The sequence below is a fragment of the Pseudomonas sp. FW300-N1A1 genome (genome assembly GCF_058789115.1).
Genome location: NZ_JBYTBK010000022.1, coordinates 1 through 89,637 on the forward strand (window position 1 = coordinate 1; position 89,637 = coordinate 89,637).

Genomic DNA, 89,637 nt, shown 5'->3' on the forward strand with positions numbered 1-89,637 from the left:
CCCTGATGAAAAACCAGAGCGAATACCACCCAAACTCAGTTATTGGAGCTTCCCCTCAAACATAGAATCTCCCACAGAGGTTCACGATCGTTCCCGCAGAGGTTGCGTACACTCAGGCCAGCAGTGCCTTCAGGTCGTGGTACAAGGCCTCGGGGATCTGCACCCCTTCCACCAGGCTGCGCGCTCGCGCTTCGTAGCGTCGTTGCGACGGCAAGCGCGCGCCCTGCCCCTGGATACTCTCGAACAGGACTTCGGCCCGGGCCAGGTGGTGTTCGGTGGCCTCGCCGAGAAAGCGCCGCGGGTCGAGGGCGATGATCAGCTCGCCATGGTACGGCGACGACTTGCTGTCGGCGTCATAGGCCAGCGATTCGGCGCTGGTCAGGTCACCGATCAATGGCCCGGCGATCAATTCCACCATCGCCGCCAGCGCCGAACCCTTGTGCCCACCGAACGTGAGCATCGCGCCCGTATCCAGCACCACGTTGGCATCGGTGCTCGACCGTCCCTGGGCATCCACGCCCCAGCCCTCGGGAATCGCCTTGCCGGCACGCCGGTGCAACTCGATGTCGCCCCGGGCAATGGCACTGGTGGCGAAGTCGAAGACAAAGGGGTCCTGGCCCGTACGGGGCCAGCCAAAGGCAATCGGGTTGGTGCCGAACACCGGCTGGTTGCCACCGGCCGGCGCGACCCAGGCATGGCTGGGATTGCAGGCCAGGGCCACCAGGCCGGCGGCGGTCAACTGCTCGATCTCCACCCACAAGGCGGAAAAATGCACGCACCGATTGATCGCCAGGGCGGCAATCCCGTTGGCCCGGGTTTTCTCCTGCAGCAAGGGCAAGCCGGCCTGGTACGCCAACTGGGAAAACCCGCCGGCGGCATCCACCCGCACGATCGACGGCGCCTGGTCGATGACCTGGGGCTGGGCATCGGCCACCACCTTGCCGGCTCGCAGGGAATTCACGCAGCCCAGGACCCGGTACAAGCCATGGGAGGCGCAGCCATCGCGCTCACCGGCGATCACCGTGGCGGCCACCGCCTGGGCATGGGCCGCGTTGAAACCATTGTGCAGCAGGATCGACTCGGCCAGCGCGCGGGCCTCGATCAGGGTCAGTCGGATCATAATCAACTCCTTGGACAGACCGTCCAGACTGGCCCATTGCAGGGTGCGAGGCTTGATCGCTTTAGACAGGGTCGATGACGAATTCAGCACAGCTGCCGTTGTTTGGCAGCCGTGCTCAGACCAGTAGGTCGACCGTCTGCAGCATCCGCCGATACGGCGACTGTGCCTGGCCCATCTCAAAGTGAATGACGTCGATCAGGCACTCCAGGAACCGCTCGGCCGCCGGGCGCAGGGGTTGGCCGCTGCGGCTGATGGCCCCCACCGAGGCACTGCCGACCGGCTCGCGCAACGGCAAGGCGCACAAGCCCTCGCGCTGCGCGCAAATCTCCACCAACGGCCAGGGGAAGATGCTCAACATGTCGGTCTCGCGCAGCAGGCTCAACAGCATCGACAGCGAGTGGGCAAAATGCACATGCCCCTGGCGGGTGATCGTTTCGTCCTGCTGTGAGGCCAGGATCCAGTCGGCCGCGTCCAGCTCCGCCATGGCGTGACAGTCCGACAGCGGATGTTGCTGACGGGCCACCACCGCACAATCGGCGGTGAACAAGGGTTGGCAGGTGAGGTCCGCGCTACGGCTATGGGTATCCAGCCGCCCGACGAACAGATCGATGCTGCCTTCGCGCAGCCGCGGGCAGGCCACGGACGAAAGCCCTTCATGCAGTTCCAGTTGCACCTGGGGAAAGCGCTGGCGAAAACACACCACGGCCTTGGGCATCAACGTCATCGCCAACCACGGCGTCACCGCGACCGCCAGGCGCCCGGTGAGCTCGCCGTTACCGTCAGCCAGCACCTGGCGGGCGCTGACCATCTGCGCCACCAGCAAGCGGGCCTCGACCAACAATTTCTTGCCGACTTCGGTAAACACGATCCCGGAGGTGTGGCGGATCAGCAATTGCGTGGCGGTGTCGGCCTCGAGTTTCTGCAGGGCCTTGGTGACCGCGGCCGGTGAGGTGTCGAGCCGCCTGGCCGCGCCGCGAATACTGCCCGCATCGGCCACGGCCACCAGGGCGTTGAGTTGATAGAACTTCATAGTGTCCGCCACTGTTAACCCTGGGTTGCCTTGTTGACTTTCGGATGTCTATGGGCCGCTCACGTGGCCCTCTAAGCTCGGACCACAGAGCCCGGGCCTTGCACCGCTGCCAGGGACCGTAGCAGAAAACGCCCGCAAGGTTCGCCCAAACGCAGGCTGTCGTGAACCCTGGCACAGGTTGCGGAGCTGGCGACAGTCGGGTTTGACTTCCCGATCATCAAGGAAAACGCTGCCCATGTCCGAGTCCATCACGCTGCTGCAAGAGATCGAGCACGAAATGCGCGAACTGCGCCACCGGATCCATGCCAACCCCGAACTGGGCTATCAGGAGGTCGAGACCAGCCAACTGGTCGCCGACCGCCTGCTCAAGTGGGGTTATCAGGTGACCCGTGGCCTGGCTGAAACTGCCGTCATCGGCACCCTGAAAAAAGGCACCGGTACCCGGGTGATCGGTATCCGGGCGGACATGGACGCGCTGCCCATCCTGGAGAAAACCGGCCTGCCCTACGCCAGCCGGATACCGGGAAAAATGCACGCCTGTGGCCACGACGGGCACACGGTCATGCTGCTCGCCGCCGCCTACGCCCTGGCCCACGACCACCCGTTCGATGGCACCGTGCACCTGATTTTCCAGCCGGCCGAGGAAGGCCTGGCCGGCGCCCGCAGAATGATCCAGGAAGGCGTGCTGCAACAGTTCCCCTGCGATGCGGTGTTCGCCGCGCACAACATGCCGGGCTACCCCACCGGCAAACTTGGGTTCCGCGCCGGGCCGTTCATGGCCTCCGCCGACCAGGTCAATGTCACGATCCACGGCAAGGGCGGCCATGGCGCCATGCCCCACCTGACCGTCGACCCGGTGGTGGTCTGCGCCAGCATCATCATGGCCTTGCAGACCATCGTCTCGCGCAACGTGTCGCCGCAGGAAATGAGCGTGATCACGGTCGGGGCGGTCAACGCCGGCAAGGCTTCCAACGTGATTGCGGACAGCGCCCACATGCTGATCTCGGTGCGGGCACTGGACAATACGGTCAGGGACCGCCTGGAGCGCCAGATCAAGCAACTGATTCACGCCCAGGCCCAGGCATTCGGCGCAACCGCCGAAATTGACTACAGTGCCGACTACCCGTTGCTGATCAACGATGCGCACATGACCCGGTTCGCCAGCCAGGTGGCCACCGACTGGCTGGGCCCGGACGAGGTCATGAACGACATCGCGCCCTTCAACGGCAGTGAGGATTTCGCCTATTTCCTGCAGCAATGCCCGGGCTGCTACCTGATTATCGGCAACGGCGACGGTGAGAAGAGCTGTATGGCCCACGACCCTCGCTATGACTTCAACGACGAGATCCTGCTGCGCGGCGCTGGCTTCTGGGTCAAGTTGACCGAGGCCTTTTTACCGCTCAAGCCTTGAACCAAGACCTGCCAAACCGAGAAAACCCATAATAAATGAGGTCATCATGCAGCCACGTAAACTCCGCTCTACCTTGATGTTGCTCGGGTTGATCTTCGCCCCGCTGTCCCAGGCGCAACCGGTGATCAAGTTCGGCGTCGACCCCAGCTACCCGCCTTTCGAACAGAAGCAGCCCGACGGCTCGCTGAGCGGTTTTGATATCGATCTGGGCAATGCCCTGTGCGCCGAGTTGCAGGTCAAGTGCGTCTGGGTCGAACAGACCTTCGACGGTATGATCCCGGGGTTGAAGGCGAAGAAATTCGACGCCATCCTGTCGGCCTTCAGCGCCACCGCGGCGCGGCGCCAGCAGGTCGATTTCAGCGACCGGATCTACACCGCCCCGTCCTCGCTCGTCGCCCGCAAGGACAGCGGCCTGCTGCCCACGGCCGAGTCCCTCAAGGGCAAGTCGGTGGGGGTGGTCCAGGGCACGCTGCATGAAAGCTTCGCCCGCTCGCACTGGGGCAACCAGGGGGTCAGCATCCTGACCTACCAGACCCAAGACCAAGTGTTTTCCGACCTGATCAATGGGCGCCTGGATGCCACGTTCCAGGCCTCGGTGCAAGCCGATGTCGGGCTGCTGCAAAAGCCCCAGGGCCAGGCCTTCGCCTTTGCAGGCGAGCCCATCACCGATAAGAGCATCATCGGCGACGGGGTGGCCATCGGTGTGCGTAAAAACGAGCCCGAACTCAAGGCGCAGTTGAACACGGCCCTGGCCAGCATTCGCCAGTCCGGCGAGTACGACCAGATCGCGAAGAAGTACTTCAACTTCGACATTTACGGTGAGTGAGGCCACGCCATGAACGACATGATCCCATTCGGTGAGTCCGGTTTTGCCTGCCCCATGAGCGATGAGGCCGTGCGTGCCTTTCAGGCCCATGGCGCGGTGTGCATCCGTAACGCGTTCACCCCACAGCAAATCAGCGAGTTGACCCAGGGTATCGAACGCAACCTTGCCCGCCCCAGCCCCCGCGCCAAAGTGGCCAGCAGTGCCTCGGACCCGGGCTGGTTTTTCGAGGATTTCTGCAACTGGCAGGAGAATGCGCACTACCGCGACTTCATCTTCAACTCTGCCATCGCCCCCATCGCCGCCGCGTTGTTGAACAGCCAACAGGTGCGCCTGCACCACGACCACTTGCTGGTCAAGGAACCCAATACCCGCCAGCGCACGCCCTGGCACCAGGACCAGCCCTACTACAACATCAGCGGCTCGGACACCGTCAGCTTCTGGATCCCCGTCGACCCGGTGTCCAGGGAGTCGACCCTGGAGTTCATCGCCGGCTCGCACAAGGGCCCCTGGCTGATGCCCCGCACCTTCATGGACAGCCAGGCCAAATGGTTTGCCGAGGGCACCCTGGACGAACTGCCGGACATCGAGAACCACCGCCAGGACTATCCCATCCTCGGCTGGGCACTGGAACCGGGGGACATGGTGTGCTTCAACATGCTGACCTTGCACGCCTCCGCAGGCGTCGGCGGGCAACACCGCCGTCGCGCGTTTTCGGTGCGAGTCATCGGCGACGACGTCAGGCATGCGCCCAGGGCCTGGGCCACTTCCCCCGACTTTCCCGGGCTGCAGGAAAGCCTGGCGCCGGGCGAACCCATGGAGCATGCATTGTTTCCGACGCTGTCGCAGCGTGGAGTCTGAGCGCCGGTGCACGCTAACCGAAGGCTATGCCCGGTTCAGTACAAGAAGTGCCCTGCGACAGAAACGGCAGCACATGCCCGACGAACGCCTCATGCGCTTCCTCCATGATGAAGTGGCCGCACCCAGGCACGATGGCGCCCCTGAGATCCAGGGCGTTGCCCTTCATCGTCATCAACGGTGCATCGTTGGTCGCGTGTTCAGCACCAATGGCCAGGACGGGCATTTCCAGGGGCTTGCCCGCCCGCCGCTGGTTCTGGGCGATGGTTTCGGGAATCGCCCGGTAATAGGCAAAACCGCCTCGTAGCCCACCCGGTGCCGAGTACGCATTGACGTAGCTCTGCACCGCCACCCGGTCCTGGCGCACCGACCATTTTTCAAACATGTACGCCAGGTACCGGGCTTCCCGCCCGGTAATCAGCACCTCGGGCAGATCCTGCAGTTGGTTGAACATGAAGTGCCAGACAAAGATGTTCTGCTCGGCGGGCACAAAGATCGAGGGGGCCGGCGCCAGTCCCGGGATAACGGCCTCCGTCAGCACCAGCTTCTCCACGGCCTGGGGGAAATCACTCGCCAGTGCATACGCCACCCACATGCCGACGTCGTGGCCCACCACGGCGTAATGGTCGTGGCCCAGGCTGTGCATCAGGCCGTGCAAGCGACTGGCTGTCGTCCCGGTGTCATAACCCTGCGCCGGCTTGTCGGACAGGCCCATCCCCGGCAAGTCGACCGCGATGGCCTGATAGCCCTGTTCGGCCAGCGCTTTCATCACATGCCGCCAGGTCAACCAGGTTTGTGGCCAGCCCGGGATCAACAGCACAGGCGCCCCTCGTCCCTCGGTGACATAGTGAATGCGAATGCCGTCCACGTGCCCATAGCCATGGGTGTATTCACGGCCGGCGAAGGCCTGTTGTTCGAAGTAGTCCATGTCATGCCTGTCCTTGAGGTGATGGGGATGTAAAGCCGAGCATGCTGTTGATCTGCGCCTGATCGACCGGTGCACCCGCGAAGTCGTCGAACACCTTGTCCGTCACCCGGATGATGTGTTCATTGATAAAGGCCACGCCCTCCCTGGCACCGTCCTGCTGGTCCTTGAGGCAGCACTCCCACTCCAGCGTCGCCCAGCCGGCATAGTCATGCAGTGCGAGCCTGGAAAAGATGCCCTTGAAGTCGACCTGGCCATCCCCCAGCGAACGGAACCGCCCGGCGCGGTCGGCCCAAGACTGATAACCGCCGTAGATGCCTTGCCGGCCCGTTGGGTTGAACTCCGCATCCTTGACGTGAAACATGCGAATGAAATCGCGGTAGATATCCAGGTAGTCCAGGTAATCGAGTTGCTGCAGCACAAAGTGACTGGGGTCGAAGAGGATCTTGCAGCGCTCATGATTGCCAACCCGCTGAAGAAACCTCTCGAAGGTCACGCCGTCATGCAGGTCTTCGCCGGGATGGATCTCGTAGCACAGGTTCACGCCCTGCTCGTCACACGCGTTGAGGATGGGCAGCCAGCGCCTGGCAAGCTCGTCGAAGGCCGAGTCGATCAGGCCCTCGGGGCGTTGCGGGAATGGAAACAGGTAAGGCCAGGCGAAGGAGCCGGAAAACGTCCCCATGTCCGTGAGCCCAAGCCGGCGCGAGGCCTTGGCGGACAGTTGCAAACGTTCAAGGGCCCATTGGGTTTTGCCTGGCGCATTGCCTTTGAGCGAGGGCGGTGCGAAGCCGTCGCACAGGCTGTCATAGGCCGGGTGCACCGCCACCAGTTGACCGAACAAGTGCGTGGTCAGCTCGCTGATCACCAGGCCGTGCTCCGCCAGGGTGCCGCGAATCTCATCGCAGTAGTCCTGGCTGTGTGCCGCCAGGCCGACATCGAACAATCGCTCATCCCAGGCCGGTATCTGCAGGGCCTTGAACCCGGTCTCCGCCGCCCACGCCGCAATGGACGACAAGCTGTCAAACGGGGCGCTCACGTCACTGAATTGAGCCAGATGCAGACTCGGTCCTTTGAGGGTTTTCATCATTCACTCCATTTTTTGTCGATCGACAAAGAATAGAGAGCACTTCCGCCCCCCGTCAACATCGCGGCTTGATTTTTTTGTCGATCAACCAATAATAGCCGGCAACCCCCTCCTCCATTTGCCCGAGAGATGCACCCCATGGCTGGCAGACCCCGCGAGTTCGACCGCGACCAGGCCTTGCGCAAGGCACGTGATGTGTTTTGGCAACGCGGATTCGAAAGCACCTCCATGTCCGACCTGGTCGAGGCACTGGGTATCGCGTCGGCCCGTATCTACGCCGCGTTCGGTTCCAAGGAGGCGCTCTTCCGGGAGGCCATCGAACTGTACGAGTCCGGCGACGGGGCCTTTGCCGATGCGGCCCTGAACGAGGAACCCAGTGCCCGGACGGCCATCGCACGCATGCTCGGGGAGGCGGTCGAGTTGTATACCCAGCCCGACCGGCCACAAGGTTGCATGGTGGTGTCGTCCGCCACCAACTGCTCGCTCGACAATGACGGCATCAGGGAATGGCTGGCCGAACACCGCCGCAGCCGAACCCGATCGATCATCGAGCGCCTGGAGCAAGCCGTGGACTCCGGCGAACTGCCCGGGCACACGGATGTGAGGTCCCTGGGCGATTGCTACGCGACGATCCTTCACGGACTCTCGGTCCAGGCCCGGGACGGCATAGGTCGCTCACGCCTGTTGGCGACGATCCCCCTGGCCATGTCGGCCTTTGATGCAGCCGCCCGCGACCGCGCGTAGCTGTGCAGCCATGAAGTCGCACGGGTTGACGCTATAAGTCCCGCGACATCAGCCACTGCTCTTTGCCCCATGCCTCGAATCGCTCCATGACTTTCCAGCCGCGCCTGGCGTAATAGTCACGTTGGTCGTGGGTATGCAAATACAGGGTCGGGATGCCGGTTTCCCTGGCGTGGTCGCAGATACCTTCGATCAACTGCGCTGCGAGCCCTTTCCCTCGGGCTTGAGGGGTGATGAATACACAGGCCAGCCACGGGCCCAACTCCGGCCGGTCAGGCAGATCGTCGCTGGCAAGGGCAGCGCCACCCAGCAGTTGCCCTCGGTCCAGGACGATCAACGACTTCCAGCTGCCGTCACGCTGCCCATCAGCGAACTCACGTTGCCAATCGGAAAGAGACTGCTGTGCATACTCGTAGCTGAATTGCCGATACAGCCATTCGGCCATCGTGGCGCACTGATCCATGTGTTGGTCGAGCCAGTCCATGTGCAACATGTGAAGCGCTCCTTTTGTCTGTGTCTGTATTACACGATGCAGGGCCATCGGGTACATCCAGGAAGGCCCCCCGCTGGCGCTGCAGACTAGGTGAAAATGCTGGGGGTTGCCTGAGCTTCTTGAGCCGGCGTCGACCGGAGCCGGCCAGGCCTGGCGGAACACAACACGGCGTCAACGACAGCTGCCTGCCAGGCAAAACGACTGCTAGGCTTTCCGTTAGCCCTGAGCGCATGCCGCTTTCCCTGCCGACCCAGGGCTGTCGGCAGGTGCCAGTCGTTTTCTGGTGTGCGTCGGCAACCTCAGGCAGTTGGCGGTTCGTTGATAAATATCAGAGGGGCGCTACCGGTGCTCCAGTACCCTTTCGCGGGCCATCGCCACCGGCGGCTGGCATCAACGATGCGTGCGAAACGGATTCGAACCATCAGAACAACCAGCCACTGCCAGCCATTTCCCATGACCGGCGCCGCTTGCGAGGTAAGTCAATGCTCTACTGGATGCTGCTCTTCATCCCCGGTGCCATTCTTCTGGAGTTCCTGGCGCCGCAGCAGCACCTGCTGATCTTCCTGACCGCCGCGCTGGCCATCGTGCCGCTGGCCGGCTGGCTGGGCCGGGCCACCGAGCAACTGGCGGAGCGCTCCGGCGAGGGCGTGGGCGGACTGCTCAATGCCACGTTCGGCAACGCCACCGAACTGATCATCGCTCTCAGCGCACTGCGCGCCGGTTTGCACGACGTGGTGCAAGCCTCCATCGTCGGCTCCATCATCGGCAATATCCTGCTGGTGCTGGGCGCTGCCATGCTCGCCGGGGGGCTGGGGCACAAGGAGCAGCACTTCAATGCCTCCGCCGCCCGCTCCCAGGCCACCTTGCTGACCCTGGCAACCATTGCCCTGATCCTCAGTTCAGTAGTGGCCTCCCGTGTCCCTAGCGCGCCGCAGGTGTTAAGCCTGTACATCTCCCTGGTCCTGTTGCTGGTGTACGGGCTGTTCCTGGTGTACTCGCTGGTGACCCACAAAAGCCTGTTTGCCGGGGAACCGGTGGTGCGCGATGCGAGCATGCCGCCCCTCTGGTCGATGAAAAAAGCGTTGCTGGTACTGGCGGCAGCTACCCTGATGATCGCCTGGATCAGTGAAATCCTGGTGGCCGCCATCGAGCCGAGCGCCCATCAACTGGGGCTGAGCAACCTGTTCGTCGGGGTGTTCATTGTCGCGATACTCGGCAATGCGGCCGAGCATTTCTCCGCGATTTCCGCCGCCCGAAAAAATCGCATGGACCTCGCACTTTCGATCTCCATCGGCTCCAGCATTCAGGTCGCCCTGTTCGTCGCCCCCGTCCTGGTCCTGGCCAGCTATGCTATCGGTGCAACGCCCATGGACCTGGCCTTCCCCGGAGGCCTGGTGCTCAGCGTGCTGCTGGCCGTGCTGATTACCGGCCAGGTGGCGGCCGACGGGCGATCGGACTGGCTCAAAGGCGTACAGTTACTGGCGGTGTACCTGATCCTCGGCCTGGCCTATTTCTTCATACCAGAGGCTGTGAGCGCCTGAACCCTATCGACCCAAGGAAAACGTCGCCATGAGCGAAGTCCAGCCCTCCGAACCCGGGCCAGCAACGCCCCCTCAGAACCGTGGCCTGTCCGGCTGGCAACGCTGGCTGCCAGGGCTGCAATTGTTGCGCAGCTACCAGCCCGCCTGGCTGCCGAAGGACCTGATTGCCGGCCTGGTGCTGACCACCATGCTGATCCCGGTGGGCATCGCCTATGCCGAGGCCTCGGGAGTGCCGGGCATCTACGGCCTGTACGCCACGATCATTCCGCTGCTGACCTATGCCCTGTTCGGCCCCAGCCGCATCCTGGTACTGGGCCCCGACTCGGCGCTGGCGGCCATCATCATCGCCGTGGTCCTGCCGCTGTCCGCTGGCGATCCCATGCGCGCCATCGCGCTGGCCAGCGCCATGGCCCTGGTGTCGGGCCTGGTCTGCGTCGGTGCCGGGCTGCTGCGCCTGGGGTTCATCACCGAATTGCTGTCCAAGCCAATCCGCTATGGCTACATGAACGGCATCGCCTTCACCGTGCTGATCAGCCAGACGCCCAAGCTGTTCGGCATCTCCATCGACAGCAGCGGCCCGCTGCGCGACATCCTGGCCCTGAGCAAGGCCCTGCTTGAAGGTCAGGCCAACTGGACAGCCTTCGCCATTGGCATCGGCACGCTGGCGGTCATCCTCGGGCTCGCGCGCTTTGACCGCGTGCCCGGCATCCTCATCGCGGTGGTCGCCGCCACCCTGGTGGTCGGCGGCCTTAACCTGGACGCGGCCTATGGCCTCAAGGTGCTGGGTCCCCTGCCCGAGGGCCTGCCGGGTTTCAGCCTGCCCTGGCTGACACTGACCGACCTGAGCACCGTACTCATAGGCGGTTTCGCCGTGGCGCTGGTGTCCTTCGCCGACACCAGCGTGCTGTCGCGCACCTACGCCGCCCGGACCCGCACCCACGTCGACCCGAATCAGGAAATGATCGGCCTGGGCGCTGCCAACCTGGCTGCGGGACTGTTCCAGGGCTTTCCCATCAGCAGCAGCTCCTCGCGCACCCCGGTGGCCGAGGCGGCCGGTTCCAAGACCCAGCTCACCGGCGTGTTCGGCGCCGTGGGTGTGTCGCTGTTGTTGCTGTTCGGCCCCAACCTGCTGCAGCACCTGCCCAACAGCGCCCTGGCCGCGGTAGTGATCGCCGCCGCCATCGGCCTCTTCGAGTTCAAGGACCTGCGGCGCATCTACCGCATTCAGCGCTGGGAATTCTGGCTGTCGGTCACCTGCTTCGTCGGCGTCGCCGTGCTCGGCGCGGTACCCGGCATCGGCCTGGCGGTGGTGGTGGCGGTGATCGAATTCCTCTGGGATGGCTGGCGCCCGCATTTCGCCGTGCTTGGCCGCGTCGACGGGATTCGCGGTTATCACGACATCTCGCGCTACCCCCACGCCCGCCGTGCCCCGGGCCTGGTGTTGTTCCGCTGGGACGCACCGCTGTTCTTCGCCAATGCCGAACTGTTCCAGAACTGCGTGATGGAAGCCGTCGCCCAGTCCCCGACACCGGCGCGCCGGGTGGTGGTGGCTGCCGAACCGGTCACCAGCGTGGACGTGACCTCGGCGGACATGCTCGTGGAGCTTGAACAAGCCCTGCGCGCCATGGGCGTCGAACTGCGATTTGCCGAAATGAAAGATCCGGTCAAGGACAAGCTGCTACGCCTTGAAGTACTGGAGCGGATCGGCAGCGAGGTGTTCCACCCGACGGTGGGCGCGGCGGTGGACGCGTACCTGGATGAGCATGAGGTGGATTGGACGCCTTGAGCATGGTTGGAGGGGCAGGCCAAGGACTGCCTTACGAACGCCTGCGTGAATCAACTTCGCAAAAGGCCGGCCTTGCGCAACAGACGCATTCATCCGGATTCAGTTACACCCTGTCCTGGCACAGGATTCTCGATTGCCGACGACGGCAACTACTGTTGTAGTTTCTTGATAGCGTTGGATATCGATTCACTACGCTGTTGCTGCCAGGCTTCAACGGGATCGGGCTCTCCATTACCGCAAAGGCGCGCATACGTCCGTTGGCTCTCCTCCTGCACGATGATTTTCAAAACCACAGCTGCGGGTGAAAGCGCTTCTCCTCTACGACTGACGATGCCATAGGCCGTTCTTTCATCAAGCAGATCCCTGGGTATCGGCAAGATGGCAACTCGACCCGCACTGACATGATCGGCAAGAACATCCCAAGGGGCCAATCCGAGCACGTCGCTTTCACGAACCAATTGATACAGAGCTTCGAAATTGTCGCACTCGAAGCTGACCGGAGGGACGCGTGCGTTCAATCGCTCTACGTCCAGCGTTTTACAGGCGGGAAGTCTGGTACAGGCCAAGGGATAGTGACCGATTTGTTCCGGGGATAAGGTAACGCATTCCAGGAGGGGGTGGTGAGGCTGGCAAAAAACCATGACCGGAAAATTGTACAACTCCTCAACCTGCAGCAAAGGATCATCAAGTACCTTTCGGACATCAGCGACATATATTTCAATATTGTGGCCCAATAACTGCTCGCGAAGATTCATCCAGTTATCAATGATCAATAAGGTCCGAACTCTAGGGTGACGGGTGATCAGCAGTGCCAGCGCCCGAGGCACCAAAACTGCTGAAGGGATGGGACCACCGCCAACAAGTAACTCGCCGGACTCAAGATTATCCAGTTGATCAACTGCGTTTTTCAGTCCTTTGCTTGCAATCAATAGCGTACGCGCATGCTCCAGGACCAAGTGACCATGAGCAGTGAGACTGGCGCCCCGGGATGAGCGATCCAGCAGTTGACAGTTAAGCGTTCTCTCCAATGCCTGCAAACTACGTGACAAGGCCGGCTGAGTAAGATTCACTGCCTCGGCGGCACGGGCAAAATTACCATTCTCCGCGATAGCAACAAAGTGTCGTAGTTGTCGAAGATCGTGCATTTCTATGCTTCCGTCATGTCATGGCTCGGGAATGATAGAAGGAAGCATCTTGTGCATGGTGTAAGCCTGCACATCAAGTGCTTACCCTATTTTTAGTATTATTTAATTATGCTTTCCGACCAAACACACAGTTTTAACTCACAACCCGCCTGGACTATAAACCAGCATCATGACTCACACTTGAGTTCAAGCACCTCCGCACCTTGCAGGAACAGGTAGTTTTTAACACAAGCGCCCAATGCAAATCCACACTCGACAGCCTCAAAAATATATCGCGCCCGTTACATTGGAGACCCAGAAACCACCTAACAGATCTTGAGTATTTCCTGAGAATTATTGATTATTGTAAAAAGCATCTGAATAGAACTGCCCTGCCGGTAGGTTACATTGGGTTGTGAACAGGTTAAAAGCATCCTGTATCATATCCGGCGATCCGCAGGCATACACATCAAAATCCCTCAGACAGTCAATTCCATCCATTACACAATTCTGAACGTAGCCCACCATACCCTCCCAGTCATCCCACCGAGAGGGACTGGACAATACGGGTTTGAAATGGAGACTCTTATAATCGTTTATGAGACTCGCAATTGACTCCAGGAAATACAAGTCCTCATAAGATCGTCCACCCCAGTAAAAATGGATTACCCGGCCGCTATCGATAGTGCCAGATGCGAGCATTGACAGGATGGGCGAAAACCCGGTTCCCGTTGCGATAAAAAGGAGATTTCGTTCTGATGCATCATCCAGTTTGAAATCCCCGTATGGGCCTCTGATCCAGAGCACATCATTCAGCTGAATTGAATGTTTTAGACGCTCGGAGAAAACCCCACCCCGCCGATAGCGAACATGCAACTCAACAACGCCATCCTTATGGGGTATGTTGGCAATGGAATAGGCACGGAACAGGCCATCGCCCACTTCAACCTCTATATATTGCCCTGGGTTGGCAACGATCATAGTGTGCACTGACAACTTCAATCGCAGAATGAACACCGAGCCTTTTTCTTCCTTATGGACGACAAGCACCCCCTCCTTCCTACGCGACACCCTGGCCACCCCAGTTCCTTGACTGTTGGTTGCGCAGACAATATCACTCGTGGCTATGGCGCAGCAGGGTAAAAAATAGTTCCCTGCAACTTCATCTTCCGTCAGACAGACTGTTGACCCTGAGCGATACTCTACACCCCCTGATATTAATTTTAGCTTACAGACTCTACAGACCCCCTTCACACAGCCCTGTTGCAGGTTTATGTTTTGACGCTTGGCCGACTCCAGTATGGTCTCGTGTTCGTTTGCGGAGAAAGTAACCTCATCAGACTGCAAAAATACATTATAAACCATAACTTCACCTTGCTTGAGTGCGCAGCCTTCCGGAGATTATGAAAACCCCTTACCTACCTCAACAAAAGCTGACAAACAATCTCCCTCCAGGTCGACACTGCGAGTGTCGACCTGGAAGTGAGCGCCTCCTACATCTCGATAAAAACTTCAGAAGCTTTATTCAAGTCGCGCACTGGACATGACCTGCCTTCAACTGACCTATATAGCTTTTGGCTGACATTACAAAATCATCTGGTGAGTAACCGCCGCCCGACTCCTCAACAATAAAGTTCCCTTGATACCCCTCACCCCTCATGAAGTCGAGAACCTGATGGTAATCGAAGTTTCCTTTTTGCAGAGGAAGGTGAACATGCTCACCATTACAAACATCATTAAAGTGAGCATTTTTTACATCTGGAATAATCTTCTTCAATTTCTCCAGGTACTCATCCTTATTGAGCTTATGGTAGAAGGCATGAAAATGAACCAGGTCCAGGGTCAGTGAAATATTACCGTGCCGGCACAACCTTTCATGCTGCTGATCCGACAACACAATATATTTCTCACGATCCGGCCCGGTGTTTTCCAGCAATATTTCTATCTTATGCTTTAGCGAGACCGCAGTGAGCGCGTCAAGTGACTTTGCAAGCTGATCAAAATCGAATGACACCATGCCGAGCTGGTCTAGCTCTACGTAACCTGGATGAATAGTGATGATGTCTGCCCCAATCTCCGCAGCCCTGATGATGTACCTGCTTAAATAGTCGACCGCACAGAGCCTCGTAACTTCATCCCTATTGGATATATCGGTTTCCATGCCAATGTAGGGAGCATGTGTCGAATAGTAAACGCCCGTCACCTCACGAATGAGATTAAGTTTATCCCGCTGCTTATGCCACTCAGCTTCGTTGGAGTCGATCATAAATCGCAGGTCTTTTTCGAACTCTATTTCTATCGCTTTGAAATCATTGGCCAGGCGCTCAACCAACCTGGCGATGTCGGCAGGATTATCAAAGATATTAGTAGAGAACCCAATTTTATTGCACAGACTCATCACCTTACTCCTCACTTATAGTTTATATGCTCGCACTGCGTCATTGCCTTGCTGCTTGACAATCTATTGAGGTGAAAATTTCTTTGCAGACCTATACTGTTAGGATTTATAAACTCGTAGGTCTCAGGATCTTTGATAATGGCGCTCTGGTGGATACCGGCGCATGTCGAGAATGCATGGGAGCCAATGATCGGCTTGTTGGCATTGGGTTCCTTCCCGATTATCGTGTAAAAGAACTGGCACATTTCGACAGCGTCTTTAAGTGTTATACCGGTGCTTATTTTTCCTTTGTACCCGTCGCAGTGTGAAAGCACCGCCATCACTTCTTCAAATGATGCATTTCCACACCGCTCACCTATCCCGCCCAAAGTGACCTGGACCTCATACACGCCAGCATCAATTGCGGAAATTGTATTAGCCACCGCCAGACCCAAATCATTGTGAAAGTGGGCCGCAAACCTGACGTCCGGATAAGCGTATATAAATGTTGAGAAAAAGTGATACGCCCTGGCCGGTGTCATAGCCCCAACCGTGTCGGCTAAACAAATATCCCGTACACCATTGGCTATCAGGAACCGTATCTGCTGATGCAAAAGCGCTTCACTACCTCTGGTTGAATCTTCCAGAATGGCATAGATTCTTCCACGAAATTCAGCCTCTCTTATCCTCGCCAGTGACCTCTCCAGTAGCGCGTGGACGCCGTCCGAATCCATCTGCATCTTTTTGTTCAGGTGTATCTCCGAGCCCACGCAAAGAAGGTTGATCGTTGAGTGCTTGAAGCCTTTCAGCGCTTTGACGGTGTTATGAATTTCCACATCATTCAGTCGACACAATGCGGCGATATTCTTATCGCCAACCACCTGAGTTGCTTCCTCGAAAAGATCCTGGCTTTCCTGATCGGTGACCATACCCAGTTCGATTACGGCCACATCAAGCTTGATCAGTCTCTCAAGGACGCTCAGTTTCTGCTTGTTATTAAGCAGATAACCAATACCCTGCTCGCCATCTCTCATAGTGGTATCAAAAAAGCGGATAGTCTTCATGAAACATCACCATTGTCGTTATGTATAAAATCATCGATAGAAGCAGACTTCTCAGGATCGACCCGGTGTACCTGGACGTAAAAAATGCTGCTGCAATCGCTAGAGCCGCAAGTACATTTTTTGTTTCGAACGTTTGTGCCAACTGAGCAAATGTGGCATTGCCGAATGCAACGTTGACAATAATCCCCCCCATAATAAAACAGACAGCATATTCAACAGTCTTTGCTGTCAACCCAGTGGGGGCGAGTGTCAATTTATGGGATAAAAATGGAAGTATCTTCAGGCAATAACTTGCCAATGAGACCAGCAGAATGGTAATCATGAAGCCCCCAGACCATTCGAATTGACATCCCGCACAGCCAGAAAGTAGCCGGCTACAACAGGAAGTCCAACCATAAGCCAGACGGAATCAAGCTCAACCAATAATGGCGCGCAAAGACCTCCGATAATGGTCGCAAGTACGGTAAAACCTTGTCCGGAATTTTTGGCGGTCAATGCCGTAAAGTGTAAAGGCAGAATCATGACCATAAACATTTCCAAGGAGGCATAATCAACACGACTTGACAGTAGAAACCCAAATACCGTCGCGACAATTGCCACCAGGTAACTGGGTACCGAGACACCAAGGTAGTAGCGAAACTGCGACTTGCCACTCGTTATCCCTGACGACTTCAGATGATAATGCGTAACCGCATAAGTACTCGCGCTAAACATCAACATGGACAACAGAACCTTGACCCTGGAAACCCCAACGAAATATTGCGAAGCCACCATTGACATAAATAAAAACCTGAAATTAACCAGCAGGGTTAACGCCAGAGCGGCAGCAATTTGACCATTTGAAACAACATCGACTCCGGTCACCTGCAGCGGCGCAGCAAAGATCAACGCCGTCCCAAACGCGGCATCCACCAGTTGAATCCCTTTTTCCTGATACAGCGCCCCCAAAGATGCGAAAACAAAAAAGAAAGATACGGCCACCGGTATCGAATCGACCATCCCTTGCTTGGCATGAATATTTATTCTCAACTTGACCTCCTATTCCAGTGTTTTGCTTACGGACACAGGCAGCCCTCTTTCAAGACTTGAAAGTCGGACTTGTACAACTAAATATAATCAGGCACTTCTGCACACCCGGGCAGACTTTATCAAGCGACGAGAGTGGCGAGACGCTTGACCATTTCGATAACTCTGCGCACGAACAGAGCGTTGGATTCAAGTTCATCACCCAGATGATCTATATCATCAGATAATCCGTCAGATCATTTAAAGCGATGACACAACAACACTAATCCCCAGGCTTCCGTGACCAAAGACTAGCGCTGTAAAACCATGAGTAGCAATGCGACAAGAAAACAGCAAATGTAACAAGTTATTGCAATGTTACTATTTCGCTATCTCGCCTCGTATTTGCTAATTCAAACCGTGTTTCAGATGCACGCATTCTCTCCGGCGATGCAATATCTGCATCAGAAAACCCGTCCGGCCTGCACCTATTGAAGAATGCATGCCAAATGATCCATAGGCACCATCTTCAAGTCGCCATTTCTGTTGTAAGCACTACCCGGGTTGCATCATTTCTCGCTCCGAGAACAGCAGCCTGCGGATAGCTTTTACTCCGGACACACCACAGGGCTGGAGGCGTCACCAGAAATGCACGGAAACCCTCACTTTCCTGCGGACAATAAAAAACCCCGTAGCTCATTGAACCAAGGGGTTTTCATGTGAGGAGTAGCTTGTTTAATCCTTGACCCGACGCTGGAAATAGCAGGTTTGTTGCTGCCCCCTGATTGGGGGCAACACTGTTCGATCAGTGCGACAAGCCTCAGGCACAGGTGGGTGTCACAGGCACCTGGCCGATGTCGCAGACATAGCGGTCGCGGCCCTGTTGCTTGGCCTGGTACAGCAACTGGTCGGCGCGGATCAGTAACGCCTCGAGGCTGTCGCCGGTGCCGCGCCACGCGCTGACACCCAGGCTGCACGTCACGCCAATGCACTGTCCTTCATGGCTCAAGGGGGCCTTGCGCAGCGTTTTCAGCAGACGCTCCGCCAGCAGCCGGGCCCCCTCCAGATCGGTGTCCGGCAGCAGGATGACAAACTCCTCGCCCCCCATGCGGGCGAGCACGTCATGTTGGCGGATGATCCGCTCCAACTGGCGCACGAAAAATTTCAATACCTGATCACCACCATCATGGCCATACGTATCGTTGATCCGCTTAAAATGGTCGATGTCCAGTTGCAACACGCTCAGCGGACGACCGTTGCGGATGGCGCGGCTCAGTTCTCTCTCGCCCAGCACCATCAGCGCACGCCGGTTGTAGGCACCGGTGAGAAAGTCACGGGTGGCCGCCTGGTGATGCGCCACGCTGATATCGACCAGATGCACCAGCAGTAGACCGATCAACGGCAAACAGACGAGCAGCCCGGCCAGCAACATCAATGGAAAGCTATTGATCCGCACGAACAGCGCCAGGTAGCTCGAGATCAGCGGCTCACTGTAGTAAATCAGTTGCAACTTGCCACCGGGATCCGCCAGGTGCCGGGTAAATCGTTCACCGCCCGTCGTCTCGGCCACCCCCTCGGCCCCCACGAGGGTGGCCGCAGAAGCTAGCCCGGGTGGTACCAGTGCCTGCCAGAGTTCGACTGAGCAGGGCAGGTACTCAACCCTGCCTGAGTCCAGGTGCATATGGATGTCGAAGTACAACACAGGCTCATGTTCCTGGGTCATGGCGACGTGAATCACGATGCCATCGCCAAACGCACGCGCGAGGTCCGGGCGCGCGGGCAACGGCACGGGTGTCATTTCGGTCTGTGTCTGCTGGATCAAGGCAAAACCACCGTCGCAGGCATAGCCGATGACTTGGCGGCTGACCATGCGGATCTTGCCTTCGTTCAAACTCATGTGCGGCGTGTCCGGGGCTGACAGGCTGTCTGCCAGCGCGCGAGGCACACTCAGCAGTTGCTGATCAAGCTCCGGCATGTTCCGGGCCAGGATCGCACTGACCAGCTCCCGCCGGGTTATTGACTCACTCGACAGGCAAGTGCCTGTCGGTGGGTCGGCCCATTGCAGGGCCTGATGCAACTCGTGGATGGAAATTTGCTTCATCAAGCTGGAAAAGGCCTGATTGGTACGTTCCACCAGCGCCGCATGCTGCCCGGCGAGCAACAACTCACGCTGCAGTTGGTACTGATGCACAAGCCCCTGCAAGGCGACCAGGGACAGTACCGCCACCACCAGCCAACAACCGATCCTGACGCTGCGCGCGTGTTCGACAACCCAATTCATGACACCTGCTCCACTGCGGCACCTGGCACGCGTTGTCTTGCTTCACTGCTAATCTTGCGCAAGGCTGGAACGGCCGTGTCCAACTCGCTCGCGTCAACATCGGCATAGCGTCGGACGATCGGCTTGAACGCGTCTTCCCGGGCATTGAAGACAACCTGCAACGCCTGAGCACCACGGGTAGCAACACACAGGGGGTAATACTTGCGCAGCCATTCACTGATCAACTGCCGATCGGCTGGCCGGTCATCGACAATCAGCACGGTGGATTTATAGGTAGGGCAGCTCATCTGGTCCTTCTCGCGACGGGCTCGCGGGGGGTAGTCAGGACGCGGCGGAAAACGGGGCAGCCGCCAGTGACGGGCCGACCACGGCGCTGACAATGGCCTGCAGTAACGCACACCCCCGGGCATGGTCGCTGTGAATTGAGGCGCAGTTGCGCTGAAAATCGAGGTGCAATGCTGAATACCTGTGAACGTGGCTGATAAGGCGACGTATCAATAGGCATTTGTTCACAAACGTGATGTTCGACCGTCAATGCGACAGCATGAAGGTGTCGTACTCCAGATCCTCCAGCACCCTCGAAAGCCGGTGCAGCCCCAGGAGCACACAGACCAGCAACGAGAGCGTAAAGCCATAGCCGAAGAAGCTGGGGCCAAGGTACTGGCTGAGCAGGGTCAACACGGTATTCAACACCACGAACCAGACACACAGCTCAAGAACGATCATGCGCTTGTCCAGGTAGAAGAAGACATTGAGCAAGGCCATGAACACCACCTGGAGACTCACGCCAATCAAGGCGATGTGAAACAGTGGCAGGTAGTAACTGGACAGCCCCAACCACTCGAGCAAACGCGGGGCGAACAGGAACAACAGCAACACCGTCACGCCCTGCACCTTGCAGATTTCCAGCAGGCCCTGGCGGATCGACAGGACCATCTCGGTTTTCAGCTGACCGATGTACTGCAGCGTTTCGCCGTCTCGTATGGCTTGAAACAACCGTTCGCACCACTCGGCGAAATCGGTTTCGATGCGCACCAGAAACACCGCCATGCCGGGGATGATCGCCAGGTAGGCGAGGAAGATTGGCAGGTCATAGATAATCGAGGCGCGCAGCGGGCCGACCATTTCACTCGATGTCCCGGGGTTGAGCCAGAACAGGAATTTGTCGACCCAGATCCCCAGGTTGTAACAGAAGCCGGTGACGAGCAGGCTGACAAACACCTGGCGGCGGTCGAGGAAATCGAAGGCAATCAGTTTCTCTGCCTGGTACTCGCGCAAGATGTCGTAGAGATAAAGAAACAGCAACGCGCTGTGACCGATCAACAGGGCCAGCAGCAAGCCCGGCAGTTGCAGGAAGCTCAACGCATAGGCACTGGCCACCATCAGCGAATAGCCCACCAGCATCACCAGCAGGATCCGGTTGTAAGCCTTCATGCCGGACAGAAAGATGATCACCAGCCACAGGTTGCAGAGGACGACGAAGTTCGCCAGCACCAGCACGCGGAAGATCAGCGATTCGTCGAACAGCAGGCTCAGCACGATGGTCCCCAGCACCCCGGCAGCGAGGGTGACCAACAGTAAAATCCCCAACAGATTCGGCAGTATCCGCTCGTGCTGGTGTTCGTACAGAAGGTCGGAAACGAAACGGGTAAAAAACAGCTGCAGGCCACCGGTCAGGATCAACGAGCTGGCCATCAGGTAGGTCACGGTCACCAGGAACTGGCCAACCAGCACGTCGGGCAGCAACAAGCCCAGACTGATGCTGCCGACCAGCATCACGCTGACAATCGACAGCACCCAAGGGCCGGAACTGATCAATCCGGCATACAGGTAGGCATGCAGGGTCGCCGTGTAGGAGTCGCGCGAGAGAATTCTGCGCAGTTCAAAGCCTATTCCAGCCATTCAACAGGCCCCCATGGCGGCGTGATAAAGATCGCGATAGCGGCGCAGCATCAAGGCCTGGCTGTAGTAACGGTTGACCCGCAACTGGCCGCTGGTCTGCGCGTCTTGCCAGCGCTGCGGGTTTCTCAGCAACCCAAGGATTGCGGTAGACGTGGCCTGAGGGTCGGCGATCGCCACCACCGTCCCGCCACATCCGAGGTCGCGGTCCTCGGCACTGCCGCCTTCGATCAACTCGCGGCAGGACCCCACGTCGCTGCTGACCACCGGTGTTCCGGCGGCCCAGGCTTCCAGAATCACCAGCGGCTGGGCCTCGCTGATCGAGGTCAGGACCATCAGGCCCAACTGCGGCAGGATGTCCTGGATGCGTTGAAAACCGAGGAAACGCACCTTGCCGTCCAGCCCCAGGCTCGCCGTCAGGCTGCGGCACTCACTGGCGTATTCCGGATCCTCTTCTTCGGGCCCGACAATCCAGCCTTCGACCTGGGGCATGACACTGATCACACCCCGCATGGCGCGCAGGAAGGTCTTGACGTCCTTGATCGGCACCACACGACCGATCAAGCCAACCACGGGGGCAATACCGGGCGCTCGTGCGTTGAAGGCAGCCGTCCATTGCGCCAGGTCAATGCCGTTGGGAATCACCTGGGTGCGGGCCGGGTCGGCACCGTCCTGGATCTGGCGCTGGCGATTACCGTCGTACAGCGCAACGATAGTGTCGGCACTGTGGTAGGTCAGTTGGCCGATGCGCTCGAAGAAGCGGATCCAGAGCTCACGGAGGTAACCCGTGCCGGCCTCCAGGCTCCCGTTCAGGGCATGTTCGGGACTCTCGGCGAGCCAACTGGCCTGGGCCAGATCGATTTTGCGCTCCTTGGTATAGATACCGTGCTCGCTGAGCAGATAGGCACAACCCCAGCGCTTCTTGAGCATGCTGCCCAGTATCCCGGCATAACCGGTGGAGATGGCGTGCAGCACCCGTGCCGGTGGCATTCGCCGCGAGGCTTCGGCGAGCATCAGCAATGGCGACTGCATGGAGCGCAAGGTCCAGAAATAATTGACGAACGACGGGGCACTGCAGTACTGCCGATAGCCGCTGCTGAGCACTGCCCAACTGGCACGGCTGCGCAACACATCGTCCAGCGTCAAGTGCCCCTGGACCATGAGGTCGAGCAAGCGCTCGCCCAGCTCCGGGGCCGGCGTGTCCGGGTGGTGCAGGAAGCGATACAGGTCGGACAGTTGCTGCTCGCAGGCCTTGCGCGGCAATGCCCTGGAGCTGGTCGGCCGGGTGGCATCCTCCAGAAAGACTTCCTCGATGTGCAGAACATTCGACGGAATCTCATAGCGCCGGCTCGCATAAGCCGAACGCTGTCCGCCAATGAACATCACCGAGAACGTCAGGTCGGGCAGACCGAGAATCATCTGGTGGATCCAGCTGGACACGCCTCCGCGGACATAGGGCCAGGTACCTTCAAGCAACAGGCAGATGTCAGCGAGCGGCCTATCGTCTTTGCGGTTCATGTCCAGCTCCTCACCAGGGCGGCGAATGGCGGTCGCTGCTGCATGTCCACTGGCAGGCGGGTCAACAGCCCGGGCACCTCATGGTAACGACCGGCCACGAAGGCCAGTTCCGCGCGATACGGCAACACGTGGGCCTCGTCTATGCCGCTCTCCTGGGCCAGGCTCAACAGTGTGTCGGCGCGTTCGACATCGCCACGCTCCAGGGCAATACGCCCGGCCAGCAGGAACAGCTCACCGCCCTCCCCAGCCTGCAGTCCTTGTGCGGCATGCTCACTGGCCTGATTGAGGACGTGCTCCAGCACACTGCCCTGGGCCAGCCCAAGATAGGCCAGCTCCCAGTACCAGCGCGCCAATGTGGCGTGCAGTGCGCCTGCCGCTTGTGCAGTGGCCGCGGGCACTTGCGCGAGGGCGGTTTGGATCCGCAGGTTGATGTCGCTCTCCAGCGCGTCGAGCATCGAGTACGCCAGCAACCGCACGTCATCGCTTGGATCACCCAATGCCAGCTTGAGGATAGGCACCGCTTCCCGGCCGGCCATACGCCGGGTCGCCAGCAGGCCGGCCGAACGCTGCTCTGGCTGCGGTGCATGACGCAACACATCCTGCAATCCTCCCCCGGCAAAGGTCGACAAACCCGTGTTGACCTGGGCCAGGAACGGCAGTTTGGGGATGGTGACGGATCGCCAGGTCTGTTTGTCGCGTTGGCGCGACACGTGCAGCGTCGGAAAAATCGCCATGACCCCCAAGGTACCAAACACAGGCACAAAGAACGCCAGGCTGAAGATCAACAACGGACTCCAGGGCAGCGGCGAACGATAGCGCACCGGCAACGACCGCCACACCGCCGCACACAGCAGCGCACAGGCAAGTCCATGGACAGGAATGAAGACCAGCCACTGTTGCCACTCGGGCGAAGCCGACCACAAACAGCTCCAGCTTCCCGCTTCCAGCACCAGGGCCGCGCTAAACATCCACTTGCTGATCATTCAAACCACACTCGTCGAATAGAAAATGACGCAACCCGGCGCAATCGTCGGCAGGCTCCAGGTTGCAGGCCAGGACCTGTACACCCAGGCTGGCCAGGTCGCTTTCGACACCAAACTCCTCATGCAACAACACGCCAATGCGTGTGAGATACCCGGTGGCGCCTGTCCTGTCGGTCAAGGGCAACAGCATCAGCAGTACCGGGTTGCCCCGACCATTAGGCACCAGCAGTTGCACGTCGAGACCTCGCTGGTGGCGCTCCAGCAGACGCACCAGCCGGTCATTGGCGCGGGTCATTTCCAGGCCGAACAGACACGCATTGAGCCCATGTTGCTGGTTATCCGAAAGGCAACGCTTGAGTTGCCGGCTGAAATGGTGGGCATCGGCATCCACCGATTGCAGCACGTGCCGGTCACCGCGCAACAGGTCGGCGATGTGTCCGGCCAGTAGCGCCAGCAGGCTCAGGGTCCGCTCCTGAAAGGCAAAGAACGGCATCTGCCGGATCGCCAGGACCGCCAGCAGATGGCCTTCGGCATCGATCAGCGGCACACAGGCCTGCAGCGAGTAGATCTGCGCCAGCCCGCCGGAATCGATCAACTCCTGGCGTACGCTGATCAGTTCGCCGCGTTCCAGGCAGAGCCTGATCAAGCCGTCATCGGTGTCCAGCGCCTCCATGGCCCCAATGGTAGCCAGTGCGTCTGGCTGAACCGTTGTCCGCTGCTCATCCACTCGATACAGCCCGGCCACTCGTAGTGAGCCGTATTGGCCCAGCAACGCCAGGATCGGCCCGGCCAGGAGCGTCAGTGCATCGCCTTCGCCGGGCATGACCCGCAGCTTTTCACGCAAGCCAAGCAACGCACTGCGCAGGCTCTGATCACTGCCCGCCACGCGCTGCTCCAGCAGGTCATGGGACACCCGAAGAATCTGGTGAGCGCAGGTGAACTCGTCCAGACGCGACCGGCTGTAGTCGTTGGCCCTCTGCAGGCGCTGCAACCGCTGCTGCCACAGATCGTGCACCTCCCCCACCAACATGCCGCACAGCAACAGGCCAACAATGAATGACGGTTCAATCTGTTCGTAGGCGGCGAGCCCGGCAGCCCGCAGGATGAACAAGGTCATCACCAACAGACTGGCGCTCAGCAGGCCCCGGGCAAAGCCATAGCGCACACCGGCCAACAGCGGAGCCAATACCGGCCAGGCAAAGGCGGCATGCATCTGCAGCGGGTCTTCCGGTATCAGCCACAGCCCCAGGCCAATGAACAGTCCCGTGACGACCAGGGTTTCCAGCCAGGACACCGGGCCTTTGGCACGGGGCGCCAGGCTGTAATCCATGTAGGGAGATTTCATCGCAATCACTCGAACCGAAGGCTATCAACCAGCGGTTCGATCACCTGCTGTGCTGTGCCGGCAAGGCTTTCACGGGACCAGCCGGCCCGCGCCCCACTTTTGCTCCACAGCACGCGGCCGCTGCGCACGTCCATCACACGCAGGCTGACACCCACCGCCGGCTCGCCATCCAGACCGCTTTTGTACTGCCACTCCTCGACACTGCCCATGATCACGTAGTCGAGCTGCTCGGCGCGCGCCCAGTCCATGGCGCCGGCCAGGCGTTCGTTGTCATCCATCAGGGCCTGCTCACCTTGAGTGCTGACCGGGTAGACGCGTGGCTGCAGTCCATGGCGGCTGATCGCACTGAGCAGGATCTGCTCGCTGCGCTCACCGGCTTGTGGTGTCTGCGAATAGTTGACCATGGGCAGAATGCCCCACTGCGCCTGACGCGGCAGGTTCGGGCCGGCGTCGCCGGTAAAGCGGGTGCAACTGGCGATCAGCAAGACCGCCAGGCCCAGACTCAGATTACGGATCACTTGCATCGCTTGATGTTCCTCTAGAAATTCCATGATCAGCGCCCAAGGCGCACGCTGTAGCTCACACCCAGGGTTCCGCCCGCCTGCCCGTTGCCGCCTTGTGGCTCGGATTGGTAGCCCGCGGTGAGGGCCAGTTCGTCATTACCCAGCACTTCCATGCCCATCCCGGTGTTGATGCCGTAGTTGACGGTTCGATCCAGCCACTGCCAGCCAACCGTCACGTCCACCAGCCAGGTGTACTGTGGGTGCGCCCGGCTCAGCGCGCCCGGCATGCCTCGACGCCAGGTACTGCCCAGATACAGCAGGCCGTAACGACTCTGCAGCAGGTCGCTGGCGACCACGGTGGGTTGATCAAGCGGACTATCCGGGTCTGGCGGCTCGACCCTGACCGGGCCACCGTTGTTGCTGGACAACGAGTCCAGAGGACGATCGTCCACCTGGTTGTGCTGGTAGGCGACGCCACTGCGCAAGGTCCAGGCCGGCCCTTCGAACTGCAGCGTGTGGCCATACTCCGCCTTCAGATCCTGACCATTGCCCAGCGCGTCGCCACCCCGGGTGGAGAATGACTTCTGGGCCACCTCCCAACTGAGCTGGTCACGGGCGGTCAATCCATGGCGGCCACCCAGCCGGACGCCGTCGTACTGCCCGAATGTGCGCATCAGGCCACTGTCCTCGCTCTCGCGGTGCCAGTCGAAACCGGCTTCGAGCTCGTCACCCGCACCCAGTTGCCAATGCCGGCTGAGGCCGAAACCGTTGCGGTCATCGTCCTGGCGCTGGCTGGTATCGAGGACCAGCGTGTAATGACCGCGCTCCACTTGACGCTGCAGGGTCAGCTCGGCGTTACGCTCCTGCCCCAGGCGTGATGAGATCAACTGATCGCTATCGTAGGTGCCCTGCTCCAGTTCAAGGTTGGCGTGCCACTGATCACCCAGGCTTTGAGCGACCCGCAGACGCGGCCCGTTGAATTCGAGCCCGCCGAAATCCTGTCCATGCCAGGCCAGCTGTGCCCCCTGCGGCGTGCGCTCGTGACCTTCCACCGCCTGCCGCCGCAGTTGCTCACGGATGGCCTGGGGTTGCTCATCACCCAGCTCGGTCAGGCTTACGCCCAAGGCCTCGACGTGACGCCCCAGGCGGCTGAGGGCCTGGGCGCGCTGCGCCGGGTTCAGATCGGCATTGCCCAACAGCGCTTCGACCTGGGCCGTGTTACGGCTGCGCAGGGCTTCCTGAATCTGCTCGTAACGCTCAACCCGCAAACCCTGGCCGCGTGCCCACGCCAGCCATTGATCCTTTTGCGCGGGCTGATTGGAAGCATCGAGGCTCGCCAGCAGACGTTCGAACCACAGCTGCAACATGGCCGGAGAACCGTCCTGCCACTGCAGCACCTGTTGCTGAGCCTTGCGCGGCGAGTAGCTGGCGGCCATCAGGCGCAACCAGGTGGCGTACCGCTCGGAGGATGGCTGCAGCGTTTCACTATCAAGGTCACGTATCAGCTTCAAGCGCAGGCGCTGCGCGGCATCCTGATAACCGGCGCTGTCCAGCGCATCGGCGTAAGCGGCCTGTACCAGCCAGTCCTGAGGATGGGCCTTGAGGTGCAGGCGATACCAGGCCAGGGCCTCGCGGTTACGGCCGAGCAGTTGGCTGGCACTGGCAAACGCCAGCCACAGCGTCGGCTCCTGGCGTGCCAGGACACGCCATTTGCTCACCAGTGGCCCGAGCGCGGCAACGTTGCCCTGATCCACGTACAACCACATCAGGTGTTCGCGAAACCGCTTGTCGTCGGGATACCGCGCCAGCCCCGCAAGGTACACCTGTGCCGCCTCATCGAAGCGCCCCTGCTCCACGGCCAAGGCACCACGCATCGCCAGGACCTGCGGCAGGTCATAGAGGGCCGGATAGCGCTCGGCGTCGTTGAGCAACGCGCTGATCTGCGTCCAGTCCTGAAGCGCCCGGGCCTGTTGCAGCGCCTGGATCAAGGACGGTGGTTCGTGGCTGCGCTGCCAGCCGGCAACCAGCAGGCTCAAGGCCCGCTGCGGATCGCGGGCATGGTAGAGGGCCGCAAGCCGATCCTCATCAGCACGGCTGAGCGAGCCTTCGAGACTCAACAGCTGTTCAAGGGCCTCCTGCAGTGCGTCGTCAAGCTCGAGATCCCAGGCCAACGCCGCCCGCGCATGCCAGAAACCTTTATCCACGAGGGTGCGGCTATCCACTTGCAGCACCTGCCAGGCCGCCTGGTTATCGAACAGTTTCAGGTACGTACGAGACCTGTCGAGCCGTTCGGGCAAGGTCAGCTCGAAATGTGTCGACAGGTTTTCGTAGGCCATCGCCTTGGCCGTCAGCTGTCCGGTACTGTCCAGGTTCAGCAGCAATTTGCTCCAGGCCAGGCGATGCCCGGGGTACTGATGCAAGTAAGCCCGCAACCAGGCTTCAGACTGCTCCGGGGTGCCCCGCGAGTCTTGGCTGTAAACCAACGCCTCAAGCTCGTCATCGGTCAGTGCTCGCTGGTCCATGATGACGGCCAGCAACGGGATCGCGCGGTCAAAGTCGAACAGGTGCATTGCCAGACGCCAGGCACGCTCGCGGATCTCGGGGTGTTCACCCAGGTCCAACAGCCGGGTCCAGTAATCCAGGGACTCGTCCAGCTCGCCGCGCCATTGCGCGAGAAGGCCCAACTGCTCAAGCACGTACACGTCGTGCGGATGCTCGATCAACAATTGCCGGCCACTCTCCCTGGCACCAGGCAAGTCGCCCAGCGCCAGGCGCAGACGGAAGTCTTTGCCCAGTCGGTCGGGGTTGTCCGGCTGCACGCTGCGCCACCGCTCAAGAAACTGCATGGCCAATTCGGTACGCGTGTTCGCCAGCGCAATATCGGCGCCCTGCTCCAACCAGGCGACATCGATGGGTGGCCCCTCCAGCGCGTCGAGTTCATCGGCCAGTACCTCTATCGCTTGCTCGCCGCGTCCGCTCGCCAGCAGGCTGTCGAAAGCCTGCCGCGCGTATTGACGACGGTCTCCAGGATGCTCGCTGCCCTGCCAGAGTTGCACATAGATGTCGGCGGCACGCTCCGGCTGTTCCCCGGCCAGGTACCACTGCGCCGCAGCGTCAAGGGACGCCCTGCGCTGCTGCGGATCGCGGCTCGCCAGCTCTTCATGGACCAGCGCGGCAATCGCCGGTGCCTGCAGGCGCAACGCCAGCCTGGCCAGGCGCTGCAGTTGCACCAAGGGCAATGACTGACGATCGATCGCCTCCAGCCGCGCCCGCTGCTCGAGGGTCTCGTGAGCACCGGTCACCGCCAGGCTGTCGAGCTCAAGTCGGTAGTAATCAAGCAGTGCCGGCACCGGTCGCGGCCAGCTCTCCAGGTAACGACGAGCCTTGACGGTGTCACCGAGCTGGATCAGCAGGTCCACCAGTTGCAGGCGCAATCGGTCATTGTCCGGACGGGCCATCAACAGCAGCGCGGCATAGTTGGCCGATACCGCGTCCGGTTGACGACTATCAGGGTGGAATACGGCCTCGGGCTGGAAAACCAGGAGCAACAGACCGCCCACGGCACCGGCAACCACTGCCAGCACCCACGGATTGAGCAGGCGGACGTCCTCAGTCACAGATGAGTTGCCCCTGGCTCACCTGCTTGAGGGGCAGTTGAAAATGCCAGAGGCCGGCAGCGGCCGTGCCGGCAAATCGCTGCCCATCGACTTCTACCCGGCAGGCGGTAGCGGAGCGCACGGAGAAGTTCAGCTCGACTTGACCGGCGAAGGAAAAGCGCACGCGCCGGGGAGCCAGATAACGCCAGTCCAGCAACGGCAGATTGGCCTCTTCCAGCGCCGGCCGCGGGTCCCTGTCGGGCCGCAACACCAGCAACGCCCGGTCGCTGCTCAAATGCACATAACGCCCCTGCGGCAGATCCCGCACACCGGCCACGCCTTGCGAGCGAGCCAGGTCTGGCCAGCCCAGTTGCGGATCCAGGCGCAAGGTGCGCAATGCATCCATCCCGCGAACCTGCCAGTCGCCGTCGGCGGTACGGGCCAGGCTGGCCTGATACAACCCGTGAACACGATCCAGGTAATCGCTCATCCACAGCGAAATCGGTTGCTGGTCCTTCATGTAGCGGTAGATGTCGTTCACGGCCTTGATCGAGGCCTGTTTGGTGCCCGAATAGAAGTGGTAATACAGGTGCAGGCCGCGCATGCGGCGCGGGCTGTCGGTCAACTCAAAGGTGTCGATCAGGTCGCGAAAGCCGTAGTACGGCCCGTTCCACAGATTGGTGTAAACGTTCTCGTTGATGATCGGCGCGTAGTACTGCAGGCCACCTTCGGTCGGCCTGAGCAACGGGCTCAAGCCGGTCAGGGACGGATCGGCCCGGGTCAGCATGGTCTGGGCGCCGTTGACGTTTTTCAGGCCTGAGTCGTAGGCCAGCTTGACGGTGGCAGGCGATGGCAAGGCATCGCCCGACCAGAAGATCAGCTTGACCGGCTTGTCAGGGGTGGTCAGGCGCTGGTTGATGTAATCGCGCGAACCCACGACTTCGCGTTTGAAGTCGATGGTGTCATAGCCCGGAATCGCCATTTTCAAGCCATATGCCGCCGTGAGGTGGGCATTCTTGCGGGCCAGTTCCGGTTGCATGAAAAACGGATGGCTGAAGGTATGTGTCGCCACTTCGACTTTCGGCTCGGCGAACAGCTCGCGGGCAATGGGCTCCAGCTCCAGGGCCAGGTACGGGTACATGCCCTGCGGTGACACTTCACCTTCGATCACCGATACCGAGGTGAGGAACGGGTTGGGCCGCACGAAGCCATCCAGTACCTGCCGGCCGGCATAGGGCATACCGCGCACTTCCGCCCGGGACGGGAAGCCGTCGCCATCGATATGCACGGTGGCGATCCGCCGGCCGTTTTCCGTGGTGGCGTCCGGGCGTGGCAGCGCAGGCAAATGCAGGGCGGCCTGGAGAAACGCGAAAGGATCGAGAATCCAGCGTGAGCGCTCGTTGTTCGATTCCAGAAGGTAAGGCGCCAGGGCCAGCCCGCCCCAGTCGGCGACGGCCACTGGCGAATATTCCTGGCCGCTTTCAGCCGTGAGCGACAACACCGCCTTCGGGCCTCGAGGTAACAGCGAAATCGCCAGCAACTCACGGCTTCTAGGCTGAACAGGCGCCTCGAATGCCCCGATCAGCGACTGGTCCTGATGGGTGATACGCAAGGTTTGCAGGGCTCGCGCCGGCGCACGACTGAACCCCAGGCGCTTGAGCAGCCCATCGTCCTCAACCGGCAGACCGGCGAAAAACACCAGCGGGACCCGCTCATCCAGCCGCAGGTTGAGCCAGCGGTTGAATGCCTGGCTGTCCGGAGGCGGACCGCTGGTCATCCAGGTCAGGATACCGGCATACAGGCCACTGAAACCCTGCTCCGGCAACGAAGCATCCGCGGCCAGGTAATCCACCCGGTAGCCCAGGTATTCCAGCAACCCACCCAGCAGGGTATGCCCGACGCTGGAGGCCAGATCCCCCTCTCGTGGGTCGTAAAGCAGTGCAATTCGACGCGGCTGAACTTCGATGTTGCTGATGCCCAGGGTGTTCAGCTCAGGCGTGCCAATGTACGGAACGAACCCCTCTTTGCTCAGGCGCTTGGCCAACTGGCGGGCTTCGTCACGGCGGGACGGCGGCAGGTACTCGATCGCCACCAGTGGCGTGCCTTTGGTTCGCAGGGGTTGCAACTGGGTCTCCAACCACTGGCGGTCCGCCTCGGGTACCGGCCGATAACGCTTGGCAGCCGCATCCCAGCCCGCGTGGATTGACTCCACGGCAACCGCCGACGCCACGCCATCGAGCTGCGGCAGGACTTCGAAACCACGGTTGAAAAACAACCGCAGGTCCGGCTGGCGCCGATGCAATTCACGCAAAAAACTGGCCAGTGCCAGGCGCTGGGATTCTCGCGCCGACTCGGGCAGTAACTGAAAGCTGTCCAGCGTATCGAGGAACACCCCGGCATACCCGTCCGCCTGCAAGGCCTTGGCGCGGCTGAACAGGTGCTCACGCCAGGCTGCGGCGGTGAGGTCCATCACCTGGCTGCCCCAGGCGCCATTACGTACAGGGCTGACCGCCTCCGTGAGGGACGCCATGTCGAGCTCTGCCTGGCCACCGTGGAACTCGCCGACCGACAGATAGGCGAACGGCAAGCTGCCCTGGCTGCGCAGTGTCTTGACGTCGGCAACGGACAGATGCCCCGGCTCCACGACCGCCCAGTCGAACTGGGCCAGTTCCAGGAGCGGGGGCTTGTCGGCGTACCAAAAGACCACGCTGCTGGGCGGCGGCAATGTGGCGGCCTGGACGGTGGGCCCTGTCGAACACACCATCAAGGCGGCCAGCAAGCGCTTGAACGCCGAGCCAGCGCGAATTCTGCGAAAAGCGTTTTCCATAATTCACTTTTTCAATGGCTGAACCGATACCGTTTGCATACCGGGAAGCAAGACTGCCGGGGGTAAAGACTGCGGGTAAGTTGCGCCATGCCTGCGGCGATGGGGGTGGCTACTTCATCCGGGCAATACAAGAAGAGAACTAGTCAAGGAATAAGTCTCAACCACATGAACACTGAACCTTCGAATACAACCATGCTTCACTTTTTATATACGGCTACTGCGTGCCAGCACCATCACCACGCGGGCCCATGGTTTCAGCGGACTTCTCCTGCTGCACAACACAAATAGATTTTCACCGACATCAATCGTGTAACGCGTTTCACCCAGTGGCTGCATCCAGTAACTCAAGCTGGACTTGGGCTGGAAGATAAATAGATCGAGTGAGTTCAATTGTTCTTGACTCATATTATCGGTATTACTCTTGAGGCTACTGTCGACCTCGACCATTAACCGAGAGCCATACTTCTTCACTCGAAAAGCGCTATAGCGATTCATGACACCGATTTCCGCCCTGGTATCCGCATCGATCACCCGGGTCGCCATGCGTAAATGACTCAAGTCCGAAGGACTCAAGTCCAGACTGAATCGAGTCATGATCCAGGCGGGACGTGCATTGATCTGTACTTGCCGCGCGCTCTCGCCATCGCACCAGAGGTCCATCGGCACTGGTTGCCCCACCGATAAACGCCCCAGCCCAATACCCATCACCCCGACGAGGGCGAAGGCCAGGCACCAGATCGCGGTCACGCTGCGTTTAGTCATACAACTGCACTCCCACGCAGCGGGACCTGGCCAGTTCCAGCTCTCCTTCGCAGAGGATCGCGTGCTCCCTGTGGTACACCGTTATCAGGTACAGGTTTGCGCTGCTCGACGAGATACCCAGTAACTGCACCAACTGCTGGCTGCGCTGGGCCAAGGTCTGCAACTGGGGGGTTGTAAGGGAGTGCAGGCCATCAGCCGGCACATGCACACGCATGCCTTCTATCGTCACCGAGGGGGCAAATACCGGGAGATCGGTGTTCAACATCGGCGTCTGGAGAACGACTCCCAGGAAAAAACTGGCGATACCCCACAGGATCAAGGCGATCAACAGTCCCCAGTATTTATACGCAGACATTGCCCGCGCCAATACGCTCGACATGCCACCCTCGACAGGCCCAGGTGAAGCGGTTGAGGGTGCGACAACGCTCTCGACGTCCTCGGCCGGCAGCAACGTTGACGCCGCGTAATCCGGCAAATCGTGGTCAATCTCCCGCGAGTCGGGAGTCGAAGCCGCCTCCTCCCCGGCTGCCTGCAACGCTCGAGTGTGCACGCCATCGGCGAGCTTGTAGCCCACACGCGGCAGCGTCTGAATGAATTCGCGCCCCGGCTGCAGCGTCTCCAGCGCCAGGCGCAATTGGCGAATCGACTGGGCAAGGCTGTTGTCGGTCACTTCCAGGCCATACTGACCCCAGGCACCCTCCATCAACTCGCGCTTGCGCACCACGGCCCCTCCCGACCGGAGCAACAAGGCCAGGCAGCTGCTGGTGGTCGCGCCCAGGCGCAAGGGCGCCACGTCAGGCGCATCCACACGAAACAGCAGGAAGCTGTCCTCATCGAAGACAACCTGCTCATCGATCAGCACTCGGCCCATGGCCCTTGACCCCCTTGCGCACGTGGAAAGCCGATAAGCAAACGCGTCAGGTCCGCATGGTTGTCGACATCCAGAGTTAAGCAGTCATTGCGTGCCTCAGCGTGTGGTTGCAAGGATTCGGTCATTTCACTTGCGTGTAACCCCTGGCGCCTGGTTTCGCTCTTGTACAGTTCAGTCGAGAGATTGATCTTGTTCAAGAACGGCCGGCTGTTTTGCGCCAACAGGTGCAACGGGCGGCTATTGATCGTGCGCAGGGCATCAGCATCATCCATGACAAGAAAGACCGTATCGGCAGTGATCATTGGGGTTTCCGGGCGGCGTGTTCAGGTCAGATCAGAGAGCCGGTGCCCATCGACATGTTCGGGAGAACGGGCGTGTGTCGCTCAGGTATCGATTGCGGGCCTGCTGCCTGGTCGGGCCCAACAACGGTCGCCGCGGATCAAACACCCTCTTTGATCCCGGCCAATTCGCTGCATTAAGGCATAGCCCTCCAAAGGCCGCTGTGAATTGGAATGAGCGGCGCCCGGACGGACGATGAAAGTATTGAAAAGCGATGAATGTCCATGAAATAGGTGGGGGTGATGATCATTCAGTCATGCTGTGCTCGGCGTGGAGGCTCTACACCTGTAAAGATGCAAATCCGGGATCCGGCTTACCCCGCGCCACGATGAGTGTCGCCGTCCAGGCAACGAGCGCACCCAGTCGACCAAAGCGCCTTTTTGTTGGCCCAGTCTGTGCCGGATCAACCATCGACGGCCGGAGGCTTGTCAGGTGCAGGCGCGGCGTTTGGACTAAGGTAATTCAGGAGCCCCCAAACCGGTACGCACCTGATGAACGCGCACATCACACAATTCCTTGGCATGTTCACCACGCTACTGGCAATCATCAATCCCCTGGAGGCCATCCCGGTGTTCCTCGGCCTGCTGCAAGGCAAGAGCGACCCCGAACACCGCCAGGTGGCACGCAAGGCCTGTTTCTACGCGCTGCTGCTGATGTTCTTCTTCCTCATTTTCGGCAACCTGTTATTGCGCCTGTTCGAGGTGCCATTGAGCATGATCCGGGTAGTGGGCGGGGTGATCCTGATGCGTATCGGCTTCGAGCTCTTCGCCCCCTCGCCCGCCAGCAACCTGATCCCCAGCGCAGGCAAGGGCAACCAGGACGTATCCTTCATTCCCTTGGCCATGCCGATCATGTTCGGCCCGGGCGCCATCGCCACAGTGATCGGCCTGACCAGCACCATCAAGGACTCCGACCGCGCCGTGATCTCTTTCGCCGTAGTCGCCCTGGCCATCTGCGCCACCATGCTCACCGTCTACCTGTCCCTGGTCTACGCCAAGAACATCCTCAAGAAAATCGGCCCGCAAGGCATAGATGCCGCCACCCGCATCGTCGGCTTCTTCGTCTCCGCCATGGGTGTCGGTTTGATCTTCCACGGCACGGTTGAGTTTCTGCAGTCCTACGGGGTACTGCTCAATGGCGTCGTGAAGTAGTGGCTGAAGGGTGGGTTGTGAAGGTACTCGTACCGACGCAACCCGGCGCCTGGAGAAGCGGCACGGTCCCTTGCGTCGCGTACCGTTGCGGAGCACTTCACTTTCTTGAAGACAAGATCTTTCTGGTCGGGTGACTGGAAACCTCGCAATGGACACAATCCCCCTGATTCGCATCGACAGTATCTGACCTGCTTTCAAAACCGGGAGGGATTGTGATTTATCGGTCATGCATGATCTGGCGTTGTATCGCCTAGCGAATGCCGGCACCCGCCATGGACTCTGGTACCCACTGCGCCGTCGATAGCGGCTCGATATACCGAATACCGCCATGAGGGCCTACCACGCCATTGATGTTGTAGGAGCCGCGCGACAGATCGTAAGTCATGAAAGGGGTGGCATCCGGGACCTGCTGGTCATAGCTCTGGCTGAGGAAAGCGAAGGAGCCACGATAAAGCTCGCCACTCATGCCGTACTGATCGGAGGCCAGAGCGGCCCAGGTGTCTTCATCCAGGTAAAAGCGGCGTTTCTGGTAGATGTGCGTTGCACCGGGCTTGAGGTTGCCCTCCACCACGTAGACGCGGTGTTTTTCCCAGCGGACGAAGTCCGGGGAAATGTAATTGGGGGTGGTCAGCGACGCGGCATCCCGAGCATAGGTCAGTTTGTAGGTGTTGTAGGGCACGATCATTTCCTGCTTGCCCACCAGCGTCCAGTCATACAGTTCGAGGGCACGGGCGGTACCGGGGTTCGGTGTGTCGTAGGCCAGGATCGAAATCTGTTTGACCCGGCGCTGGGCCGGCATGTACTGCCAGGCACGGCCAGGACGCTGCAGCGGATTGGTGGCGTTCTTGAGCATAATCGACTCGCCGGCTCGCCGCGCAGGTCCGGTATAGGACAGTTTCAACTGGTAGTAGAGGTCGGAGTTGTTGATGGGCTTCGACATGTTCTCGTAAATCGGGAAGGAGGCGTATGCCGCGCCGGTGACAACCAGGCTCGGCACCCCCGCCGAGTCGACGCTCCAGGAGTCGTACTTGGAATGGATGTTGACGCCCTGGTAGCGCAGCAGGAAATTCCACATCGCCTCGGCACCCGATTGCGGGATCGGGAACGGCACACCGGGCAATACATTGTCGAAGGCTATCCCATCGTCGAGGGACCTGGCGGCGGTGGCGTTCTTGCGACTATTGTCCAGTACCGCCTGCGGCAGCGCAGCGGTGCGGTGGGTCGGATACACGTCGATGCGGTAGCCCGGATAGCGCCTGGCCAACTCGACAGTGGTGGCCGTCAGCAAGCCCTTATACTGGTCAACGTTCTTGCCATTGATCACCAGCAGCGGTTTCTCGTGCGCATAGGGGTCCGGGCGCATGCTATCACCGGCCTTGAAGCTGGCCGGGGCTGTGGTCAGGCCACCGCGATAAGGCGGAATGGAGCCATCGGCATTACCGGCCTTTTCAGCCCCCACCAGCGTCAGGCGGGTACCCAGTTCGGCGGCTTCCTGACTTGACACCAATGCCTGTGCATCAATAGCCAGCGCCATGAGGAGTGAAGCAGCCAGAAGACTTTTCACGAATTTCATATTGTTATTCTCCTGCTTAGCGTACCAAGCAACTCGTGACTCAAGCGAAGCAGTCGCATCCGGCGGTTCAAGCGGCAGTACGCTGTACACACCCCCTCGGATAACGACCTTCCAAGGCTGGCAGTGCATTCACACAGGGCTGGCAAAATCATCGCGTTGCGCCGGCCTGCAGCTTGCCCGCCTGGTTATGTTCGCCTTGTGGGCGACCAGACTGGCTCAATCGCCAGATGCGTTTTTATGACTGACATTAAGGCCCCCCAAATGGGGGGGAGCTTTTCATTCGACGACAGTCGCTTGGCTATTCATGACAGACCCGGAATATCCCGCGGGGATGGCGGCCGTGGTTGCTTCAGTCAGGACCAGCAGCGCCTTATCAAAGTCGTATGGAATTACCGTTACTCACGTCAAGCAGCAGCTCTGACCTCGCTCACAGCACAATTAATCCAGGCAGCCCCTGCCCTTGCCAACTCTCGGGCCTTGCCTTCGCTAATGCCGTAGTGCTTGCCCACACGAACCATGTGCCACCGCTTGAGGCATCAGCGCGAAAATCGGAGATGTAGATGGGTCGACTATTTGACGATGACGAATCGAAGTTCATCCCCGGGCCGAAGCCGGGCACGCAGAAGGGTTACATGAAGGGGCTGAAGCAGGTACGCAGCGCATTCGACGCCGCGTCTATCGAAGCGATCACCCTCAGGTGATCGCCCAGGCGCCACCTGAACTACAAGACGCGATGGACCTGGCCTTTCTGACCGCTCAACGGCCGGCCGATGTGCTGAAGGCCTCAACCAACGACCTCAACAATGGTTTCCTGCTGGTGGGCCGGGGCAAGACCGAGAAACGCCTGCGCATCCGATTGTTCGAAGGAGCCGACGCGTCGGCGCTCAGCGTCTTCCTCGAAGCACTGCTCGAACGCAAAGCGATGAATGGAGTCAAAAGTTCAAGCCTGATCACCAACCAAGCAGGCTTGAGAATGAGTTATGCCATGCTGAGAAATCGCTGGGATCAAGCCCGAGAGAAAGCAGCCACGAAGGCCGCAGCCGAAGGTGATGCGACGCTTTCCACCACGATCCGCCGGCTCCAACTCAGTAATAAAGGAGTAATAAAGGGGACAGTAATAAAGGACAATAAAGGGGACAGATTTATTTTTTTGCTCTCACACGCATGAGAAATAAGTCCGTCTCCTTATCCGCGAATCCACAGCCGTTAGCGGTCTTTCGCGAAGGGTTACTTTGGGTTGTGGATTGCAGCCTTTGGTGACCGGCAGCAGCCGACCAGAAGCGGTCAATATGTCCTATAAATAAATCTATAAATAAATCGGTCCCCTTTTCGGTCGAGACGCTGCCATGTCCGCCCCGAGCATGACCCTGTACCACAACCCGCTTTCCCCCTTCGTTCGCAAAGTCATGGTGCTGCTGCACGAAACCGGACAACAGGACCGCGTGGCGTTGCAGGCCAGCGTGCTCACCCCGGTCAACCCGGACTTGACCCTGGTCGACGACAACCCCCTGGGCAAAATCCCGGCTCTGCGCCTGGCCGACGGCAACATCATCCACGACAGCCGGGTCATCCTCGACTACCTCGACCACCAGCACGTCGGTAACCCGCTGATCCCCCGCGAAGGATCGGCTCGCTGGCGACGCCTGACCCTCGCTTCGCTGGCCGACGGGATCATGGACGCGGCCGTGCTGGTGCGCTACGAAGTCGCCCTGCGTGCCCCAGAGAAGCACTGGGACGAATGGCTCGACGGCCAGCGCGACAAGATCCTTCGCACCCTGGCATTGCTGGAAAAAGACGCGATTGCCGAGCTGACCTGCCACTTCGATGTGGCGGCAATCAGCGTCGCCTGCGCCCTGGGTTACCTGGACCTGCGCCATCCCAATCTGCAATGGCGCACATCGAACCCGCAACTCGCCGCCTGGTATGCCGACGTCAGCCAGCGCCCGTCGATGCTGGCGACTGCGCCGAAGGTGTGAAGCCGGCAAGGCCCAGTACCTAGCAGTTCTGCTAGTTGGCAACACCTGAAAAAACTCCGATGCTGTAGGTCCTGCTTTTGGGACCTTGCACGGAGTTCCGTCGATGCCCTCCTCATCTCGCTCAATCGAGTTGTGTCGCTACCACTACGATCCCTTGGATCGCCAGAACGGCTGCAGAGTGCTGCAACAGCCAACCATCCAGCATTTTCACAACAAAAACCGGCTAACCACCGAGATCCAAGGCGCGACTCACTGGAGCTTTCTTCAGCATGACGAGCAGTTGCTCGCGCAACAGATGCACCTGGATGTCCCGACCACCACACTGCTGGCAACGGACCAACAACGTTCGGTATTGAACGCCCTCGACGCCCTTCGTCCTCATCCCCTCGCCTACATGCCCTATGGCCATCGCCCGGCGGAAAATGGGTTACTTAGCCTGCTCGGTTTCAACGGCGAACGGCCGGATCCGGTGACCGGGCATTATCATTTGGGTAATGGCTATCGGCAGTTCAATCCGGTGTTGATGCGGTTCAACAGTCCGGACAGTTGGAGTCCGTTTGGGGAGGGTGGGGTTAATTCGTATGCGTATTGCTCGGGCGATCCAGTAACCAAAGTGGATAAAACCGGACATTTTGGTCGTGCTATAGCAGCAATATTTTTTGTCGCGGCAGGAATAGGTAGTGTTGCTGGTGGCATCGAGATTTTGAAAAAAGATAATAAAACGACTCTAGATTATATTGGTGCCGCTGCGTTGATCAGTTTAGGTTTATTTCTAGTAGGAACGGGGCTGAGCGTGCCCAGATCATCAGCGATTGCCAGAAGGCAGGAGCTGGTTGCCGCAACTAATTCAGTTCAACCCCGCACGAGGTTGAATGGAGGCAGAATTAATTCGCAACTCCCTAGCCAGTACAATGAAAACGTCCACTTTAGGCCCTCTTCAACTGTGAACATAAATCCTGGTAGCACTAGTGAATTGCCCGGCAAATTGAAAAAAATACGTAGTTGATACGAGGCAGAGAGAAAAGGGACTGAAGAGAGAAAAGAGAGAAATGGGACGGATTTATTTATATTAATCCGTGGGACTGTCAGATTTTTTGTGTGCGGGCCGGTAACGGCCTACCATTAGGCAGGCCTTCATTTCACCAGGTCGACCTGATGAATCGATCCCCGTACAGGATCGCAAACTGATTCATGGCGTTCTTCCAATCATGGGCCGCGCTACCCCAGTTGGCGGTGATATTGGAGCAATAAAGAGCAATAAAGGGGACAGATTTATTTTTTTGCTTTATCCGCGAATCCACAGCCGTTAGCGGTCTTTCGCGAAGGGCTACTTGGGGTTGTGGATTGCAGCCTTTGGTGACCGGCAGCAGCCGACCAGAAGCGGTCAATATGTCCTATAAATAAATCCGTCCCCTTTTCTACTGGTCCCCTTTTCTACTGTCCCCTTTTCTACTGTCGTCGAGGTTCTCGGGAAGTAAGGTGCCTTGGCCTCGATGTTCACCTTGGATAAAGCGCTTCATGGGCGATCCCTGCGATGAAATCCTCAGAAATCATAGCAAGGGTTCGCGAAGGCGTTTTTACACACTCTGGGCCGATTTCTGCCGGTCGCGACCGACCGCATCGACCCATTGCAGACATCCAGTGTGCAGAGGCTTTTGTGAGTTAGTTTTGGACAGTCCAGAGCATCGTCTGAACCATGATATGCGGATGACTTTCTAGAGATTCCCATTCATCTATGAAGGAAAAGCCCAGCTTCAGATAGAAGCTCGAGGCTCTCGCATTGTCGGGAGAGACGTCCAGAAAAACGCGATCATGACCTTTCCCTATTGCGCGGGATTTCACCGCCTCAACCAGCTGAGTTGCCACGCTAGAGCCACGTGCAGAGGGTTCAACCCACATTCCGATCAAGTTATAGCGGTTCGTACCACTGACCCCGGCACCGATCATTCCCACCGCTTTGTCTTCCTTGATGGCTAACCAGAATTCCGTTCTGGCTGACGAGGCTCGTTCTTTCCACTGTTCGTCACTGTAGTTGGCAGCCGCTTGGTAACTGACACCAAAGGCTGTCGGTGTGTCCAAAAGCGCGGCGAGACGGACTTGCTTCAAAAGCATCCAGTCTTTTGCTTCCGTCGGTCGAATGTCCATGATCTTCCTAGAAGTCAGCGAAACCTTAACGTCTCACAATGGTGTTGAGGGGGCAATTGGGTTGGCATTGCTCAATCGCCGCTCCTGGCCGATTACAGCCTGTCATCACTCTGACCACAGGCGCTCCCATCGTTCGCAGTTGCGGAACACCACCCGAAAATTGCGGAACACTTCACTTTCCTGAAGGCATAAAAAAACCCCGTAACTCATTGAGCTACAGGGTTTTTAAGAGTGGAGGCCGAGGTCGGAATCGAACCGGCGTAGGTGGATTTGCAATCCACTGCATAACCATTTTGCTACTCGGCCTCAAATGTCAGATGCCCTAAAAGCAACATCAAACACATACAAACTGGAGAGGGAATCTAGATTTGCATCTACTTCCAACCCTTTGAAATCTAAAGGGTTTTTCTTGTTCCCTAATCAGGAATGGACGCAATTCTGGACTGCTTCTCGGGGCATGTCAAGAACGGGAAGTAAAAAAACTCCAACCCGGTCAACGCTATGGTTCGGCCATGGTGGCCGAACCACAGTTCACTCCGGCACTCGTTAGAGATACCAGCGATATTCCCGGGCGCTGATCTCCTGTTGGAAGGCCAGGTGGTCCTGGCGCTTGTTCTCGCAGTAGACGTCGACGAATTCCGCCCCCAAGCCTTGGCGCAGCTGCGGTTGGTGCTGCATGGCACGTACGGCTTCGAGCATTTCCAGGGGGAAGTCGATGCCGCTGTTGCGGTCTTCGTTGAGCGGTGGGATGGGTTCGCGGCCGGCTTCCAGGCCCTGTTCCAGTCCGACCAGGATCGCCGCCAACACCAGGTAGGGGTTGGCGTCGGCGCCGGCCAGGCGGTGTTCGATGCGCAGGTTTTTGCTGTCCGACTCGGGGATCCGCACGCAGGCGTCGCGGTCTTCGAAGCCCCAGCTGGCCTGGGTTGCCGCGTTCACGGTGCCGCCCAGGCGGCGGAAGGCGTTCTGATTCGGGGCGAAGATCGGCATGCAGCGGGGCAACAGCTCAAGGCAGCCGGCCACGGCATGGCGCAGGGCCTGTTGCTGGTTGGCGGCCAACAGGTTCTGGCCTTCGCCATCGTAGAGGCTGACGTGCACGTGCATGCCGCTGCCCGGGTGCTGCAGGTAGGGCTTGGCCATGAAGCTGGCGCGATAGCCGTGCTTGAGGGCGACGCCCCGGGTGCTGCGGCAGAACAGTGCGGCCCAGTCCGCGGCTTGCAGGCCGTCATTGAGGTGGCCGAAGTTGATCTCGAACTGACCGGGCCCAAGCTCCGCGGTGATCACGGTGGTGTCGATACCCTGGGCGCGCGCGGCCTCGACCATTTCATCGAGGACCGGAGCAAACCGTGACAAGCGCTCGATGTGCATGTTCGGCTGGTCGTCGGTATCGTCGGTCAGGGGATCGCGGGGGAACTGCGGCTGGCCGTCACGCAGTTGCTTGTCGAACAGATAGAACTCCAGTTCGAACGCCACCACCGGGTGAATCCCTTTGCGCCGCAAGCGTTCCAACACTTGCGCCAACACTTCGCGGGGTTCGAATTCGATGGGTTTTTCGGTGCCATCGGAGGTGATGAGCATCTGCCCCACCGGCTGCGCTTCCCAGGTCACCGGCTTGAGGGTGCCCGGCACCAGGCGCCGCACCGCGTCCGGGTCGCCGTCGTGGAAGCAGTAGTCGCCGATTTTGAACAGCCCGCCCTGCACCCCCAGCAGCACGCAGTTCTGCGGCAACTTGAGGGCACTGCCGGCCGCCACTTTTTCGAGCATCTCGATCGGGTAGCGCTTGCCGTAGAAGTGCCCGGGAATGTCCAGGGAGATGAGGTCGACGTAGCGCACCTCAGGGTAGCGTTGGCGGAAAGCACGTACTTCAGCCAGCAGGTCGGAACAGGCAGCGTCCATCATCAAAGTTTCCTGTGTTGTTATCAGGTGTAAACCCACAGCACGCGGGTGAGTTGGTCGGTGAGGTTGCCGTAGCGACAGCGGGTATGGCTGTCGAGTTGAAAGCTGTCGCCGGCCACTAGGGTCACCGGTTCGTCGTCTTCGTCCAGCCACAGCGTCAGTTCGCCTTCGAGCACGTAGCCGCCCTGCTCCGAGCTGTCGCTCAAGTGCCGCTCGCCACTGCTGGCACCGGCTTCCAGCCGGCTTTCGAGCATGGAGAACGAGGCCCTGATTTTCGGTGAAACGAGGATGTCGGTAATGCCATTGGCGTAGTACAGCGTGCGACGCTCGTCGGGCCGGGTCACCCAGGGCAGCACCTTGGGCTTGGGCAAGCTGTAGAAGTAGGTAGTGGGTACGCCCAGGGTTTCGCTGATGGCCGTCAGGTCCGCCACCGTGGGCCGTGACAGGCCGCGCTCGACTTGCGACAGGAAGCCCACGGAGCGGTCGATTTTGTCGGCCAGCTCCTTGAGGGTGTACTTCTTGTGCTTGCGCAGGTCGTGGATGAGGATCGCCAGCGCGGCGATTTCTTCTTGCTTGTTCATGCCAGGGTTTCCCGAAGAGAATTCATCAAATGCTGTCACGCAGGCGGTACCAGGCCTTGCCGATGGCTTCCAGGGGCGCAGCCAGGTATTTGCCGCCGGGGAAACGCTCATTGTTCAGGCCCTGATACAAGGCCAGCCCATCCGCGTCACCGAGAATCGCGTCGGACACCGCACGGGCAGCGGCCAGGGTCGGCAGCACGCCATGCCCGGAATAGCCCTGTAACCAATAGAGATCGCCCCGCCGGCCGATATCGGGCGTGCGCTTGAGGGTCAGGTCGATATGCCCGCCCCAGGCGAATTCCAGTTCGACCCCCTTGAGCTGAGGAAACACTCGCTCGAGAAACGGCCGGGTCGCCGCAGCAATGTCCCGGGGCATGCCCCCCAGGTAGGTGCAGCCGCCACCGAACAGCAGGCGGTTGTCCGGTGTGCGGCGGAAGTAGTCGAGCACGAACTGGTTATCGGTGACGCAGACGTTGCCCGGGAGCAAGGCGCTGGCCTGCCCGGCCGGCAGCGGCGCGGTGGCCACCTGGTAGGTACCCACCGGCAGGACACGGCTGGCCAGTTGCGGATCGAGCTGGTCGAGGTAGGCATTGCACGCCAGCACCAGCACGTCCGCCCGGACGCTGCCGCGCTCGGTGGTGACCCGGTACTGACCGCCCTCCTCTCGATAACTCAGGGCTTTGCTCTGTTCAAAGATGCGCCCGCCCGCGCGCTCGATGGCCGCGGCCAGGCCCAGGGCCAGCTTCAGTGGGTTGAGGTGCCCGCCTTCGGGGTCATAGAGCCCCGCCTGATAGCGATCGCTGGCGACCCATTGGGGCAACTGGTCGCGGGGGATGAACTGCAGGCCATCGTAGCCCCACTTGTGACTGGCCTCATGCTGCCACTGCGTGAGTAGCCTGACCCGGCGTGGCATGACCGAGGTCCACAGATGGCCGGGACGATAGTCGCAATCAAAACCATGGCGGGCCGGCAGCTCACGCAATTCCTGCGCGGCCCAGCACATGCTGTCCCACAGGCGGCGCGCACGCTCATGACCGAGCGCGGCCTCCAGAGGAGGCATGTCACACGACCAACCGAGTATCGCCTGCCCACCATTGCGCCCCGAGGCGGCCCAGGCCACGCGACTGGCCTCCAGCAGCGTCACCCGCTTGCCCGCCAGGGCCAGGCGCAGGGCCGTGTGCAAGCCACTGAAGCCGGCCCCGATGATCACCACCTCGGTACGGTGCTCGCCCTCGAGCGCCCCACGCTCCAGCAAACGGTCCGCACAACTGTGGGCGTAATAGCTGGCGACATGCTGGGTGGACTGCTGGAACATAGGGGCACCATGAAATTATGTTTTTATAATTTCATGAAAAACTACAGTATAAATTTCACACGCGCAATCCACCCCGGCATCGGAAACCTCAATGGGGGTTTATCCGACGGCTTGCCGACTCATGGGTGGTCAGGCGACTTGCCCTGGAACCGCGCCCGGTAACGCCCCGGGCTCTCGCCCGTCCACTTCTTGAAGGCACGATGGAACGCGCTGGGCTCCTGAAAGCCGATCTGCTCGGCAATCGCGGTGATGCTCGCCGGGGTCCGGCGCAGTTGCTCGATCGCCACCGCGCGGCGCACCTCGTCCTTGATTTCCTGGTACGAACCGCCTTCGCGCTCCAGCCTGCGCCGCACGGTACTGGGGCTCAAGTGCTGCTCCTCGGCGAACGCCTGCAAGGTCGGCCATTGGCTGTAGTGGCTGTTGCGCAACCGCTGATGAACCTGGGAGGCCAGGCCATGCTGATTGCGGAAGCGGATCACCAGCCATTGCGGCGCGGTTCGCAAAAACGACTTGAGCGAAGCCAGGTCCTGCACCACCGGCAAGTGCAGAAAGCGGCTGTCGAATTCGATTTCGGTGCACTCGGCGCCAAAGGTCAGGTTGTTGCCCCAGAGCAACGCATCGTCACTGAGGGACAAACGCGGATGACGAAAGTCCGCGCGGTCGATGGGAATCCGCCGCCCGCCCAGCCAGCACAGCAGGCTGATCATCAACACCAGGAAGGTCTCTTCGGCGAAACGCGCCACTTCATCGTCGCGGGCCTGGGTCTGCACGCTGATCACCGCGCGCTTGCCGCGCACCGTCAAGGTGCCGCGAAAGTCGCGCAGGAACAGGCCGAAGTTGACCAGGCACTGGCGCATGGCTTTTTCCAGCGTCGGTTCCTGGATCAGCGCGCGGCAGATCAGGGCGAAACTACCGGGGGGCATGCCGTGGGAGTCCAGCCCGAAGAATTCGTCGTTCAATTCGCGGATCTGCGCCAGCCACAAGGCGGCAAATGCGTTGGCGGGTACCCGCGCGGCCGGCTGGTCGATCAGGGCCGGATCGATGCCGGCGACTTCGAGTACAGACCGCAGGCGCTGCGGCTGGTCACGCAGCGCATGGATCATCGGGTACATGAAGTAGACCGCCACTGAATCCGTTTCCCGCATGTGTTCCTCTCTGACTCATCATCCCAACATGGCAAAAAACGCCACCACCCTTGCACAGTTTTGGCATAGGCCACTGGCGTGCCTGACTCTAGACTCGCGGCCATATCAACAGGCACTGCAGCGCAGCCCGCCAGACGTCGCCCATAGTACGCGAGCGGCTGACGGTCCACGATGTTTAGCCAACGAATTGAAGACGTACCGAGGAATCCACCATGAACCCTTCCGATGTTTTTGTAGTCAGCGCCGTCCGTTCTGCCATTGGCGCCTTTGGTGGCTCGCTCAAGGACGTTTCGCCCATCGACCTGAGCACCGCCGTCAGCCGCGCCGCCATCGAGCGCTCGGGCCTGGCCCCGGAACTCATCGGCCACGTGGTCATGGGCCACGTGATTCCGACCGAAACCCGCGACGCCTACGTGTCCCGTGCCGTGGCGATCAATGCCGGCCTGACCAAGGAAACCCCGGCGTTCAACGTCAACCGCCTGTGCGGTTCCGGCCTGCAGGCCATTGTCAGTGCCGCCCAGAGCCTGATGCTCGGCGATGCCGATGCGGCCCTGGCCGGTGGCGTCGAATCCATGAGCCGCGGCGCGTACATCCTGCCCCAGGCACGTTGGGGTGCGCGGATGGGCGACATGCAGGCCGTCGACTACATGCTCGGCGCCTTGCATGATCCGTTCGCCGGCATTCACATGGGCATCACCGCGGAAAACATCGCCGAACACTACGGCATCACCCGCCAGGCCCAGGACCAACTGGCGCTGGTCAGCCAGCAGCGCGCTGCCCGGGCCATTGCCGAAGGACGTTTCGAAGGGCAGATCGTGCCGATTGAAATCGCCACCCGCAAAGGCACGGTGACCTTCGCCACCGACGAACACGTGCGCACCGATGCCAGCCTGGAGCAACTGGAGCGCATGAAACCTGCGTTCAAGAAAGACGGCAGCGTCACCGCAGGCAACGCCTCTGGCCTGAACGATGGCGCCGGCGCGCTGGTCCTGGCCACCGGCAAGATGGTCATGGAGCAAGGCCTCAAGCCCCTGGCCCGCCTGGTGAGTTATGCCCACGCGGGTGTCGAGCCGTCGATGATGGGCCTGGGTCCGATTCCCGCCACCCGCCTGGCGCTCAAGCGCGCCGGCCTGACCGTCGCCGACCTGGATGTGATCGAGTCCAACGAAGCCTTCGCTGCGCAAGCCTGCGCCGTTGCCCAAGAACTGGGTTTCGACCCGGAGAAGGTCAACCCGAACGGTTCCGGTATCTCCCTGGGCCACCCGGTGGGTGCAACCGGCGCGATCATCGCCACCAAGGCCATCCACGAACTGCATCGCAGCCAGGGCCGTTATGCGCTGGCGACCATGTGCATCGGCGGCGGCCAGGGCATTGCCGTGCTGTTCGAACGCGTTTAAGGACATGAGCATGAATCTGCAGCACATCGGCGTGATTGGCGCCGGCACCATGGGCAACGGCATCGCGCAGGTCTGCGCGCTGGCCGGCTTCAACGTGACCTTGCTGGACATCTCCGAGAGCGCCTTGCAGAAGGCGCTGGCCACCGTGGGCAAAAACCTCGACCGGCAGGTGGCCAAGGGCACGCTGAGCGAAGGCCAGAAACTCGCGGCCCTGGACAAGATCCGCACCGACACCGACTACGGCAGCCTGCACGGTGCGCAAATGGTGATCGAGGCCGCCACCGAGAACGTCGACCTGAAACTGCGCGTGCTGCAACAGATCGCCGCCCAGGTCAGCAGCGACTGCGTGATTGCCTCCAACACCTCGTCGCTGTCCATCACCGAGTTGGCGGCCAGCGTCAGCGAGCCGGGGCGGTTCATTGGCCTGCACTTCTTCAACCCGGTGCCGGTCATGGCGCTGATCGAAGTGATTCGCGGCCTGCAAACCAGCGACGCGACCCACGCCCTGGCCCTGGAAATGGCCATGGCCCTGGGCAAGACCGCGATCACCGCCGGCAATCGCCCGGGCTTCGTGGTGAACCGGATCCTGGTGCCGATGATCAACGAAGCCATCCAGGTGCTCGATGAAGGCCTGGCCAGCGCCGAAGACATCGATGCCGGCATGCGCCTGGGCTGCAACCAGCCCATCGGACCGCTGGCACTGGCCGACCTGATCGGCCTGGACACCTTGCTGGCGATCATGCAAGCGTTCTACGACGGCTTCAACGACAGCAAATACCGCCCTGCCCCGCTGCTCAAGGAAATGGTTGCCGCGGGCTACCTGGGACGCAAGACCGGTCGTGGTTTCCATCGCTATGACTGATCGCTGCTCACGCTTTGCCGAGAGCCGGGACAAGGCCCTGGAGCTGTTCGCCAGCAAGGGGTTCGGCCAGGTCGGCATGCGTGAGCTGGCAACGTACCTGGGGCTTACCCCAGGTTCGTTGTATCACCACTTCCCCAGCAAGCAGCACTTGCTGCTGGACCTGATCGAGGAGTTCTACGAGGAACTGCTGACCACCCTCAGCCGCCTCGAGCGCCAACCCCGGGACCCGCGTGACAGCCTGCACGCCCTCATCCAGGCCCACCTCAGCCTGCATCAGGAGATGCCTTGCCACTACCGCCTGGTGGAACGCGACAGCAGTTGCCTGAACGAGGATCAGCAAGCCCGCGTCCGGCAGTTGCAGGAACGCTATGAGCAGCACCTGATGCGCCTGCTCTGCACCACCCAGCGCCTGCCCGACCTCCGCTCACAGGCCACCGGACACGCCATCGCCAACCTGCTCAACGGCGCGCCCAACTGGCTGGCGCAGCACCCGCTGGAAACCTGGGAACGCAACCGTCTGCTGGAAAGCCTGATGGTCGGTGCCATTGAACGCGTGCTGTGGGATGACGCCCAGATGGCCGCTGTTCAGGCCAACGTTGCCTGAGTAATTCCACCCCGCCGCAAGCCCCTTTCACCTCCCTCGCCCCATCACCACCCACTCGATTCGAAATCGGTCAACGCCCCGTATCGCCTGCTTCCGAACCCCTGAAGCGCCGCGCCAGCACCTGACTGCCACCGGCAATCACCAGCGCGACCATGATCAACACGACGGCAACCGCAAAGGTGATCTGCATGCCGGTCCCAATGGCCTGCGGCTGCGCACGGATGAGGTCGGACACCCCCGAGCCCAGGGCGAACACCGCCCCCATGAACGCCGCCCCGGTGATCAACCCAAGGTTGCGCGACAGGCTGAGCAACCCGGCGATCACACCCCGCTGCTGCGCACTCACACCGCCCATGATCAAGGTGTTGTTGGCTGTCTGGAATAACGCATAACTGGCGGTCAGGCTCATCATCGGCACGACATAGCCGGCGATCCCCAGGCGGGCCGGCAGCATCGCCAATGCACTCGCGCCAAGAGCCATGGACACGAGCCCGAGCACCGTCATCCGGCGGGCGCCGAAACGGTCGACGATGCGGCCAGCCGGTACCCCGGTCAGCGCCGCGACACCGGGGCCCGCCGACAGGACCAGCCCGACCGTCAGGGCATCGAGCTCCAGCCCTCGGGCGAGGTAAAACGGCCCGACCACCAAGGTCGACATGATCACCGTCGAGACCAGCAGGCTCATGGCAAGGCCCGCGCTCAAGGATCGATTGCGCAACAGCGCCAGGCACACCAGCGGTGCTTCAACCCGTGACTCGACCCAGGCAAAGAGCCCGACGCCACAGGCGGCCGTCAGCAGCAGAATGCCGTTGAGCGCGCCGAAGTGGCCCTGGCCGAGGGTCATGGCCAGCGCATAGGCGGCGAGCGTGAGCGCCAGTACCAGCGTGCCCACGGCATCAAACGCGGCTTTGTTGCGAGGTGTGCGTGGACGGTCCGCGGGCAGGTATCGCCAGGCAAGCAATAGGCTGATGATGCCCAGCGGCACGTTGACCAGGAAGATCGCCTGCCAGCCGACACTGGCGATCAACACCCCGCCCAGGGACGGCCCCAACGTCGTGCCGAGCGCCGACATCGAACCCAGCAACCCCATGGCCCTGCCCGTTCGGGCCTGGGGCACGGTGTCAGCGACCAGGGCCACGGTCAGGGCCATCATGATCGCGGCGCCAAGGCCCTGCACGGCGCGGGCGACGATCAGCCAGCCGAGCGTTGGCGCCAGGCCGCACGCCAGTGAAGCGCCGGTGAAGATGACGATTCCGACCAGCAGCAAGCGCCGACGCCCCACCAGGTCGCCGAGCCGGCCGACACTGACGATCAAGGTAGTGATGGCCAGCAGGTAGGCCAGGACAATCCATTGCACCTGGGCAAAGGACGCGTCGAACGCCCGGGCCAGGGTCGGCAAGCCGGCATGGGCGATGCTGGTATCCAGTGACGGCAACACCATCGACAGCGACAGACTGGCGAGCGCCCACCGGGCAGCAGGCGTCGGCTTCGCGCCTTCAACGGTATCGGCCTGGGTCATGGCATTCATGGTTTTGTGGCTCCAGAAAAGTCGTAATCCAGAGCCTATGCCGGTTGCTGGCAAGGCGGAAGGAGCAGCATTTGCACTCAATACCTGCACCAGACGCCATGCCATGACAGGCCGTGCTACCGTACAAGTATGTCGACACCCGATCTGAACTTACTGATTACCCTGGACGCGCTGCTCGCCGAAGGCAGCGTTGCGCGCGCGGCCCAGCGGCTGCACCTGAGCCCATCGGCGATGAGCCGGGCGCTGGCGCGATTGCGCACCACCACCGGCGACCCGCTGCTGGTCAGGGCCGGACGCAGCCTGGTGCCAACCCCGCGTGCCATTGCCTTGCGCGAACAGGTCCGGCAACTGGTGCACGACGCCGAAGCGGTGCTGCGTCCGGCCGAACAGCTGGACCTTGGGCAACTGGTTCGCACCTTCACCCTGCGCACCAGCGACGGCTTCGTGGAAAATTTCGGCCCCGGCCTGATCGCCCGCCTGCGTGCTGACGCCCCTGGCGTGCGCCTGTTTTTCCTGCAGAAACTCGACAAGGACAGCGCGCCGCTGCGCGACGGCAGCGTCGACCTGGAAACCGGCGTGGTCAGCGAGTCGACCAGTCCGGAGCTGCGTAGCCGGGCCCTGTTCGAGGATCGATTCATTGGTGTGGTGCGCACCACCCACCCCTTGAGCCAGGGCGAAGTTACCCCGGCCCGGTATGGGGCCGGCCAGCACATCCTGGTGTCACGCCGGGGCCTGGCCAAGGGCTTGCTGGACGAGCGATTCCAGTCCCTGGGGCTGACACGGGACGTCGTCACCCTGGTCAGTGGCTTTTCGGCCGCGCTGGCGCTGGCGCGGGCTTCGGACCTGATAGCCACCGTCCCCGAACGCCACACCCACCACCTGCGTGCCGGCCTGCACAGTTTCGTGCTGCCACTGCCGGTGCCCCCAATCACCCTGTCGATGATCTGGCACCCACGGATGGATGCCGATCCCGCCCACCGCTGGTTGCGCGAGTGCATTCGCCAGGAGTGCGCCGACGTGCTCAGCCAACCGGCAGCCGAGTTCTGATACCTCGGCTGTAGCCGTCGGTAACATCGCGCCCCATCCAGGTGCGCCCGGACACCGAAGCCCCCTTGCTCTATCCGTCAAGCAAGGGGGCCCCGGCGCCGTGGCGTATTTTGTGCATGTCTTGGCGACTCCATTATGTTCGAAGCTCCCATGCGCCCCAAGGAACTGAAACTCTGGACCACCGGTGTCGCCCATCTACTGGACCTGCCCGCCGGACACCCACGGCTGGCGGGCTTGAGCCACTGGTTGCGGCAGGTGTGCCCGGTCGATCATTTCGTGTTGTTCGTCTACGAAGGCAACCACCGCCCCCTGGCCTTGTTCGACACGTTCCCCGCCGACAAGCGCGCGGTGTATGTCGATGACTATCAGTGCGGGCCGTATCTGCTCGACCCCTTCTACCTCGCCTGCACCCGCCGGCAGGCGCCGGGCCTGTGGCGCCTGCGCCAGTTCGCGCCCGACCATTTCTACCTCGGCGAGTATTACCTGACCTATTACCAGCAAACCGGCCTGGCCGAAGAAGTGGCGTTTTTCGTCGACCTCGGCGACGGCGCCATGGCGGTGCTCTCGCTGATGCGCTCCAGCGCCAACTGCGCCTTCAGCCGCGATGAAATGCAGTTGATCGAGTGCGCCCAGGCCGTGGTCGAACAGGTCATCGGTGAAGCCTGGCGCCAACGCCAGGCCCAGCAACCGCGCCCGGCCCAGGACCTGGACTTCAAGATCCGCGAAGCCTTCGACCAGTTCGGCGCACACAGCCTGACCGGCCGCGAACAGGAAATCGTCCGACTGCTGTTGCGCGGCCACTCCAGCGCCTCGGTGGCCGAACAACTGACCATCAGTCCCGGCACGGTGAAAATCCACCGCAAGAACATCTACGCCAAGCTTGGTATCGGCAGCCAGTCCGAACTGCTGGGGCTGTTCATCCGCGAGCTCACGGATAATCAGCTGCAAGGTTCAAGCGCCAAGCTGCAGGACGATCGCAGCCGCGCCATCGGCTTGTAGCTTTTGGCTTGTGGCTTGCAGCTGCCCCTATCCTATCCCCCAAGGGATATATACACGGCAAAACCCTCGTTGCTAGTTTGGCCCTCGACGCGCTGATTCATCACTGCAAGGGAGCCGTACCGTGAACGACAGCCAGCCAAGCGATATCGAGTTCTGCAATGTGGTCAAGCGCTATGGCGAGGTGCCGGCCGTCAATGGCCTGAACTTCGCCGTGCGGCGGGGCTCGTTCCATTCCTTCCTCGGCGGTTCGGGCTGCGGCAAGACCACCACCCTGCGCATGATCGCCGGCTTCGAGCAGCCCACCAGCGGCGAGGTGCGCCTGGCCGGTAAAAACGTTGCCGGGGTGCCCGCCTTCGAACGCCCGGTGAACATGGTGTTCCAGCATTACGCCCTGTTCCCGCACCTGACGGTGGCCCAGAACATCGCCTACGGCCTGCGTTATCGCACTCCACGGCCGGACAAGAACACCCAGGCGCGCATGGCCGACGAGGCCCTGGAAATGGTGCGCCTGAGCGGCTTCGGCCAGCGCAAGCCGAGTGAGCTGTCCGGCGGTCAACAACAGCGCGTGGCCCTGGCCCGGGCGCTGGTCAACAAGCCTACGGTATTGCTGCTCGACGAGCCGCTGGCGGCCCTCGACCGCAAGCTGCGCAAGGAAATGCAGTCCGAGTTGCTGCGCCTGCAACGGGAGGTCGGCATCACCTTCGTGCTGGTCACCCACGACCAGGAAGAAGCGTTGTCGATGAGCGACAGCATCAGCGTGATGCACAACGGCTCGATCATCCAGACCGCCACCCCCGAACAACTCTATGAAGCCCCGGCCAGTCGCTACGTGGCCGACTTCATTGGCGAGTCGAATCTGTTCAACGGCACGGTCCACCGGCTGCACGGCAACTCGGTGGTGTTGCGCACCGCCCAGGGCCTGGAGCTGACCAGCCCGCTGACACCCACCGGTAAACCCCTGAGCGCTGACGCCGACGGCTGCATCGCCGTGCGCCCGGAGCTGATCAGCATCGCCGGCGCCAACACCGACATGACCCGCGAAGTGACCCTGCAAGGCTGCGTGGAGGACCGCATCTACCTGGGCAACTCCACCGAATACCGGGTGCGCACCCGGGCCTTTGGCGTGGTCTGCGTGCGGGTCCCTCGCCAGCAGGATCACGGCGCCAACGTATTCGAACACGGCGCTGCGGTCAGCGTCGGCTGGGATCACGCCAATGGCCTGGCCATGGCGTTGTAAATCATCGATTCGTTTCATCAACCGGATGTGGAGCGTGCCATGGACCAGAAGACGTTTATCAAAACCCTGCGCAGCTGGCAGAACGGCTCGATCAGCCGCCGTGAATTCCTCGGCCGCACCGGCCTGGGCATTGCTGCGGCAGTGGTCGCCAGCAACCTGCCGGGCCTGCTGACCTCGACCGCCGAGGCGGCCGAGCCGACCAAGCTCGGCGATCGACTGTCCCTGGCCACTTGGCCGAACTATCACAGCCAGGAAAACCTCGACGCCTTCGCCAAGACCACCGGTGCCCGGGTCTCCATGAGCGTGTTCGGTTCCAACGAAGAAATGCTCGCCAAACTCCAGGCCGGCGGCAGTGGCTGGGACGTGTTGGTGCCGACCAACTACACCATCAGTACCTATGTCGGCCTGGGCCTGATCGAACCGCTGGACCTGTCGCGCATTCCCAACTTCGATGCCGCCGCCTTCCAGCAGAAGTTCATGGCCCAGGGCACGGTGGACGGCAAGGTCTATGCGGTGCCGAAGAACTGGGGCACCACCGGCATGCTCTACGACAGCGGCAAGCTGAAGAACGGCCCCACCAGCTGGAAGCAATTCTGGGAAGCCGCCCAAGGGCCCGCCAGCGGCCGGGTGATAGTGCATGACTACCAATTGACGGCCATTGGCAACGCCCTGAAAAGCTTCGGTTACAGCTTCAACTCCCTGGACCCGAAAGAACTGGCCGATGCGGAAAAATTGCTGATTCAGGTCAAGCCCCACCTGTTCGCCATCAACTCCGACATCCAGCCTTCGATGCGCAGCGGCGACGCCTGGCTGGCGATGTGCTGGACCGGCGACGCCTCGCAATTGCATCGCGACAACCCGCAGATGCAATTCGAACTGGGCAAGGAAGGCGGCGAGCTGTGGAGCGACTTCTTCGCCATCCCCAAAAGCTCGGAGCACAAGGACGCGGCCTATGCGTTCATCAACTACCTGATGGACCCGCAGCACAACAAACTTGAAGTGTTGAGCCACGGCTACCCCAGCGGTGACAAGCGCGTCGATGCCCTGCTGCCGGTCGCCATGCTCGACGATCCGATCATGTACCCGGCTGCCGAAGCCTTGAGCCCCCTGGAGTTCGGTGCCGCCGCGACACTCACCAGCCCTGCGCGCGCCGAGCTGATGGCCCGCTTCAAGTCAGCCTGATCGCTTTGCCATGGCCCACGAGGAGTCGCCCATGAATGCCGCCACCCACCCGCAGACGGTGCTGCCGGGCAATGCCCTGTCCGCCGGGGTTCGCCCACGGCGCAGCCTCGGTCGGCGGATCACCCTGCTGATGCTGTTGCCCTCGACCCTGTGGTTCCTGCTGCTGTTGCTGATGCCATTGGTGATTATCCTGGTGTTCAGCTTCGGTGAGCGCAGCGCCGTCGGCGGTTATGACGGCGGCTTCACCCTGGGCAACTACCTGAACCTTGGCTCGCGGGCCGCGGCGTTCGGCAACACCTTGTTGCTGGCGCCGCTGGGCACCCTGGTGTGCCTGGTGGCGGCCTATCCGCTGGCGTACTTCCTGGCGGTCAAGGTCAGCCGGAACCGCTCGCTGTTGCTGACACTGGTCATCGTGCCGTTCTGGACCAGCTTCCTGATCCGCACCTATGCCTGGATCTTCATCCTCAGCGGCAAGGGGATTCCGGCGCTGCTGGCCAGCCTGGGCCTTGAGGACGTGCGGTTGATCAACACGCCGTGGGCGGTGCTGATCGGCATCGTCTACGGCTACTTGCCGCTGATGGTCTTCCCGATCTACGTCAGCCTGGAAAAACTCGACAAACGCCTGCTCGAAGCCTCCGCCGACCTCGGCGCCAGTGCCTTCGAGAGCTTTCGGCGGATCACCCTGCCGCTGTCCGCGCCGGGGATCATCACCGGGGTGATGCTGGTGTTCATCCTGCTGATGGGCGAGTTCCTGATCCCGGCCATTCTCGGTGGCGGCAAGGTGTTCTTTGTTGGCAATGCGCTGGTCGACCTGTTCCTGCAATCGCGTAACTGGCCGTTCGGCAGCGCGCTGGCGATGACCCTGGTGGCGATGATGCTGGTGATCATCGGCCTGTATTTGAAGATCGTGGCGCGCTACGGCGGTCGCCCTGCAGACGGAGGCCTGTGACATGTGGCTGCGCAGTTATTCCACCTCGCTGTACCTGTTCCTCTATGCCCCCATTGCCCTGATCGTGCTGTTCAGCTTCAACGCCGGGCGCAGTGGCCTGGCCTTCGAATGCTGCTCGGTGCAATGGTTCGGCCGCGCCTTCGGCAACCCGTTCATCATGGAGGCGCTGGGGCACAGCGCGTTCATTGCCTTCTGTTCGGCGGTGCTGGCCACCCTGTTCGGCACCCTGGCGGTGTTCGGCCTGCAACGGGTCGGGCGCAAAGTGCGGCTGTTGTTCGATGCCCTGACCTACTGCGCGATCATCATCCCCGGCATCGTCATCGGCATCTCGACGCTGATCGCCTTCATCAGCCTGTTCGACCTGATCAACCCGCTGCTGGCCCGCTGGCTGCCGGACGTGCCCCGGTTGAACATGGGCTTTTTCACCGTGATCGCCGCCCACTCGCTGTTCACCATGGCCCTGGTGATGGTCATCGTGCGCAGCCGTGTCGACTCCCTGGACAAGGCCTTGCAGGAAGCCTCGGCCGACCTGTACGCACCGCCCATGGCCACCTTCTGGCGGGTGACCCTGCCGCAGATCAGCCCGGCCATCATGGCCAGTTTCCTGCTGGCATTCACCTTCAGCTTCGATGACTTCATCATCGCCTTCTTCGTCGCCGGGTCCGAAACGACCCTGCCAATCTACATCTTTTCCTCGATCCGCCGTGGCGTGACGCCGGAGATCAACGCGGTCTCGACCGTGATCATCTGTGTCTCGCTGGCCCTGCTGTTCACTTCCCGTTACCTGCAAAACCGTCGCGCCGGCGGCCAGGAGTCTCACCATGCATGATCAGCTCTACATCAACGGCGAATGGGTCAGCCCGGACCTGGGCGGTTACCTGGAGGTCATCGACCCGGCCACCGGACAGGCCTTTCATCAAGTGGCGGCAGGCACCGAGGAAGACATCGACCACGCGGTGCGGGCGGCCCGGCGCGCGTTCGACAACGGCTGGGGCCAGACCTCGGGCGTTGAGCGCGCGCGGTGGCTGGAGGCGCTGGCCGATGAACTGGAAAGTGGCCAGCCGGCACTGGCCGAACTGGAAGTGCGGGACAACGGCAAACCGCTGCCCGAAGCGCAATGGGACATCGGCGACGCGATCGGCTGCTTTCGTTACTACGCCGGTCTTGCCCGAGAGCTGGACGAACGCCAGGACCAACCGCTGGCCCTGCCGGATGCCCGCTTCCAGTGCCGCATCCGTCACGAGCCGATTGGCGTAGCGGGACAGATCATCCCCTGGAACTACCCGCTGTTGATGGCGGCCTGGAAGGTCGCGCCGGCCCTGGCCGCCGGTGCCACGGTGGTGTTGAAACCGTCCGAACTGACGCCCTTGACCGCCCTGGAACTGGCCGCCGCCGCTGATCGCATCGGCCTGCCCGCCGGCGTGCTGAACCTGGTCACCGGCCTTGGCGCCGAGGCTGGCAGCCCACTGACCGAACACCCCGGCGTGGACAAGCTGGCCTTTACCGGCAGTGTGCCGACCGGGGCGAAAATCATGTCGGCGGCTGCCCGCGACATCAAGAACATCAGCCTGGAACTGGGGGGGAAATCGGCGTTCATCGTGTTCGACGATGCCGATGTCGAGGCGGCCGTGGAATGGATTCTGTTCGGGATCTTCTGGAACCAGGGCCAGGTGTGCAGCGCCACGTCACGCTTGCTGGTGCAAGAGCGCATCGCCGCGCGACTGATCGAACGACTGGTGGAGGAAACCCGCAAGATCACCATCGGCCCGGGCCTGCAGCCCGGCGTACTGCTGGGTCCGCTGGTGAGTCAAGGCCAGTACGACAAGGTGCTGGGGTTCATCGACCAGGGGCTGGCCAGTGGCGCCCGACTGTTGACCGGTGGCCGCCGTCCGGCCCACCTGCCCCAGGGTTATTTCGTGGAGCCGGCGATCTTCGATGAGCCTGGGCACAACAGCATCCTCTGGTGCGAAGAAGTGTTCGGCCCAGTGCTGTGCATCAAGCGTTTCAAGACTGAAGACCAGGCCGTGCAGATGGCCAACGCCAGCCGCTTCGGTCTCGCCGCCGCCGTCATGAGCGCCGACCCGCAGCGCGCCACGCGCATCGCCAACCAGCTGCGGGCCGGCATTGTCTGGGTCAACTGCTCGCAGCCGACCTTTGTCGAAGCGCCCTGGGGCGGCATGAAACACAGCGGGATTGGCCGGGAACTGGGCCAGTGGGGGTTGCACAACTACCTGGAGGTCAAGCAGGTGACCGAGTACATCAGTGACCAGCCGTGGGGCTGGTACCTGAAATAACCCGCCCGCCTTCCAGGCCGGCCACGGCGACGGTGGCCGGCCTGTTCGCGCTTACCAGAGTGGCAGGCTATAGCTGACGATCAAACGGTTCTCGTCGATGTCGCTGGCAAAGCTGGTGCGATAGGTCGCATTACGCCATTTCAAGCCCAGGTTCTTCATCGGGCCACTCTGGATCACGTAGCCGATGTCGGTGTTGCGCTCCCACTCCTTGCCATCGCCCGGCGCCGCGCCCAGGTTGATCTGGTCACCCTTGACGTAACGGGACATGAAGGTCAGGCCGGGAATGCCGAGGCCGGCAAAGTTGAAATCGTAACGGGCTTGCCAGGAACGCTCGTCCTGATTGGCGAAATCGTTGATCTGCACCAGGTTGACCAGGTAGGGGTCAGTGCCGTTGACGTTGGCGAACCCGGTATCGCCGCTCATTTTCTGATAGGTGAGGCCAAAGGCGTGGGCCCCCAGCGAGTAGGTGAACATGGCGCCGAGCATGCGGTTGTCGACGTTGCTGTTACCGTCGTCGGTCGAATCGGCCCAGCGCAGGTCGGACTTCAGCGACTGCCCCTCCACCACCGGCAACACGTGGGTCAGCGTCAGGTAGTTCTGCTTGTACAGGCCGTCCAGGTTCGCATAGTGATAGCCGGTGGTGAGCGCACTGTTCCATTTGTAATCGCCACCGATGAAGTCGAACTCGTCGGTGGTGGCATTGGCCCCGGTGACGATGTTGCGACGTGGCCCTTTCATGATCGTCATGTCTTCGCGGTTTGACGAGTTGCGCTGGCTGACCTGGGTCAGGCGACCGCCGTTGAACGTGAAGTTTTCCAAGTCCATCGAGTTCAACAAGCCGCCCTGGAACGTCTGGGGCAGCAGGCGCGAGTCGTTGGGCTGCAAGACCGGCAACTTGGGAATCAGGGTGCCCAGCTTGAGGGTCGATTTGGAGACCCGCAGCTTGCCGGTCAAGCCCAGTTCGCTGTAGTCGTCCGGTGCCCTTTTCGATGTTGGACCCTGTGGCAGCAACCCCGTGACACCGGCGCGATCGGGGCTCGAATCGAGCTTGATCCCCAGCAGTCCGAGGGCATCGACGCCCACCCCTACGGGGCCTTCGGTGAAACCGGACTCATAGCGCAGAATGAAACCCTGCGCCCATTCCTCGCCCTTGCTTTGGGGGGCGCCTGACTGGCGGAAGTCCCGATTCATGTAGAAGTTTCGGGTATCTACACTGGCCTTGCTGTCATCCAGGAATGCGGCTGAAGCCGGAGCACACACCCCCATGACCCCGGCCAGACCAGACAACTGAACAATACGGACAGAACGTATGACGTGCATAAGACTCTCTTTTTATTGTTGTGGGTTAGCACACCCGGGCAAACACCCTGGGCTCCAGACATTAGTTGCAAGCAGACAAACCCCACCGCCCGGCGCAGACCTGGATCTGCGCGGTTCACGACAACGGTGGAATCGAATCAGGCCCTAGAAATTGCGGCGACTGAGCTTGAGTACCCAGCCGACGATGCCGACCCGGAACAACAGCACGCAGATGACGAAGATCATCCCCAGGATCACATGCACCCACTCCCCCAACGGCCCGTTGGACAAGTAGCTTTGCAGGGTGACCACCACGGTGGCGCCCACCAGCGGGCCAAGGACGGTGCCGACGCCTCCGAGCAGGGTCATCAGAATCACCTCGCCGGACATGTGCCAGTGCGCGTCCGTCAACGACGCCAACTGGAACACCACGGTCTTGGTCGAACCGGCAAGGCCGGTCAGCGCCGCCGAAATCACGAACGCCAGCAGCTTGTGGGCATCGACGTTGTAGCCCAGGGAAATCGCCCGTGGCTCGTTCTCGCGGATCGCCTTGAGTACCTGGCCGTAGGGCGAGTGAATGGTGCGCTGGATGACGGCGTACCCGAACACGAACACCGCCAGCACGAAGTAGTACATCGTCAGGTTGTTGCTCAGGTCGAACACCCCGAACAACTGGCCGCGCGGCACCCCGTGCAGGCCGTTCTCACCACCGGTGAACGGCGCCTGTACAAAGATGAAGAACACCAGTTGTGCCAGCGCCAGGGTGATCATCGCGAAGTAGATGCCCTGGCGACGGATCGCCAACAGACCGAACAATAGCCCCAGAACCGCCGAGGCCAGGGTGCCGGCGAGAATCCCCAGCTCAGTCCCCAGGCCACTGTAGTGGCTGAGCAGGAACCCGGTGACATAGCCACCGGTCGCGAGAAACGCGGCATGACCAAAGGACAGCAATCCGGCGTAGCCCAGCAGCAGGTTGAAGGCACAGGCGAACAGGGCAAAACACAGCAACTTCATCAGGAACACCGGGTACACCGCCATGGGTGCCACCAGCGCGACGGCGAACAACGCCAGGTAGAACCAGCGCCTGCGCCGAACAGCCGCCTGCCGCCGCTCCTGCACCACTTGCGGTTGCAAGCGCACAACACCCTGCTTGATTTGCAGACTCGTCATCTTCATGCCTCCTTTCCGAACAGTCCCACGGGACGTACCAGCAGCACGAGCACCATGACCAGGAACACCACGGTATTGGCCGCTTCTGGATAAAAGACCTTGGTCAGCCCTTCGATCAGGCCCATGGCCAGGCCGGTGACAATGGCGCCCATGATCGACCCCATGCCACCGATCACCACCACGGCGAACACCACGATCAACAGGTTGGCGCCCATGGTCGGCGTGACCGAATAGATCGGCGCGGCCAGCACACCGGCAAAGGCTGCCAGGGCGGCGCCATAGCCATAGGTCAGGGTGATGAGCAACGGCACGTTGATGCCGAAGGCCTGCATCAGCTTCGGATTCTCGGTACCGGCGCGCAGATAGGAACCCAGGCGGGTGCGCTCGATCATGAACCAGGTGACCAGGCACACCGCCAGCGCAGCCACGATGACCCAGGCGCGGTACGTCGGCAGGAACATGAAGCCGAGGTTGTAGCCGCCCTTGAGTTGCTCCGGCATCGGATAGGGGGACCCGGACACGCCGAACAGTTTGACGAACGAGCCTTCGACGATCAGCGCCAGGCCGAAGGTCAGCAGCAAGCCATACAGGTGATCCTCACCCGCAATGCGCCGCAGCAGGAAGCGCTCGATCAACACGCCGATCACGCCCACCAGCAACGGTGCCAACACCAGCGCCACCCAATAGTTGACGCCCAGGTAGTTGAGCCCGAGCACCGCGGTGAAAGCGCCGAGCATGTACTGGGCGCCGTGGGCAAAGTTGATGATCCGCAACAGGCCGAAAATGATGGCCAGACCCAGGCTGAGCAAGGCATAGAACGCACCGTTGATCAGCCCCAGGAGTAACTGCCCGGACAGTACGCTCAGGGGAATACCGAATATCAGAGTCATGAATTACCACTCGCAAAAGTCCGTGACGCCCGGCTGCCAGCAGCCGGGCAAATAACTTCAGTCACGCATCGATCAGCTTTTGGTCAGCAGCTTGCACTTGCTTTCAGACACCGGACGGTAGGCCTCGTCCCCGGGGATGGTGCGAACAATCTTGTACAGGTCCCACTCGCCCTTGGATTCGGCCGGGGTCTTGACCTGGACCAGGTACATGTCATGGACCATGCGGCCATCGGCGCGGACCTTGCCGTTCTTGGCGAACATGTCATTGACCGGCGTCGCCATCATCTGCGTGCGCACGGCCTGCGCCTCGTCGCTGCCCGTGGCCTTGACCGCATTGAGGTAGTTCATGGTGGCCGAATAGATACCCGCCGGCACCATGCCCGGCATCTTGCCGAAGCGCTGGTGGTAGCGCTGGGCCCAGGCGCGACTCTCGTCATTCATGTCCCAGTACCAGCCCGTGGTCAGCATCAGCCCCTGGGTCACGCCCAGCCCCATGGCATGGACATCGTTGAGAAACACCACCATGCCGGCCAGTTTCTGCCCGGACTGGGCCACCCCGAACTGGCTGGCGGTCATCAACGAGTTGACGGTGTCGGCACCGGCATTGGCGAAGGCGATCACATCCGCCCCCGAGCCCTGGGCCTGCAAGATGTAGGAGGAGAAGTCACTGCTCGGGAACGGGTGCCGAACCTTGCCGACCACCTTACCGCCATCCGCTTCGACGACCTTGCTGATGTCCGCTTCCATCGCGTGACCGAAGGCATAGTCGGCGGTGAGGATGAACCAGTTCTTGCCGCCGTCGGCGAGCACCGACTTGGCGGTGCCGTTGGCCAGGGCATAGGAGTCGTAGGTCCAGTGGATGTGGTTGGGTGAGCAGTATTCATTGGTCAGGCTCGAAGCCGCCGCGCCGGAAATCAGCGCCAGTTTCCCGGACTGCTCCACCACCTTGCTCGCCGCCAGCACCACCGAGGACGCCACCATGCCGGTGACCATGTCGACATTGCGCTCATCGACCCACTGGCGCACGGTGTTGGCGCCGACATCCGGCTTGTTCAGGTCATCGGCGCTGAACACGACAATCTTCTTGCCATTGACCTGGCCGCCGAAATCTTCGATGGCCATGTTCAACGCTTCCAGGCCACCGGGGCCGGACAGGTCGCGGTAGGTCCCCGACATGTCCGCCAGGTAACCGATACGGATTTCGTCGTTACTGATCTCGGCCTGGGCCGCGCTGGCGATCAGGCTGGAGACGAGGATGGCGCTTGCTGTGTGCTGAAAAACCTTCATGTAGTTCACCCACTGTCCGAGTTTATTTTTATTGTTCCAGGCAAAGCGGCCCCGTGCCGTCTGGCTGTGGGCCACGGCGACATGCGTAGTGCGCGGGGTAAAACGGGGGTTCAGACGCCGAGACAGCTGTGCAGCAGATCCTGCTTGGCGCCCAGTTCGGCGGCGCTGATTTGCTCCACGATCTGGCCGTGTTCCATCAGGTAATGACGGTCGGCCAAGGGCGCGGCGAAACGGAAATTCTGCTCCACCAGAACGATGGTCAGGCCCTTGTTCTTGAGCTTGATCAACACCTCGGCGAGCTTCTGCACGATCACCGGTGCCAGGCCCTCGGTGATCTCGTCCAACAGCAACAGATTGGCGCCAGTACGCAGGATCCGCGCCATGGCCAGCATCTGCTGCTCGCCGCCAGACAGGCGCGTGCCCTGGCTGAAACGTCGCTCGTACAGGTTGGGGAACATCTCGTAGATCTCATCGAGACTCATGCCGTTACTGCGTACCATCGGCGGCAGCAGCAGGTTCTCCTCGACGTTGAGGCTGGCGAAAATGCCCCGCTCTTCCGGGCAATAGCCGACGCCCAGGCGCGGGATCAGGTGCGCGGAAAGACCGATGGTCTCGTTGCCGTTGACCACGATGGAACCGGTCCGGCGCCCCACCATGTTCATGATCGCGCGCAACGTCGTTGAGCGTCCTGAACCGTTGCGTCCCAGTAGCGTGACCAGTTCGCCGCGCCGCACTTGCAGGTCGATACCATGCAGGATGTGGGACTCGCCGTAGAAGGCATGCAGGTCTGCGATACGCAGTTGTTCGAATTCCGGGGGCTGCAGGCTGCTCATGCGTGTGCCTCCTCGAGCACGGCGGCTTCGCTGCCCAGGTAGGCCTCGCGCACCTGAGGGTTGGCGGAAACACTGGCGTAGTCACCTTCGGCGAGAATCGCACCACGGGCCAGCACGGTAATGCGGTCGGACAGCTCACTGACCACACTGAGGTTGTGCTCCACCATCAGCACCGTGCGCCCCACTGCCGCGCGGCGCACCAGTTCAATGACCATGTTCACATCCTCGTGCCCCATGCCCTGGGTCGGTTCGTCGAGCAGCAGCACGCCAGGATCCAGCGCCAGGGTGGTGGCCAGTTCCAGTGCACGTTTACGGCCGTAGGGCAGTTCGATGGTCTGGGTGTGGGCGTAGTCGAGCAGGCCCACCTGATCCAGCATCTGCATGGCCCGTTCGTTGAGTGCGTCGAGACTGCGCTCGGACTTCCAGAAGTGGAAAGAGTCGCCCTGCTTGCGTTGCAGCGCTACGCGCACGTTTTCCATCACGCTCATGTGGCCGAACACCGCAGAGATCTGGAATGAACGCACCAGCCCCAGGCCGGCAATCTCGTTGGGTTTGAGGTGGGTAATGGGCTTGCCCAGGTAGAGGATTTCGCCTCGGGTGGGGGGGAGAAACTTGGTGAGCAGATTGAAAACCGTCGTTTTTCCGGCGCCGTTCGGTCCGATCAATGCGTGGATGTGTCCCTTCTGCACACGCAGATCAACCGAATCCACGGCGGTAAAGCCGCGAAACTCCTTGGTCAGGCCGCGCGTTTCCAACACAAACTCTGGTGACATGTGGAGCCCTCTAACCTTGATTGTTCTTATTGGTTATGGCGCTGCTGACACACTTGCTTCCACGTTTACGTTTACGTAAGCGTTACGAAATATACAAAAGTCCTACAAAGACAACAGAATCAACATGTGTCCAAATGTTTCAAGATCTTTACTGACTTTCGTCGAGCCCTCAAGCACAGGCATCACGGGCGTTTTCCTTGGGCGAAAAACGTCGATTCATGCCCGCTCATACCACTCGTTTCGCGGCCTTGGGGACGCATCCGGTCAAACAAGACAGGCCCTGATGCCTCGCGCGCCCAACCAGTGTGGTGATCAGGAACGGGGCGTTGGGAGACACTCAGACATTGGTGAAAATTCCACTGACCGATTCGATATTGCCGCCATAGGGCACACTGGTTCCGGCGGCTTTGGCAATGGTTGACCATATACGCTGCATACCGACCATATGCTGACCTATGACCGGATTGCCCGTGTGGTGCTTGCGATCGGCCTGCGACGTAACATCAAGATAGCGCCCGGCACCCTCTCCGCTTTTGAGCAGTCCACTCGCGCCGCCCATGAGCACCATGGGCATGTCGATCATGTGCTCCGGCGCGCCATCCGCCATTTCACTGGTGAGCACGACGAGGGTATGTTGAAGCAGACTGTCGCCAGGCACGTGGGGATCCTGATAGCGGGCCAGTTCGTCCATCAACAATTTGACCCGCTGGACATACCACTGGCGGGTTCCTTTCCATAAGTCTTTCTGGTGGAGTCGATGAGCGCACTCGTGAGGATTATTGGAAGGGCCAACGTCGAGGATATTCAGCGATTCCGCCGAACGTCCGATCTGAACCGTCGCAACCCGAGTAATTCCGCAACTCAACGCCGTCGCCACCACCTGATGATGGTTGGCCTGGATCCGTGTGCGGTCCTTCGCTGACCGATAGTCCAGTGGTTCCAGGGTCAATGGCTTGCATTCGCCCACCGGTGGCTGGGTCAGCTCAAGGTCCTTGATCACCTGCTCCACTGAATCCAGATGGGTATCGAGTTTCTGTCGCTCGGCACCGGATAGCTTGCCTTTGATTTCCTGGATATCCGCCAGGGCGGTTTCCAGCAGCGCACTGCTCTTGGTGCGCTGATCAGGTGACACTCGACCGGTCTCCTTGAATAGCGCCTCTGCCATCAGCACCGGATCGCGATAAGGCGTTCGGATCGCCCCGCCCTGAAATGACACGAACCAGGGCGTACCGTCGACACCAGCATGGGGTCCCGCGAACAGACTGCGGTGAGACGGCTCAGTTCCCGGCAGCGCCTGGCCCAGCAGTATGTCGATCGACGACTGGCTCGCCTCACTGTCACGCAACACATAGTTCCAGCCCGTATGGCCAACATTGGCCGCTTCCGGCCCCAGGATAAGCCCGCGCAAGTAGAGTGATTGGTGACGATAGGCTGCCAGCTCAGCACTGACCTCATTCAAGGTAAACGCTGTGGTATCGCTGTTTTGTGCCTGCGGGTACCACAACCCGAGACCATCACCAAAACCGTAGCTGGTATAGGAGTCCACAGCCAGGCCATCGGGAACCACTACGAACACAACCTTCAACTTTGCTTGCTGGCTTTGCCCCGCCAGCGCCATGCGTGCCAGGCCGAATGGGGTCAAGGGGCCAAAGACACTGGCCGCCGCCAGGCCCGCGAGAAAACGCCGACGACTTTTCAGAATGCCCATGATCAGTTCCTCTCGGCTTTGTAGACAAACGCTTTGGACGTGCCCAATGTTTTCAGCATCTCTGCCAGGGAACCCGAGGTCTTCAAGCCGTCGGCAACCGCCTTCACCGTCCCGGACGTCGACACGTCAGACTTGTTGCCGAAGACAAAGCGGAAGTAACTATCAGCCATGCAGAACTGCGAGGCCGGGTTGTGCGGGATGATTTTGGCGATATCACGAACGTCATTGATCGGCTCGGTACCGGTCGCCATGATGAAGGGACCAGAAGCCTTGATCGGCACCATCTGCGGGTACTGGTTAAAGTTGTAGGCTTTTTCCTCGAGGCGATAGCGTCCCGCCGCGTCGTAGTGCTCCATCGAAGACCCGGTGTCATTCATGTACTGGTGACACCGCCAGCAACGTCCACCTGAGGCCTGTTCGCCGTTGGACGAGTCCCAGAACTCTCGAGTAGTGATCGCACGGGGTGGATACACCGGCTCAGTAGGGTCCGCCTCCACCGGGGCGCCGAACTCACGGCAAAACATCTGCTCGCGAATCATGATGCCGCGCTTGACCAACGATGTGCTCTGGTAGTCCGAAGTAGCCGCCTGAGTAAGGCCCAGGTGCAACAAGCCTCCTCGCTTCTCGTCTACGGCTACCTTTTTCAAACTATCGCCCGTGACCCCACTGATACCGTAGTGGGCGGCCAAAGCCTGGTTGAGGTAGGTGTAGGTCGGGTTAAGCAACTCCTCGAAAGTGCCTGCGTTCAACATCAGGTTGCGCGACAGCAGATACTGTTCCTGCACCATCAGTTGAATCATCTGCGCGCTCAGCCCCGGTTTTTCCTGAACGCCACGAATGGTCTTGGCGTAGTAGCTGACAAACCGGTTGAACTGCTCGATGCCCTTGTCCGTGCGCATCATGCGCTCGATCTCTGCCGAGATTTGTTGTGGGGTCTGCAGTTCGTTGCGCTGGGCCTTGGCCAACAGTTCGGCGTCCGGAGTGGTGCCCAGAAAGCCATAGGACAGCGCAGTCGCCAACTCGAACGGTGTCAGCTTGAACACACTGCCCCCCTCTGTCGTCGCCAACCCCAACTCCGAGCGATAGAGGAAATGAGGTGACAACAGCAGCGCGGCGATCAGTGCCGGCGCGCCCTGCTCGTCGAACATCGCCTGGTAGCGTAGACGCTCGGCATCACTGACAGGACGGCGGAACAGGTGAAACCCCAGTGACGTCACCAGATCGGACCCGACCTTCGATTGCGCCAGAACGCGCAACCGCGACGCCGGCACCTTGTCAGCCACCCACAACGCCATGTCATAGAACTGCTTGACGTCTTCTGCCTGCAGAATGCCCTTGTCCGCCTCACCGGGGTACTTGAAGTCTTTCTCCGACTTGTCGGCGGGTAGCTTCTCGGGATTGATCTCAACCATCAGGATGTCCCTGACGCTGGCAGCGTATTCGTCCGGGGTCAGCAAGCGTAGCTGCCGCACCCCGTGGGATTCGGACGGATCCAGATAAGGTTTCCACACGACGTTAAACAGGTGCTTGCTGATTTCGGTGGCGCAGGTGGTGTCGCAATGCCCGGACACCGGCATGCTTTTGATCTGTTTGACCAGCGCGTCCTGCCCCGCCACGCTCCAGGCCAGGGCCATGCGCAAGCTGTCGAAATATTCGACCGCGTGACATTTGGTGCAGGACTGGGCCAGCACCGTCGCCCCCAGGTTCTCGACAGGACGGTACGCGACCGCTGGCAATTGCCTGTCCTCGCTGGACTCATCTATCACCACCTGTTCCAGTTCCGGCTCAGGCTTTGCCTTCGCGTAAAACGGGTAGATGAACTTGTACTTGCCATAGTCCAGCACCTGCGTGGCGCTGCCACCCCAAGGCACCTGGATCACCTGGGGTTCTGCGCCACTCTGTGCCTCGCTGACCAGGCTGAAATGCCACTGCGCATCGCTCACCGACGCAGGCTTGCCCGGCGCGCGGATCGTCACCTTGACCTCGAGTTTTATCGGCCGCTCACGGTAACGCAGGTTGATCGTCTGAACCTTGTTGGTTTCAGACAGGGTGAAGGCCGTGTTACGCACCTGGGGAATCCAGTCTCTTACATCATTGAGCCTGAGTTGATAGTCGCCATAGGGCAGCCCGTTGAGGACTATCCCAGCTTCATTGTCCTCGGGGCTCCATGACAGCTGAACCAGCCGGCGATTGCCATCGGGGGATGTCAGGTAGCCGCTGATCATTTCTTTTTCAAACCCCGGCGGCGGCAGCATGGGCTGCAGCGCCAACTGCGTTTGCGGCAACTCGCTGGCATCGTAGCGCACGCGATAAATCACCCCGGCGACGTCGTCGCTGATCAGCAGGCTGCCATCGGCCAACTCAAGGAATTCTGCGGGCCGACCAATACAGGAGTTATCCAGGCAGTACACATCGAAACGATCGGGGTCCTGCACAAACCCGTTGATCAGCGGGATCTGATTGACCACCCGCGTTCCGCCCTGGATCGTCAGCATCTGCACATCCATTCCCGGGCTGGCGGCTGAACCGGCACCGTGCAACGCCACCAGCAAACGCTGGGTACCATTGGCAGTCGGATAGCCCTTCCAGAACCTGACGCCGAGCGGCGCGGTATTGGTCCCCAGCTCAAAGGCGGCTGGCACGTAATCCGTCGGATTGACCTGGGCCGGGGACTTGTCGGAGACAATGGCACCAGGCACCAATGGTGGCTGGATCACTCCCGGGTTCTGGTACTCCTCCTGGGTGAACCCGGGTGTGCCCTTGCCAAACAGGTAAGGCACACCGAAATGCAAGCCGGGGCCACTGATCCAGTTGACTTCATCGGGGTTGGGGAAACCCTGGCGATTGTTGTCGCTGAACCAGAGTGTTCCGTTTTGCGGGTTCCAGTCGAACCCCACCGAATTGCGCACACCCTTGGCCAGAACTTGTGATTCACCGGTTTCCAGGGAATAACGCAACAGCGTCCCGTAGCGCTGATCGGCGGGAATCATGCACAAGTTGCAAGGAACACCGACCGCCGTGTACAGCCACTTGTCCGACGGGTCCAGCGGGTTGAAGCGCAAGGGGTGTTTCATGTGCCAGATGCGGGTGTTGGAGCCGGAGGCCAGGGGCGGCAGGGGAAACAGCTTGTCGTCGGCCGGGAAGTTGAAGACCCGTTCCGGCTTGGGGTCCTTGTAATGGTTATCGGCATCGCGCAAGCGATACAGCCCGCCCGTGGTCGAGTAATACAGGTCACCGTCACGCCAGGCCACGCCATGGGGCTCTTCCAGGCTGCTGGCAATCACATGGATGGCCGTCGGTTTACCCGCCCCATCCAGTGGCAACGCATAAATCATGTCGGCAATCTTGCCGTCATAGACATAGGATGGAATGGCGCTGGAACCGACATACAGCACGTTCTTGCCCATGGCCATTTGCCGAGGCTGGATCAGTCCCTGGGCGAACAGCTCAATCTTGACCCCGGGCAAGCCGCTGAGCTTGCCGACCTCCACCGGTGGCCGGTACTTCACCGTCACCGCTTGCTCGTCACCCTCTGCTTGCTGGAAGGAGACAATGCGTGGCGTATTCAACGGGACAAAACCGTCAGCGACATTCATCACCAGTTGATAGTCGCAGGCTTTCAAGTTATCGAGATGGATCGTTTCACTGGCCTTGGCACTGATCGGAATCTCCTCGGCCTTGCAGCGTAAGACGCCGGTGACCACCTCATCGGCACGCGCAACACCGGGCACCGCCGGTTTCAAGGGCGCCTTGCCACTCAGGGTGGCGAAACTCAGGGTCAGGCGATTGCCTTCGAAACCACCGCATTCACCGAGCTCCTTCCAGGCGTCCTTCCATGGCCCACCCTGGAGCAAAGGCTCATAGGCGGGCTGTTGACACCACGCCCAACTGCCTGGCCCCAGCGGCGGGTTATCCTCATCTTTCCAGCACTCGAATTGCTGATCTTGATGCTGAACCTGCTGCCCCTGTTGATAGACCGTGCCCTTCTCATAGGCAGGTGCCGTGCATGACTGAAGCACAACAGGAGATGATTCGGATGTGCTGGAGAAAACCACCAGCGCGATGATCACGCCGAGCGCCACCAGACACATGACCCACAGCACACGACGCACACCGACAAACGTATCCATGACGCAAGCCTCATTGGTCAGCCAAGCGCTTCAAGACCGCGGGTATCCTGCCAGGTGAGCAAGGCGCGGTGAACCGCCTGACCCGGAGCAACTGACCACTAAAGAGGCGAGCCAATCCGGCGTTTCTAGTGAAATGTCTGCCAATACGGTTCCACTGCATGACCACGACATGGCATCAACGCCATAGAAACAGGAACAGATAGACACTCGTTCTTGCAACGCAACCCGTTACCAGTAGTGCGGCTGCCAATCGTTGACGCAAGCATTGCAAGTGCCGTCATGAAATATCCAAACGAGAAGGCGCGTCTACTGTCAGAGTTGACAGGTCCCCCCTTCACCTGACGGTTCACGGACTCGCCTGACGTCGCGAGGACGTGTTGAGTTCGCGCCCGAGGCTAACGTCACTGCAACCACCGAGCCCCTGACACTCACAATCATCAAGCGCGGTTCGTCCTCTTGTATGATGGCGCGCTAATGCAACGGATCGCGGATTCAAACCTGCCGATCACCACCGAGGCCTTTGCGGCCTGACACCTTCAGGGTGTGTCCTGTCTTAACAGCACGACGCTGGCCTGCAGCGCACGCGAGCACCGGTCCCGGTGTACGCCTGCCCGGGTCAGCCATCGTTCAGGAGTTTTCATGGATGTGCTTTACCGGACTTTCCACGAAGGAGAGTCCGCCCCGCGCCTGGCACTCAATCTGCTGACCCTCGGCCTGCTACTGGCCAGTGCCGTGCCCGAGGCCAGGGCCGCCGCTACCGAACTGCCAGCGGTCAACGTGACGGGCGAAGACGGTTCCGGCTACCAGGTCGACAGCGCCTCGGTCGCGGGCATCGAGGCGGCGTCCTTGCTCGATACCCCGGCGTCGATTGCGGTGTTCAACGACGCCTTGATCAAGGATCAACAGGCACGCCTGCTCAGCGAAGTACTGAGGAACGACGCCTCGGTGGGGGAAAGCTATGCGCCGGTCGGTTACTACGAGAACTTCATGGTGCGCGGCTTCTCATTGAACTCGGCCAGCAGCTACAGGATCAACGGCCGCACCATTACCGGCGAGCAGAACGTCGGCCTGGAAAACAAGCAACAGGTGGAATTGCTCAAGGGCCTTTCCGGCCTGCAGAGCGGCGTTTCCGAGCCCGGCGGGCTGATCAACTACGTGACCAAGCGGCCGACCGACGTACGCTCGGTGACGGTCTCCACCGACGACCGCGGCAGCGGTTACCTGGCCACCGACGTCGGCGGCTGGTTCGGCAGCGAACGACAGTTCGGACTGCGGGCCAACCTGGCCCATGAAGACATCCACTCCTATGTCGAACACACCAACGGGCAGCGCGACTTCGCCTCCCTGGCCTTCGACTGGAACATCAGCGACGCCGCGCTGTTGCAACTGGACCTGGAGTACCAGACCAGGGAACAGCGCTCGGCACCGGGTTATCAATTGCTCGGTGGCACAAGCCTGCCGCACGACGCCTCGCCGAAACAGTTGCTGGCCCACCAGAGCGGTTCAAAACCGGTGACCACGGACGCGCTGAACCTCAACGGCAACTTCGAGTACCGCTTCAGCGACACCTGGACAGGCAACCTCAGCGCCTCGCGCAGCCAGGTAGTGATCGATGACTACAGTTCGTTCTCCTGGGGTTGCTACGGCGCGGCCAGTTGCGCTGGCGTGGCCGTGCCCAACTACTTCAGCCCGCAAGGCGACTACGATCTCTACGACTTCCGCAGCCCGGACGATACCCGGCGCAACGATGAGGTGCAGGCAGCGCTCAGCGGACGCTTCGATACCGGCGGCCTGGGCCACGAACTCACCCTGGGCTCCAGCGCGTTCCGCCGCGTGGTGGATAAGCGCGACCCCATCAACCAGATGATCGGCAGCGCCAACATCGACAGCGAACCTGAGGATTTTGCCCCTTACCAGGGGCCGCTCAACGACAGTCAGCGACGCCTGGACAGTCGCCAGTACGGGCTGTTTTTCAATGACCGGATCAGCTTCAACGAGCACTGGCAGACCGTGCTCGGCGGGCGCGAGGTGCGCCTGGATGAGGAGGCCTTCGATAATCTGGGCAACACCACCCGGCACACCCGGCGCTATGAGTTCCTGCCCCAGGCCGCATTGATCTACAAGCCCGTGCACAACCTGGCGCTGTACACCCGCTACAGCAAGGGCCTGTCCCTGGGCGGCGAAGCGCCGTGGTTTGCCAGCAATGCCTTTGAAACCCTCGCGCCCACTGTTTCACGGCAAATCGAAGCCGGGGTCAAGTACGACTGGCAGCGCATCAGCCTGGCCGCGGCACTGTTCCAGATCCGCCAGGCCTATCAGTATTCCCGGCCCAATGACGACGGCTCGTTCACCTTCACCCAACAGGGCGAACAGAAGAACACCGGCCTCGAACTCTCGGCCAATGGCTGGGCCAGCGAACGCCTGCAAGTGACCGCCAGCGTCGCGGCAATCCGCTCCCGGGTCACCGGCAGCGATACCCCTGCCTATGAAGATCATCAGACGATCAATGTGCCGACACTGCGCGCCAGCCTCTACGGTGACTACGCCCTGCCCTGGGTCGACGGCCTGGCCCTGCTCGGCGGGGTGCAGTACAGCGCTGGCAAGTACGCCGACCCGCAAGGCCAGGCAGAAGCCGACGCCTACGCGATCTTCAACATCGGCAGCCGCTACAGCACCCGCATCGACGGCTATGACACCGTGTTCCGCCTGACCGTCGACAACCTGTTCGACCAGCGCTACTGGCGTGACGCCGGGGAATACATGGGCGACAACTACCTGTTCCAGGGCGCGCCACTGACCGCCCGCCTGAGTGCCTCGATCAACTTCTGACCCCGGCACGGGCGACGTCAATGCCCGCGAATGTAGTGCTCCAGCTGCCTGATCAGATCGGCCTGTTCAACGATGGCTTCTTTAACCAGATCACCAATCGACAACAGACCGATCAAGCGGTCACCCTCCACCACCGGCAGATGGCGCAAGTGACTGTCGGTCATGACCGCCATGCAGCGCTCGATACTCTGCTGACTGTCGGCCGTGACCACCGGTGAGCTCATGATGGCCCTGACCGGCGTGCCCACCGAAGAGCGTCCCTGCAAGACCACCTTGCGTGCATAGTCGCGCTCGCTGACCACGCCCACCACCACCCCGCCCTCGATGACCGGCAGCGCTCCCACATTTTTCTCGGCCATCATCTTCAGGGCTTCCAGCACCATTTCATCCGGCGCGATGCTGTGTACCTGCCAGTTTTGCACGACCTTCAACTTGAGCAACTGTGCGGCTGTTTTCATGCGGGTCTCCGCTGGCGTTGGCGGGCACCGGACCTCAGGGGATGAGACCCGGTGCCGTGGATGATTGATCAATCGAATGTCGCGTCGTCAGGCCACCCCGACCTCCACCACGCCGGCGTTGAGCCGTACCGGCCAGACCCGCAGGCGTTGTTGCGGGTACTCCAGGCAGCGTCCGTCCTCCAGGCGGAAATGCTGCTTGTAGATCGGCGATGCCACCACCAGCTCACCCTTGATACAGCCCACCAACCCACGGCCAACGACATTCGCGCCCGATTGCGGGTCATGATTGTCGATGGCGTAGAGGGTCCGCCCCTCGGCGGCCGGCAGGTAGAACACGGCCACCTGGGCGCCGTCGAGCCAGACGACGATGCCCGAGTTGTTCACCAGGTCCTGCTGGGCACACACCCTTTGCCAGGCCCGGGCGTTGTCCGGAGTTGAAAAACAAGCACTGCGCTGGGTCGTGGACTGGCTCATCGGACAAGCTCCTCGGTGACAGGGATAAGGTTGAGTTCGGCCGCCATGATCGGGCGCCGCTGCCCGCGTTCCTGGACAAAATGGATGTCCGGATCGGGACGCCGGTCGTTGACGAAGGTCCGGAAGCGCTTGAGCTTTTCCGGGTCCTGGAGGGCGTTGGCCCATTCGCATTCATAGCGGTCGACCACCGACTGCATCTGCGATTCGAGCTCCGCACCCAGCCCCAGGCTGTCGTTGACGATCACGTCCTTGAGGTAGTCCAGGCCGCCTTCCAGGCTTTCGCGCCAGACCGAGGTGCGCTGCAGTTTGTCGGCGGTACGGATGTAGAACATCAGGAAGCGGTCGATGTAACGGATCAGCGTGGCATCGTCGAGGTCGGTGGCGAACAGTTCGGCATGGCGCGGCCGCATGCCGCCATTGCCACACACATACAGGTTCCAGCCCTTCTCGGTGGCGATCACGCCCACGTCCTTGCTCTGGGCTTCGGCACATTCGCGGGTGCAGCCGGACACCGCGAACTTGAGCTTGTGGGGCGAGCGCAGGCCCTTGTAGCGGTCCTCGAGGGTCAGGGCCATGTGCACGCTGTCCTGCACGCCATAACGGCACCAGGTACTGCCGACACAGGACTTCACCGTGCGGGTCGATTTGCCGTAGGCGTGCCCGGTTTCGAAACCGGCCTCGATCAGCTCGGCCCAGATCTGCGGCAACTCATGCAACTGGGCGCCGAACAGGTCGATGCGCTGGCCGCCGGTGATCTTGGTGTAGAGGTCGTATTTCTTCGCCACCTGGCCGATCACGATCAGCTTGTCGGCGGTGATCTCGCCACCGGGAATGCGCGGCACCACCGAGTAAGTGCCGTTCTTCTGCATGTTGGCCATGAAGGTGTCGTTGGTGTCCTGCAACGGCACCAGCGAGGCGTCCATGATTGGCTGGTTCCAGCACGATGCGAGGATCGAGCCGACTGCCGGCTTGCACACATCGCAACCGGTGTGGCCACGACCATGCCTGGCCAACAGCTCTTCGAAGCTGATCACCCCTTCTACCCGCACCAGCGCATAGAGTTCCTGACGGGTATAGGCAAAGTGCTCGCACAGGCTCTTGTCGACACTCACACCCCGCGCGACCAGCTCATGCTCGAAGACTTGCTTGAGCAAACCGGCACAGCCGCCACAGCCGGTGCAGGCCTTGGTCTGCGCCTTGAGCACACCGAGGTCCGCGCAACCACCGTCGATGGCCGAGCAGATGGCGCCCTTGGTGACGTTATGGCACGAGCAGACCGTGGCCGACTCAGGCAGCGCCGCCGGGCCCAGGGTCGGCGCCCCGGTGAACGATGGCAGGATCAGGCTGGCCGGCTCGGACGGCAAGACAATGCCGTTCTGCATGTATTGCAGCAGGGTGTCGTAATAGCTGTTGTCGCCGACCAGCACCGCGCCCAGCACCTGCTTGCCGGTGGCGTCCACCACCAGGCGCCGGTAGCTGGCCGTCGCCTCGTCGATGAACTGGTAGCTGCGCGCGCCCGGCGTATGGGCGTGCGCATCGCCGATGGAGCCGACATCGACGCCCAGCAACTTGAGCTTGGTCGACATGTCCGCGCCCAGGAACGGCTCGGCGGCCTCGCCGCACAAACGGGCCGCGACGCTGCGCGCCATCTGGTAGCCCGGTGCGACCAGGCCGAACAGACTGCCATTCCAGGAAGCACACTCGCCAATGGCGTAAATGTTCGCATCGCGGCTCAAGCACTGGTCATCAATCACCACGCCACCGCGCGGCCCGACCTCCAACCCGCATTGGCGGGCCAGCGCATCCTGGGCCCGGATACCGGCCGAGAACACGATCAGGTCGGTTTCGAGGAACTCGTCGTTGGCGAAATTCATCCGGTAACGGTAGTGCTCGCCCGGGCTGATCGACTGCGTTCCGCGCGACACATGCACACCGACACCCAGCCGCTCGATTTGCGCCTTGAGCGCAAGGCCGCCCAGTTCGTCCAGTTGCACCGGCATCAGGCGCGGGGCGAACTCCACCACATGGGCTTCCAGGCCCAGGCTTTTCAGGGCGTTGGCCGCTTCCAGGCCAAGCAGGCCACCGCCGACCACCACACCGCGGCGGGCGTTGGCGGCGGCGCGGATCGCGTCGAGGTCTTCGAGGGTGCGGTACACCAGGCGCGAATCGCCCTCGGCGCCTTCGACAGGCGGCACAAAGGGGTACGAACCGGTGGCCAGGATCAAGGTGTCGTAAGCAACGCTGCCTTGCGCGGTCATCACTTGGCGGCGCTCGCGGTCGATCGCAAGGACCGGCACCCCCAGATGCAAGGTCACACCCGGCGTCTGGTAAAGAGACGCCTCGGACAGCGCCAGGGACTCGGCATCCCGACCGGTGAAGTATTCGGAAAGGTGCACGCGGTCGTAGGCCCGCATCGGTTCTTCACTGAAGACGTGCAGCCGGTAGCGCTCAAGGGCTCCCCGCTCGATCAGCTGTTCGACACAATGATGTCCGACCATGCCATTGCCAATCACGATCAGCGTTTGCAGCTTGTTCAACTCGGCAACCTTGGCGTTCATAAGTAGCACCTGGGCAAAATCAATCACGGATCAAAAAGCAAAAAAAACGCCTGAAACCTTGCGGTTCCAGGCGTCTTTGCCTGTTCTTTTGCGGTGTTTGATCCAACCTCTGTGCCGGACCCACCGATAGCGCCCACGACCGCAAGGGCCGACCGATCGTCGTTGACCGGCTGGGCGGGCCACTGGACTGCATCATCCGTGGCTGTTGATCGAGGCTATGCAGTGAATGTGCCAGACCGTGACGGAGGGTGTTGACGGGGCTCTGTTCGGGGGCTGTGCCCCCCCTGTATCCGTGCGGTTAAAGCAGGTGCGACGGCGCTTTCGAGGTCATTGGCTATCGGCAATGACCTCGGCGTTCAGGGGTCTTCAGGCCGTGAACGCCGCACCGGTAAACCACCTGTCTTGCCTTGGCGTAGTGCAGCGCGCCAGAGTCGAGCTTTATAAGGGTGCATACCTGCACCGCCTGCTGATGCTGCGTGAGTCGGACCTCAAGCGCAGGCGGTGCCTCGGCACGAATCACCAAGGCCCCCCTCGAATTACAGAAGCCTGAGGGGCGACCGAACGTACCGGGTAAAATCGCCCCTTAACGTTGGCTGACTGTTTTTATCCCTTGCGTTGAACGCTCCTGCAGCAATGTCCTGGGCAACACAAACCCTTCGAAACTGCGTTGGGTAATCGGGTTGTTGGCCTTCTCCGCGCCGATCCGATATCGCATCAGGCCATCGGCGATGCCGAAGGTCAGGTCGACACTGGTGGCGGTGCGGCCATTGAGCTGCCCGCGGCTGAGCAGGCGAAACAGTGACCACGGGCCCCGATAGCTCAAGGACGCGGTATTGCCATTGCTGTGAACCAGAGTCACCTGGCTGCCGCTGGCATTGCCCAGGGTATTGGGCCAGACCAGGCCGGTGCGTTGAGGGGCACCGTGTTGATAGGGAATCAACTGTCCGTCAACGCTGAGCAGGCTGCTCAGGCGGGTGGCACTCAGGGCCAGGGGCTCGATGGTGAGCTGGACCGCCAGGGCACCGCGATGGTTGAAGAAGGTGTCGCGGATACGTTCGGCGTTCTTCAGTTGCTCCAGCACGTCGCTGCGCACCAGGTAAGCACCGAGACTGTCGGAGTACAACGCATCGAGGTTGTCCTCGAGGAACACGCTCAGGTACTGATCGTGGAACTGCTGCAAGCGCCCCTGCGGCCCGAAGAAGGCCTCGAAGTCATCCAGCGAGGCATCCTCGCCGCTGGCCTTGAACGGATAACGATTGGCCAGACGCTGCTGATAGAAACTGTAGACCTCACTGTCCCAGCGTTTTTCCAGTTCACGCAGGGCTTCGACCACCAGCACCTGGGCGGTCTGGTCGGCGAGCTTCTTGACCTGTTGGTTGATCGGCTCCGGCAGGCCCACGGCAATGCGTTGCAGGTTGGCGATCGGGTCGGCGCCCACCAGGGAAAAACGATTGAGCACGGCTTTGAGCGCCGCCTTGCCAGGATCCGGGTTGTCCTGCACGGCCTTGGCGTAGTCGTAGACCGCACCCACCGAACGCAGGGTTTCTTCGTAGTAGGACGGTTGCTCGCCCTTGGCCGTGAGCAACTCCGCCAAGCCGGCGAACGCACGACGAATACCCACTGCCTGCAGCTGATCGTCCGGCAGCTTGTCGGTGCTGACCGGCACTACACCCTCGACCAGCGGTACCGCGGGATAGATCACGGTGTTGTCACGCAGGGTTTCCAGCAGACGCCGCAACGGCTGCGCCGGACCGGTCACCTGCTCCAGCACCGCCACACCGTGGCTCAGGTCCTGGAAATCGGTGACCGCAAACTGGTTCAGCGCCCGCCGCCAGCTGTCGACATAGTCGGCGCTGTACAGTGCGCGAATGCGTTCAGTGAGCACCTTGCGGTCTTCTTCGGAGTAATCCAGCTCCCGCCGCTCGCCGAGCACCCACTGGTCGATCATCGCCAGTTCGGTGATGTCCCGGGCGCCAGGTTCGAAGTACTGCTTGAAGCCCTTGGCGGTGAGCAGCGAGGCCAACACCAGCGCACTGCCATCGGCGGTATGCTCGGAGCCGGCCAGCGGACGATAGATGATGTCGAAGGCCGGACCCACCTCGTGGCGCACATCCAGGGCACTCTGCAAACGTGCGTGCGCGTCCTGTTTCAGGGTCATGTAGACCCGTTCCGCCATGGGCAACTGACGCAATTGCTGTTGCACCTGGGCGATGCGCTCGCGATGCTGCGGCAGGTCGGCGTCGGCGTATTTCAGGGCGTAGTGCAGGTGCCGCATCAGCTCGACCTGGAGTTGCCCCTGGCCAGGGTAGGCGCGCTGCCACTGGGCGGCGACCCACTCCTCGACGATGGCCGGGCGGCGGTTATGCCGTTCCTCGATCATGCGATAGACCCGCAGCGCCGCCAGTTGCCGGTTGCTGCCGGCTGGCGCGGCGTTGATCGCCTCCAGCGCACCGCTGGCGATGGCCGGTAGAAAGCGCTTGGACAGCAGATTGAGGTAGGCCTCGTCCACGGTCGGACCAATCGCCCTGCCCTGGTACAGGCCCATGTCCGAAAGCAACGGCCAAGCCTCGCGGTAGTCACCAAAGACCGAGACCGCATCGCGAATCTGATTCAACGGCACCAGCAGGTTGCGACCGCTCGTGTCGATCTGTGCATCGATATCCCGCGCACTGAACTCCCGGCTCTTGGCCAACACACTCAGTGCCTTGTCGCGGTTGACGCCAGAGTAGAACTGCCACGTCCCCAGCGCCAGCAGACACCCCATGGAGGCAACACTGAAGCCGGCAATCAGCAGCCGCCGTTTGCTACGGGCAACCTTTATGTTGTCGCCGGCCAGGCCGGCTTCGGGGTAGATCACGCGCTGGAACAGTTGTTGGGCCGAGTAGACGAGATTTCCCCCGGCACGCTTGGCGTGCGCAGCCGGCGCGCCCAGATCATGAGACTCTGCCGCGGCATCCACAAAACAGTTGAGCATTACCCCCTGTTGACAGACCGAAGAGAAATAGACCCCTCGTACGAGGGCTGACTGAGTGTGGCGGCCACCGTTCAAGGCATTGAACAAAAACACACTCAGCACATGGCGAATGCCTGCCAACTGGCGCGAGACCGCCAGCAGACGATGCCGATGCATCGCCATTCGCGGGTCGCTCAGCGCGTCCATCACCCGCTCACCGAATCGTACGGCGAAACGTGCGTAGCTGCTGTCGAACTCTTCCAGCCAGGCATCATGGCGATCGACCGAATTCAGCGAGAACGTGAAGCCCATCACTTCATCGCGCGCAGCAGCGGGCAAGCGACTGAAGAACTCTTCGAAGCCCTCCAGCAAGTCGATCTTGCTGAGCACCACGTACAACGGCAAGCGAACGCCCAGTTGTTGCGTCAACTCATCCAGGCGCGAGCGTATTGCAGTCTGCGCGGCTTGACGCTCTTCAACGGATTGCGCCATCAGCCGCGCAAGATCGATCGTCAGCACAATGCCGTTGAGCGCCCGGCGACTGCGGTTGTCCGCCAACCATCCGAGCAAATGCGCCCAGCGCCGTGCATAGGTCGGCGGCGCCCCTTCGTCCGCCGCCATGGGCTGGGTGAAAAAGCCGCCCGGGGTGTCGATCAGTACCGCCTCATGCCCCAGCCACCATTGCACGTCGTCGCGCTCTTCCCTGCCAGGTTCATCACCCCGCCGGGCCAGGTCGAACAGCGGCACATGCTCGTTGAAGCGCGAGACCAGGCTGGTCTTGCCGGCCTCCTCCGCCCCCAATAGCACATACCAGGGGAGCCGATAGATATCCTCGTGGGCAAGTCTTTTGCGCAATACCGCCAGACTCTGGTCCAGGCTGCATTGTTGGCGTTCGAGATCCTGCAGGCCGGGGTCCCCTGCAAGCGCGCTTGCCTGACGGCGCTCGGCCTGCCATTGCCGGTGGCGAGCCTGCAACCGCAGCCCCCAGATCAGCAACGGCACCATGACCACCCCAACGCTGGCTGCGATACGCATGGACCACTCAACCAGCGGTTGATGACCCTCCCACACCCAGTGCGGGCCCAGCCACCAGATACCGATCAACGCGATCACCACACCCAGCACCACCAGGACCGGCATGCTCACCTGAAGTCGGCGTTGAGTGCGGGCGGCCGCGGCGCGGAGTGTTTTCCAGAAATTCAACATACGCTTACCCATCCATTGAACCCATTGCCTGTACCAGGACAGCGCGACGGGTCAGTCCATTTTCGGCAGAAAGTCAGTGTCGACGCTGTAACGGCTGGGGCGGTCAGGGTCGATCCAGACCTGTAGTTCTTTGGTTGTCAGGTACGGGGTCGGGTCAAACCAGACGTTCTGGCTGTAGAACAAACGGACTTTGCGGCTGGTCGGATCGAGCCACTGCGTGACGATCCGCCAGGGATGGCGGCCATTGATACTCAGGGCGACATTCGGTTCCACGCCCATCACCCGGGCCTGGATGGATTTGCCAATGCGCTTGAGCTCAAGCGCCCGGCGCTCGGCACGCCCGGGTGCCAGGGTGATGAACCAGACGCACACACCGCCCACCAGCGAAGAGATCAGCCCCATGCCCGCAAAAAACAGGCTGACAAACCAGTTCTGCGCAAAGGTATTGATACTGGCCCTGGCAGGATCCTGCGGCGCATAAAGCACCGATACGGGCTCGCCACGCGCAAATGCCGGTGGCTTCTGGCAGACGCTGCCAGTGAATTCAACCCGTCGCTGCGCCTGCGTCATGAACTCCACGGTGATGCATCCCTCGCGGACATCAACCACCCGGCCGGAGGTTTCAACCATCGTGGCTTGTTCCGAGACACGATTGAAGTGCCGCGCGACGGCGGCCGTCAGCATCAACACACCGACGATTACAAATATCCATGGCCATGTTCTTTTCATGATTGCTCCTTTTCGAGGGGGGTAGATGTTCAGAGTGAGCGCCATCGTCCAGGCACGGCTTCGCCCGCCTGGTGTGTCAGGTGCTTGATGAGGTCGAGGGACATCCAGATCGGGCGAGCGCACGGAGGGCTCAGGTAGCGGGCCGTCATTTCAGTGGCCCGCTCTGTTGGATGGCACAGCGGTAGCTGTTTTGGGCGTAGTACTCGCCCAGATCCGGGTTGCTATTCAAGCGGCGCATCGTCATTGATGCACTGGGGGTCCAGACCGACATGCCTCCGCGTTGAACTTTATCGATTCCCGTTTCCGGTCCCTGCGGGTTGTCTACTGGGGAGTTCTGATAATAGTCGGCGGCGTACCAGTCGTTGACCCAAGAGACGGCGTTCGCAGCCATATCGTGAAGGCCCAAAGGATTCGGGGGATAGGCACCCACTGGGTGTATAGCGCTGTTGCCACTAATGCTCCGGTCCAGTTCAATGCTGCCATTATCGGTGGCATACACTACATATCGACCTCCCGAACGCGCCGCAAACTCATACTGAGCTTCAGTGGGCAGGTCTACCGGAAGATCACTCAGCTCTCCTAACCATAGGCAGTAGTCCTTGGCTTCCTGCCACAGTTTGCTGCGTGCCGGTAGGTCAGGGGCAAATCTCTTTGGATTGCTTATTCGCGGGGCGATATCAATCCCCAACTCATGCTCCAAGGCACGCGGTTTGGCACCGTAGATCGGTAAACCTGCAAACAGGCGAAACCGGTCGTCTTCAGCAATGGTGGTGTGATATTTGGCCATGTAAAAGCTGTCCAGCCGCACCGTGTGCAGTGGCCGGGAGTCGGCTTTCGGCACCAGAAACCACAGCTCGTCCCTCGGTGCACCGCACGGCCACTCACACATGTTCGCCGGGTCATATTCACCGACCCAACCAAAGTCGCCCATCTCAAATGTCCCGCCTTCGACGAACACCATGTTGTCGATGGCGGTAACTACGTGCTGGAGCAGAGCGCGGCGCTCCGAATCAACTTGTTTGGGGTAGCGCTGATCAATGCGCTCGGCAATCGCAGCGACCTGCTTGGGGCTGAGTGATTGACTGGGAGTCACGCTGTTTTGATTGCAGGCGCCGAGCGTGAAGGCCAACAGCGCCAGGCATGAGAATCGAGAGATTGAATCCAGATAATGAGCCGTCATTTCAGTGGTCCACTCTGTTGGATGGCACAGCGGTAGCTGTTTTGGGCGTAGTAATCCTCCAATACCGGTTTGCTGTTTAAGCGACGCATCGTCATTGAAGCACTAGGGGTCCAAACCGAAGTGCCTCCACGTTGAACTTTCTCGGTGCCGGTTTCCGGACCTTGGGGATTGTCTACCGAAGAGTGTTGGTAATAATCGACGGCGTACCAGTCGTTGACCCAGGAGACGGCGTTATCACCCATTTCATACAGGCCGAGCGGATTGGGAGGGAAAAAACCGACAGGATAGATAGACTTGCCACCGTGAACGTTTTTGCCTCTGATCACACTGCCAGTGTCAGTGGAATACACCACATAACGACCGCCGGAACGGGCGGCGTATTCATATTGGGCTTCGGTGGGCAGATCTACCGGAAGGCCGCTCAACTCTCCCAGCCATAGGCAGTAGTCCTTGGCTTCCTGCCATAACTTGCTGTAGGCGGGAAAGTCAGGCTTGAACATGCTTGGAACTCTTAGACGATATGGACGAGTTAAGCCGTCCCTACGATCCTCCTCCGTCAAATCCATGTTGTAGAAAGGTAAACCCGTAAAAGTACGAAACCGATCATCCTCAGCAATGGTGGTGTGATATTTAGCCATGTAAAAGCTGTCCAGCCGTACAGTGTGCAACGGCCGAGAGTCGGCCTTCGGCACCAAAAACCACAGCTCGTCTCTCGGCACTCCACACGGCCACTCACACATGTTGGCCGGGTCATACTCTCCAACCCAACCGAAGTCGCCCATCTCAAAGGTCCCGCCTTCGACAAACACCATGTTGTCGATGGCGGTGACTACGTGCTGGAGCAGAGCGCGGCGTTCCGAATCAACTTGTTTGGGGTAGCGCTGATCAATGCGCTCGGCAACTGCCGCGACCTGTTTGGGACTGAGTGATTGACTTGGAGTCAAGCTGTTTTGATTGCAGGCGCCGAGCGTGAAGGCCAACAGCGCCAGGCATGAGAATCGAGAGATAGAACCGTAATGAGCCGTCATTTCAACAGCCCGCTCTGTTGGATAGAGCAGCGATAGCTGTTTTGGGCGTAGTACTCGCCCAGATCCGGTTTATCGTTGTGCCGCCACATGGTCATCGCTAGCTGTGGTGTTGACACTGAGTCGCTACCGCGCAGGACCTTTTCAGTACCGGTTTCTGGACCCTGCGGGTTATCTACCGGGGAGTTCTGATAGTAGTCGACGGCGTACCAGTCGTTGACCCAGGAGACGGCGTTTTCACCCATTTCATACAGGCCGAGCGGGTTAGGAGGGAAAAAACCAACAGGGTAGATAGCGTCACTACCATGGGCATTTTTGCCTCTGATAACACTGCCCGTGTCGGTTGAATACACCACATAACGACCACCAGAGCGGGCGGCGTATTCGTATTGAGCTTCGGTGGGCAGGTCTACCGGTAGATCGCTTAACTGTCCGAGCCATAGGCAGTAATCCTTGGCCTCCTGCCATAACTTGCTACGGGCAGGAAAGGCCGACTTAAACAAATCCGGGTTCCTGACCCGGTAGGATTGAGTCCGTTGATTCTGTTTGTCTTCGACCGTCAAATCCATTCGGTAATAAGGGAGCCCAGTGAAGCGTCGAAACCGATCATCCTCAGCAATGGTGGTGTGGTACTTCGCCATATAAAAACTGTCCAGTCGTACAGTGTGCAACGGCCGAGAGTCTGCCTTCGGTACCAGAAACCACAGTTCGTCCCTCGGCGCACCGCACGGCCACTCACACATGTTCGCCGGGTCATATTCTCCGACCCAACCGAAGTCGCCCATCTCAAATGTCCCGCCTTCGACGAACACCATGTTGTCGATGGCGGTGACTACGTGCTGGAGCAGAGCGCGGCGTTCCGAATCAACTTGTTTGGGGTAGCGCTGATCAATGCGCTCGGCAACTGCCGCGACTTGTTTGGGGCTGAGTGATTGACTTGGAGTCACGCTGTTTTGATTGCAGGCACCCAACAAGAAGGACAAAAGTGCCAGGCATGAGAATCGTGAGATAGAACCCAGATAATGAGCCATCATTTCAGTGGCCCACTCTGTTGGATAGAGCAGCGATAGCTGTTTTGGGCGTAGTACTCACCCAGATCCGGTTTATCGCTGTGTCGCCACATGGTCATCGCTAGCTGTGGTGTTGACAATGCGTCACTGCCGCGCAGGACCTTTTCAGTACCGGTTTCCGGTCCCTGCGGGTTGTCTACTGGGGAGTTCTGATAGTAGTCGGCAGCGTACCAGTCGTTGACCCAAGAGACGGCGTTATCGCCCATTTCATACAGGCCGAGCGGATTGGGAGGGAAAAAACCGACAGGATAAATAGACTTGCCACCGTGAACGTTTTTGCCTCTGATCACACTGCCAGTGTCAGTGGAATACACCACATAACGACCGCCGGAACGGGCGGCGTATTCATATTGGGCTTCGGTCGGCAGATCTACTGGAAGGCCACTAAGCTCTCCCAGCCATAGGCAGTAGTCCTTGGCTTCCTGCCAAAGCTTGCTGTAGGCGGGAAAGTCAGGCTTGAACATGCTTGGAACTCTTAGACGATATGGACGAGTTAAACCGTCTCTACGATCCTCCTCCGTCAAATCCATGTTGTAGAAAGGTAAACCCATAAAAGTACGAAACCGATCATCCTCAGCAATGGTGGTGTGGTACTTCGCTATATAAAAGCTGTCCAGTCGTACAGTGTGCAACGGCCGAGAGTCTGCCTTCGGTACCAGAAACCACAATTCGTCCGTCGGTACACCGCACGGCCATTCACACATATTTGCCGGGTCGTATTCACCGACCCAACCAAAGTCACCCATCTCAAAAGTTCCGCCCTCGACAAATACCATGTTGTCGATGGCGGTCACTACCTGTTGCAGCAGAGCACGGCGCTCAGATTCAGCTTGATCTGGGTAGCGTTGATCAATGCGTACGGCAATCGCAGTAACCTGCCCAGGGCTCAGCGATTCGCTTGGAACCACAGCGCTCTGATTACAGGCAGTCAGCACCAGGGCAAACAACCCCAGACAGGCAAATCGAGACAAGGTCATTGGCGTTGCATCAGACATAACGCCCCCCTTCTGGCGCCCAGATTTCCCGGGCTGCCAGCAATGTTTTGTACTTATCGTTGGCATTCATCGGTTGCCACGGTAGCCATTGTGGTAACGGTTGGCCGGGCACGGCTTCGCCGGCATGTTCGGCCAGACGCTTGATGAAGTTGGAGAATTCCTGGGCCTGTGCTCTGCTCAAATAACTGCGGATACGCTTGACGCTATCGGCTGCGGAAACAACCTCCGCTGTCGGGTGCATGCGCTCCAGTATCAGATAGAACTGGCGCCAACTGCTGACCTGTTTCAACAGGTGAACGATGGCTTTTTCCGTTTGGTTCTTGAAGGCGAAGAGGTAGAAGTCGCTGAGCATGTACAGTACGGGCCCCAACACTTCAGGCGGGAGACGACACAAGGGAATACGTTGCGTCCCGAGTTGCAGCGGTTCATCGTTCAGGATGCGCTCGGCTAATCGACCAGTTGAGGCAATATTCTGTGCCCGATCTTTCCACCATCGACTGAGAGTTTCAGTCCCTAGCTCCATTACCCCATTCAACGTCTTCCCCGGTTCACTCAACAGCCGCGAAACGCCTTGATAAAACAACACAAAGGCATCTTCGTTAATGCTGAACAAATGCCGGAAATCCACCTCGCTCAACGTCTGGTACACCACCCCCACCAGTTCCCCGATTTTCTCCAGGTCCACTAAGGTGCCAAACCCACCCCCGGCCCCCGGACCGAACACCAACTGACCTTGGCAGTGGAAATACAACTTGCCTCGAGTAAGCACGATCTGAAAATCCAACGTCGCCCCCGCCCCATAGGCCACATTGCCTTCCGCGCGCAACTCCACCAGGGCTGCCCATTGGGCGTCTTGCCGGTACTGGATATCGGGGGCCATCCACTCCAGTGCGCCGGTCAGCGCACCGCCGAACTGGACGCCGGCGAACAGGCTGCCCTTGACTTGCACCGTGCCGCCGCGTGAATCCAGTTCCGGGCTCAGCAGCAAGGCGCTGGCTCCCGATGGGGCGTCTTTCCATTTGACCCCGGCCGTGGCGTTGCCGACGCCCACGGCACCGATAAAGCAATTGAGTTCCAGGGCGCCGCGCAGGCGAAATGCGCCAAAGCGGTGGTACACCCGCTGCCCCTCGGCGTTCCGGTAGCTGAAGTAGCAGTCACGCCCGCCTTGGCTGGGCTGGAAGGCGGCGAAGGTGATCTTGCCTTCGCCCAGGGCATAACTGGCCAGGCCCTTGGCCCCCAGGGAGATCGTGCCGGCCTCGGGGTCGAAGCCGGAAAAGCCGGCGCTGGCCTGGGCGGCAAACCGCATCAGGTGGGCTTCGGTGCTCACGGCATAGGGCGCGTGCTCACTGCTGTCCGAGGTCCAGTCGAATTCCTGGTGCAGGGCATTGATGGCGCTGTCCTGGGGAAATTTCCAGCTCTTGAGCCGCGCTTCCAGTTGGCCCAGAGGCTTGGCCAGGTCTTCTCGAACGCGTTGGCCGACCTGCTGGCGGATATCGCGCACCAGTTCACCGGCACGGTTCTTGAGCCCGGCGCCATCGAGCCGGGTGCTCGCGGGTCGCCGTCCGACCGTGACCCGCATGGCGCTGCGCAACCCGTCGGCGGCGGATTGAGAGATGTAGTAGCGCCGGTCCGGGCGGCTGAGGACGATGACTTCCACCACCCGGTTACCGCTGCGGGCGCGGGTAACGCTGGCACCGGCGACCTGTCGGGCGCCCAGGGACGTGTCCGGCAGGGTGGCGGTGGCGATCGTGGTGGTGCGTTTCTGCACGGCGCTCAGCCGCGTCTTCAAGCCGTCGACCTCCGCGTCCAGGGCCGCACCGACCTTTTTGCCAATCAGGCAAACGTCATCGTCGCTGAACCAGCCGCACAGACTGGCAAATTCCTCGCGCTGCTTGAGCAAATCGGCGATGCGCCCCTGGACGTCCTCATCGGTGGTCAGGCGAATGTCTTCAGCCTGCACCCGCGCCTGGTGCAGGCTGAGCAAGCCGGCCCGTTCGGCCTCGCGCGCCCATAAGAGCTTCTGGCAGGCCTGGCAGCCACAGGTCTCCTCGGTGGCGTCGCGCTGCCCGGCGATGCAGGCCTGCGGCTGCTCGGGCAGGCCACTGACGATACCCTGGAAGTCCTTGATCAACCCTTCCACCGCGTTGATCGCACGTTCCAAACGCTGCTGTTCATAAGCGCTGAGCACGTAAAAGGTGCTGTCGTCGCCGGTGATGTGCACGGCGTCAACCCGCTGTTGCTGACAGGCTGGGGGGCAGATCGGGTTGCTGTCGTAGAGACTGTCGGCGAACACCGGAGGGGGCAGCGTGAGGGGCGAAGGTCCGGTCATGGTGTCGTTCCTTTGAGGTACAGGGATTCCAGTTCAGAAAGTTTTTGTGCAAGGGCCAGGTCATCGCGCCGCAGTAGCAACTCGGCCTCGGGTTGCCGCCAGAAGTCGCTTCCATCAGACAAACACAGCCGGAGCCAGCGTTCCTGCTCACGCGCAGTGCTGTACCCACACTCGCGGGCAGCCACCAGCCCTGCAAATACCCGATGCAGCGCCACGTGCGGGTCGGCGGGCAAACAACTGGCGTAGTGACTGGCCAAGGTCATGGCGCTGTCCCACAGCCGCTCCCGGGCCAGTTGTTCGACAAACTCGGCGTCGAACCGCAGAGTCGGTGCCTGCGAGGCGGTTGAGAATGCCGGCGCGGGGGGCGACCACTGATACCAACCCTGTCCGCCGTGCCAGATAAACGACTCGACAGGGCCGGCCAGCGCCGCTCGCTGGACAGGCGTGAGTGCGCTGAGCAACGCGCGCAAACCACGAGGATCAAACCAGCGGGTGATCGCCGGTTGACCGTCCGTGCCCTTGGCCCACAGTCGATCCCGCAGATGCTCGACCAGGGCGTTCCAACCCACCCCATCCCGAGGCCGGATCACGATGCCCAGTGGCTCGCCGGTCAACCGCTGCACAATGGCCGTGAGACTTGCACTGTCAGGTAGCAGCGCGACCAGATGCGGGCCGATCCTGGCCAGTGCCTGTGCCGGGGTACCGCTGAACAACGCCTCCACCGACCAGCCGGGGGTTTGTCGATCGGCGTACAGCGCCGCTGACAGTGACTCGTCCTGGCCCGGCTCAAGCAACAGATACTCGCCTCTGGACCAGCACTGAGGCGAAGCCCCGTCGTGGTACTCCAATCCGGGCAGGCGGTCAGCGATCAGGGTGAAGTGCGCAGGATTCATTGGCGTCAAACTCACAATGGCTGGTCACCTGCAGGGCCCCGCTTTCCAGCGCCTGCAGATAGGATTCAGGGGAAGGGAACGTCGCCGGTGCCGGGCCGGTGGAGGGTGCAATGGCCAACGACTGATCCGTGATGGGCTCGACCGCGCCTGGGACGGCACCGGTTTTCACTTTTACGCTGCTGTAAATGCCACTGGGGTCTATCCGCAGGCAATGGCCACCGGCTTGCAACGTCAGGCTGACACCGGCATCCAGCACGATTTCGTCACCGGCTTGCAGGTGGATTTGTCGCCCGCTGCCCATCCCCAGGCGCCCTGCCACTGTCAGCGTGCGGTTACCGGCAACGCTCAGATGGTCGTCAGCCTCGATGGCGGTCGTGCGCGGGCCCTTGACGTGGTGCTGCTGTTCGCCGTCGATCCGCGAGCGGCTGTTGCCGCGAATCGAAAGCTGCCGGTCGTTGCCAATTTCGAGGTGCTCGTCATGGCCGATGTCCTGCCGACGGTCGTTACCGACACGAGTGCTTTCGTTGTTCCTGACCACGACGTTCTGGTCTTTCTGCGCATGGATAAACACCTCCTCCTGCCCCAGCTCATCCTCGAAGCGCAGCTCATTAAAACCCTCGCCCTTGTGGGTCTTGCTCTTGAGCGTCATGCGCGTCTTGTGTTT

The 89,637-nt window shown here is 60.8% G+C and carries 72 protein-coding genes, 1 tRNA gene and 1 pseudogene; 22 read left to right on the forward strand and 52 right to left on the reverse strand.

What is annotated here, in order from left to right; all coding sequences use genetic code 11:
- Positions 1–112: 112 nt before the first annotated feature.
- Together AC3WQN_RS15860 and AC3WQN_RS15865 are read right to left on the reverse strand one after the other, a co-directional pair.
- Positions 113–1,120 carry an Ldh family oxidoreductase gene (locus tag AC3WQN_RS15860; protein ID WP_103400005.1) on the reverse strand — a complete coding sequence of 336 codons (1,008 nt, stop codon included), beginning with the start codon at positions 1,118–1,120 and terminating at the stop codon, positions 113–115.
- 115 nt (positions 1,121–1,235) lie between these two features.
- Positions 1,236–2,150, reverse strand: a complete 915-nt coding sequence (locus AC3WQN_RS15865) for a LysR family transcriptional regulator (RefSeq protein WP_103400004.1) — start codon at positions 2,148–2,150, stop codon at positions 1,236–1,238.
- A 235-nt stretch (positions 2,151–2,385) separates the two neighbouring features.
- Here AC3WQN_RS15865 and AC3WQN_RS15870 point away from each other — a divergent pair, with 235 nt between their 5' ends.
- Genes AC3WQN_RS15870 through AC3WQN_RS15880 form a run of 3 tightly spaced genes read left to right on the forward strand, consistent with a single transcriptional unit; the run spans position 2,386 to position 5,245 of the window.
- Positions 2,386–3,561: a M20 aminoacylase family protein gene (locus AC3WQN_RS15870; protein WP_103400003.1), complete on the forward strand. Its 1,176-nt coding sequence runs from the start codon at positions 2,386–2,388 to the stop codon at positions 3,559–3,561.
- Positions 3,562–3,607: 46 nt separating this feature from the next.
- Positions 3,608–4,387 (forward strand): ABC transporter substrate-binding protein, encoded by a 780-nt coding sequence (locus tag AC3WQN_RS15875; protein WP_103400002.1) that lies wholly within the window; start codon positions 3,608–3,610, stop codon positions 4,385–4,387.
- Between the two features lie 9 nt (positions 4,388–4,396).
- Positions 4,397–5,245: a phytanoyl-CoA dioxygenase family protein gene (locus AC3WQN_RS15880; RefSeq protein ID WP_103400001.1), complete on the forward strand. Its 849-nt coding sequence runs from the start codon at positions 4,397–4,399 to the stop codon at positions 5,243–5,245.
- Positions 5,246–5,258: 13 nt separating this feature from the next.
- Here AC3WQN_RS15880 and AC3WQN_RS15885 read toward each other — a convergent pair whose 3' ends face one another.
- Positions 5,259–6,170, reverse strand: coding sequence for an alpha/beta fold hydrolase (locus AC3WQN_RS15885; RefSeq protein ID WP_103400000.1), 912 nt, complete (start codon positions 6,168–6,170; stop codon positions 5,259–5,261).
- Position 6,171: 1 nt separating this feature from the next.
- On the reverse strand, positions 6,172–7,251 hold the full coding sequence (locus AC3WQN_RS15890) for a sugar phosphate isomerase/epimerase family protein (RefSeq protein WP_103399999.1): 1,080 nt from the start codon (positions 7,249–7,251) through the stop codon (positions 6,172–6,174).
- Positions 7,252–7,389: 138 nt separating this feature from the next.
- On the opposite strand from AC3WQN_RS15890, the gene AC3WQN_RS15895 reads away from it, so the two are divergent.
- The gene (locus AC3WQN_RS15895) at positions 7,390–7,995 is read left to right on the forward strand and encodes a TetR/AcrR family transcriptional regulator (RefSeq protein ID WP_103399998.1); all 606 of its coding nucleotides are present in this window, start codon (positions 7,390–7,392) and stop codon (positions 7,993–7,995) included.
- A gap of 31 nt (positions 7,996–8,026) precedes the next feature.
- On the opposite strand, the gene AC3WQN_RS15900 is transcribed toward AC3WQN_RS15895, so the two are convergent.
- Positions 8,027–8,485, reverse strand: coding sequence for a GNAT family N-acetyltransferase (locus AC3WQN_RS15900; RefSeq protein WP_103399997.1), 459 nt, complete (start codon positions 8,483–8,485; stop codon positions 8,027–8,029).
- Between the two features lie 482 nt (positions 8,486–8,967).
- Here AC3WQN_RS15900 and cax point away from each other — a divergent pair, with 482 nt between their 5' ends.
- Together cax and AC3WQN_RS15910 are read left to right on the forward strand one after the other, a co-directional pair.
- Positions 8,968–10,026, forward strand: a complete 1,059-nt coding sequence (gene cax / locus AC3WQN_RS15905; RefSeq protein ID WP_103399996.1) for a calcium/proton exchanger — start codon at positions 8,968–8,970, stop codon at positions 10,024–10,026.
- A 28-nt stretch (positions 10,027–10,054) separates the two neighbouring features.
- Entirely contained in the window at positions 10,055–11,812 is a 1,758-nt protein-coding gene (locus tag AC3WQN_RS15910) for a SulP family inorganic anion transporter (protein WP_103399995.1), read from the forward strand.
- Positions 11,813–11,961: 149 nt separating this feature from the next.
- On the opposite strand, the gene AC3WQN_RS15915 is transcribed toward AC3WQN_RS15910, so the two are convergent.
- From AC3WQN_RS15915 to AC3WQN_RS16000, 18 genes are all read right to left on the reverse strand, one after another.
- Positions 11,962–12,957: a LysR family transcriptional regulator gene (locus AC3WQN_RS15915; protein ID WP_103399994.1), complete on the reverse strand. Its 996-nt coding sequence runs from the start codon at positions 12,955–12,957 to the stop codon at positions 11,962–11,964.
- Between the two features lie 333 nt (positions 12,958–13,290).
- Entirely contained in the window at positions 13,291–14,301 is a 1,011-nt protein-coding gene (locus AC3WQN_RS15920; protein WP_103399993.1) for an FAD-binding oxidoreductase, read from the reverse strand.
- 160 nt (positions 14,302–14,461) lie between these two features.
- Positions 14,462–15,334 (reverse strand): sugar phosphate isomerase/epimerase family protein, encoded by an 873-nt coding sequence (locus AC3WQN_RS15925; RefSeq protein WP_103399992.1) that lies wholly within the window; start codon positions 15,332–15,334, stop codon positions 14,462–14,464.
- An 11-nt stretch (positions 15,335–15,345) separates the two neighbouring features.
- The gene (locus AC3WQN_RS15930) at positions 15,346–16,377 is read right to left on the reverse strand and encodes a LeuA family protein (RefSeq protein WP_103399991.1); all 1,032 of its coding nucleotides are present in this window, start codon (positions 16,375–16,377) and stop codon (positions 15,346–15,348) included.
- Positions 16,355–16,699, reverse strand: a complete 345-nt coding sequence (locus AC3WQN_RS15935) for a hypothetical protein (RefSeq protein ID WP_103399990.1) — start codon at positions 16,697–16,699, stop codon at positions 16,355–16,357. Before AC3WQN_RS15935 ends, AC3WQN_RS15930 begins: the two co-directional genes overlap by 23 nt.
- Positions 16,696–17,406: an AzlC family ABC transporter permease gene (locus AC3WQN_RS15940; protein WP_103399989.1), complete on the reverse strand. Its 711-nt coding sequence runs from the start codon at positions 17,404–17,406 to the stop codon at positions 16,696–16,698. The genes AC3WQN_RS15935 and AC3WQN_RS15940 overlap by 4 nt, the downstream gene beginning before the upstream one ends.
- 796 nt (positions 17,407–18,202) lie before the next feature.
- The gene (locus AC3WQN_RS15945; RefSeq protein WP_103399987.1) at positions 18,203–19,663 is read right to left on the reverse strand and encodes a GGDEF domain-containing protein; all 1,461 of its coding nucleotides are present in this window, start codon (positions 19,661–19,663) and stop codon (positions 18,203–18,205) included.
- A complete protein-coding gene (locus tag AC3WQN_RS15950; protein WP_103399986.1) occupies positions 19,660–19,950 on the reverse strand; it encodes a response regulator in 291 nt (96 codons plus the stop codon). The genes AC3WQN_RS15945 and AC3WQN_RS15950 overlap by 4 nt, the downstream gene beginning before the upstream one ends.
- Before the next feature lie 244 nt (positions 19,951–20,194).
- Positions 20,195–21,565, reverse strand: a complete 1,371-nt coding sequence (gene pelG, locus AC3WQN_RS15955) for an exopolysaccharide Pel transporter PelG (RefSeq protein ID WP_103399985.1) — start codon at positions 21,563–21,565, stop codon at positions 20,195–20,197.
- Complete coding sequence (gene pelF, locus AC3WQN_RS15960; protein WP_103399984.1) at positions 21,566–23,080, reverse strand: GT4 family glycosyltransferase PelF; 1,515 nt, start codon at positions 23,078–23,080, stop codon at positions 21,566–21,568.
- Positions 23,077–24,063: a transporter gene (locus AC3WQN_RS15965; RefSeq protein ID WP_103399983.1), complete on the reverse strand. Its 987-nt coding sequence runs from the start codon at positions 24,061–24,063 to the stop codon at positions 23,077–23,079. The genes pelF and AC3WQN_RS15965 overlap by 4 nt, the downstream gene beginning before the upstream one ends.
- Entirely contained in the window at positions 24,041–25,408 is a 1,368-nt protein-coding gene (locus AC3WQN_RS15970; protein ID WP_256587262.1) for a PelD GGDEF domain-containing protein, read from the reverse strand. Before AC3WQN_RS15970 ends, AC3WQN_RS15965 begins: the two co-directional genes overlap by 23 nt.
- Before the next feature lie 5 nt (positions 25,409–25,413).
- Entirely contained in the window at positions 25,414–25,932 is a 519-nt protein-coding gene (locus tag AC3WQN_RS15975) for a penicillin-binding protein activator LpoB (protein WP_103399981.1), read from the reverse strand.
- A 29-nt stretch (positions 25,933–25,961) separates the two neighbouring features.
- Positions 25,962–29,528, reverse strand: coding sequence for a tetratricopeptide repeat protein (locus tag AC3WQN_RS15980; protein ID WP_256587261.1), 3,567 nt, complete (start codon positions 29,526–29,528; stop codon positions 25,962–25,964).
- Entirely contained in the window at positions 29,521–32,334 is a 2,814-nt protein-coding gene (locus tag AC3WQN_RS15985) for a bifunctional glycoside hydrolase/polysaccharide deacetylase family protein (RefSeq protein ID WP_103399980.1), read from the reverse strand. Before AC3WQN_RS15985 ends, AC3WQN_RS15980 begins: the two co-directional genes overlap by 8 nt.
- Positions 32,335–32,538: 204 nt before the next feature.
- On the reverse strand, positions 32,539–33,096 hold the full coding sequence (locus AC3WQN_RS15990; protein WP_103399979.1) for a hypothetical protein: 558 nt from the start codon (positions 33,094–33,096) through the stop codon (positions 32,539–32,541).
- Complete coding sequence (locus AC3WQN_RS15995; RefSeq protein WP_103399978.1) at positions 33,089–33,967, reverse strand: transcriptional regulator; 879 nt, start codon at positions 33,965–33,967, stop codon at positions 33,089–33,091. Before AC3WQN_RS15995 ends, AC3WQN_RS15990 begins: the two co-directional genes overlap by 8 nt.
- The gene (locus AC3WQN_RS16000; protein WP_103399977.1) at positions 33,952–34,269 is read right to left on the reverse strand and encodes a hypothetical protein; all 318 of its coding nucleotides are present in this window, start codon (positions 34,267–34,269) and stop codon (positions 33,952–33,954) included. The genes AC3WQN_RS15995 and AC3WQN_RS16000 overlap by 16 nt, the downstream gene beginning before the upstream one ends.
- Before the next feature lie 528 nt (positions 34,270–34,797).
- On the opposite strand from AC3WQN_RS16000, the gene AC3WQN_RS16005 reads away from it, so the two are divergent.
- Positions 34,798–35,457, forward strand: coding sequence for a MarC family protein (locus tag AC3WQN_RS16005; RefSeq protein ID WP_103399976.1), 660 nt, complete (start codon positions 34,798–34,800; stop codon positions 35,455–35,457).
- Positions 35,458–35,707: 250 nt separating this feature from the next.
- Here the strand turns inward: AC3WQN_RS16005 and AC3WQN_RS16010 are convergent, their stop codons facing one another.
- Positions 35,708–37,030 (reverse strand): DUF1329 domain-containing protein, encoded by a 1,323-nt coding sequence (locus AC3WQN_RS16010; RefSeq protein ID WP_103399975.1) that lies wholly within the window; start codon positions 37,028–37,030, stop codon positions 35,708–35,710.
- Between the two features lie 560 nt (positions 37,031–37,590).
- Here AC3WQN_RS16010 and AC3WQN_RS16015 point away from each other — a divergent pair.
- The 4 genes from AC3WQN_RS16015 (at position 37,591) to AC3WQN_RS16030 (ending at position 40,012) form a co-directional block, all read left to right on the forward strand.
- A complete protein-coding gene (locus AC3WQN_RS16015) occupies positions 37,591–37,731 on the forward strand; it encodes a hypothetical protein (RefSeq protein ID WP_256587260.1) in 141 nt (46 codons plus the stop codon).
- A 32-nt stretch (positions 37,732–37,763) separates the two neighbouring features.
- Positions 37,764–38,198, forward strand: coding sequence for a site-specific integrase (locus AC3WQN_RS16020; RefSeq protein ID WP_256587259.1), 435 nt, complete (start codon positions 37,764–37,766; stop codon positions 38,196–38,198).
- A gap of 178 nt (positions 38,199–38,376) precedes the next feature.
- Positions 38,377–39,006 (forward strand): glutathione S-transferase, encoded by a 630-nt coding sequence (locus AC3WQN_RS16025; RefSeq protein ID WP_103399974.1) that lies wholly within the window; start codon positions 38,377–38,379, stop codon positions 39,004–39,006.
- Positions 39,007–39,109: 103 nt separating this feature from the next.
- Positions 39,110–40,012, forward strand: coding sequence for an RHS repeat-associated core domain-containing protein (locus AC3WQN_RS16030; protein WP_103399973.1), 903 nt, complete (start codon positions 39,110–39,112; stop codon positions 40,010–40,012).
- 448 nt (positions 40,013–40,460) lie between these two features.
- Here the strand turns inward: AC3WQN_RS16030 and AC3WQN_RS16035 are convergent.
- The 7 genes and pseudogenes from AC3WQN_RS16035 to AC3WQN_RS16065 all read right to left on the reverse strand — a co-directional run.
- A pseudogene (locus tag AC3WQN_RS16035) lies at positions 40,461–40,526 on the reverse strand (hypothetical protein); the annotation flags it as partial.
- 142 nt (positions 40,527–40,668) lie between these two features.
- On the reverse strand, positions 40,669–41,151 hold the full coding sequence (locus AC3WQN_RS16040; protein WP_178081894.1) for a GNAT family N-acetyltransferase: 483 nt from the start codon (positions 41,149–41,151) through the stop codon (positions 40,669–40,671).
- A 232-nt stretch (positions 41,152–41,383) separates the two neighbouring features.
- Positions 41,384–41,457 (reverse strand) — tRNA-Cys (locus AC3WQN_RS16045).
- A gap of 240 nt (positions 41,458–41,697) precedes the next feature.
- Positions 41,698–43,044: a glutamine synthetase family protein gene (locus AC3WQN_RS16050; protein WP_103400008.1), complete on the reverse strand. Its 1,347-nt coding sequence runs from the start codon at positions 43,042–43,044 to the stop codon at positions 41,698–41,700.
- 23 nt (positions 43,045–43,067) lie between these two features.
- A complete protein-coding gene (locus tag AC3WQN_RS16055; RefSeq protein WP_103399972.1) occupies positions 43,068–43,625 on the reverse strand; it encodes a helix-turn-helix domain-containing protein in 558 nt (185 codons plus the stop codon).
- A 25-nt stretch (positions 43,626–43,650) separates the two neighbouring features.
- On the reverse strand, positions 43,651–44,940 hold the full coding sequence (locus tag AC3WQN_RS16060; RefSeq protein WP_103399971.1) for an NAD(P)/FAD-dependent oxidoreductase: 1,290 nt from the start codon (positions 44,938–44,940) through the stop codon (positions 43,651–43,653).
- A gap of 119 nt (positions 44,941–45,059) precedes the next feature.
- Positions 45,060–46,085: an AraC family transcriptional regulator gene (locus AC3WQN_RS16065; protein WP_103399970.1), complete on the reverse strand. Its 1,026-nt coding sequence runs from the start codon at positions 46,083–46,085 to the stop codon at positions 45,060–45,062.
- A gap of 212 nt (positions 46,086–46,297) precedes the next feature.
- On the opposite strand from AC3WQN_RS16065, the gene AC3WQN_RS16070 reads away from it, so the two are divergent.
- Genes AC3WQN_RS16070 through AC3WQN_RS16080 form a run of 3 tightly spaced genes read left to right on the forward strand, consistent with a single transcriptional unit; the run spans position 46,298 to position 48,948 of the window.
- Positions 46,298–47,482 (forward strand): acetyl-CoA C-acyltransferase family protein, encoded by a 1,185-nt coding sequence (locus AC3WQN_RS16070; protein WP_103399969.1) that lies wholly within the window; start codon positions 46,298–46,300, stop codon positions 47,480–47,482.
- Between the two features lie 10 nt (positions 47,483–47,492).
- A complete protein-coding gene (locus AC3WQN_RS16075) occupies positions 47,493–48,344 on the forward strand; it encodes a 3-hydroxybutyryl-CoA dehydrogenase (protein ID WP_103399968.1) in 852 nt (283 codons plus the stop codon).
- Positions 48,337–48,948: a TetR/AcrR family transcriptional regulator gene (locus AC3WQN_RS16080; RefSeq protein ID WP_103399967.1), complete on the forward strand. Its 612-nt coding sequence runs from the start codon at positions 48,337–48,339 to the stop codon at positions 48,946–48,948. Before AC3WQN_RS16075 ends, AC3WQN_RS16080 begins: the two co-directional genes overlap by 8 nt.
- 70 nt (positions 48,949–49,018) lie before the next feature.
- Here the strand turns inward: AC3WQN_RS16080 and AC3WQN_RS16085 are convergent, their stop codons facing one another.
- Positions 49,019–50,476, reverse strand: a complete 1,458-nt coding sequence (locus tag AC3WQN_RS16085; protein ID WP_103399966.1) for an MFS transporter — start codon at positions 50,474–50,476, stop codon at positions 49,019–49,021.
- Between the two features lie 129 nt (positions 50,477–50,605).
- On the opposite strand from AC3WQN_RS16085, the gene AC3WQN_RS16090 reads away from it, so the two are divergent.
- From AC3WQN_RS16090 to AC3WQN_RS16120, 7 genes are all read left to right on the forward strand, one after another.
- A complete protein-coding gene (locus tag AC3WQN_RS16090; RefSeq protein ID WP_103399965.1) occupies positions 50,606–51,523 on the forward strand; it encodes a LysR family transcriptional regulator in 918 nt (305 codons plus the stop codon).
- Positions 51,524–51,673: 150 nt separating this feature from the next.
- The gene (locus AC3WQN_RS16095) at positions 51,674–52,522 is read left to right on the forward strand and encodes a helix-turn-helix transcriptional regulator (RefSeq protein ID WP_103400007.1); all 849 of its coding nucleotides are present in this window, start codon (positions 51,674–51,676) and stop codon (positions 52,520–52,522) included.
- A gap of 121 nt (positions 52,523–52,643) precedes the next feature.
- Complete coding sequence (locus AC3WQN_RS16100; RefSeq protein ID WP_103399964.1) at positions 52,644–53,759, forward strand: ABC transporter ATP-binding protein; 1,116 nt, start codon at positions 52,644–52,646, stop codon at positions 53,757–53,759.
- A 39-nt stretch (positions 53,760–53,798) separates the two neighbouring features.
- Positions 53,799–54,941 carry an ABC transporter substrate-binding protein gene (locus AC3WQN_RS16105; RefSeq protein ID WP_103399963.1) on the forward strand — a complete coding sequence of 381 codons (1,143 nt, stop codon included), beginning with the start codon at positions 53,799–53,801 and terminating at the stop codon, positions 54,939–54,941.
- Between the two features lie 31 nt (positions 54,942–54,972).
- Entirely contained in the window at positions 54,973–55,890 is a 918-nt protein-coding gene (locus AC3WQN_RS16110; RefSeq protein ID WP_103399962.1) for an ABC transporter permease, read from the forward strand.
- Between the two features lies 1 nt (position 55,891).
- On the forward strand, positions 55,892–56,719 hold the full coding sequence (locus tag AC3WQN_RS16115; RefSeq protein WP_103399961.1) for an ABC transporter permease: 828 nt from the start codon (positions 55,892–55,894) through the stop codon (positions 56,717–56,719).
- On the forward strand, positions 56,712–58,184 hold the full coding sequence (locus tag AC3WQN_RS16120; protein ID WP_103399960.1) for an aldehyde dehydrogenase family protein: 1,473 nt from the start codon (positions 56,712–56,714) through the stop codon (positions 58,182–58,184). Before AC3WQN_RS16115 ends, AC3WQN_RS16120 begins: the two co-directional genes overlap by 8 nt.
- A 51-nt stretch (positions 58,185–58,235) precedes the next feature.
- Here the strand turns inward: AC3WQN_RS16120 and AC3WQN_RS16125 are convergent, their stop codons facing one another.
- From AC3WQN_RS16125 to AC3WQN_RS16160, 8 genes are all read right to left on the reverse strand, one after another.
- The gene (locus AC3WQN_RS16125) at positions 58,236–59,450 is read right to left on the reverse strand and encodes an OprD family porin (protein WP_256587263.1); all 1,215 of its coding nucleotides are present in this window, start codon (positions 59,448–59,450) and stop codon (positions 58,236–58,238) included.
- A 198-nt stretch (positions 59,451–59,648) separates the two neighbouring features.
- Entirely contained in the window at positions 59,649–60,653 is a 1,005-nt protein-coding gene (locus tag AC3WQN_RS16130; RefSeq protein ID WP_103399958.1) for a branched-chain amino acid ABC transporter permease, read from the reverse strand.
- Between the two features lie 2 nt (positions 60,654–60,655).
- Positions 60,656–61,543, reverse strand: a complete 888-nt coding sequence (locus tag AC3WQN_RS16135; RefSeq protein WP_095146368.1) for a branched-chain amino acid ABC transporter permease — start codon at positions 61,541–61,543, stop codon at positions 60,656–60,658.
- 72 nt (positions 61,544–61,615) lie between these two features.
- The gene (locus AC3WQN_RS16140) at positions 61,616–62,830 is read right to left on the reverse strand and encodes an ABC transporter substrate-binding protein (RefSeq protein WP_095083320.1); all 1,215 of its coding nucleotides are present in this window, start codon (positions 62,828–62,830) and stop codon (positions 61,616–61,618) included.
- Positions 62,831–62,940: 110 nt separating this feature from the next.
- Positions 62,941–63,663, reverse strand: a complete 723-nt coding sequence (locus AC3WQN_RS16145; protein ID WP_103399957.1) for an ABC transporter ATP-binding protein — start codon at positions 63,661–63,663, stop codon at positions 62,941–62,943.
- Entirely contained in the window at positions 63,660–64,436 is a 777-nt protein-coding gene (locus tag AC3WQN_RS16150; RefSeq protein ID WP_103399956.1) for an ABC transporter ATP-binding protein, read from the reverse strand. Before AC3WQN_RS16150 ends, AC3WQN_RS16145 begins: the two co-directional genes overlap by 4 nt.
- Before the next feature lie 337 nt (positions 64,437–64,773).
- Positions 64,774–66,144: a DUF1552 domain-containing protein gene (locus AC3WQN_RS16155; RefSeq protein WP_103399955.1), complete on the reverse strand. Its 1,371-nt coding sequence runs from the start codon at positions 66,142–66,144 to the stop codon at positions 64,774–64,776.
- Between the two features lie 2 nt (positions 66,145–66,146).
- Complete coding sequence (locus tag AC3WQN_RS16160; protein WP_103399954.1) at positions 66,147–70,274, reverse strand: DUF1592 domain-containing protein; 4,128 nt, start codon at positions 70,272–70,274, stop codon at positions 66,147–66,149.
- Between the two features lie 639 nt (positions 70,275–70,913).
- On the opposite strand from AC3WQN_RS16160, the gene AC3WQN_RS16165 reads away from it, so the two are divergent.
- Positions 70,914–73,103, forward strand: coding sequence for a TonB-dependent siderophore receptor (locus tag AC3WQN_RS16165; RefSeq protein ID WP_103399953.1), 2,190 nt, complete (start codon positions 70,914–70,916; stop codon positions 73,101–73,103).
- Between the two features lie 17 nt (positions 73,104–73,120).
- On the opposite strand, the gene AC3WQN_RS16170 is transcribed toward AC3WQN_RS16165, so the two are convergent.
- From AC3WQN_RS16170 to AC3WQN_RS16225, 12 genes are all read right to left on the reverse strand, one after another.
- On the reverse strand, positions 73,121–73,561 hold the full coding sequence (locus AC3WQN_RS16170; RefSeq protein WP_103399952.1) for a CBS domain-containing protein: 441 nt from the start codon (positions 73,559–73,561) through the stop codon (positions 73,121–73,123).
- 87 nt (positions 73,562–73,648) lie between these two features.
- The gene (nirD, locus tag AC3WQN_RS16175) at positions 73,649–74,035 is read right to left on the reverse strand and encodes a nitrite reductase small subunit NirD (protein ID WP_095083309.1); all 387 of its coding nucleotides are present in this window, start codon (positions 74,033–74,035) and stop codon (positions 73,649–73,651) included.
- Positions 74,032–76,593 carry a nitrite reductase large subunit NirB gene (gene nirB, locus AC3WQN_RS16180; protein ID WP_103399951.1) on the reverse strand — a complete coding sequence of 854 codons (2,562 nt, stop codon included), beginning with the start codon at positions 76,591–76,593 and terminating at the stop codon, positions 74,032–74,034. Before nirB ends, nirD begins: the two co-directional genes overlap by 4 nt.
- 583 nt (positions 76,594–77,176) lie before the next feature.
- Positions 77,177–80,752 (reverse strand): type VI secretion system membrane subunit TssM, encoded by a 3,576-nt coding sequence (tssM, locus tag AC3WQN_RS16185; RefSeq protein ID WP_103399950.1) that lies wholly within the window; start codon positions 80,750–80,752, stop codon positions 77,177–77,179.
- Positions 80,753–80,803: 51 nt separating this feature from the next.
- The gene (locus AC3WQN_RS16190) at positions 80,804–81,481 is read right to left on the reverse strand and encodes a DUF3592 domain-containing protein (RefSeq protein ID WP_158248600.1); all 678 of its coding nucleotides are present in this window, start codon (positions 81,479–81,481) and stop codon (positions 80,804–80,806) included.
- Positions 81,482–81,626: 145 nt separating this feature from the next.
- On the reverse strand, positions 81,627–82,661 hold the full coding sequence (locus AC3WQN_RS16195; protein ID WP_103399948.1) for a formylglycine-generating enzyme family protein: 1,035 nt from the start codon (positions 82,659–82,661) through the stop codon (positions 81,627–81,629).
- Positions 82,658–83,689: a formylglycine-generating enzyme family protein gene (locus tag AC3WQN_RS16200; protein ID WP_103399947.1), complete on the reverse strand. Its 1,032-nt coding sequence runs from the start codon at positions 83,687–83,689 to the stop codon at positions 82,658–82,660. The genes AC3WQN_RS16195 and AC3WQN_RS16200 overlap by 4 nt, the downstream gene beginning before the upstream one ends.
- A complete protein-coding gene (locus AC3WQN_RS16205; RefSeq protein ID WP_103399946.1) occupies positions 83,686–84,720 on the reverse strand; it encodes a formylglycine-generating enzyme family protein in 1,035 nt (344 codons plus the stop codon). The genes AC3WQN_RS16200 and AC3WQN_RS16205 overlap by 4 nt, the downstream gene beginning before the upstream one ends.
- On the reverse strand, positions 84,717–85,751 hold the full coding sequence (locus AC3WQN_RS16210; protein ID WP_256587257.1) for a formylglycine-generating enzyme family protein: 1,035 nt from the start codon (positions 85,749–85,751) through the stop codon (positions 84,717–84,719). The genes AC3WQN_RS16205 and AC3WQN_RS16210 overlap by 4 nt, the downstream gene beginning before the upstream one ends.
- The gene (locus AC3WQN_RS16215) at positions 85,744–88,080 is read right to left on the reverse strand and encodes a hypothetical protein (protein WP_492589326.1); all 2,337 of its coding nucleotides are present in this window, start codon (positions 88,078–88,080) and stop codon (positions 85,744–85,746) included. Before AC3WQN_RS16215 ends, AC3WQN_RS16210 begins: the two co-directional genes overlap by 8 nt.
- Complete coding sequence (locus tag AC3WQN_RS16220) at positions 88,077–88,973, reverse strand: DUF4123 domain-containing protein (protein WP_103402405.1); 897 nt, start codon at positions 88,971–88,973, stop codon at positions 88,077–88,079. Before AC3WQN_RS16220 ends, AC3WQN_RS16215 begins: the two co-directional genes overlap by 4 nt.
- A partial coding sequence (locus AC3WQN_RS16225; protein ID WP_492606945.1) for a bacteriophage T4 gp5 trimerization domain-containing protein occupies positions 88,942–89,637 on the reverse strand: 696 nt, incomplete at its 5' end. The genes AC3WQN_RS16220 and AC3WQN_RS16225, both read right to left, overlap by 32 nt.

Coding starts and splice junctions, on each gene's coding strand:
- AC3WQN_RS16025 (WP_103399974.1), top strand. CDS start 38,377: ATGTCCGCCCCGAGCATGACCCTGTACCACAACCCGCTTTCCCCCTTC.
- AC3WQN_RS15875 (WP_103400002.1), top strand. CDS start 3,608: ATGCAGCCACGTAAACTCCGCTCTACCTTGATGTTGCTCGGGTTGATC.
- AC3WQN_RS16075 (WP_103399968.1), top strand. CDS start 47,493: ATGAATCTGCAGCACATCGGCGTGATTGGCGCCGGCACCATGGGCAAC.
- pelG (WP_103399985.1), bottom strand. CDS start 21,565: ATGGCTGGAATAGGCTTTGAACTGCGCAGAATTCTCTCGCGCGACTCC.
- AC3WQN_RS16030 (WP_103399973.1), top strand. CDS start 39,110: ATGCCCTCCTCATCTCGCTCAATCGAGTTGTGTCGCTACCACTACGAT.
- AC3WQN_RS16040 (WP_178081894.1), bottom strand. CDS start 41,151: ATGGACATTCGACCGACGGAAGCAAAAGACTGGATGCTTTTGAAGCAA.
- cax (WP_103399996.1), top strand. CDS start 8,968: ATGCTCTACTGGATGCTGCTCTTCATCCCCGGTGCCATTCTTCTGGAG.
- AC3WQN_RS16090 (WP_103399965.1), top strand. CDS start 50,606: ATGTCGACACCCGATCTGAACTTACTGATTACCCTGGACGCGCTGCTC.
- AC3WQN_RS16065 (WP_103399970.1), bottom strand. CDS start 46,085: ATGCGGGAAACGGATTCAGTGGCGGTCTACTTCATGTACCCGATGATC.
- AC3WQN_RS15895 (WP_103399998.1), top strand. CDS start 7,390: ATGGCTGGCAGACCCCGCGAGTTCGACCGCGACCAGGCCTTGCGCAAG.
- AC3WQN_RS15975 (WP_103399981.1), bottom strand. CDS start 25,932: ATGCAAGTGATCCGTAATCTGAGTCTGGGCCTGGCGGTCTTGCTGATC.
- AC3WQN_RS16200 (WP_103399947.1), bottom strand. CDS start 83,689: ATGACGGCTCATTACGGTTCTATCTCTCGATTCTCATGCCTGGCGCTG.
- AC3WQN_RS16020 (WP_256587259.1), top strand. CDS start 37,764: ATGGACCTGGCCTTTCTGACCGCTCAACGGCCGGCCGATGTGCTGAAG.
- nirD (WP_095083309.1), bottom strand. CDS start 74,035: ATGAGCCAGTCCACGACCCAGCGCAGTGCTTGTTTTTCAACTCCGGAC.
- pelF (WP_103399984.1), bottom strand. CDS start 23,080: ATGAACCGCAAAGACGATAGGCCGCTCGCTGACATCTGCCTGTTGCTT.
- AC3WQN_RS16005 (WP_103399976.1), top strand. CDS start 34,798: ATGAACGCGCACATCACACAATTCCTTGGCATGTTCACCACGCTACTG.
- AC3WQN_RS16190 (WP_158248600.1), bottom strand. CDS start 81,481: ATGAAAAGAACATGGCCATGGATATTTGTAATCGTCGGTGTGTTGATG.
- AC3WQN_RS16140 (WP_095083320.1), bottom strand. CDS start 62,830: ATGAAGGTTTTTCAGCACACAGCAAGCGCCATCCTCGTCTCCAGCCTG.
- AC3WQN_RS16130 (WP_103399958.1), bottom strand. CDS start 60,653: ATGACGAGTCTGCAAATCAAGCAGGGTGTTGTGCGCTTGCAACCGCAA.
- AC3WQN_RS16110 (WP_103399962.1), top strand. CDS start 54,973: ATGAATGCCGCCACCCACCCGCAGACGGTGCTGCCGGGCAATGCCCTG.
- AC3WQN_RS15915 (WP_103399994.1), bottom strand. CDS start 12,957: ATGCACGATCTTCGACAACTACGACACTTTGTTGCTATCGCGGAGAAT.
- AC3WQN_RS16095 (WP_103400007.1), top strand. CDS start 51,674: ATGCGCCCCAAGGAACTGAAACTCTGGACCACCGGTGTCGCCCATCTA.
- AC3WQN_RS15880 (WP_103400001.1), top strand. CDS start 4,397: ATGAACGACATGATCCCATTCGGTGAGTCCGGTTTTGCCTGCCCCATG.
- AC3WQN_RS15865 (WP_103400004.1), bottom strand. CDS start 2,150: ATGAAGTTCTATCAACTCAACGCCCTGGTGGCCGTGGCCGATGCGGGC.
- AC3WQN_RS15885 (WP_103400000.1), bottom strand. CDS start 6,170: ATGGACTACTTCGAACAACAGGCCTTCGCCGGCCGTGAATACACCCAT.
- tssM (WP_103399950.1), bottom strand. CDS start 80,752: ATGTTGAATTTCTGGAAAACACTCCGCGCCGCGGCCGCCCGCACTCAA.
- AC3WQN_RS16220 (WP_103402405.1), bottom strand. CDS start 88,973: ATGAATCCTGCGCACTTCACCCTGATCGCTGACCGCCTGCCCGGATTG.
- AC3WQN_RS16070 (WP_103399969.1), top strand. CDS start 46,298: ATGAACCCTTCCGATGTTTTTGTAGTCAGCGCCGTCCGTTCTGCCATT.
- AC3WQN_RS15970 (WP_256587262.1), bottom strand. CDS start 25,408: ATGAAATCTCCCTACATGGATTACAGCCTGGCGCCCCGTGCCAAAGGC.
- AC3WQN_RS15910 (WP_103399995.1), top strand. CDS start 10,055: ATGAGCGAAGTCCAGCCCTCCGAACCCGGGCCAGCAACGCCCCCTCAG.
- AC3WQN_RS16135 (WP_095146368.1), bottom strand. CDS start 61,543: ATGACTCTGATATTCGGTATTCCCCTGAGCGTACTGTCCGGGCAGTTA.
- AC3WQN_RS15965 (WP_103399983.1), bottom strand. CDS start 24,063: ATGATCAGCAAGTGGATGTTTAGCGCGGCCCTGGTGCTGGAAGCGGGA.
- AC3WQN_RS16050 (WP_103400008.1), bottom strand. CDS start 43,044: ATGGACGCTGCCTGTTCCGACCTGCTGGCTGAAGTACGTGCTTTCCGC.
- AC3WQN_RS16205 (WP_103399946.1), bottom strand. CDS start 84,720: ATGATGGCTCATTATCTGGGTTCTATCTCACGATTCTCATGCCTGGCA.
- AC3WQN_RS16155 (WP_103399955.1), bottom strand. CDS start 66,144: ATGGGCATTCTGAAAAGTCGTCGGCGTTTTCTCGCGGGCCTGGCGGCG.
- AC3WQN_RS16015 (WP_256587260.1), top strand. CDS start 37,591: ATGGGTCGACTATTTGACGATGACGAATCGAAGTTCATCCCCGGGCCG.
- AC3WQN_RS16170 (WP_103399952.1), bottom strand. CDS start 73,561: ATGAAAACAGCCGCACAGTTGCTCAAGTTGAAGGTCGTGCAAAACTGG.
- AC3WQN_RS15985 (WP_103399980.1), bottom strand. CDS start 32,334: ATGGAAAACGCTTTTCGCAGAATTCGCGCTGGCTCGGCGTTCAAGCGC.
- AC3WQN_RS16215 (WP_492589326.1), bottom strand. CDS start 88,080: ATGACCGGACCTTCGCCCCTCACGCTGCCCCCTCCGGTGTTCGCCGAC.
- AC3WQN_RS16195 (WP_103399948.1), bottom strand. CDS start 82,661: ATGACGGCTCATTATCTGGATTCAATCTCTCGATTCTCATGCCTGGCG.
- AC3WQN_RS16125 (WP_256587263.1), bottom strand. CDS start 59,450: ATGGGGGTGTGTGCTCCGGCTTCAGCCGCATTCCTGGATGACAGCAAG.
- AC3WQN_RS15945 (WP_103399987.1), bottom strand. CDS start 19,663: ATGAATTGGGTTGTCGAACACGCGCGCAGCGTCAGGATCGGTTGTTGG.
- AC3WQN_RS16160 (WP_103399954.1), bottom strand. CDS start 70,274: ATGGATACGTTTGTCGGTGTGCGTCGTGTGCTGTGGGTCATGTGTCTG.
- AC3WQN_RS15890 (WP_103399999.1), bottom strand. CDS start 7,251: ATGAAAACCCTCAAAGGACCGAGTCTGCATCTGGCTCAATTCAGTGAC.
- AC3WQN_RS16120 (WP_103399960.1), top strand. CDS start 56,712: ATGCATGATCAGCTCTACATCAACGGCGAATGGGTCAGCCCGGACCTG.
- AC3WQN_RS15995 (WP_103399978.1), bottom strand. CDS start 33,967: ATGGGCCGAGTGCTGATCGATGAGCAGGTTGTCTTCGATGAGGACAGC.
- AC3WQN_RS15860 (WP_103400005.1), bottom strand. CDS start 1,120: ATGATCCGACTGACCCTGATCGAGGCCCGCGCGCTGGCCGAGTCGATC.
- AC3WQN_RS16000 (WP_103399977.1), bottom strand. CDS start 34,269: ATGATCACTGCCGATACGGTCTTTCTTGTCATGGATGATGCTGATGCC.
- AC3WQN_RS16080 (WP_103399967.1), top strand. CDS start 48,337: ATGACTGATCGCTGCTCACGCTTTGCCGAGAGCCGGGACAAGGCCCTG.
- AC3WQN_RS16060 (WP_103399971.1), bottom strand. CDS start 44,940: ATGTTCCAGCAGTCCACCCAGCATGTCGCCAGCTATTACGCCCACAGT.
- AC3WQN_RS16165 (WP_103399953.1), top strand. CDS start 70,914: ATGGATGTGCTTTACCGGACTTTCCACGAAGGAGAGTCCGCCCCGCGC.
- AC3WQN_RS15920 (WP_103399993.1), bottom strand. CDS start 14,301: ATGGTTTATAATGTATTTTTGCAGTCTGATGAGGTTACTTTCTCCGCA.
- nirB (WP_103399951.1), bottom strand. CDS start 76,593: ATGAACGCCAAGGTTGCCGAGTTGAACAAGCTGCAAACGCTGATCGTG.
- AC3WQN_RS16210 (WP_256587257.1), bottom strand. CDS start 85,751: ATGTCTGATGCAACGCCAATGACCTTGTCTCGATTTGCCTGTCTGGGG.
- AC3WQN_RS16105 (WP_103399963.1), top strand. CDS start 53,799: ATGGACCAGAAGACGTTTATCAAAACCCTGCGCAGCTGGCAGAACGGC.
- AC3WQN_RS15930 (WP_103399991.1), bottom strand. CDS start 16,377: ATGAAGACTATCCGCTTTTTTGATACCACTATGAGAGATGGCGAGCAG.
- AC3WQN_RS15990 (WP_103399979.1), bottom strand. CDS start 33,096: ATGACTAAACGCAGCGTGACCGCGATCTGGTGCCTGGCCTTCGCCCTC.
- AC3WQN_RS16085 (WP_103399966.1), bottom strand. CDS start 50,476: ATGAATGCCATGACCCAGGCCGATACCGTTGAAGGCGCGAAGCCGACG.
- AC3WQN_RS15950 (WP_103399986.1), bottom strand. CDS start 19,950: ATGAGCTGCCCTACCTATAAATCCACCGTGCTGATTGTCGATGACCGG.
- AC3WQN_RS15870 (WP_103400003.1), top strand. CDS start 2,386: ATGTCCGAGTCCATCACGCTGCTGCAAGAGATCGAGCACGAAATGCGC.
- AC3WQN_RS15925 (WP_103399992.1), bottom strand. CDS start 15,334: ATGAGTCTGTGCAATAAAATTGGGTTCTCTACTAATATCTTTGATAAT.
- AC3WQN_RS16055 (WP_103399972.1), bottom strand. CDS start 43,625: ATGAACAAGCAAGAAGAAATCGCCGCGCTGGCGATCCTCATCCACGAC.
- AC3WQN_RS16010 (WP_103399975.1), bottom strand. CDS start 37,030: ATGAAATTCGTGAAAAGTCTTCTGGCTGCTTCACTCCTCATGGCGCTG.
- AC3WQN_RS16115 (WP_103399961.1), top strand. CDS start 55,892: ATGTGGCTGCGCAGTTATTCCACCTCGCTGTACCTGTTCCTCTATGCC.
- AC3WQN_RS16150 (WP_103399956.1), bottom strand. CDS start 64,436: ATGTCACCAGAGTTTGTGTTGGAAACGCGCGGCCTGACCAAGGAGTTT.
- AC3WQN_RS16145 (WP_103399957.1), bottom strand. CDS start 63,663: ATGAGCAGCCTGCAGCCCCCGGAATTCGAACAACTGCGTATCGCAGAC.
- AC3WQN_RS15900 (WP_103399997.1), bottom strand. CDS start 8,485: ATGTTGCACATGGACTGGCTCGACCAACACATGGATCAGTGCGCCACG.
- AC3WQN_RS15935 (WP_103399990.1), bottom strand. CDS start 16,699: ATGATTACCATTCTGCTGGTCTCATTGGCAAGTTATTGCCTGAAGATA.